This window comes from Paraburkholderia jirisanensis (assembly GCF_054782355.1).
In genome coordinates this window covers 234,294-349,636 of sequence record NZ_BAAGSQ010000030.1, presented here as the reverse complement: position 1 = coordinate 349,636, position 115,343 = coordinate 234,294, and the positions used below count along the sequence as shown (strand labels likewise).

The window sequence follows — 115,343 nt, the reverse complement described above, 5'->3', positions numbered from 1 at the left end:
AAAGCAGCGTGATGTCATCGCTGATGCGTTTGAGTTCGAACCAGCGGTCGGCAATGGTCAGGTTGGTCATGTGGGGTCGCCTGGAGCCATCCGGTCAGGCACCGGACGTGTTCGAATGATACCGGGCAATGCCCACTTTCAAAAATGGGTGTGGCCGACTTCGCCGAGAACCGTGCGCAGCGCCGCGGCCCTTCTTTTGCCGAACACGTTCTCGAACCGGTCTTGTGCGATCTGCCAGTACCCGATCGCCTCCTGCAGTTTTTTCAAACCCTTCGATGTCAGCTGCACCAGTTTCGCCCGCCTGTTGTTCCGGTCCGGCTTTATCGAAACCATTCCATCTCTTTCAAGTGGACGAAGATTGTGCGTCAGAGCGCTTCTACACAGCACGAGCTCATCGGCAAGTTCGCCCATGGTTGGCGAGCTTGCACGCTGGATGCAGGCGAGAATCGACACCTGGGTCGCTTTAAGACCGCACGGCGCCATGTGCGCGTCGTAGTGCAACGAAACATTCCGCATCGCTTTACGCAATGCCGTCGCATTGCAACGCCCATTTTTCGAGGTTGCTTCTGTTAGCAAAGCGTATTCGTCGTCTGTCATCTTTATTACGATCGGGTGAATATTGAATACTCATGTTTCCGTACATCGTACATGTATGCACATGCGTTCGCGCATAGTTGAATACTCAAAAATTGATACCGGTTTCTTCAGCAGAAGTCTGTTCGCCACGCGCGGCTTTAATTCGGATTCAACCCGGGCGGGCTCCGTGGTTTACGCGAGGATAAAGATAAAGCTCGCAATGCTGATCAATCGGAACTCCACCTGTATGAGCAAAAAGACTTTGCGTGTCGCGATCATCGGCGCAGGAACGGGAGGGCTTTGCCTCGCGCATGGCCTTCATCGCCAGGGTATTGAAATCGAGGTATTTGAACGCGATCGCACGCGAGTCGACGGCCCACCCGGATATCGCATTGGCATCGATGGCATCGGAATGAAAGCGCTGAGAGAATGCTTGCCGGAGAACGTCATCGATTTTTTCGAGGCCGCGTGTGCACGTACGCCCCGATACCTGAACTACATGACCGAGCAGCTTAAAGATACGCTTAGCGTGGACACTCACGACGTCGGTGTCGGACGCTCAGCCACGCGTCTCATGTTGAGGCAAGTCATGATGTGCGGTCTTGAAGACCGGGTCCACTTCGATAAAGCATATGTACGCTACACCGAGCAGGACGATCGCACCGTCGCCGCACATTTTGCCGACGGCAGTGTTGCGGAAGCCGACCTTATTGTCGGCGCCGATGGCGCGAACTCCAAGGTGCGCAGCCAGTTGTTGCCTCACGCACGGGTCGAAGAAACCGGTATCGTGGGTATCGCGGGAACCACACCGTTAAATGCGCATACACAGGAACTATTGCCCACGAAGATGTTGAGCGGGATCAACCTGGTTCTTGCGCCAAGAGGCTTTGGCGGAGTCGTGCACGCGCTTTCGTTTGAGGAACGGCAAGACGCCCATGCTCAATGGCCGGGAATGCAATACGTCGACAGGCGCGACGTCGTCACATGGGCCGTTTGGGGGGCAGACTTCAACTGGTCGACACAGCCGCTTAAGCGGAACACCGATCATCTCGCGCTGGTTCGCGATGCGACGCGCACCTGGCATCCCAGCCTGAGAGCGCTTTATGCCGCCGCCGATCCGGACAGTCTGTTTGTCGGAAACATCCGGACGTCCGCGCCCGTCGACCCCTGGCAAACCCGAGCCGTCACCGTGCTCGGCGATGCCATCCATTTGATGACGCCGGGCGGCGGCGCGGGTGCTAACACCGCACTGCGCGACGCGGCGTTGTTGTCACGTGAATTGGGTGGTGCCCAGGAAGGACGTTCAACGCTGGAAACCGCAGTCGCCGCGTATGAACAACAGATGCTGCAATACGGCTTTGACGCGGTTTTAAAGTCGCGCGAGCGTTACGACGGACGAAGCCTGCTTCACCGGCCGGTCGCAGGACGAGCCATGCTTGGTCTCGTGCGGTCGTCGATGCGCGTGGTCGACGTTGTGCCGTTTCTGAAGCAGCAGGTGGTGACCGCGCTTCGACGTGAGTTTGAATGAGGCGTTTGCCCGTAGACGACAAATCAGGCGCGCGGCTCAAGTCTCACAGGCATTTTGTTCGGCACCATCGTGAACGCGGAAACCTCTTCAATCGTAGCCGGATCGATTGCGAGCTCAACCTTGAAGTGCTTCATCAACATCGATGTCACGAGCCTCATCTCGACTGCCGCGAGGTAACGGCCCGGACACACTCTCGGCCCCGCACCGAATGCCAGGTATGCCTTCAGTTCGTGCACCCCTGCCAAGGGGTCTCGAGGATGCCGCCAACGGTCGGCGTCAAATGTTTCTGGGCGCACGAAATTCCTCGGGTCCAGCATACCTGGACGCGTGAGAAATAGCATACGTGTTCGTGCCGGTATGGCTACTCCTCCCAGACACACGTCTGTCAGTGGCTCGAACGTCTGTATTGCAGCAACTGGCCGCAGTCGCAGTGCCTCATTGCATACCGCCTCGCATAGATCGAGGTGCTTCAATGCGTCGTAGTCTGGACAGACCCTGGACTCGCCGAGTGCCGCACGCGACTGTTCGAATAGCCGCTCCTGCAGATGCGAATCCGCGGCGATGTACATAAGCCCCCAGGCAATCGCATTAGCCGTCGTATCCTCTCCCGCGATCAAAAGCGTCAGAACGTTTGCCGAGATCTGTTCGTCGGTAACCGATGAATCGGGCTCGTTACGCGCCGCAAGCATGGCTTCGAGCAAGTTGTGCGGCGTCGCATCAGGAAACTGGCACAAGCGCTCACGTGTGCGTTCAATCATTTTCTGAATGTAGCCGTGCACCTCTACCATTGCCCGCGCGAGTCGCCGGTCCTGGGGAAGCGTGACGTAATGCCAGTAAGGAAAGGGGGCGGTCATGCGCCTCATGAGCGCCGGGGGTATGAGGGCCAGTTGTTCCTGGATTACCCCTTGCTCCCGCTCCAGCGTATGCGGATCCTCGCCGAAGGCGAGCGTGCTCGTCACGTCAACGGTATAGCGCTTGAGCTCTTCTGTCATTTCGAGCGTTCTATGCTCCGTTGCTGCCGCTTGCAAACGCGCGAGAAAACGCTCGGTAATGGTCGCCAAGGTCGGATAAAAGGCCTTGATGTTGGAAAAAGAGAGTGCCCGCATGACGAGCCGACGCTGTGGCTCCCAGGCCGAGCCTTCGGCAGAGAAAAGTCCGTTTCCGCCAAGCTCCGCCATGACGGATTCCATTGGCGCGAAACGTCGATACAGGTGTGGACGTTCGCGCATGACGGTCTGGAACAGTTCCGCCTGCGTCCACACTGTGACGGGAATCGTGCCGAGTTGAACCCTGAATGGCGACCCGAATCGCCTCGCCCATTGCTCCAGAATCAGGTGAAGTTTCGCCGGTGCCATCTGGAACAGATTTCCCAGCAGAGGCAAACCTTGCGGGCATGGTAGATCTGCGACGGTGCGCACATTGGCGTCGAGATGAAGGTCCGACATCCTCTCCTCCGCTTTGCATGCCGCAGTGCGAAGACAATGAGCATGAATAACGCTCTCATAGAGGATAGGTCATTGCTTCGTTTTAATTCTATTCGTTGAAATTTTACAACGAATATATCCCGCCAGACGTATCCTGCGACGCGCGCACGCGTCGACCTATCGCGATTACGCCGTCGTTCTCGTTGATCGGTCTCGGCACCGATGGGTGGCATGCAACGCCGTTCGCGGGGAGAGCGCCAACGCTGTAGTATTCGGCAGCGTGGTCGATCATCTTGGGATCGGCTCGCCGCTTGCAGGCCACACGCGGCTCGCTGCCGTGCTCGCATCAGAGGCAAGCTGCGGCTCGCGCGATCGCAAAAGCTGTTTGCGACCTCAAACGCCTGGGAATCAGGCGAAACAGGATTCTGAATGTTCGGCTTTTTGCGCAGCTACTTCTCAAACGATCTGGCGATCGATCTCGGCACCTCAAACACACTGATCTACATGCGCGGCAAGGGCATTGTCCTCGACGAACCTTCGGTCGTGTCGATCCGTCAGGCAGGCGGCCCGAACGGCAAGAAGACCATTCTGGCGGTCGGCCGCGAAGCCAAGCAGATGCTGGGCAAGGTACCGGGCAACATCGAAGCGATCCGCCCGATGAAGGACGGCGTGATCGCCGACTTCAACATCACCCAGCAGATGATCAAGCAGTTCATCCGGATGGTGCACGCGCCGCGCATTTTTGCGCCGTCTCCACGCATCATCGTCTGCGTGCCTTGCGGGTCGACCCAGGTCGAACGGCGCGCAATCAGGGAGGCGGCGCATAGCGCGGGCGCGTCCCAGGTGTACCTGATCGAAGAACCGATGGCCGCCGCGACCGGTGCCGGCCTGCCGGTCTCCGAGGCGACCGGCTCGATGGTGGTCGATATCGGTGGCGGCACCACCGAAGTGGGCGTGATCTCGCTCGGCGGTATCGTCTACAAGGGCTCGGTGCGCGTCGGCGGCGACAAGTTCGATGAAGCGATCGTCAACTACATCCGCCGCAATTACGGCATGTTGATCGGCGAGCAAACCGCCGAAGCGATCAAGAAGGCGATCGGCTCCGCATTCCCAGGCTCAGAAGTCAGGGAAATCGACGTGAAGGGCCGCAATCTGTCGGAGGGCATTCCGCGCAGTTTCACGATCTCCAGCAATGAAATTCTCGAAGCGCTCACCGATCCGCTGAACCACATCATATCGGCGGTCAAGATCGCGCTCGAGCAAACGCCGCCGGAACTGGGCGCCGATATCGCCGCGCGCGGCATCATGCTTGCGGGCGGTGGCGCGCTACTGCGCGATCTGGATCGCCTGCTCGCCGAGGAAACCGGTCTACCCGTGTTCGTCGCCGACGCCCCGCTGACCTGCGTCGTGCGCGGCTCCGGCATCGTGCTCGAGCACATCGAGAAATTCGGCGGGGTCTTTTCCTACGAATGACAGACGAGGTGTGGTCAAAGACTCCGCTGCACATTGCGAGCGGTGGCGCGGGCCACGCTCGACCAATGTCACTTATTCCAAAGCGCTTCCCTGTAGAACTCCATGTAAACAACGGTGCGATCGGTATCCGATGCATTGACCGCGAAGTGATCGAGCGAGCCGTCGAACACTACGACATTCCCGTTGGTACTGTTGTTGAATTCGCCCCTGACGTTCAGGTAGGCATAGTTGCGCTCCACGGGAGCGTCGATGGTGAGCTGCATGTGTAGCAGGCCTTCTTCCCATGTGCCGTCGTGCTTATGGGTCGACAGATAGACGTTGGGATCCATCCGCAATAGTGCACAGAGCTTGATGCCCTTGATCGCGCGAAGCAGTTCCAGCGTGCGCGGCATGGCTGCTTCGGCGAACGGTATCGGCGCGTCGTAGGCCACCAATGCGTACTGGGTCCAGGTTGTCATCGGTAGATCGTTGTCACCCCAGCCCATCAGCCAGCCATATTGCCCACCGTTGTCCATGTGAACCTTGAGTTCATCGACTATTTCGGTAATGGACTTGTTGACGCGGTTGATTTCGAGGATCGGCGCATTCAGCGCGTGAAACTCTTCGTGAATCGTTTTCCAGTTTCGAGCGAGAGACTCCAGTGCAGGGAATTGCTCGATCGCATAGAACGAAGGGCGAAAAATGACTTCTTCTTTGGCATTCATGGTAGTGGGCTCGTGATCTTGAGGTTGAAGGCGGGACGACTCTCCCTGACCCGATCGGAACGGTGCGGATCATGAGGGTGATTAGAGCAACGTACGTCGCCGCTGTATGTCACGGGATACCGGGACACCTACCTAGGGTTCGGCACGGTCGAGCGGTCTGTTCGCGCCCCATCGCGATCCCGGCGCCGGTGGGTTATTTCGTCGGCCACCGCGCCGCAACGTTGCCGAGCGCACAGACTACGGTTTAAGCTTCGTGGTCTCGTTGAGCGATTTGGACGCCCGGCTTACCCGGGCTATTCCGTTCAGACTGTGCACGGCACAAACCACGACGATGAGTACATGGATACATGAGTTGCCGATATGGCTGATGGCACTGTTCACTTTCGGTGCGATATTTGTCGCGAGTGCAGCAATCCATCTCGTCACCGGGTGGCTTGCTGCCAGTCGACATGGGCGATCGTTCAAGGCCATCTCGCCCGGTCTGCTTTCTCCGCTCGGCATCATCTTCGGCTTGTTCATCGCCTTCACGGCCTCGCAGGTGTGGAACGATACGGCACGCGCCAATGTTGCGGTCTCCAATGAAGCGAGTGCATTGCGATCGGTTGTCGTCATGTCGGCCGTTTTGCCGGCGCAAGCCCAGTCCGAACTGAGAAGCCTGGTACGAGACTACATCCAGTACACCGCAACGACTGAATGGCCGCAGGTAGCGCAGGGAATCGTCACGCTTAGCCTCAGCCCTCCCACGCTGAACCAGGCCCTGCAGTTCACACTCGCCCTCGCAGTCGTCACGCCCGGACAGCAGACAGCACAGCGCGACGTCGCGGCCTCTCTGAACCGCGCCCTGGAGGCGCGTCGCGACCGCATCCTCATCAGCCGCAGCCAGGTGAACGGCGTCAAATGGGTATGCCTGGCGCTGTTGGCGGGCTGCCTGCTGTTCGCCATCGCGTTCGTTCATTGCGACAACCGGCTGACATCTGCGGTGGCTATCGGCCTCTTCTCGGTGGCGCTCGCCACCACCGTTTTGCTCATCCTTTCCCACGATCGTCCCTTTACAGGGGACGTCGCGCTGACGCCGGAGCCGCTGTTACAGGTGATGCCGGGAAATCGCTGACTGTTGTCGCGAACCGGAATCTGATGGAATCACGTAAAGTCTACGTTTACGACGTAATCGATCGATCCCGAATCGGCCGCGCGCAGTATGTCGCGCTCGCTCACTGCGCATTGCTCATGCTGTTCGACGGCTTCACCGCGCTCTAAGGGCTCGCCTGGGAAGTAGTTTGCAGCCCATGGTATCGACGATCAAAGTAGATGAGCCCACCCGTCGCCTCGCCATCGTTCAGTTTTATTTGCTGTACCTCGCAAATGAAAACGCTGTGCGTGCCCTGGCAAAGCGTATCGACTACCTTGCAATCGAATGCCACTAACGCATCTTCCAGCACGGGAGCACCCGTTTTCAGCGTGCTCCATGTCGTTCCGGCGAAGCGCTCCTCTATGCTGACGCCTGCACCGAACTTACGCGATAGCGCCTCGTGTGACGCACTGAGCGTGTTCACGCACAGCACGCCATTCCTGATCAGCGCATTGTGTGCGGACGACTGCTGGTTGACGCAAACCAGCAGCGTGGGTGGCGTATCGGTGACGCTGCAAACCGCCGAGGCCGCAATACCGGCCTTCCCGGCGACACCATCGCTGGTCACTACGTGAACCGCAGCGCCGAGCCTGGCCATTCCAGCGCGATAGCTAAGTTGTTCCTCACTGAGCATCATGATGTCCTCTCGCTTTACTGTGCCGTATCGGGCACTTCCGCCACCACACGACACGAGAGCCCGCTGAAGCCGAGGAAGCCCGTCCAGCCGGTGTGCACCTTAAACTCCGCCTTACCGATCGCATCGTAGAGTTCGCCGATCCTGTTCATGTTCTCGATGATGAAGCCGCCGCGGCGACCGACCAGCAGGTCTGCCGGGCCATGCTGTTCGCCGCGGCGCAGGCCGGCGAAATCCAGCCCGATGAAGCCGAGCTTCATCTGCGCCAGCGTTTCGATGAAATCCCATGACATTTGCGGATGGCCGCGGAAATAGTCGCGCGTTCCGTACGGGTACTTCGACAGATAGCCCGTGTGGAAGATAACGAAATCGCCTTCGCGGACGTCATACCCTTCGAGGACCTTTGCGGTGATCTCGGTTTCGCCGACGTCGCCGACATAGACGATTACGCCTCGGCGCACCGCGAATTCAACCGGCGGACGGCCCTGTCCTGCGTACACATCCAGATGGGTTCCGATGTGCCCTTGGGACATGAAGCTGTTCTGGTCCTGGTTGGCCTTGCCGACAACGGGATCGTGCATGTCGATGGCGAGGGTGAGGTCGATGAACATATTTTGTCTCCTGGTGAATTGTGGTGTTGTACTGTAAGTTCCCGGGCGGGAAGCGCACCGTTTGACACAGGTCACAATCCATTCAAAACCGGACAGGACATGCAACCGAATCCGCGACTAGTCGACGTACATCGCGATGACTTTCCCGTCAGCGCAGTGGTTCGCGAGGGCGACGCGTTGGACTTCGAAGCGCACGTGCACGCTTATGGGCAGCTGGTTTTCGCACAGCAAGGTCCGATGCTGCTGGAGACACGCAGCGGCATCGTGCGACTGGGACCAGACCGTGCCGCATGGCTGCCTGCTGGAGAGTCGCATGCGGTGTTTCTGGACCGCCGGTTCCGCTACCACAGCCTCTACATCGATAGCGACTTTTGCTCATGCGGAAAGTGCGGCGTCTTTATTCTCAGCCCGCTGCTTCGTGAGCTCATCATCGATGTATCGCTATGGCCGCAGACCAATCTGAGCGCTGACGAGAAAATGCGCCGCGCGCACGTTATCGTGGACGAAATCGTACGGGCTCCGCGAACCGGCTCATCCATTCGTATTCCAGACGACAAGAAGCTCGCCGTTATTTGCAGGGCAATCGAACGCGACACCTCGATCGAAAAGTCGCTTGAAGATTGGGCCGTCGAGGTGGGCGCGAGCACCAAAACACTGCAACGACTTTTTCTGGCGCAAACAGGCATGGCGTTCCAGCAGTGGCGCAATCACGTGAGAATGACAAGGGCGCTCGAACTGCACATGTCCGGTATGCGTGAGCTCGACGTGGCGCTTGCAGTGGGGTATGCCACAGAGGGCTCCTACGCGCAGGCCTTCAAGAAGTTCTACGGCCATCCCCCGAGCTTCCTGAAACGCCGTGCGAAGGGCTAGGTTTGTGCGAGCCGTGCAGCACGCAGACAGCAGTGTGCGAATGTCTTCGCATCGTTGCCTGCCGCGACCCGAAACGCGACTTTGTAAGTTTTGAAATGCACGGTTACCAACTGCATCATCTATTTCTTAGACGCCTGCTTAAGATGATCTCCATCAACCCGCCAAACGGGAACGGAGAAGTCTCATGAAACGCACAGCACTTGTTTTGTTGGTAATCGGTAGTTTGTCGGTGGCCCAGCAGGCGTCGGCGCACGGGCGCGGCGGCTGGGGCCATGGTCACGGCGGCGGCAATGGCGGCGCGGTCGTGGGCGCGCTCATCGGCGGCGCACTCCTCGGCGCGCTGGTGACGTCGGTTGCGAATGCGCAGCCCGCGTACGCGCAGCCGGTCTATCAGCAGCCCGCGTATGCACAGCCGGTTTATCAGCAGCCCGCTTATACGCAGCCGGTTTATGCGCAACCGCCGGCGGCCGCCGCTTGCTATGACGGCTATCGGCGCGCCTATGTACCCTGCCAGGGTGGCTACGGGTATTGATCGTCGACACCACTCAATCGCAGCTGAAGCGAAGGCGATCGTCGAGCGCTTGCGGCAAGACTAGCGTGCGTATATTTTCGGCTCTGGCCGATCGACAAAGCGAATTGCGAGCGCCCTTCGTGTCTTGTACGTATTTCGATGCATATTCGGCGTTGAATACGGCTTTGCCTGAAGCGACGAATGCGTCGTAGCCGGCGCATTCGTTCACTTGATGACACTGCTCGTTGACCGCGAAGTCGAAGCTCGCACCAAGCGTGTCGATCTGCTCAAGGTCGTTCTTCAACGCAACTGCCAGGCCGCGCGCATGCGCAGCGCGCGCGATAAACAGGTTGAAGTCGGCCTGCGTCGAGCTGTCCAGAGGAAATCCGGGCGCGTTTGTATAACCATCGACATTATCCGGCTCGACGCCGTTGCACCCTTTGCTGACCGCGAGATCAAGGCGAGCCTGCATGATGTTGCGCACGTTGACCGAGCGGGTATCGACCCAGCGCTCGCCGGCCCACCCATCCAGACCCTTGCCCTTATCAGAAGCCACGAACTTCGCGTAGTCGGGCCGCCAGTTTTCCGCGCTGCCCGCGGAAAAGTAACAGACCACCTTGCGGCCCTGCGCTGTCAGTTTGTCGATCGTCGACTGCGGCGCGTCGAACAGATCGATGTCGTATACGTGCACCGGGTAGGTGGTGTTGATCGCACCGCTCAACTGCCATTGCCATGTGTCTGCCTGCCCCGGGATCCAATGGGCCGTCGCAGATCGCGATGCGGCGGTGGGCGCTGAAACAACGGAAGATGCTGTCGCGGCTGTCGAAGGTGCTCTCTGTCCACCGCAACCGGCCAGCACAACCACCGAGACAATCCAGAAGCTTGCAGCAATTCGCATCGATTTCCCTGTGGCCAGGCTGGCGCTGCGGCGCCGGCCCCGCAAGCCACTCCGAATTTTCATCGCGCCAGCTTTTTTTCAAACCAGTGATGTGCGTAGGGTTCGGCGTTGAACGCCTTGACCTCAACGTATCCGGATCGCAGATAAAGCCCGATCGCCTCATGGAGTGTCCGATTGGTCTCCAGGCGGACGACGTAAACGCCTGACTGGCGCGCGTGTTTCTCGGCCTCTTCAATCAACCGCCGACCCAGACCCAAACCGCGGGCAGACGGGCTAACCCACATCCTCTTAAGCTCACACGGAGACTCCCCGTGAAACTTGAGCGCGACGCAGCCTATGGCGTGTGCGTGAAGTCGTGCGACGATCAACGTACCTTCGGGCGCTGTCAGTTCGCTGGCATCGGCCGACAGACTGAGCGACGGATCGAAGCCCGAATCAAAGCGTGCATTCAATTCGGCGAAGTACTGTTCAACGCACCATCGCGCATCTTTGCTGGTTGGGTCTTCGATTGTGAAACGCACCATCGAGGCCTGTAGCAAGCGCTCTACCTCAGACATCGCCGCGACCAGCCTCCGCCGTTGCTCGGCAGATAACGGTTCGAGAACGCCGCGAGCAACCGCATCCGAAAGCTTTTCGAGTTCGGCTCTTTCATCGACGCCTGCCTCGGTCAGGCTGGCGCGGCGTACTCTGCCGTCGTCCGGATGCGCGAGAACCGCGACCAGCCCCTGCCGTTCAAGGGACGCAAGGGTGCGGCTCAGATAGCCTGAATCCAGATTGAGACGTGCGCGAAGTGTCCGAAGATCGGCGCCGTCCTCGCCTATTTCCCATAGAAGCCGGGACTCGCCCATTGGGCGGCCACGACCGAGAAAACGATCGTCGATAGCGCCGATGCCTTCGGCCACGATCCGGTTGAAGCTGCGAATCTGTCGAATGTCGGATGCGTTCATATCTCTGACTTTAGTCAGAGATATTGATTTCGTCAACTTCGGCGTGAGAGTATGTTGGGCACCACAGCCAAAGCAAAGCGGAGTGACGAGTGACAGCAGTGTTCGAGCGTACCTACCGTGCTTTCCTGTTCGATATGGACGGCACCATCCTCACCTCGATTGCATCGGCCGAGCGAGTCTGGGCACATTGGGCCGAACGTCACGGGCTCGATCCGGCGGTGCTTTTGCCGACCATTCACGGTGTTCGCTCGCTCGATACGATCCGCCGGCTCGGGCTGCCGGGCGTTGATCCAACAGTCGAGGCCGAGCGGATCACGCAGGAAGAGATCGCGGACGTTTCCGATGTCGAGCCGATCGTGGGTGCCGCATCCTTCCTTCGATCGATTCCGCCCGATCGCTGGGCGATCGTCACGTCTGCACCGCGCAAACTTGCCGAGGCACGGATCCGGGCGGCTGGGCTTCCCTTCCCACCACTGCTGATCACCGCCGAAGACATCGAGCGCGGCAAACCATCGCCGGACGGCTATCTGGACGCCGCAAAACAGCTGGGCTTTGCGGCAAGCGATTGCCTGGTGTTCGAAGATGCGCCCGTCGGCATTCAGGCAGGCCTCGCGGCCGGCGCCGATGTGCTCGCGATCACCCAGTCGCATGCTGTTCCGATAGACGCAGCGTCGGCATCGGTGCGCGATTACGCCGGGCTTCGCGTCGTGACGGACGAGTCGGGCTTGAAACTTACGTTCGCGAAGCAGGTGCCTATCTGACGATCACGACGGTCTGGCGTCGCGCTCAAACCGCCAGCCGCACGCGACGATAACCGGTGCGGCCTGCGGCGGATCTACCCTTTGGAGGCCAGTATGACAAACGTGGTGCTTGTGGCTTCACTGCTCATCCTGGCGGGATGCACAACCTCTGTCTCCCCCAAGTCCGGAGCCGATCCCAACGCGGGCAAACAATCGTCTGCACCTGCAGCGGCCGCGCCTGCCGATCCGCAACAAGAGCGTACCGAGGTGCCGCACGGGAACACCAAAATGTACGGACCGCCTGGCTATTGATGAAATCGCAATCCTGCTGAAGGGCTGCCAGCAGCGACCGCTTGCCAGACAGATGTGGAAAGCGAAAGACCGCTGTCTGTAAGGACAGCGGTCTTTTGATGAATGGCGAACGAAAAACCAGAATTCCCAGACTTCAGGATTTCATAGCGATAGTCTGCGATAGTCCTTTAGGACGCACGCCAAGCATCCCTGCTCCTTACGCTTGTCTGCGTCGGGTTACGCCAGGTTGCCACGCTTGATTGCGGTTACTTAACCGGCGACGCCGTGCTCGGAGTCGCCAGCGTGTTGTTGCCGCCGAAGGCGGCGGTACTGGCCGTCGAGCTATTGTTCGCGCTCGTTTGCTGGCCCGGGTTCGCCGACGCGGCACGCGTGCCGCTATCCGAATTAGTGGCACCAGGCGTGCCGTAGCTGCTCGTTGCGGCGGCCGGCGACACGACGCTCGGTGTCGCCAGCGTGTTGTTCTGTGCATAAGCACCGACCGACAGCGTAAGTGCCGCGGCGGCTGCGATAAATGTGCTGGTGGCCTTGATCATGATCCGTGTCTCCTTGATTGAATTGGAATTTCGGCGCAAACGATTCCGCTGTATCTCGCCATACCGACGACATACAGTACGCTGACAGCGCGGGATCGAGTCCGTAACAGGCGATGCCAAGTTTAGGAAAACGATCGCTAAGAATTAAGCGCATTGTTCGCAAGGATTAATTTCCATTTTCGACGCGTAGTCCGAAATGGAAATCTCATCAGCGGCAGTTGCATGCAATCTGCATGCGCGACTCGAACTATCAGAAGGGACTTCACGCATGCCTGCCGACGCCTCCCTCCCTCGACGTCTCGCAACTGAAATCGACGGCGGACCGCTACTGCGCGCGACCCTTGCACTGCTACCGTTTATCGTGCTTGCACTAGTCACAGGCAATGAACTGTGGACCAAGGCATCGCTGCTGACGGTCGCGGCGATGATCGCCGAGGACAAGCTCGCGCTGCGGCCGGCAGGCGTACTTGCACACGGACTCGCGATTATCGGCGGGACCTGGCTGTTGCTGCTTGCCGAACGGATTCCGGCGCTGTTCGTCGTTGCCTGCATGCTGCTCGGCGCGGGCGTGATCCTGCTTGCTTCCCGCGGCAACGCGCTACGCGCGCTTGGAACGTGGACCTTCGTTCCGGTGTTGATCCTTGCCAATGATCTGCATGGAGGCCGCACCATCGATGCATTGGTGAGCGCTGCGCCCGCTTCCCTGCCGTATCTGCTCGTCGCGCTCGCGCCGGCGCTCGTGTCGGCGTATATCCATTCGCATGGCAACGCAGCGGCACGCTGGTCCAATCTCGACGATTTCGGCGTCCGCGCACCTTATCGCGAAGACCTGATCGCGATGATCGCGAGCGTCGGCATCACGGCGATGATGGTCGAGTACGGACATATGCAAAACGCGCAGTGGGTGATCTGGGGCGCGGCGAGCATCGTCACGGGTAGGGTAGATACGGCACGAACGAAACTGAAAAACCGTGCGTTCGGCGTGATCGTAGGCGTGCCAATCGGTGTCCTGCTCGGGCAATATCTGGTACCGCATTCGAGTATGGCGGTCACGCTCGCGACCCTGGCCGTGTTTCTGACGCTGGTCGCATTCCGGCGCTATGTGGTCGCGTATTTCTTCCGCTGCCTGTTCGTCTCGCTGGCGATCATGCTCGCGAACCAGTCCGCCGCCGACGCGTTCGAGCGGCTCACACACGTGATCACGGGCGGTGTGATCGGGCTCGCGTGCGTGATCGGCGTGCACGTCGCGGCGCGCCGCTTCCCACGATTGCGCTGACAGAAAGCCATCGCGTGGGCACGCAGGATTCTGCTGCAAGACGACGCCAGATAGGTGTTTCCCCGCATTCTTACGATAACCGCTTGAAGGAAAACTGGCCGCGACTTATCTTGCATACCTTGTATATACAACCCTGCAACGCGGCAGTTGCACCCATTCGAAACACACCACGGTTCAGGGGCGACACTGCTCGGGCCTCAATCACTTTGGAGAACGCATGTCATCCGCCGATTACCTGCAAGGTGCGTGTGTGTGGAACGGTGTCGAAATGGTCGAGAACCCTCGCTGGGTCAAGAACTTTCCGCCAGCCGTACTGAACGAGATCGACATCGCTGCCGGCAAATCAGCCGATATCAACTGGACCGACATCGCCCGCGACAACTTCCCGCTACCCAGCGCGAAGGCATTCTTCGACGACGTGCGCGAAGAACTCGAGAACGGCTCCGGCATGGTGAAGATCCGCGGCCTCGACGTCAGTCGCTACGACCAGGAACAGTTGCGACGCATCTGGTATGCGCTGGGCCGTCATCTCGGCACGCCGATGTTCCAGAACCGCCGCGGCGAACTGATGCGTGAGATCAAGGACGAAGGGGCGGGCGTCGGCGCCAGACTGTATGGCGCGACGGTCGACGCATCAGGCAAAGAATTTCTGTCCTCGGGCGCACGCACGTTGTCGCCAGGCGAATTGCGCTTTCACACGGATCGCTGCGACGTCGTCGGCTTGCTGTGCGTGCGTCAGGCATCGGAAGGCGGCGTCAGCAAGCTCGCCAGCAGCGCGACCGTCTACAACGAAATGCTCAAACGCCGGCCGGATCTGCATGCTCTGCTGTGCAGGCCGATTCCGCGCAGCCGGTTCGGCGAAGAGGCGGGCGGCGAGCACGTGGCCTACGACCTGCCGGTTTTCGGGGTGCGCGACGGTAAGCTGACGAGTCATTTTTCGCTGACCTACATCGAGAATGCGCAACTGCTTTCGAGCGTGCGCAAACTGACCGATGCCGAGCACGAAGCATTGCGGCTGCTGCTGCAACTCGCGCAGGAACAGTGCTTCGAAATGCGCTTCGCGCCTGGCGATATTCAGCTTCTCAACAACCACATCGTCTACCACGGGCGCACCGCTTTCAAGGATGACGCGACGACCGGCCAGGACCGGATGCTGATGAGGCTGTGGTTATCGGTGCCGAACTCGCGCGCGCTGCCGGAAGATCACGCGGTGCTCTGGGGCGATGTGTCGGGCGGCATGCCTCACGGCGGCATCGCGCAGCCCGCGACTCCTTGCATGAGCTGAGGGTGCCGGGCTTCACCCGATCTCGCTGTGCCGTAGTACTCGATAACCTGTACACGCATACCCAGTCGTTAAAGATCCAGTACCCCACCATCGAGGAGACTAACGTGACCCAAAGCACCCTGCCTGTCGCAGCAAAACGCACAACGTGGCTTCAACGGGCGGCGCTCTGCGTCGCGTTGAGTACCGTCGCCGCCACCGCATTCGCCGCGCAGGACTTTGGCAAATGCGAAGTGACCGGACAAAAAGGCTCGGTCAAATTGACGACCGCTGTTCCAGGCACGCTGTCGGTGAGGCCGGTTCTCGGTGTACCGGGCTGGTGGAACGGCGATTCTCTCGACACGATCAAGGACGGCTTCGAATATTGCATGGCCGCGAACATGGCTTATCGCGCGGGCCTCGATCGGGTGGTTTTGGTGTCGCGGTCGTTTCAGCAGATCCTGACCGGACAATCGCAGGGATTCGATATCGCGCTGAGTGAAATCACGGTCACCGAACCGCGCAAGCAGGTCGTGAACTTTACCGAGCCGTACTTCAATTCCGATCAGGGTATTCTGGTCAAGGCCGGCACCAAGGTCGACAAGAAGAATCTCGGCAGCCTTCGCTATGCGGTTGAACGGGGCACCACGGCCTACGACTACATCGTCGAGAAGGTCAAGCCCACCGAGCAGCCGAAGGTGTTCAACGATCCGCCGTCGATGTACACGGCGCTGGCCGCAGGACAGGTCGATGCGGTGATCTACGATACGCCGAACGTTCTGTTGCGCGCGAAGAACTCGAATGGCGCACTGGAAGTAGTCGGCCGTTTCGATACCGGTGAAAAGTGGGGCGGACTGGTCAACAAGGATTCGCCGAATCTGGCCGCATTCAACCAGCTGATCGATGGCATGAAGAAGGACGGCACGCTGGACAAACTGACCACCAAATATCTGACGCCGGAACTCGGTACGGATCCGACCAAAGTGCCGGTGCTGAATCCTTAAGCTTAAGCGCCCCCCCGGACCCGAGCCAACGAGCCTGAACCATGAGCAATGCAACGCGACAGACAAGCGACGTCATGCCGGGCACCGCGGGCAACGGCCGTCGCTTGAGAATGGGCGCCACGCCGTGTGTGCCCACGTCACTCGTGCTCGCGTCGATCGCGTCGGTCGCGGTCGTCGTATTGGGAAGCTGGTACACGGTTGCCGTCATGCGAACCGCCCTCCTCTCCGCTCATTTCGATGACGTGTGGGTCAATGCGCTCAGCGTGGTGCTCGCGTTGCTGTCGATCCCGATCGTGTTGCCGGTGGTGCGCGCACTCAGGGCGTGCGGCCGTATTCGCGATGCGGCCGCACACGAGGATCTCGCGGAAGCACGTGGCGCCCGTTCGGGGGCTCGGGACCAGTGCTTTGTCGCGTTGGGCTATGCATTGGCGCAACTGGTCGTGATCCTCGTGTTGCAGTTCTTCCTGGTCAACCATCAGGCGGTAGCCAAGACATTCTTCCTGGTACCCCTGATGGTGAAGACGTTCCCACTGGTGCTCACCGCATTCTGGATGAACGTCAAGATCTCCGTCATTACCGAAGTGCTGGTGTTGATCTGGGGGTTGATCGTCGCGCTCGCGATGTTCGCGCCCGGTGTCGCCGGCAAACCGGTTCGTCTGATCGCCACTGCGTACGTCGATATCTTCCGTGCGGTACCCGCAGTGCTGGTGATCTATCTGGTCGGTTTCGGCATTCCGTTGACCGGCATCCCGATGCTGAAAGATTTTTCGCTGACGGTGTTCGTCATCATCGCGTTGACGTTGACGGTGGGCGCTTACGTCGCGGAGATTTACCGCGCCGGCATTCTCAGCATTCACTGGAGCCAGAACGCCGCGGCGCGTTCGCTTGGCTTGTCCCATTTCCAGACCTTGCGCTTCGTCATCGTTCCGCAGGGGATCCGGCAGATCATTCCGCCACTTCTCAATTCCTTTATTTCGTTGCAGAAAGATACGGCGCTGGTGTCGGTGGTGGGCGTGATCGATTCATTCAACCAGTCGATGCTGATTGCATCGAATTACTACAATCTTTCCGCGGTCAGCACCGTGGCGCTGCTTTTCATCGTCGTATCGATTCCGCAAACGAGATTTGTCGAGCGGATGATGCGGCGCGACCGCGCCCGTATGCGTGCTGGCGAAGCTTGACGGAGATTCCATGTCGTTTATCGACATTCGCGATATTTCGAAATCGTACGGTGACGTGCCGGTTATCAAGCGCCTCGCGATGACAGTCGGCGAGCATGACGTGGTGTGCCTGATCGGGCCGTCAGGCTCGGGGAAGTCGACGCTACTGCGTTGTATCAACGGTCTCGAGTCGATCGACGACGGCGAGATACTGGTGCATGGGGATCGCATCACCGGCCCGGGCGTCGACGTCGATGCGTTGCGTCGGGACATCGGCATCGTGTTTCAGGGCTACAACCTGTTTCCGCACATGAGCGTTCTCGAGAATGTGACGCTCGCGCCGATTCGCGTTCTGAAACAACCCCGAGATCACGCAGAAGAACGCGCGATGACGCTGCTCAGGCGCGTTGGCCTCGCGCACAAGGCGAAGGAATATCCGGACCGGTTGTCGGGCGGACAGCAGCAGCGCGTGGCAATCGTGCGCGCGCTGGCGATGGATCCGATGGTGCTGTTGCTCGATGAAATCACTTCGGCGCTGGACCCCGAACTGGTTTCCGAAGTGCTGAACATCGTGCGTGATCTGGCGAGCGAAGGCATGACGATGCTGCTCGCGACACATGAGATGGGCTTCGCGCGGGAAGTGTCATCGAAAGTATGTTTTCTGTGCGACGGCGCCGTCTATGAAGAAGGGCCGCCGGAACAGATCTTTGGCGATCCGACTCGCGACAGGACGCGGGCGTTCCTTAAGAGTATTCGGGAAGCCAAGCGGATTTGAGCGGTGCCGCTGCACGCCAAACGCCGCCCATCCTATACATAAGCCCGCTCGCGCACCCATTTGGTCGCAATCCACTTGTCGCCTGCCGTAACCGGCGCACCGCCATGCAAACTGAGCGGATCGACCTGCCCGGCGCGATTCGTATAGCGGAAATAGACCGCGTGTCCGCGCCTCGCCTCTACCGCCATGCCGGCGTCCGGGAAAATCGTCGCGCCGCCGCCGGGCACGTCGTTCAGATAGACGATCAAGGTGGCGACACGCTGCCCGCCGCGCGCGGTATGCAGCGTGCTGCCGGCTTGCCACGGCGGAAAAAAGTCGAAGTGCGGCCGATATTCCGCACCGACCGGATAATGCAGTATCTGCAGGCCTTCGCCGTTTTCGACAGGACTATTCGTCAGCGCGGCAAAACGTCGGTCGAGCGTCTCGATGAACGCGTCTTCGGCACGCTGGTAATACAAGCCTTCGCTCGTACGATTCTGAATGACGTCTTCGCTGCCGTCGTCGGTATTCACCGTCGTCGAACGACGCAATGAATCGCGTGAACGCTCGATCAGCTGCTCGCACTCGCTGTCGGAGAGCACGTTGCCAAACAGGATGAGTTGCGGACGCTCGCAGCGCATCAGCACATCGATATCGCGGTCGTGTGCGCGAATCACGTTGCGCAGTTCAACCGGAGCGGCATCATACTCGTAGCCGCCGGCAATCGCGGCTTGACCGGCGGTTGCCACAGCCGCTTGCCCGAAGGACTGAACCGGTTGCGTTTGCGGCGCCATCTGCTGAGCGGCGTTGCGGCCCGCGATCTGCGCCGCGATCGCCGTACGGGCAATCGCAGCATCGATGCCGGCCTGCAGCATCGAGTCGAGCATCGATTCCGCGGAACAGCCCCGCTGCGTGTTCAAGGCGAGCCAATCCCGCCAGGCAGCGTCCAAAGCGATCATCAAGCATCCTTTGCGAAAAGCGCCAACCCCGCTACCAACGCGGGCGCGGCGAGCACCATGAAGACCTGGTCGGCGCTCCACGCCGCTGCCAGCATCTGTGCGCCCAGAAATACGCTCAGCAGCGCACCGCACCGCCCCGCGCCGTGCATCCAGCACGAACCCGTCGCGCGCGCCCGCGTGGGATAGAAGATCGTCGGCAGCGCGTTGACGCTGCAGATCGCGCCGATCAGGAAAAAGCCGAGCACGAATGCCAGCAACAGCATCGACACGACGGAATGAAAGGCAAGGCCGATGCCGACGAACAACGCGCTGCTTAGCACGTACGCCAGTGCGGGTATCTTGTGTGGATTGCGCCGGTCCATCCCCCACCCCAGCGTGAGCGCGCCGAGCACACCGCCCGTCTGATACACGGCAGCAATGCTGGCGGCGAACTGGAAGCTGAAGCCCGACTCCCTGATCAAGGTCGGCAACCAGTTCGACAACATGTTGCTCGCCAGCAAGGCGGCGAAATAGGTGAGCCACAACATCAGGCTGCCGAACCGGTATTGCGCCGAGAACAGCAGTTTCGTTTCGGCGCGGCCGGCCTGCTCAGTCGACGCGACGAAAACGGATCGCTCGGACGTCGTCCCCGGCGCCATCTTTTCGACGATCGCGCGAATCCGCGATGCACTCGCCTGCGTCGCCACCAGAAAGCGCACCGATTCGGGCAGCAGCATCTGCAGAACCGGCAGCAACACGAGCGGCAACGCGCCGCCGACCAGCAGCAGGCTGCGCCAGCCGAAGACCGGAATGATCCACGCCGCGAGATAGCCGGCGCACGCCGAGCTGAACGACACGCCGCAAATGATGAACGATACCGACAGCGCACGGATTCGCGGCGGCGCATATTCCGCAATCAGCGTCGCCGTGTTCGGCACCACCGACCCCACACCGAGACCGGTCAGAAAACGAAACAGGATCAGCGGCAACAACACGCTGGCGGTTGCGGTCAGCAGCGTGGCTGTGCCGAATAGCGCGACGCTGCCGAGCAGCACTGTCTTGCGGCCAAAGCGGTCGGCAAGCGGTCCAGCCACGATCGCGCCGACGATCAGGCCGAATTGCGCGCTGCTCAACACGGGCCCCAGAGCCTGACTGCTGATATGCCACTGCTGCTTGAGCACCGGCACGATAAAGCCCATCACGGCCATATCGAACCCTTCGAGGGCGATCACGCAGAAACCGAGCAGCAGCACGATTTTTTGCAGCCGTCCAAGCGGACGCCCGGCAATCATCGCGTGTACGTCGACGCAAGCAGGTGTGTTCACCGCACTACTCCCCGGAAGTCTTTCACTCAACCACGCGTCACGCGCACGATTCACTCAGGCGGTCGCGCAAGACCTTGCCGGTTACCGTGCGCGGAAACTCATCGACGTAGAACAGTTTTTCAGGGCTGATCGGCCCCAGCTTTTGCGCGGCCCATGAGAGCAATTCGTCCGCCCGCGTGCCGGCTGACCCCACCACCACGACCGCCACCGCCAGCAGATCCCGCCCCGCGGCTTGCGGCAACACGAACGCCGCCGCCTCGCGCACCGCGGGATGCGTTTCCAGCACGCTTTCGACGTCGCGGAACGAAACCTTGTTGCCGCTCACGTTGAACACGTCGTCTTCACGACCTTCGATATACAGCAAGCCATCCGTGTCGAGCCGCGCGCGGTCGTGCGGGTAGTACCAGCCGTCGCGAAAGCGCTGGTCAGTGAGCGACTCGTCGAGATGGTACCGGTCGAACATCTGCTCCACTTTCATCCGCAGACGGCCCGACCGGCCAGCCGGCAATGGCCGGTCCTGTTCATCGACGATTTCGACCGTCACCCACGGCACCACATGGCCCGCGCAATCCGGCGCGCGCTTCATCATTTCAGCCGATGCGACGGCAACCGGGCCGACCTCCGAGGTTCCGTAATCGGCGTACACATGCGGCGTGAACTTGCGCACCAGCGCATCGAGCAGACGCGGGCTCGGCGCGCCACCGAGCATGCGCAGGCTGGTAACGGACGGAAAATGGATATCGTCGTCTTCGAGCAGCGCGAGGATGTCCTCGGCCATCGCGGGCGACAGCAGCCAGTGCGTGACCGCATGCGAGCGGACCATGTAAGCAAGATTGGCCGCCGATCGCTGCGGCGACAGCACCACCGCGCCACCGATCACCAGCATGCGCATCGCCTGGCCGAAACCCACCGCGAAATTCAGGTCCAGCGGCAACAGGCGCGAGTTCGGATCGCGTATGTCAGTCGACTTGACGACACGATCCAGCATATAGCCGTGGGTGCGCAGCACGCCTTTGGGGTCGCCGGTCGTGCCGGACGACAGCGAAATCCAGCACGGATCGTCGGCTCGAGTCTTGGTGGCCGGCAGCAGCGGCACGCGTCTGCCAAGGTCGACCGCGCGCAGTTGCACAAACGGCAAACCATCAAGCCGCATATCGTCGCGCCCCGACACCACCGCCACCACGTTGAAGCGGCGCGCCGCGAGCATCCGTCGCTCGGGCGCCAGCGCGGTGTGCAGCGGCACTGCGATCGCGCCGATCCGCGCGATCGCCAGCAGCGTCACCAGGTGCAACGAGGTCTGCTCCATCGACACGCCGACCGTCTGCCCGGTGTGCACGCCATCGCCGAGCAGCTTCAATGCAACCACGTGCACTGCCGTGACCAGTTCGCGAAAGCTGAGCACGCGCTCGGGAAGAATCAGCGCGGGTGCGGCCGGTTGCCGCCGCGCCCGGTATTCGATCGCTTCGGTGATGTTCCACACGCCGGCAGGAATGTCTAACGGACTCTGCCGCGGGATGATAAGGTCGACCATGCTTTTAAACGCCCGGCAATCCGCCATTAAAGACGTACAGTATCGGATGTCAATCGGTATTTATTCTTGGCAATGCATAACCGGTAATACCCGGCAATACATTGCGCATCGCCAGGCAATACGGCCACCTGTTAACGGCGATGCAACGCAAAACTTTAGGATGGCGGCCCGATTTCTTCAGATGCCCGCCCGATGTGGACTGCGAATGCTCCGAGCCAATAGAATCGCATATAACGGCACCAACAGGCATGCGCAACGCCCCTGTCTGAATTTCGCAATAGCACGCTAAAAAACTTCACGAGTTTATTCGGGTTACTGCATACTCGCGCTCGTGTAAAACCCTCTACCTTGGCGTATCTCATGAGTAGCCCGACCAGACAACCAAAAAAACGTGCAATTGCAGCGGCCCTTACCGGCGTGCTGGCCGGAGCGACACCGCTCGTTGCCAAGGCCAACTGCGGGGTGAACGGAACGATCAGCAGCAACAGCCCCGAGATCGGCTGGTCATCGGGCAACTGCGCGATCAACCCGAATGTCGTCCTCGCCAACTTCCAGACCGCGACGGCGCTGCTGGCAGTCGGTGCCGGGCTCGGAACGCTGACCAATAACGGCACGATCGCCGGCACCCGATACGGCTTCCTGAATGCCGCCTCGATCGGCACCGTCATCAACAACGGCAGCATCCTCGCGATGACCGTCAGCGCGGCCGGGCTATTCAACAACTCCGCGATCGGCACACTGGTCAACACGGGCACGATCAGCGCCGGCAGCACCGGTATCTTCAACCCGGGCAGCATCGGTACGCTGACCAACACCGGCTTGATCAACGGTAGCGGCGGCTTCGGTTATACCTTGTTCACCGGCATCCGCAACAACGGCACGATCACCGTGCTGGAAAACAATGCCGGCGGCCTGATCACCGGCGGCAGTTCGGGCATCAACAACGGCGGCCGGATCGGCACGCTGATCAATAGCGGCAACATCACCGCATCGAACGGCCCTGACCTGTTCGGCATCCGCAACAACGCCGGCGCGACGATCAGCACGCTGACCAATAACACGAGCGGCTCGATCAGCGGCGGCGCGAGCGCGATCAACAACGCCGGCGTCATCGGCACGCTGACCAATGCCGGCACCATCAGCGGCGGCGGCGACGGCGTGATCAATGTCGGCCAGGTCGGCATCATCAACAATACCGGCACGATCAACGGGCAGTTCGGCCTCGCCAATTCCGGCAGCATCGGCAGCCTGACCAACAGCGGCACGCTGATGGGCAGCAGCGCGATCGCGCTGTCCAACCAGAGCGGCGGCACGATCAGCGGGCTGAGCATCACGGGCAGCGGCTCGATCGTCGGTCGAACCGGCATTTCGAACGCCGGCATCCTCGGGCAGATTTCCAATAGCGGCCTGATCACCGGCTCGGTGGCCGCGATCAACAACAGCAGCACGGGTACGCTCGGCACGATCACCAACTCCGGGGTGATCGCCGGCAACATCACCAACCTGTCCACCAACGATCTGAACATCAATGGTGCCGCCGACTCGAGCTTCGGCACGCTGACCGGCATCGGCGGCGCGATGGGCACCATCAGCAACGCGTCGTCGAATGTCAACTTCGGTTCCGGCAACCTGCTGCTCGACAGCAATATCAATGTCGGCAGCAATGCGGTCAACAACGCGGGTACCGCGGTGCTGCAAGTCAACCGGACCGTCGCGATCACCGGCAATTACACGCAAGGCATGAATGCCACGCTGCTGGTCGGCGTCGCGGACAACGCCAACGCCGGCGGCTCGCTCGCCGGCGATAGCGGCTACGGCCGGCTGGTCGTGTCGGGTAGCGCAAACGTGGCGGCCAACTCGAGCGTCACGCTGCAGAAGCTCAATGCCTACGGATTTGCGGCGGGTCAGCGCTTTGTCGTGATCGACGCGGCCGCCGCCGGCACCAACTACAACGCGGACCACCTGACGTACTCGATCGCCGGAGGGGCGAGCGGACTGGTCGTCAACGGTGCGGCCGTGGCAAACGGCGCGAGCAACAGCGACCTGGTGCTGACCGTCGCCGATGCGACGTCGCCCACACCCACGCCCACGCCGTCACCGTCACCGTCACCTTCGCCGTCACCTTCGTCGCCGACACCGACACCGACGCCGACACCCACACCGAGCCCGAGCCCATCTCCGACACCCACGCCGACACCGACGCCGACGCCGACACCCGCGACTGTGCCGAACGCACGTGCCGCGCTCGGCGGATTGCAAGGTTACAAAGGCATCAACGACCTCGCGCTGCTGAATCTGTACAACGCATCGCTCGCGCTCAGCGCGACCGGCACCCAGGCTGAGGTCAACCGTGCCGGCAAGCAGCTTGCGCCGACTTCACAGTCCAACTCGAGCCGCGCGGCCGCGGCGCCGACCTTCGACACGCTCAACGTCGTGTCGAGCCACGTGAACGGCCTGCGCCTCGCCCAGCGCGACGGCAGCAGCGGCATCTCGACCGGCGAAGCCTCGCCGAACTGGGGCGTGTGGGGTCAGGCGTTCGGCGGCCACGCAAGCCAGGACGAGCGCGACCAGATCGACGGCTTCAGCTCTAACTATGCCGGCCTGATATTCGGCGTCGACCGGGCGGTATCCGATGCATGGCGTGTCGGCGGCGCGTTCAGCTACAGCAACGCGGCGATCAACAACACCGGCGACACCGCCGGCGACAACACCCGCGTCAACTCGTACGGCCTGATCGGCTATGCGAGCTACACGGCGAGCCGCTGGTACGCGAATCTGTCCGTGGGCGCCGTGCAGCAACGCTACGACACGAACCGCGCGGTCGACTTCAGCGGTTTCGCGGGCGAGGCCAACGGTGCCTTCAACGGCCAGCAATACGTGGCGCGCGGCGAGGTCGGCTATCCGATTGCGTTGGGCGTCGCAACGGTCACGCCGCTCGCCACCCTCACCTACAGCTACCTGCATCAGAGCGCCTATACGGAAAGCGGTGGCAATGGCGCGGCACTGTCGGTCAACGCATCGCATCTGACCTCGGTCACGACCGACTTCGGCGCCAAACTCGAGCGCGAATTCGCGACCTCGTATGGCACGCTGGTGCCGGAGCTGACCGTCGCGTGGCGGCACGAGTACAACAACACGAACCAGTTGACCAACGCGACCTTCGCCGGCGACCTGAGCGGCGCGAATAGCTTCACAGTGCTCGGCACCAGCCCGGTGACGAACTCGGCCATTTTCAGCGCAGGCGTCACGCTGCTGCGCGAAAGAAATCTAAGCGTCACGGCGCGCTACGAGTTGCAGGCCGGCGGAGGCTTCCTGTCGCAGGGCGGCACGCTGCGGTTGCGGCAGTTGTTCTGAGTGCGAGCGGTGAGGCCGGCGCGGACGCCGGCTTCGCGCGCGATCACATGTATTTGCACCGGCCGCGCAAGCGGCCGCGTCCGTTTGAGGCCCGGTCCAGCCATCGGCACAGACAGGGTCACGCCGATCGACCATGCTACGATTTCGTGGCATCGACTTTCTCCTACGACTCGCGGATCCCCCAGCATGTCTAGCGGCATCTCTTCAGGCAATTTGAACATCCCGGAAGCGCTCGGGCAGGCTTACGCACACTGGAACGCCGGCCAGGCCGACCAGGCCGAAATGCTGGCCCAGCGGGTCCTCGCCGCGTGGCCGGGGCAGACGGACGCGCATCATCTGCTCGGGCTGATGGCGCACGCCTACGGCAACCTGGATCTGGCGATCTCCCATCTTCGCCAGGCTTGCCTCGCGCCGCGCGCGCCGGCCGCCTATTCGAGCAATCTCGCCGAGATGTACCGCCAGAAAGGCATGCTGCAGGAAGGCGAGGAAGCGGCACAACGCGCGGTCGCGATGGACCCGACCTTCGTCAACGGCTGGAACAACCTCGGCATCCTGCTGCAGGAAGCGGGCAAGCTCGAGCAAAGCCGCATATGCCTGGAGAGGGTCGTCGCGCTCAACCCCGACTGGGCCGAAGCACACAACAATCTGGGCAATACGTGGCGGCTGCTCGGGCATATGGACCACGCACAGGCGTGCTACACGCAGGCGCTCACGCTCAATCCGTCGTATGCGGAAGCGCATAGCAATCTCGCCTTCCTGCTGTCGACCCAAGGCAGCTATGACGACGCGGCGCGGCATGCGCAGCAGGCGATCGATCTGAATCCGCGTCTGATCGACGCGTATCTGAACCTGGCCGAGGTTGAAGTCTCGCGCCAGCGCCACGACGCGGCGCTGCGCGTGCTCGATATGCTCAACGCGTTCGCGGCGCAGCATCCGTCCGCGCTAACCGCGCGCGCCAAGGCGCTCAGACAGGTTGGACATCTCGACGAAGCGTTGGTGGCTGCGCGACACGCGGTGGCACTCGTGCCGCACAACGCCGAGGCTCACCACACGCTCGGGCTCGTGCTGCAGGATCTCGGCCTGACGGACGAAGCACTCGAAGCGTACGAGGCCGCCGCGAGATTACCCGGCACCATCGCCGAAGTCGCGCTGGTCGGACGCGCGACGCTGTTCATCGAAGCGGGCCGCCGCGCCGACGCGCTGGCGGCTTTCGACCACGTGCTGAGCCAGTTCCCGGGCTCCGCGCAGGCCTTGTCGGCGCGCTCGGACCTGCGCACGTATAGCGCAAACGACCCCGACATTCAGGCCCTGGAGGCGTATCTCGCACAAGGCGAACGGCGCTCGCTGACCGATCGCATCGCGGCGCATTTCGCGCTCGGCAAGGCATACCTCGACATCAAGGATCCTGCCCGTGCGTTTGGCCACCTCGACGCCGGCAATCGCCAGAAGCGCGCCTCTTTCCACTATGACAGCGACGAGACCGGCCGCTGGTTCGAGCGCATCCGCGCGAGTCTCACGCACGAGCGATATCAGCAGCTGGCGGGCCTCGGCGATCCGTCGACGCTGCCTGTGTTCGTAGTCGGCATGCCGCGCTCCGGCACCACGCTGATCGAGCAGATCCTTTCGTCGCATCCGCAGGTAACGGGCGCGGGCGAACTGACGGCGCTGCGCGTTGCGGTCGAGGGCCTCGGCCCCTTCCCCAACTGGCTCGATGCGCTAGACGTCGATGCAAACGCGAAAGACACGCTGCGCCAGTGCGCCCAGGCGTATCTGTCGCGCGTGACGCCGCTTGCGCAGGGGCGCCCGCACGTAGTCGACAAGATGCCGGGCAACTTCGCCTATGCCGGACTGATCCCGCTGATTCTGCCGGGCGCGAAGATCGTTCACGTGCGGCGCGATCCGGTCGATACCTGCCTGTCGTGCTATACGAAGCTATTCGGTGGACTGCAGCCGTTCGCCTACGATCTGACCGAGCTTGGCGTGTTCTATCGACAATATGAACAGCTGCTGGCTCACTGGCGTGCGTTGCTGCCCGCCGGCTCGTTCATCGAAACGCAATACGAGGCCGTCGTCGACGACCTGGAGAACGAAGCCCGACGCCTGATCGAGTTCGTCGGGCTGCCGTGGGACGACGCTTGCCTGAACTTCCATCAAAACCGCCGGGTGGTGCGCACCGCAAGCGTGAACCAGGTACGCCAGCCGATCTATAAAACCTCGAAGGGCCGCTGGCATGCGTACGCGCAGCACCTCGGCCCGCTGCTCGACGCGTTGGGTGTGAAAGCGCCGTGATGCCCAGCCCGGCACCCGACATTCGCGCGATCGATCAGCAGATCCGGCCGCTCTTTGAGGAACAACGCTTCGAGGAAGCCGAAGCGATCCTGCGGCCCTATCTGGCCTCGGGCAGCGGCCCGCTGGTGCTGTGGAAACTGCTCGCCGCCGCGCTTCGCCCGCAGGGCCGCATCGCCGAAACGCGCGCGATTCAGGAGATGCTGGTCGCGAGCGCGCCCGGCGATTTCCCGGCGCGTTTCGATCTCGCCGAAACCTTGCTGCTGCTCGGCGAGTTCGAACGCGGCTGGCGCGAGTATCGCTATCGCTACAGCCTCGCGCACACGGCGGGCATCGAGCGCAAGGTGCAACTGCCGCGCTGGGACGGCCGCGCGATGCCCGGCAAGACGCTGCTGATTCACGACGAACAGGGTTACGGCGACACGTTCCAGTTCATGCGCCTCGTGCCGATGGCCAAGGCGCGCAGCGGCGCGCGCGTGGTACTCGAGATCAACGCCGAAACGCTGTCGCTGGCGCAGCGCAGTGCGGGCTTCGACGACATCGTCACGCGCGGCACGCTGCCGCCTGCGTTCGATATGCATTGCGAGATGATGAGCCTGCCGATGGCTCTGGCTCTCACGCTGGACGACCTGCCGGGGCCCGTGCCGTATCTGAGCGTCGATCCGCGGCGCGCCGGGCATTGGCGGCAGCGCCTCGCGAATCTGCCCCGCCCGCTTGTCGCGCTAGCATGGGCAGGACGGCCCACGCATTTCAACGACAAGAACCGCTCGCTGACACTCGCGCAACTCGCGCCACTCGGGATGGCCGGCGGCACGTTCCTGTCGATTCAGAAAGGCCCGGCCGCCACGCAGGCCGACTCGCCTCCCGAAGCCATGTCGATGCTGTCGCTGAGCAACGACATTGCGGATTTTGAGGACACCGCGGCAATTCTGAGTCTGGCCGACCTGCTGATTTCCGTCGATTCGTCGCCGGTCCATCTGGCCGGCGCGTTGGGCTGCCCGACGTGGGTCATGCTGCCAAACGTACCAGACTGGCGCTGGCTGCTCGGGCGCGACGACACCCCCTGGTATCCGCATACGCGTCTGTTCCGGCAGGACGCGCGGGGAGACTGGAGCGGTGTGATTTCCCGCATCGCAGCCGAACTCGCGCAGTTCAACAAACGCTAAGGCATGCGTGCGATGCGGCCTGGCGATCGCCTGCGAGATGGCCACGCGTTGAGTGCGGCGGTGGCTCCGGTTCTGCTGTTACTCCTTTGCGCACTCGCAATCGCCGGTTGCGCGGCGCTCGACCCCGATGCGCACGCCGACACGCTCGCGGCTCCTGCACATTTGCATCGGCAAACCGTCGACACCGGCCGCTTCGTGCTCACCGCGTTCGCGCGAATAACGCAACATGACAAGCCGCTTCGCGTGTATATCGAAGGCGACGGCCTTGCGTGGCTGTCGCGCACGGTGCCGTCACTCGACCCGACGCCCCGTCAGGCAGAAGCTCTTGCACTCGCGGCGCAGGACGCCTCGCCAAACGTCGTCTACCTCGCACGCCCCTGCCAGTTCACGCCGATGACGCTCAATCCACAGTGTGGCATTCCTTACTGGACAAGCAAACGCTTTGCGCCAGAGGTAATCGAGTCGATGAACGACGCGGTAAACCACTTCGCGGCGCTTACGCCGGGGCAGCCCGTGGAACTGGTCGGTTATTCCGGTGGAGGCGCAATTGCGGTTTTGATCGCAGCACAGCGCACTGACGTCGCTTCGCTTCGAACAATTGCGGGCAACCTCGATGATGAATTCGTCAATCGATTGCATCGCGTGTCGCCGATGCCCGAATCGGAAAACGCCATCGATTTTGCCGGGCCGGTTGCACGCATTCCGCAGATTCATTTCAGCGGCGCAGACGATACGATTGTGCCGCCGTCCGTCGCACGACGTTTCGTCGACGCGACCGGCACCGCGTGCGCGCGAGCGATAACCATTCCAGCCAAATCGCATGACAGCGACTGGAGTCGCGCCTGGCCCGAATTACTGCAAATTACGCCGATATGCGCGGAGCCCCAGCGCTGACAACGGGTGACGATTCAGCACGATCGGACGCTTGATGGCTGACGTTCAGTTATCTGCTGGGGCCGCCCCTATTCCGGACAAAAGAGCGCATACTCCGCCGCGTGCGCCTACCGGAGCTGACGGCATATATCTTGGGAAAACTCGGTCATTTGCTTGTCGTAGCCTTACTGCGCTCGCTCTCAATCCTTCCTTACGAGTGGGTCGCGAGGCTTGGCAGCGCGCTTGGTGCGGGCCTTTACGCACTTCCTGGCCGACGCAAGCATATCGTCCTTGTCAACCTGCGCCTGTGCTTTCCGGACAAGTCCGGGCTCGAGTGCGACGAACTCGCGAAAGAGCATTTCCGCCACGTCGTACGCAGCTATCTCGAACGAGGCATTCAGTGGTTTGGGAGCGAGCGCTCGATCAGAAATATCATCGACATCGAAAGCGAGATTGACCTCGAAGAGGAAAATCCTCCGCCCACCATCTTCATGGGGTTTCACTTCGTCGGCATCGAGATGGGGTGCATGCTTTATTCGCTGCAGTCGCCCATCGCCGCGCTGTACACCCATATGTCGAATACCCGTCTTTGCGATCTGGCCAAACGGCAGCGCGGCCGGTTCGGCGCCGAGATGATCGAACGGTCGATAAGCGCCAGGAAGATCGTGAGCCTCCTTCACGAGGGCAAGCCGGTGATGCTTGCTGCCGATATGGACCACGGCATCGAAAACTCTGTTTTTGTGCCCTTTTTCGGCGTTCCCGCGTGCACGCTGACTTCGATTTCACGACTGGCCAAAGTCGGACGCGCGCGCGTGGTGCCGTTCGTCACCGAAGTACTGCCGGATTTCAAAGGGTATCGGCTGAAGGTCTTTGCGCCGCTCACCGATTTCCCGACGGGAAGCGATACGGATGACGCGCGTCGCATGAACGCGTTTCTCGAGACCCAGATACTGAGGTTCCCCGCTCAGTATTACTGGGTGCATCGACGCTTCAAACATCGTCCGCAGGGGATGCCGGCGGTTTATTGATTGTGTGGCGAAGCTGGGCCTCGACGGATCGTTTCGCCAGACAGGCCGCTTACGCCTTCATACCTGCAGCCACTCCAGGCTGGTCTCACGCTCCAGATTCTGCAATCGGTCAAACAGCGCACTCATCGCAGCAGCCGGATGATCGCTCGTTAGCAGCATGAATTTTTCGCGCAGACCGGCGCGGTCTAGCGGACGTTCCGGCGTACCGCTGAACGCAGTCACGCGCTCGGTAAACATGCGGCCATCGTTGAGCGTGACCTTGACGTTCGCCGCGAGATCCGCATTCCCCTGCCCCGGCGTCACCGTCATGCTGACCCGCTGCGTCATCGTGAGAATGTCTGCATCGCGCACCACGTTCTCATCGAACGAGCGCGGATCGACCGGATTGCGATACAACGCAAGCGCCACACAGAACGGGATGCTGAACTGCGCGAGCAACGCGTCGGGCGGATGCGGGATATTGTTGACCGTCGCCATACGCTGACTACCTGCCACTTCGATCGACGCCACATCCTGCGCGCCGAACCCGTGTGTCTTGCGCAAATCGAGAATCGCTTCAACCGGCGTGTGCGCAGTGATATGACACGCGTAGCGCTTGATCATGATGTTCATGGTCTCGTACGTCTGCCCTAAACCGAGCGTCAGCTGGTTGAGATCAAACTCCGGGCAGAACGCGCGCAGAAACCCGCCCTCGCCTTCGAGCACCGTACTCGGCCCAGTGAACCCCTCAGCCGCCAGACTCGCGGCCACCACCCCACCCTCTGCCGCGCGCCCGACATTCAGCCGCTTGACCATCGCGCCATTGCCCGCATGCGCGAACGCCAGCAGCCCGCCCGAACACGATCCCGCCACGCCGAGCGCGTTGGTCATTTGCCCCGCATCCAGCCCGAGCAGATGGCCGACTGTCGTCGCTGAGCCGAACGGCCCGACCGTGCCGGGCGCGTGGAAACCGCGCTCCTCGTTGGTGTGTCGGGTCGCATAGCCGATGCGAATCATCACTTCCGAGCCCGCGACGAAGGATGTCAGCAGCGCACGCCCACCCAATCCCCGATCCTGCGCGATCGCGAGACCCGATGAAAACAGCGTAGCGCCGGGATGGCCGCCGCTATCCGGCTTGGTGAGGTTGTCGAGTTCAAATGCATGGGCCATCGCGCCCTGCGCCAGCGCCGCCGCCGGCGGATGCACGGGCTGCGTGCCCGCACCGAGAATCTGGCTGCGGCCGCCCGATCCGTTCTGACGCACGTACGCGATGATCATCTTGCTCCACGGCAGACTCGCACCGTAGATGATGGTGGCCACCGCATCGGTCATGCAGTCCTTCGCGCGTTGCAATACCGGCGCAGGAATGTCCTCATAACGCAGTGCAGTGCCGTAGTGCGCGAGGGTCACGGTCGGCGATGGTGCGCCTTTCGCTGGGGGCGCGGTAGGTGCCGTAGACGCCGTAGCCGAGGAGGCTGCGTCGCCTGTCTGCGCAACCGTGTCGGCGGCGTGAGCCGCCTCGCCCATCAGCGTTTGCGGTGCCGCGCCAGCAAGCAGACTGGCCTGAATGAAACGACGCCGGGTCAACTGAAGGGGGGTGTTCTCGCTCAAAGCCGTCTCCTCGTTATGTTTGGTGGACGCAATCATACGTGCGTCAAAGCGCGACGTGGAGGTCTATTGAGACGTTGATGTCGCGACTATTTGCCAAGGCATTTAATGCCGACGCAGCGCATAGCGCATTCATTACTTTATGCGTTCAATTCTTTCAATTCCTTTATTGTCATGCACGTAACGAGTGCGATGTCTCGCGTTATATTGCCCCCGCAGTCACGCTTCCTAAACAAAACTTAAACGGAATCGTTATATTTCTGGCAAATAATACGGCCTCTGCCTACATCTATATAACTTTGTCTTTACGTAACATCACTAAAGACATGCCCTCGACTCGCTTATCGGTCGTCCATCTCCGACCCATTGGCGCGATTTAAAACCAGCGAAATAAAGAAAAAATCCGGTGCGATGACACAGGCCGGATATTTTCCAATAATCAGGCAAATCATGTTAACCAGGATACGGAATAGCACCGTAGGGGTGGCTTTAACCTTGATATTGGCGGCATGCGGAGGCGCGAACAATGCCCCCTCGCCGACTTCGTCATCGGGTGGATCGCCGCCTGCGCCGCCCGCGGGCGGCGGCACGTCGACGCCGCCGGTGCTGGCGTCGCTGACGCAGTTCGTCAACCCGTTGATCGGCACGGCGCCGGGCACCTCGCCGACGCCCACGGCGCACGGCGCGGGCGGCAACACGCTGCCCGCAGCCGGGTTGCCGTCGGGCATGGTGCAGTGGGGACCCGATACCAACACCACGCCGGCCGCAAGCACCACCGCCGAACCCGGCTCGCCGTCGGGCTACTACTACGACTTCAACACGATCGCCGGTTTCAGCCTGACGCACATGAGCGGCACGGGCGGCTCAGGCAACAACGGCGAAATTCCGTTCATCGCAACCACCACGCTCGCCAACCTGACGCCGACGTTCTCGCACGCAAACGAGATCGCAAAGCCAGGCTACTACGCCGTGGCGCTCGACAACTCGGTGAAGGTCGAGCTGACCGCGACGCTGCGCACCGGCTTCGGACGCTTCACATTCCCGGCGAACAGCCCCGAATTCATCCGCATCGACACTACGCACACCAACACGTTGACGGCGACCACTGGCGCCATCAACCAGTTGTCGAGCACCGAGCTCTCGGGCTTTACGGTGGGCGGTGATTTCGAAGGTGCGGCGAGCCGTGTGCCGGTCTTTTTCTACGCCGTATTCAACCAGCCGTTCGCGCCCACCTCGACCGTTGCCAGCGGCGTCGCGACGCTGTCCTTTACGTCGACTGCGCCGGTGCTCGTCAAGGTCGGCATCTCGTACGTCAGCATGGCGAACGCGAAGGCGAATCTGAACGCCGAAAACCTCAGCTGGGACTTCGACGCGGTCGAGGCCACCGCCGACGCCGCCTGGAACCAGCGCCTGCATTCGATCGTCGTTGCGCCGAGCTCGGCCACGACCATGACGAACTTCTACACCGCGCTCTATCACGCGCTGTGGGCGCCGAGTATTTTCAGCGACGCGAACGGCCAGTACCTGGGCTTCGACGGCGCGACGCATACGGTGGTCAGCGGCCAGAGCGCGCAGTACTCCGGCTTCTCGAACTGGGACGTCTATCGTTCGCAGATGGCGCTGCGCGCGATGCTGTACCCGACCGAGACCAGCGACATGGTGCAATCGCTGCTGAATGACGCGGATCAGTGTGGCGCGATTCCGCGCTGGGTCAACGACAACTACGACTCCGGCACGATCGTCGGCGACGGCGGCACGAACATCCTCGCGACCTCGTATGCATTCGGCGCGCAGAACTTCAATACGACGAGCGCGCTGAACCACATCATGGCGCAGTTGAATACGAACAACCTGGCGGTCTGCAAGAACGCATCTGGCACGGTGATCGGCGTGAACGGCGGCCGCTCGACGTATCTGAAGTTCGGCTACATCACGTCGGGCGAATCCGCGATCGCGTCGTCGAGCCTCGAATACAACCAGACCGACTTCGCCGCCTCGCAGTTTGCGGCCGCACTCGGCAACACGTGGATGGCGAAGCAGGCGCTGGGCCGCTCGGCCGGCTGGCAGTATTCGATCAACACGGCATCCACGCCGCCGCTGCTCGAAGCACGTTCGACCAGCGGCGCCTATCTGAACGAAACCCAGACCAGCACCGACAACTACGAACAGGGCAGCGCGGAGCAGTACACGTGGATGGTGCCGTGGAACCTGACCGGCCTCGTGAACCTGCTGGGCGGCAACACGACGGTACAGACGCGACTCGACGCGCTGCGCACCCAGCTCAACGCCGGCAATGGGTCGGCGAACCTGTACATCGGCAACGAGCCCTCGTTCGCGATTCCGTGGGTGTACAACTGGGCGGGCGCGCCGTCGAAAACGTCCGATCTGATCAGGGACATCGTCACGACGCAGTTCGCGGCAACGCCGGGCGGTCTGCCGGGCAACGACGATATGGGTGCGATGTCGAGCTGGTATATATGGGCGATGCTCGGCATGTATCCGGAGGTGCCAGGCGTAGCCGGTTTCGCGCTGCATAGCCCGCAGGTGCCGGCGGCCACCATCACGCTGGAGAACGGCAAGACGATCACGATCACCGCGGCCGGTGCGCCGACCTCGGGCTACGTGCAGTCGCTGCAGGTGAATGGCAAGGCAGTCAATACGCCGTGGCTGTCCTTCTCCGACGTTGCGAACGGCGGGTCGGTCAGCTACGCGATGGGCAGCACGCCTTCCGCATGGGGGACGGACGCGTCGAATCCGCCGCCGTCATTCGGTCTGCCCGAGTACGCAAGCATCGCCGACGCGTTTAACAACCAGGGCTTCAGTCTCGACACCAGCGTCGCGAATACCGGCCTTGGCGCCGCATTCGACGGCAGCCTGAACAGCTATTCGTCGGTGGCACTGGCAGGCGTGATCGGCTCGACGGGCACCGTGACGACGCTCGGCGCGACGTTCTCGCTGCCGGTCAACCTGACGAAGAACCAGCAGCAACTCGACAACGTGGTCGCGGCCGGTCAGACGATCGACATGCCGGCGGGTTCGACGGGGACGAGCCTTGTGTTCGTCGGGTCGTCGGGCAATGGGCCGAGCACCGGCACGGTGGTGGTCAATTACACCGACGGCAGCAACACGTCCGCTTCGCTGACGCTGGACGACGGCACGTTGAACGGCGGCGGCGGGACGTTGACGAATACGGTCGTGGCGTTGATGCCCTATCGCAACACGCCGACGGGCGGCCAGGACAATACGAAGAGCTATCTGTTCTCGCAGGCGATCGCGATCACGCCGGGCAAGATCGTGAAGAGCGTGACGCTGCCTTCGAACGTCAGCGCCGGGAAGATGCATATCTTCGGTATCGCGGTGGCAGCACCGGTATAACGGGCTTGCGCGCATCCTGTGCGACGACGGCGTGGAACGCGTCGTCGCGACGGGATGCGCGCGGCTCGCTTTGGTGAAGCGTCACTCACTGCGGCGCGGTCGAGATGCCGGCACGCTGGCGTGCATTTCGTGACGCCGGCATTGACTGGGATCGACAATAACGTCGCTAAGGGACGGCGGGAATATCTACCAACTCCACCCGTCGATTGGCTTGAGCGACTTTACGTCTACTAACAAGGGCGTTCGGTGGTGACCAGTCGAAGGCTCAAATGGAACGCCTACGATTTGCACCCTGTGACCAATTGCCTTTTCTGCCACGGACCGCTCCGGATCGTGAACGACGATCTGAACAAAATATGTTCGCCCGGCGTCGGAACTCAACGTGGTTAATGCCTTGGAATCGGCAAGCTGCGTTAAAGGTGTGGCGGGCAGTTGCAAATACAGCGAGTGTTCGACACGGTCGCTATCGGGATTCTCGCCGTAATTGGGCGGCCCATAAAACTCGCCAACCTCGAGGGTTCCCTCGAGCGCAATCGAGGTCGAAGGTTCGGCCGACTTGCCGGCTGCTACCACACAGAACAAGACGAGAATCAATGCAAGACGGGCGGGGCTCATGTGCGCCAGCATGTTTAGGCCTCGAAGAGACTAAGATGGTCCGAAGTCACCGACTCATAACTCGAAGCAGATAGCCACGCTCGGGCACCGGTGACACTGGCGTCCGTGTAACCCCACACCGCTACCTTACGCGCGGTCATTTCATCACTCGCCATCCCAGCCAAGGCGCCGATTTCAGTCAGATCACCGGCTCGCTTGATCAGTCGCTCGATCCAACGTTCGAGGTGCGGTCTTCCGGCAAGCGTATTGGACTTACTGCGATTGCAAACAGGGTGTGCCAGCACAAAATTGTGCGCCTGATCCCTTGGATACAAAGAGAACGGGACAAAGTGATCGACGTCGACCTCAACAACACTGAGCCCGCAATAAAAGCACTGCGGGCCGTCGAGCTTGCGCAACTGCGTTCCAACAATAGCCAGCGACTGACGCGAGGCGCGAAAAAGGAATTCCTCCAGGTCGCCCACGTCACCCAGAATTGCATGATTGCGCCGATTAGTCTTGATGTGCTCGACCCATCGAGTACGCGACATCTGCTGCACCAGCGTATAAAAGCGTCGCAAAGAGTATGCGACTCCGTGTCTGAGCGTGATGCCTCCACGGGCCGAGCGCACATAGATGAACGGATCCGTCACGCCGCCAAAGTTTTGAAGGTAGTTCAGTGGCTGGGCAGACACAACAGCAGCGACCTTGGTGAGAAGGGTCGCAAAATCAGCAGTGGCACTAGCCTGCTGGTAGGTCACGCCAGGGAAAGACGCTCGGAAATCTGCAATAGCACTCAAGATCGCCGCCGGACTTCCAAGATTCTGGCTCAGAACACCTGGCTGCGTTCCTGGACGGCCAGTTCCGTACGGATTGATTTGCCGCCAGTAGAGTTGGATGAAGCGCTCCGCGATCTGCCGATTGGTCAAACTGAGTTCGGCGCCATCGTCAGCGCCGAGTTCCACCGCCAGGTCAGCCAGCGAGATCAACAAGGCGAATTTGTAGGTTGCAGTAAAGTCCCCTTCCCCGAGCAACCGCTGAAGCTTCGCAAGAAAAGTGAGCTGCGCCTCAGCCGACGGTGGTGGAAGGGGCGAGTTCAATTGCGCTTGCTCCAATAGTCGGCCTTCTCGGGAATGACCCATCGCACACCGCCCCGTGGATCCGGTTGGTCGTCTTTGAACCGGGGTATCAGATGTATGTGCAGGTGAGGCACCGTTTGTCCGGCAGCAGGACCATCATTGATGCCAACGTTAAAACCATCAGGCTTGAATTCGGCGGCAAGTGCTATTTTGGCTTCACCGAGCAGCGTCATAAGCGCACAGCGCTCGCCATTGCTAATCTCGAAAAAGGAACCGACGTGGCGCCTGCAGATAACGAGACTATGGCCCGGTGACACCGGAAAGCCGTCGCGAATCACGACTGCGTGTTCGTTTTGCATCTTAATGCGAGAGACGGGCATCGAGCAAAATGGACAAGGTTTCGACGTCATTTGGGTGATTGAAAAAGTATCTGTCGATATTGTCAGGACGCTGAAGATGCCATACCTGTTGCGGACCTGGAGGTGTCTGAACTAGATATCTCGCCCTCCTCCAAGCGGAATTGCTCAATTATTCGCTGATTGTGGTCATCGAGATAGCCCTGCAAGTCACTGCGACCCACCAGGCGAACCGATGCAGCACCGGCAAGTTCTATCGCCGATCTTGTGAAGTACGAGTTTGTGACGACCATGGCCTCATCGCAGCCGTAGAAGCTTTTGGCAGAAATGGCCTCTTGAACGGCGGCGTTGCCGACGCTTCCAGAATAGTTTTTCGCTTGAATGACGATCTTCTTTCCAAACCTGCTCACGAAAAGGTCAGCACCCTGATCACCGCTTAATTTAGTTCCCTCAACATCGTAGCCCGCGGTTTGGAAGATCTCGGCCAGGAATTTCTCGAACTCGTATCCATTCATGGCATCGACGTGGTACATCGTGACAAATCGGCTAGGGTCGAAGTGCTCCAGCTTTGTCGCGAGGCGTTGGACAAGAACGTCAAAGTGAATCTGTTCACAAGTCTGTAGCCACGCCTGAAGGGTTGGCCACGGTAAAAGTGGTGTACCGAAGAGTGATGATGCCTGCTCCGCATACGGAAGCTCAGCATGACGTATGTCGTTATCCCACAAGAAGTAGAAAAAGAGGCTGAGATCGCTTCTGAAACTAGTGCCTGCCTCTACGATCCACGATCTCAAAATATCAACCACGGATCCCTTGATGTGTCGGGAAATCTCGTTCGAAAATCCCAGATATGCTGCGTTGAATCCGGTCGTAAGCAAGAGCTTATCGAGCAGATGCGGAAGTTCTTCCAGTTCGGTGAAACCCTTGCGGATCAGTACCTCTCGAAACAGCTCTCGATTCGAGTAGGACCCGTTCGTCCGCGCGCCTGGCGTCCTGGCATCGTTTGAGTCAATGCCGTCGTGCTTGATAGTGTGAAAGAAGTTGGCGAAGTACGGCTTCTTGAGTTCTGAGTATTTCCGCAACACACCCTGAAGCAGGCCATTGAGCTGCGCCTGCTCTTTCTTCTTCCCAAGTAAATCCTTTAAAAAACCTTTAGTTTGGTACTGGAATTCCGGGTAGAACGACGGGTCAAGTGGGACCTGTTGAGCCGCCGAAGTCTGCTGACTGCTTTCCGATACGTGAACAGACGCGCACCAAGGACACTTAATTTCGAATGACGTTCTATTGCAAGAGCTGCATTGATAAATCACAATTGGTCTCCACACTGGGTTCTTTTTTGAGTTTTCTAGCAGAATTTGGGCCGATACTACCCCTTGATCCGCAGCGACATCGTTACATCGTCAACTGAGCATCCAGAAATACGGAATCTGTCAATGCGTCGGCCAACCTCATCAAAACCAAACGAACGGTAGAGTCCGATAGCAGCATGGTTGTCGCTGAAGACAGACAGGTCGATCCATTCGATATGATTGCACGTAGCGAACTCTATGGCTTCCAGCATCAACCCACGTCCAATTCCTCTACGATAAAAGTTCGCCTCAACGCCGATGCCGAGGGTGGCGCGATGTTTCTCTGACGGTATGCCTGACCCGCTGAGATCAAGGTGTGCGACGAAACGTGCGTCAGGACTTTCCACAGCCCAAACCCTCATCCTTGCCGGCTGAGGCAAAGGGGTCGACAAGCTTCTTTCGAAGCGCGCACGACGCTCGGTTGATTCGAAGTCAACGGTTTCCATCGGCGAAAAAAATGGCCGGCCGTCGCGCCCCGATTCAGAAATCTGTCTGTTTAGATGCTCCGCCCAACGCTTGAAGTCGGAGGACGTTAGAGCAACGGTCGTCAGCATCCTCATCGGCTCAGTGAAATTGACTGGAAAGAATTGTCGCCGATGTCGATCATAAAACGGAATGATCGCTCTCGGCTGGAGCGATTCACGCCTGTCCACAATCACGGCAAGTTAAACCTTCGTCGATCTGTTCGTTGGGTCCATTCGATGGCAGCGACTACCCATCCCCGCTTGCATTCACCGATTTGGCGATCTACTGTTATGCCCAATCGATAGCGCCCGCACCCCAAGCAACTCCACTGCCCGAGACATAAGCACAAACCCTTATTGTTTCACGGGTGCCGGACCGATATCTCTACTCGTCGGTTCACCAAGGCTCAACGTCATACGCTGATTTCGGAGCTGCGATGCGATACGTCTTCTCCACCACCTCGGTCGCCGCACCCGAACGCTTCGATTACTGGCGAGACGTGGTGTGCCACCATTGCATTCCCGCCGCAAGCGATTCTCCGCATCGCGACCAATTCGACGCCGACATCGTCGGGCGATCCATCGGCGCGCTTCATGTCGCGAAGATGATTGGACCGGAGCATCAGTGGGTACGCGACTCCAACAGCATCCGCAGCGGCCCCGAAGCCAATCTTTGGCTATCGTTCCTCGAGTCGGGTGTCGGCTATCTCGAACAAAATGGAAAGCGGGTTGTCCAGCGCGCGGGCGACATTTTGCTGTACGACGCAGCGCGCCCCTTCAGCTACACGATCGCGCCAGAATCCTTTTTCATCCTGCGGATTCCGCGAGACTTGCTGCTTCGGCGCACCGCTAACGCCGAACATGCAGTCGCCACGTCTCTTGGCCCCGGCACCGGCTTTCGCGCGGTGCTAGGCGCGATGATCAAGGAAGCGTGCGAGTCGAAGGAGCTGAGCCAATCGTCCCATGCCGAATCGCGCGTGGCGGGCGCCATTCTGGACCTTGTCAGCGCGATAATCGAAATTCACCAGGGCGACGCCCCTCCGGCATCTTCCCAAGCGACGCTGTATCGCAAGGCTCTCGCGTTCATCGAAGAAAACATCGAGCATACCGGTCTCGACGTCGACTACATCGCGAGTTCGATGCACGTATCGACGCGAACCCTGGCGCGCGCTTTCGCTGGGCAAGCGACTACGCCGATGAAATCGATCTGGCAAAAACGACTCGAAGCGAGCTATTGCGCTCTGCGGGGAGGCGCGGTCAAGAATGTCACCGAAGCGGCCATGACTTACGGCTTCTGCGATGTGTCGCACTTCAGCCGTTCGTTCAAGAAGAGCTACGGCGTAACGCCTCACAGCATCTTGTTCCGCGGCGGCGAACCTGTCGAACGCATTAAAGAATAGACCTCTATTGCTCCGAAACGCCGCGCTTTTAGTTACATGAAGCGCGGCGTTTCTCCTTATCAAGGAACACGAAGGTCAGGGCGTCGCGTGTGAAAGTCGGTTGCGGACTGAAACGCATGGCCAACTGAGAACAGGTGCGACTCGGTAAACGGTGCGCCGATGATCTGCATACCCACCGGCAGCCCACCTGAATCGAAACCGCAAGGAACGCTCAACGCAGGAAGACCGGTCAGGCTCGCTACACCCGTGAATTGCATGATTGCAGAGAGCATGTCCTCCTCCACGCCATCTTCGATCACCACCGTAGTTGCACCTAAGGCCGTCGCCGTAAATGGCAACGTGGGGCAAATGAACACGTCCACGGATTTGAAGGCTTCGAGGAACTCATTGCGTAGCAACGTCCGGTAGCGCTGGGCCTGTATGTAGTGGGTAGCCAGCAGCATCTCGCCGACCTCCAGCAAGGTGCGAACATCGTCACCGAAATCCGCCGGCCGTTCTCGCAGCGACCTCTGGTGATAGGCACTCGGCTCGGCCGATTCAATCGTCAGTTGCGCAGAGATGTTGCCTTCGATATGTTTGATGTCGACTTCGACGATGTGGGCGCCGAGTTGCTCGAAGGTCTTCAATGCATGTTCAACCGCCCGCTTGACCTCGGGCTGGATGTGCGTGAAGAAGTAGCTCGGAACAATGCCAATGCGCAGGCCCCTGACACCTGTGCCCAATCTGGACAGGTAGTCGTCGACCGGTACGGACGCGGTTGCGAGGTCAGTCGGGTCCGGCCCGGCAATCGCATTGAACATCAACGCGCAATCTTCGACGGTTCGAGCCATCGGTCCTGCTGTATCCATGGTCCAGGCGAGGGGGATGATTCCCGCGTTGCTGACCCGCCCGTACGTCGGGCGCAGCCCTACCACTCCGTTGATTGCCGAAGGCAGCCGAATGGAGCCGCCCGTATCGGTTCCGAGCGCACCGCAGCATAGGCCCGCGGCAACCGCAACGCCGGACCCTCCGCTGGAACCTGCCGGAAACTTGCTGGTATCCCACGGATTGCGCACGTGCCCATAGTGCGGATTCGCCGAAGTCCCTCCCCACGCATACTCATGCATGTTGGTCTTGCCGACGAATAGCGCTCCAGCCTGCTTCAGCCTCGATATGACGGTCGCGTCCCTGTCCGGACGCCAGTCTTCCAGGATCTTGCTGCCGGCCGTCGTACGCTCGCCCTTGATGCCGATATTGTCCTTGATGCCCAACGGTATGCCGTGAAGCGGACCGAGGTCGTAACCCGCCGACAACATCAACTCCGCAGCAGACGCCGCCTTTCTGGCCGATTCTTCACTCACGGAGATGAACGCCCGAAGCGTACTGTTGTGTCTTTCAATCTCTTTGAGCGATGCGTCGAGCAGTTCCGTAGGGCTCACTTCGCCGCGACGTATGAGCTTTGATGCCGCTGCTATCGACAAACCCGGGAGGTCATTCGCCATGCGACACCTCGCCGTGATTGACCGTCTGCAGGATCCCGGTGATCGGTGTCACCTGCGCCAGTTCGGGGGCGCTCATCTTTGCCGACAGCGCATTCGCCGCTTTTAGCCACGGCCCTAGAATCTGGCTGATTTCCGCTATCCGGTGCTCTTCAAGCGGCAAATCCGCTGCCTTGGCGATCGTCCTGACCCGTTCCTCAACATTCGAAGTCGACACTGCCCTCTCCTTCATGAATGACGGGGAAAGCGTAACGTGCCAGTCACTTCGTCGCTTGTGCATGCGTGCCATGCTCGTAGAACCACAGGGTCACGAAGCTCGCCGACATCCCCGGCGACCTCGCGTTTACCGCACTAGCAATGACCCTGATGTGGCCGACCGGGACTATCGCGTTGTCCGCGACATGCAAGCGGGTCATACCGCGCCCTGCTACTTTCGTTGACACGATTGGCTCACTGGCAAACCCGTAAGCATGTGCGTGCGGCGCGCCGTGTGTCGCCCTGGTTGCTGCACTGCAAATAATTCAAAAACGTCGGTCGGCGCCCCTTCGCCATGCGAAGAATCAGCTGCCGGCGGCACCCGGTTCACCAACTCAGTGGAGTTCCCATGATTCGAATACTTTCGGCGCTGGCCGTTGTCTGCCTGTTGTCTCTGTCGCAAGCTGCAGCGATAGCGGCGGACAAAGACCCCATCATGGTCGGCAGCGTGCTGGATGAAACCGGCGGCCTCAACGTCTACGGCAAAACAATGGCCGACGCGACCAGGCTCGCGGTCAAGTCCATCAACGATTCAGGTGGCGTGCTCGGGCGCCCGTTGAAGCTCGTCACCTATGACGCGCAGTCCGACAACTCCAAATACACGACCTACGCGAATCAACTGGCTCTTCGCGACAAGGTATCGGTCATCATGGGGGGCATCACCAGTGCGTCGCGGGAAGCGATCAGGCCGATCGCCGACCGCAACAAGACGCTCTACTTCTACAACGAGCAGTATGAAGGTGGAGTGTGCGACAAGAACGTCTTCCTGACGGGCATCGTGCCTTCGCAACAAATCGCGCCGCTGGTCGACTGGGCGATCAAGAATGGCAAGAAGAAATTCTACGTTCTGGCAGCGGACTACAACTACGGCCACATCTCGGCAGACTGGGTCAAACAGTATGTGAAGAAGGCCGGCGGCACGGTGATCGGCGTGGACTTCATCCCGCTGGATGTGAGCGAGTTCGGCTCGGTCATTTCCAAGCTTCAGGAAGCCAAACCAGATGTCGTATTTTCCCTCCTTGTTGGAGGCAATCATATTGCCTTCTATCGCCAGTTCGCGGCCGCGGGCCTGGCCAGTCGCATGCAGGTTGTCTCAGCAACCTTCGGCCTCGGCAACGAGCAGGTCGTGCTCGGTCCGCAGGAAGCTAACGGCATCACGGTCGCATTTCCGTACTTCCAGGAACTCGGCGGTGCGGGCAACGACAGGTTCCGCGACAACTGGAAGAAAGCCTACGGTGCCAGCTACCCGTACATCACCGATAGCGCAGTCGCGGTCTGGAACGGCTGGCACCTGTGGGCTGCGGCTGTCGAGAAAGCGGGCAGCACCGACCGGGACAAAGTCATCGCGGCGCTCGAGAGTGGCGTCGAATTCGACGGCCCGTCGGGCAAGGTGTCGATGGACGCGGGGACTCACCATCTCGTACAGAACGTCCATCTCGCGCGTGCGAACGATAGCCACGGCTTCACCGTAATCGGCGAGCAACAAGCCGTTGTGCCGAGCTATGAACGCAGCGTATGCGACCTGAAGGCACGTCCCAATACGGCTCGTCAGTACACGCCTTCGGCCAGCGCGAACTAAACCGCTTATCGTCCCGGAAGAAACCGATGATGGCAGCGTCAAACCTGGGTTGGATATCGAACATGGCTGTGTCCATCGGACTCAGCATCGCGATTCTGATCCTGATTTCTCTGGGCCTGTCCGTCCTGTTCGGGATGATGGGGATTATCAATCTGGCCCATGGCGAATTCCTGATGTTCGGTGCGTTTGCGACGCTCGCCGGGGTCAGGCTGCAGTTGCCGCTTCCGGTGGCGATGATTCTGGCCACATGTGTGGTTGCCGCGTATGGGTGGGTGGTCGAACGCCTGCTGATCCGTCATCTGTATGGGCGCCTCGCGGACAGCATGCTTGCAACCTGGGGCCTTAGCCTCGTCATGTCGCAAGTCGCGGTGTACCTGTTCGGTTCGGCGACCCAAGGCATTGCTACGCCCGGCGGCAGCTTCAAGGTCGGCGAATACTCGATCTCCGTTTACTCAGTGATTCTTATTGTCGCGGCGCTGGGTCTGCTCGGATTTGTCTACGCGGTCTTCACGCGAACGAAGTATGGCGTGATGGCGCGCGCGGCGGTTCAGCGACCACAGATGGCTGCAGCGATCGGCATCGACCCGCAACGCATCAACGCATTGACCTTTATGTTCGGAGCCGGCCTCGCCGGCGCTGCGGGTGCGCTGCTCGCGCCGATGGTTGGCGTGATGCCCACCATGGGAGAGGCTTATATTGCGCGTGCGTTCATGACCGTCGTGGTGGGCGGTTCCGGCGTGCTCACCGGTGCAGCGGCGGCATCCGTGCTGCTGGGTGGCCTTGAGAACATCGTCTCTTATCTGTCGACGCCGTTCTTTGGACAAGCGGCGTTGCTCATTCTCGCCATTTGCCTTGTACGCGTGATGCCGACTGGAATTTCCGGTCGCCTGCGACGCAAGCTCTGAGCGAGGCGCCGAACCATGAAACCCTTCTTCGCTCCGTTGAAGTTTCGCATGGTCGCTTGTACGGCGATTGCGCTAGCTTGCATCATTCTCGGTGTGGCTATGCCCGAGTTCGCGACGCTGCAGCTAACAAGCTGGGCACTGTATGGCCTGCTCGCGGTCAGCCTGGTATTCGTTTGGGGGCACGGCGGAATATTCAGCTTCGGACAAGGCGCATTTTTCGGCATCGGTGCCTATGCGTACAGCCTGGCCGCCATCAATCTGTTGCCCATCACGAACGAGACACTGTCGTCGGTGGTGATCGCCACGCTTGCAGCGGCGGTGCTGGCCGCGTTGGTCGGCTACTTCATATTTTACGGAAATGTCGGCGACGTCTACGTCGGAATCATCACGCTGGCCATGACCCTGGTCTTGTTCACGGTGCTTTCAAGCACAGCCGATCCGAAGTATCACGTCGGAGAGGCGCAGCTTGGCGGGTACAACGGTATGTCGGCCGTGCCGCCGCTTACGCTGCCATTCGGCGACACGGGGATGCCGTTGACGGTCGTGCAGTCTTACGTGCTCGTGGTTCTGATTTGCGCGCTGGTGGTAGCGGGTCTCTACATTCTTCTTCAACGCCCGTTCGGTCGAGTGCTTACGGCCCTCCGGCAGAACGAACTGCGCACCCAGTTGCTCGCGTACGACGTGCGCCTGAGAAAGCTTGTCGTGTTCACGATTGGAGGTGCGATAGCGGGCGTCGCCGGTGCGCTTTACGCCGCGTGGGCCATGTTTACCAGCCCAGGCGTGTTTGGGCTGGCGTTGGCCGCGCAGGTCGTCATCTGGGTGCTGGTTGGTGGCCGCATTTCGTTTGCCGGCGCATTCGTCGGCGCACTGCTCGTGCAATCTGTTTCTTTTGCACTGGGTGGCGGAGCCGGCGATGCAACCCCAGTGATACTCGGCGTCGTTCTAATCGCGGTGGTTTTGTTTTTGCCGGCAGGTGTGATTCCGACACTCACAGGCTACCTGGCCTCAAGAGGCAAAAAAGATCTCGCCGAAACAGCAGGCGCGGCGCAAGCAGAATCCCAAGGGCCGCGACTGGAAGCCCTGCCGTTCAAAAGCGAGTCGACAGGCGCTGCACTTGGCGTCATCGGACTCGAAAAACGCTTCGGCGGAGTAAGGGCGGTAGAGAACGCGACCATCGAGTTTGCGCAGCGCGGCGTTCACTGCCTGATCGGGCCGAACGGTGCGGGCAAAAGCACGTTCTTCAACCTGCTGGTGGGTCGATTCGCGCCGAATCGCGGTGCCATCGCACTTGGCGGCCGCCCGATCACCCGTATGAAAGCGCACGACAGAGTGAGAGGCGGACTGGGCATCAAGCTGCAGGTAGCCAGTATCTTCAACGAACTGTCGATACGAGAGAACCTGTGGCTCGCCGCGTACGGTCGGCTGCGAAGCAGCGCCGCAGCTGACCGCCGCTCGCAGGAATTGATCGAGTGGCTGGGACTGGGCGAACGTGGCGACGGCCATGCAGGGTCGCTATCGCACGGCCAGAAGCAGTGGCTCGAAATTGCGATGGTCATCGCCACCGATCCATCGGTTGTTCTGCTTGACGAACCAACGGCAGGCATGACGCGGGAAGAGACCGCGCGTATGGCCGCGATGGTGCGTCTGCTGGGACACGCGGTGTCCGTCATTGTGGTCGAACACGATATGGAATTCGTGCGCGCGCTGGATGTTCCAGTGACAGTGTTCCACCAGGGAAGTGTCTTCGCGTCGGGCTCACTCGACGATTTGCGACGTGACGAGCGAATCCTCGATATCTACCTGGGGCGACACGGAAAAGAACATGCTGCTTGACATAAAGAACCTCCACGCCGGCTATGGGCAAACCTCCGTTCTACATGGTCTGGATCTGCAGATGGAGCCGGGGCAGATGGTTTCGATACTCGGCCGCAACGGCGTCGGAAAAACCACACTGTTGCGCGCAATCGCCGGTGCGATCGATGTGCAGCAAGGTGATATCGTGTTCGGCGGAACATCGCTGAAGGGTGTTGCGGTGCATCGACGCGCTCATCGGGGAATCGCCTACGTCCCGCAGGGGCGAGACATCTTTCCTTCGTTGTCGGTAATCGATAATCTGAAAGCGGCTGCCTTCGGAACAAAGCGCCCGGACTGGCGTGAAGCCATCGACGGATTGTTTGCGTCGTTTCCGATGCTGCGCCAGAAGGCCGATGAACGCGGTGATTCGCTGAGCGGCGGTCAACAGCAGATCCTCGCGTTAGCCCGTGCGCTGATCACGCGCCCTTCGTTGCTGCTGCTTGACGAACCGTCTGAAGGAATACAGCCGTCGATCGTCGATCAGATAGCCGAGACCGTACGGGACATCAACCGCCGGGACGGAATCGCTGTTATCGTCGTCGAGCAGAATCTGGAATTTGTGGCGCGCATGGGGGCGCATTGTCGATTGGTGGACAAAGGCCGCATCGTTTTCGAATGCGACCCCGAACGGATCATCAACGATGCGGATTTGCAACGTCAGTATCTGGGAGTGTGATCATGCGGTGCGCAGACGGCGGCTATGAAGACAAGGCCCGTAATTTCCGCTGGTATATTCCCGAGTACTACAACATCGGCGTCGATGTCTGCGACAAGTGGGCGCATGCTGAACCCGACCAGACGGCCCTGGTTCATGAATACAAGGACGGTCGCATCGTCCGCATGACGTTTGCGGAACTGCGTCGCAGAAGCAATCAGGCCGCAAACTGTTTTCGCACACGCGGTGTAGAGAACGGCAGCCGGGTTGCGATACTTCTCGCGCAGTCTCCGCAGACTGCGATCGCTCATATCGCGGCCTTCAAGGTTGGCGCGATCTCGGTACCGTTGTTCTCGTTGTTTGGAGAAGAAGCGCTGGAGTATCGGCTGAGAGATAGCGGCGCTAGCGTGCTGGTCACCGATGCAGCGGGAGCGCGGAAAATTGCCGGCATCAGGGACCGCTTACCCGATTTGCGCTCCATCCTCGTCACCGAGGCTATCGAGGGTTCGGTCGCGGCGATCGAAAGTTTCGACTCGGCTCTTGATGCAGAAATGGACTTCCATGAGCCGGTCGTCACACGTGCCGATGATCCTGCGGTCATCATTTATACGTCTGGAACCACCGGAAAGCCGAAAGGCGCATTGCATGCGCATCGCGTGTTGCTGGGCCATCTGCCGGGTGTGGAGATGTCGCATGGCGGCTCGATCAGTCGAGGCGACATCTTCTGGACGCCTGCCGATTGGGCATGGATTGGCGGGCTGCTGGACGTACTGCTTCCGGCGCTTCATCACGGATGCACGGTTGTTTCGCACCGGTTCGAGAAGTTCGATGCAGCCGCAGCGTTCGATCTGATGAGTCGACACGGCGTCACGCATGTCTTTCTTCCGCCAACCGCGCTCAAGATGCTGCGCATCGAGAAGTCGCCTCGTGACCGATGGGAATTGCGCCTGCGATCCATCGCAAGCGGCGGCGAATCGTTGGGATCCGAGCTTCTGACGTGGTGCAAGGATGCGCTCGGCGTCACCATCAATGAGTTTTATGGCCAGACCGAATGCAACATGGTCGTTTCGTCCTGCAGTAACTGGTTTGCCGCTCGCGCCGGCGCAATCGGGCGCGCGGCACCCGGTCACGACGTGAGAGTGGTCGACGATCAGGGCGCGGTTGTCCCCATCGATGAAATCGGCAATATCGCGATTCGGTCGCCGGACCCTGTGATGTTTCTGGGCTTCTGGAACAACCCGACCGCTACGTCCGAGAAGTTTGCAGGCGATTTCCTGCTGACGGGTGATTTAGGCCGCATGGACGCGGACAGATTCATTCACTACGTGGGTCGCAATGACGACGTGATCACGAGTGCCGGGTATCGCATCGGGCCGGGTCCGATCGAGGACTGTCTGCTTGGCCATCCGGCCGTGCGACTGGTGGCAGTGGTAGGTGTGCCGGACGAAGCGCGCACCGAGGTGGTGAAGGCGTATGTGGTGCTTGCCGACGGGTTTTCCGGCAGCGATGCGCTGACAAGAGAACTTCAGGACCACGTGCGTGTGCGTCTCGCGGCGCACGAGTACCCGCGTCTCGTCGAATACAGGGAGTCGCTTCCAATGACGTCGACGGGCAAGCTGATACGACGCGAGTTGAGAAACCGCTGACGACGCGGCCGCCCTGGTCGAATCAGACTCGAGATTTCGCAAACCGGAGGAACAGCAGCCGGCATCCTTCAGCACGAAGGACGCCGGCCTTGCTGTTCCTCCATCAAGACCAGCCGAGTTTTTTCAGCGCTTAGCCAGCCACGGCCCCGCTCACGCCCATGGCCGGATCGCTAGCCGAATGCTTGCCCGTCTCCACCCGCCCGGCAAAGCGACGATAGAACGCCTTATCGCTATCGCAGGTCACAGCAAAGTCGTACCACTGGCCGCTCGACGCTAAAGACCATAGAAGTCCGTGCCTGTACCTGCCAGTTTGACCTGCCATGGGCCATCGGTGCGGTAGGCCAGCGACGTAATCGTGAAGGTGCAGGCACTCTTGCCGGTATTCATCAGGTCGGCATACACGTTGCCATTGGCGATGCCGTAGCAGACGCGGATCTCCGGCGTGACCCCGCTGTCGGCAACGCGATTCAGTTTTCGAAAGCAAAACGTAATGCAATCGCGCGTGTAGAAAGGCAATGTGACAGCGATGTGATCGGGTAATCGGGCTTTGAAAGGCCCGGGCGGCCGATTGAGAAATTGGCGGGGGCCATCAAGTGGCCGGACCAATTTGCGCTGGATCGCGCACGAAACCACCATACGTGTGCGCGACCGCATCGAGACGATCAATCAGCACCGATGTGTCGCTCCCCACGATACTGGAGAAAAACATGGCGGATTCTGCATCATTGGTTATCAGGCTTCATGCGGACGACGACGTCGCGATCGCGCGCACGGCAATTGCGTCGGGCACGGCGCTGGCCGAAGTCGGCGGCATCGTCACGCGTGACGACATCCCCGCTGCGCACAAGGTAGCGCTGCGCTCGATCAAGGCCGGCGATCCGGTCCGGCGTTACGGTCAGATCATTGGTTTCGCCACGCAGGCTATCGAGCCCGGTGCGCACGTGCATTCGCAAAACGTGTCGATGGGTGACTTTGCACGCGACTACGCGTTCGGCCAGGACATGAAGCAGGTGGTGCCTGCCGAAACGGCACGCACGTTCATGGGCTTTCGCCGCGCTGACGGCCGCGTCGCAACGCGCAACTACATCGGCGTGGTCAGCACGGTCAACTGCTCGGCCACCGTTACGAAGCTCGTCTCGCAGCACTTCTCCGCGCCCGGCAAGCTCGATGCGTATCCGAACGTCGACGGCATCGTGCCGATTACGCACAGCTTCGGCTGCTGCATCGATCACCACGGCGAAGGCGTGCAACAGTTGCGCCGCACGATCGGCGGCTATATCCGCCATCCGAATTTTGCGGGCGTGCTCGTGATCGGCCTCGGCTGCGAATCCAACCAGATGGGCGCGCTGTTCATCGCCGAAGGCGTCGAGCCCAACGCGATGATGGTGCCGCTCGTGATCCAGGAACAGGGCGGCACGCAGAAGACCGTCGACGCCGCGATCGCCGCGCTCGAGAAGATGCTGCCGGCCGCCAACGACGTAAAGCGCGAGCCGCTGCCAGTCTCGCATCTGAATATCGCGCTGCAATGCGGCGGCTCGGACGGCTACTCGGGCATCACCGCGAACCCGGCACTCGGCGCGGCAGTCGACCTGCTCGTGCAGCACGGCGGCACCGCGATTCTCAGCGAGACACCCGAAATCTACGGTGCCGAGCACCTGCTCACGCGCCGCGCGATCACGCCCGAAGTCGGCCAGAAAATCGTCGAGCGCATTCATTGGTGGGAAGACTACGCGAAGCGCGAAAAAGGCAGCATCGATAACAACCCGACACCTGGCAACAAGGCCGGCGGCCTCACGACGATTCTCGAGAAGTCGCTCGGCGCGGTGGCCAAGAGCGGCTCGACGCCGCTGACGGGCGTGTATCGCTATGCCGAGCCGATCGACACCAACGGCCTCGTGTTTATGGACGCGCCGGGCTACGACCCGATGGGCGCGACCGGGCAGATCGCGAGCGGTGCGAACCTCGTGCTGTTCACCACCGGCCGTGGCTCGTGCTTCGGCGCCAAGCCGGCGCCCTCCATCAAGCTCGCGACCAACACGAAGATGTACACGCGCATGGTCGACGATATGGACATCAACTGCGGCGACATCATGGACGGTGACTCGACGGTCGAGCAAAAAGGCCGCGAGATCTTCGAAATGATTATCGAAATCGCATCGGGCGCGAAGAGCAAAAGCGAAGCCCTTGGCGTGGGCAACGAAGAGTTCGTGCCCTGGATGATCGGCGCGCAAATGTAAGCAGCACCCTCAAGCACATCCCCTAGCCGCTTTCAGCCCGTACGTGGTTGCTCGATCGAGCGACCGCGCGGGCCCCCTTACGTCAATGGCCATCTGGCCTTGACGCCTGAGCGCCCATCGATACGGATGCGGTGCCCGACGGAGACAATGCAATGAAGATCAAGGAAGCCATCGAGAAATTCCCCGGTGGCATGATGGTGATTCCCCTGTTGTGGGGCAGCATCCTCAATACGTATTTCCCGCACGTACTTGCTATCGGCAGTTTCTCGACGCAGCTTGCGCACGGCGCGCTGCCGATTCTCGCGGTGTTCTTCGTCTGCATGGGCGCTGAGATCCAGCTGAAAACCGCACCGCGCGCGCTGAAACAGGGTGCGGTGATCACGCTCTCGAAGCTCGCCGTCGGCATCGCGATCGGCCTGCTGGTCAGCCATTTTTTCAAGGGGCACGAGGTGCTCGGGTTGTCGAGCATCGCGATCATCGCGGCGATGACCAACGCGAACATGGGACTTTACGCGGCACTCACGCAGCAGTTTGGCGATGAAGTCGATCGCGGCGCACTCGCGGTGCTGTCGATTCAGGAAGGCCCGTTCATGACGATGGTTGCGCTTGGTGTATCGGGGCTCGCGAAGATTCCGTTTACCGAGCTGATCGCGACGATCCTGCCCATCATGATCGGTATGGCGCTTGGCAACCTCGATCCCGACATGCGCAAGTTCCTGAAAGCAGGCGGCCATCTGTTGATCCCGTTTTTTGCTTTCGGCCTCGGCGTGGGGATCAACCTGCACGCGATTCTTGCCGCAGGGCTGTCGGGCATTTTGCTTGGGCTCATGACACTCACGCTGGGTTTCGTCGTGAATATCATCGCTTCGCGCCTTGCCGGCGGCACGGGCGTAGCCGGCGCAGCCGTCTCTACCACTGCCGGCAACGCCGTTGCGACACCGACCGCAATCGCTGCGGTCGATCCGCATCTCGGGTCGCTGGTTGCGATTGCAACGCCGCAGATTGCCGCGTCAACGATTATCACGTCGCTGCTGACACCGCTCGCGACCGCCGCGTACGTGAAATACCGGGCACGGAAAAACAAGGCGAACAACGAACTACTGGCCGCGCAGCTCGCGCAAAAAGCTGACGCGGCCTGAATCTTCTACTGAAACTCGTCGAACGATTCAATCAAAACGACGGCCGCACAACTGATAACGAATAACGTCCCAGGTTCATTTCGGCCATCTGATGGGGCAGCAGCGCCGTCCGTTTTGCATCGTTTATTGCTGCTTGCGTCTGCTCGGTGTGATCGGCGTATCGGTACGTCGTGTTCTGTTGTGCGATGCTCGCGCTTACGTCGTCATTGATCGACAGCGGCGTCGATTGCGCAAACGCGAAAGCGGACGGAACGACCAGCAAGCTTGCGATGATGAATCGTGCGATTTTCATGGCTTTCTCTCGGGGAAACGTGCTGCGTACCGTCTTGTACGCATCGGAGACTGCAGTGTAGACGCACGGCTGCCGGGCAATGGGCATCGTTGACGGAATTCATTGTTGTCGGCGCATGCGCATATGCTCAACCGATCGATCAGGCTTCTGACACGCGATCCAGGTTCTGAAACAGTTTCGACGCTCGCTTTCCACATCCCGCACGCCCGTCAGCGGGATACAGCGCGGCGAACCGGCGCGCCCACGGTTCTTTTCGTTGTATCAAAACTGGAACAGTCGCGACCTTTCCGGCTATCCATCCCCCGACTACGACCGTGCATCTCCCGGCTGTACAAGGCCCGCCGCGCGGTGGCGCATCTTTTGCTGAAGCGTCGACAGTCGCCGGCAATCTGACTCCGGAATCGTGTCGGCTTCCAGAAAGGAATGAGCTGTGTCAAATATCGAAAACAACCCAGAGGCGTGGCACTCGACGTTCGAGGCACTGACTGAAATGAAGGCGCGTGAACTGATCGACCAGCATTTCATCCATCACGGTACCGTTTACGCTCTCCAGTTCGTGCTCAAGCACAACGCCGACCGCTCGCTTATCGAAAAGATGCTGCTGGATGCACGCACCATGCAGGATCTCATCGCTGCGACAGCTGCAACGCGCGGCGTACAGATTCTTTCGCAGCAGGCTTGAGCTGACCGCATTCGTCTTGCCAGCAGAACCCTGCTGCTCACGCGTATGCGCATGATCGTCGATCGGTAAGCCCCGCCGCGCCCCATCCGATCATGCAAGCCGTGCAGTATCTGATGAAAGAAATGCAGCATCTGCATTGGCCACGCGCTTTATCATCTGCACGTTCTCTCTTCAGTGAACGGCTCCTGCTCGCATGCAGTAACGCCCGCAAATTTCGCACGATACGTGTCCGACACCGGCCTTAGGCCGTCGTGTCGACATGTGATCGTGCGCACACACGCGCACGACGGAGGCTCGCATGGCACGTCCTGTTCAAGATGATTTGCGTTGCGATCGCCCGCATTTGACGGTCAGATGATGCATGACCTGAACAATCTACGATACTTCGTGAACGTCGTCGATCACATGGGTATCACGGCCGCCGCTCAGGCACTGTCATTGCCCAGATCGACGATCAGTTACCGGCTCAGCCAACTCGAAGCGAAACTCGGCGTTTGTCTGATCGAACGCACGTCGCGTCGGTTCACGGTAACGGATGTGGGAAAGGAATTCTATCGGCACGCGCAGGCAACGCTTCAGCATGCGCTCGACGCCGAATCGGCTGTACGCCAGCGGCTGATCACCCCGAGCGGGCTGCTCAAGATCAGTGTGCCCCGGGCAATCGCGCATTTTGCGACGTGCTATGTGTTGCCTACCTTCAGCAAAAAGTATCCAGATGTGAAGGTCATGCAACGAACTTCGAAAGCGGATGCGCCCATGGTCGCAGAGGGCTTCGACGTTGCCATTCATGCACACGCCCTACCGTTGCGAGACTCGTCGTTAATCCAGCGTCCGCTTGCCTCCATGCCATGGATGCTGTTCGGCAGCCCGACACTGTTCGATAAAACCAACAAGATTAGCCATCCGGATGACCTCAAGGGCATACCTACGCTCTTCATGATCCTCGATGGCCAACCTTGCAGATGGACGTTGCGCGCACGTAACGGCAAAGTCATCACCATGCCCATCTCCCCCACCCTGATGACAGACTGCTTGACGACCTTGAAAGGCGCAGCTGTCTCAGGACTAGGTATAGCCGCGCTTCCCGCGTTTATCTGTAAGGCCGAATTGAGCGCAGGCAGCTTGATAAGAGTTTTGCCGGAATGGACAGCCGGCGATACGAACCTGACTGCACTGATGCCTTATGGGCAGAACCAGTTGCCATCGGTTCGCGCATTGCTCGACTTTCTCGTTGAGGAAGTTCCGGAGATTCTCGCGGTGGAATAACCGATCTCGACAATTCACCCAGTCGAGCTTGTTCTTGCTACGCGCGGTATCGCGCCTAACACATCCATCATCTTCTCTCGCATCCAGCGATGTGCTGGCGAACCGGAGTGTCGTCGATGGAAAAAAACCTTGAGCACGTAGCGGGGAGCCTCGAATGGCGTGGGATGAATCGCTAACGGTATCGCGTCCGCAAGCTGAAGCGCGACCCGTCTAGGCAGCGTGAGCAGAAGTTCGGAGTTGGCCACGATGAATGGCGCAGCCATCACGCTTGGGAGTTTGACGGCCACGTCGCGGGTGAGCCCGGAACTCGCCAGTGCCGCATCGATAATGCCTTGTTCGGTATTCCATGGAGTCACGACGACGTGCCTCTCCGCGAGATACTGAGCAAGCGACAGCTTTTTTCTGATCCGTTGATGTCCGTTCCGAACGGCGACGACGTAGTCGTCATCGAAGCAATCGAGCGACTCCAGGCCGGTCGCAAGTGCTTCGATTTTGTGCTGAAAACTGAGCGCGAAATGAACCCTTCCGGAAGCCAGCTCATCCACTGATTCAGGATGTGTCGAATAGAGTACCCGCAGTCGAATGCGTGGGGCCTCGCGCGCGATCTCCGCCACGAGTTGCGGCAATACCGCAAATACGGTGAAGTCCGTAGCGGCGAGAACGAACTCCTGCGTGCTCGTTGACGGAACGAACCGGCCGGTGTCTGCGAGTGTTCCCGTTAGCGCCTCCAGCGCTTCGCGAACGCCTAGTGCTATTTGTTCGGCTCTGGCGGTAGGTCGCATCACACTGCCATGGCGCACGAAAAGCTCATCGTCCAGTGCGGCGCGAAGGCGGCCTAACGCATGACTACAGGCGGACGCGCTTAGCGAAAGTTCGTCTGCCGCGGAAACGACTCCTTGATGCCGGAACAACGCATCAAAGACTAATAGAAGATTAAGGTCGATCCGACGGAGGACGTCATGCATGGTGCGCAGCATTTGTTGAGTAAAACGCAGTATGTGCAGTTTGCACGTGTTTCGCCATCGTGTCATTCGCACCGTGTTGCCTGCCGGCCATTCCGCGAGCGCTATACAGCATGCTTAAGACGCCAACTCATTGACCAGACAATCCAATCCATTGGAAGATGTCAAAACCTGCCGCAATGGCTCTTCGACCTTTGTCACGCACGTCGCTGGCGTCCGATCGCCTCGGGCGACCCGCTATCCATTGGCATATTCCTCTTCATCACCTGGTATGGATAGGCCCTCGTCAGTGAGTACACCCTACGTGGATATCAATCGGGCTCGATCGGCACTTTGGGGCGCTCTTGCGCCCATCTCTCGCGCAACAAGGTTCCTCACGTCTTAAGACGGAAGGGAAAATCCAACGCGCCGCAAGACTCCAGCCATGACTGGAGACCCTATACCCGGTTATCGCTTTTTCGCTCCTGAGTTGCGATCAAGTACGACTAACGGTTTATAGACCCGTTATTCCACGCGTCTTATGCTGCGGTCGCTGACGTGCCCGCTGTATCGATCCAGCGTGTCGGCACGCCTCCCAGGTTGCGCCGACGCCGAGTTGCGCCGCGCAAGTCTCCTACGTGATGGACTTCAAAGTCAGGATCACCGTCAAACATGACACAACCGTCCCACAACGCAATTCGCCGCAGCAGTTTGCGCTCCATTGGTCTTGGCGCGATGTTGCTGACGACACTCGCGTCCGCACCTCCTGCAACAGCCGGCGAAGACGTCGCTGACAACCAGTCCGGCATTCCCGGCGGCGCTGCGACTTTGCACGGACTTGCACGCCGTCTTGGCAATACCCCGCGCCGCCGACAATTCAAGTCGGTGCCCTTCATGCTCACGGAGCCGGATATGTGGGACAAGGAGGCGGCAGAAGAAATACTCGCCTACCAATATGCCTATCGCCAGATGTGGGATGTAGCCGATCTGGCAGGGCCCTGGCCCACGCTCATGCGTGAGTCTATGAATGGGCAGGTATTCGCCAACGGTCGGCACGATTTCCTGGCTGTATCGGCCACCCATGGCATGGCGCACCTCGCGCTGTTTTCGCAACCGATGTGGGACAAGTATCAATTGCCGAAGCTCGCTGGCCCGAAGTTTCCGCGCAACACGCTGATCGTCGAAAAAGAGGGCGTTGCGCCGACCGATAGCCGGCAGGACATCGGAGGCTTCTATGGCCCCGAAAACAACAACATCAAGTCTCTGCAGCGACGCGGAGCCGTGTTTGTTGCTTGCCACGATTCCATTCATGCGATCTCGCGAATGCTGGCGCAATCCGATTCGGCCGCTTCACATGCCGCCGACCAGATCGCCGCGGATCTCACGAACAATCTTGTAGACGGAGCGGTGCTTGTACCAAGCGTCGTTGCATTTATGGCCGATCTGCAAAGAAAGGGCTTCACGTACGTATAACGCGAAAACAGACTTATGGAGAAAATGATGGCGAAAAACACGACACAGAAGATTTGTGGTCTTGCCGCTGCAGCAGCACTGTCCGTTGGGCTCGTCGCCAATGCACACGCCGATCGCGCCAATCGCGGCAATCCGCGGCTCGAGTATTTCAACAAGAGCGTCGATCAGATGATCGACGAGTTCATGAAGGAGAAGCATGTCAACGGCATCAGCATGGCAATCGTGCAGGCTCCGTATATCCCTCGCGTTGCTGGCTATGGTGTATCCGACAAACAGAAAGGTCTGCTCGCCTCGAGCAATACCCTATGGAGTCTTGGCCAGATCTCGCAAGGGTATACCGCAGTCGCCATCATGCAGCTGGTCGAAGCGGGCAAGCTGAAGCTCGACGACCGTATCGGCACCTATGTCCCGGGACTTCCTTCCGCCTGGAGCCGCGTCACCATCCTGGAACTCATGCAGCATGCGACCGGCATGCCGGACTATCGCGACGTAGCAGGGTTCGACGCGAGCCGCGAATATAAGCCACAGGAACTGCTCGATACCGTGCGCGACAAGGCGCTGGCATTCAAGCCCGGAACCAGGGTCGAACAAAGCGCGACGAATTTTCTGCTGCTGGGTCTCGCAATCGAGAAGGCAAGCGGGATGTCGTATCACGACATGATCTGGAATGGTCAAATCAAGCCGCTCAAGATGACCAACACGATGTTCGCGGAAGACTTCGATCGCCTGACGCATCAGGACCCCGTCGAACAGAATGGCAACTGGCACTCGCGCTTCGTGCGCGATATGAACTACATCAATCCGACCGAGACGGCGACCGGCTATGCGATGAAAGCAGGCCAAAGTGTCCCTGTCGCTCGCAACTCGTCGTCAAATCTTTTTGCGTATGGCTCGATATGGGCTTCCGCTGAAGACGTGAGTTTCTGGGACGTCGCATTGGCAGGCGATACGCTGATCAAGGAGAAAGCAGACCGGGATGTGATCTACAAACCTACGACTCTTGCCAATGGCACGGTCGTTCCCGCTGTGGCCGGCTGGCAGTTCACCGGGCACAAGGATTTCATGGACATCAAGGGCACGGTGCCGGGCTTTAGCGCCTACCTGAGCCGTTTCACCGATAAGGAAGAGCTGGTTTGCGTCACTGTGCTGGCCAACCAGCAAAACGTCGACCTGACCGATCTGGCGCGACGCATCGCGGCAGCCTATGACGCCACGCTGGGTTCCGATGTCGATCCTCAGACGCAGGTCACGTATGAGAGCGTATTCGATGTCGCGCAGACTACGGCGCGGCTCGAACAAAACATCAAGGCGGCCGGCGGTAAAGTTTTCGCTTCGCTGGATCAGCAGGCGAATGCCGAACAGGCCGGATTATCGCTGCGCCCCACCCGTCTGATCGTGTTCGGCAATCCAAAGGCGGGCACGAAGGCAATGCAGTCCAGCATCACTGCGGCAGCCGATCTTCCGTTGCGAATTGCCGTGTGGAAAGATGCGCAGAATCAGGTGTGGATTGGTTACGATAACCTGGACGAGTTGGCCAAACGCGACGGGATCAAAGATGAGGCCGTGATTGACCAGATGAAGGCCTCGGTCGAAGAGATCGTCAGGAAATCGGCAAGCGTCTACCAGTAATCGCTCTCCGGAAAAAGCCCCGGTACGTCACACGTACCGGGGCTTTTTGATGTTGCAGTTGCCGTTAAGCCATTGCCGCGACAACGTCCTGAGTCTTTACAATCGCGTGAGCCAGAAACGCGTAGTTGACAAGCGCGGCCTTGTAACCGTCGCCCCATACCGGATGGCGCGGCCCCGCCGTGGCGTCGGCAACCACGGACACTTCGAAGCCTTGCTCGATCAGGTCGCGCAGATGAGACTCGACGCACATATTGGCGAGCATGCCGCCCAACACGATTTTCTGCACGTTGCGCTTTCGCAACTGTAGCGTCAGGTCGTTTGTTTGAGGGCCGAAAACCTTGTGCGGGCTCACGACTACGGTCTCGCCGTCTTCGATATACGGCTTGAATTCCGGCATCCAGTCTGCACCCGATTTCTCGAATCCACTCAGGTTCAGCGCCCCTGCGCGAGCAAAGGTGCCGGTCTCAAACTCTCCCGTCTCCAGTGGACCATTGAAGCTCCATTTACGGTCGGTCGGGTAAAAGTAATGCGGCGAGATGAAGACGCCAAATTTCCCCGCTTTCGCCGCCTTGAAGATCTGCAGCATGTTTTCGACGGTGCGGTTCTCCGTCACGCTCGCGCCCACAGCATCCCAGTTCTTTCCGAGTGGGCTAAGCACATCGATCTGTGGATCAATAAATACCACTGCCGTGTTGGCCGGATCGTATTTCATCTTCAAGCTCCAGATAGTGAAGTCCATGCGCGCCCCCGTTTGACGGGCAGTGCCGCTCGCGCGCAACACGTCCTCCGTGTCGTCGACAAATCGGGAAAAGCGTTCGACTTTCAAATAACAATTTTGTAGAACCCAACTTCGTGGATGCGATGCACGAACAGGATATCGATCTGATCGACAGGTATCCTCACGGCTCGTTGCAAGCCATCACTCCGGCGAGTCTGATCAAGTCTAGCAAGGTACCGCGTTCTCTACGCACGACAAGTGGAGAGCCTTATCGCACGGACATCCTTTGCCGTTCGGGAATCCAGCGCACAACGAGCTTGTGCAACCCCGAACTCCATGAGTCATCTCATTGGACGCTACGTCCAGGATTGGCTGCTTGCCCGGGTATGGAAATTCTGAAAACATCAGCGAGGACGTTCCAATGCGTACCCTCCCGCTGCGGCGACAACCGCGCGCTCCGTTGATGAGCGGTTCATATGTTTAACCCTCGATTGATGTGGCCGTTCAGGCAACATTAACTGGAGCGTACACAGCAGATGCTTTCCAGTCTTGCGCCTTTAATCTTCGTGCTCATCTGGTCCACCGGACTTGTTGTAGCGAAAGCGGTCGTACCGTACGCTTCGACGGAACTGTTTCTGTTTGTACGCATGTTGCTAAGCGCGGGCCTGCTCGGCGTGTTGGCCATCGCCGCGCGAGAACGGTGGCCGCGCGGCGGACTTCAGCTTGCGAATCATCTGCTTGCGGGAGCGCTCTTGCACGGCGTATATCTGAGCGCCGCATATTGGAGCGTCGCACATGGCATGCCGGCAGGCGTGATGTCGCTGATCGGCAGCATGCAGCCGATCGTGACCGTGGCCGCGGTGTTTTTCATCTATGGTGAGCGTCCGGCAATGCGAACCGTCGCGGGGCTCGGCATTGCCGTCGCAGGAGTCGTCTGCGTGCTTGCGCCGGGGTTAGGCACCAAAGGAGATGAACACTTCGATGCATGGGTGATCATCGTCGCGCTAATCGCAGTAACGGCCATGACCGCCGGCACGATGATCCAGCGCGGCAGGCTTGCCGGAGATGGCGTGCGCATATCGGCAAGCTTGCAAAACGCCGGCGGCACGGTGGTCGCGCTGCTTGGTATGCTGGTCGGTGGCGGATACAAGTGGGACCCGACACCGATGCTGTGGTTCGGCCTGATCTGGTCGGTGCTGGGATTGTCCGTCGGTGCTGTGCTGCTGCTCGTCTGGATGGTGCGCATTCATGGTGCAACGAAGATGAGTACGCTGCTGCTTGTGGTACCCGCGCTCGCGGCCGGTGAAGCGTGGATGCTGTTCGGCGAAAAGCTGGGCGCGATCCAGATGCTAGGCTTTGTACTGGCGCTGGTGGGCGTCGTGCTCGCCCGTCGAGTCGCCGCGCCTTCGCAGCGCAATAAAGAGCAGCCGATGCAACACGAAGTCGTAGCGAATCCGGACCGGCATACGGCCACATTGCGCAAATAGGCACGTCCAGGAACAGATACCCGCGATCCTGCGCGAGGCCGATGCGCCCCCTCCAGGCCGGAATCACCGGATGTTCCGCGCGGCATTCCCTGCAAAGCACTCGAAGGCAAGCGTGGACTTCACCTGTTTCGTCTGGCGACGAGCCTCCTGGAAACACTGCTTTTTCGCCTGCTCAACAACGCCCTGGCGTGGGTCAACCAGTCGATCTGGTTGAGCATCATGCCTGGCGGTTGATACTTTCAGGCAATTTTGCAAACCAATTGAGCATTACAAGCACCCCTCCTTGACGGACATACTTGCCTCACTGACGCAAGCGAACCGCTGAAAGGAGTTTTTAATGTCGCCCATCCAATCCCCCGCATTTCAGGCCGCCACCGGCGCCGGAGGTCTCACCGCTCCAACGTGGAGGAAATCATGAACTACATCGTCGATATAGTGAGTCGTTCGGGTCTTCTGAAGCGCGACCTCGACTACCACCTGCTCCGCGCCGCGATGGTGATTATCTTCGCGTGGTTTGGCTACGACAAATGGTTCGAGGCTGAAATCAGAGGGCTCGTTCCGTTGATCACGCACGGCCCGCTTATCTTCTGGATGATTCCGGTGCTGGGCATTCGAGGCACGAGCTATTTGCTGGGAACCGCAGAATGGACCTTCGGCACGCTGCTGTTTCTGGGGTACTGGAACAAGAACCTGGGCGTGCTGGGCGCTCTCGGCGCCACCTTCAGTTTCATTGCTACGTTCACGATCTTTCCGTTCGCACCTGGCGCGTGGGAGCCTGCCGCGGGAGGGTTTCCTGCGATGACGCTAGTTTCGGCCTTTCTTTTGAAGGACCTTGTGTTGCTGATTGTGTCGATCTACCTGCTCAAGCAAGACGTCGCCCGCGTGATCGAGGCACGGGGCCTATCGATTCGCAGGCCATCGTCGTTGTCGACAAACTGACTGCGTAACGCGCGCTGGTGCCGGCTCCGCGCGCTTCGCGCGAGTTCGACATGCTCATGGCCGTTCCGATGTCCGCATTGCGCCGGTCGTCGTGCCAATAAACAATGGCCGACGCAATGTCTGGGCTAACAACACGCCAAAGAGCGCGGCACCACCGCCGAGCAGGTGATACACATGAAGATGTTCGCCAAACCATCCGACGGCAATCGCCGCGGTTGCAACCGGCAGCAGGTTCATGAACATGCTGCAACGGTTGGGGCCGAGATGTTTGATTCCCTGCATCCAGAAGAACGGCAACACAACCGACGCGAGTGTTCCCGCGTATGCAATCAACTGCAAACTCGCATGGTTAGGGAGCGCTGCATGCACCGGCAGCCTTAATTCAAGAAGCAGCATAAAGACCAATGCCGCGATTGCCTGAAGATACGTCGATTGCCACGACGGCAATCCAACGTGCCAACGGCGCACCAAAATTCCATATAACGCATAAGCAAGCGCTGCGATCAGCATCAGCAGATCGCCGGCATGCACACCGCCGGCAAAAAGAACGGCGGGGTTTCCAGAGGTGATCAGATAGATCAGGCCGCCGAATGACAGAGCGCCACCAGTCAGCATCCCGATAGTGGGTACCTCCCGCAGCAGCGGAATCGATAAAAGCATCGTCAGTAACGGTACGAGCGAGGTCATGATCGCCATGTTCGTCGCGGTGGTGGTCTTCGCTGCTTCGTACGAAAGGCACTGAAACAGCGCCATCGCAAGAAAACCCAGCAACGCGAGCTTAGGTAGCTGCGGCCTGATCGCAGCGCGATTTCGCCAGGCGGGTTTCAGGACGAACAAGGTCATCAGCGCAACAGCAAGTACCAGCCGCCAGAACGTGATGGCGGTCGGATCGATCGTATGCGCAGACAGCTTCGACACCATCACATTGCCGGCCCAGAGCAGTATCGCGACAAAGGGAAACAGGAAATAAAGACCGTTCATGACGACGCGCTCCGTGAGAAATAAACGAAGCCTGAGCATGCCGGCGGATAGGCAGTCCGTCTCACGCTAAAATGACTCCACCTATCGCAAAACTGTCACACCATGATTCCGCGCCCGCCTCCTGACATCCATGTCCCCTTCGAGCGCACATCGATGCCGGTCGCGGCGCTGGCTGCCGACTATCCGCACGGTGCCTTTGTGGCATTGCACAGGCATCGTCGCGCGCAATTGCTCTATGCGGTCGAAGGCGTGATGTTGATCGAGGCGCAGGCAGGGCGCTGGGTCGTACCGCCTACGCGCGCCGTGTGGCTGGATGCGGGGCTGGACCATACCGTCCGCATGAGCGGCAACGTCAAGATGCGCACGGTATTCGTCGAGCCCGGTACGGTCGACCATTTGCCGGGCAGCAGTTGCGTGGTGGAGGTTCATCCGCTGCTGCGCGAACTGATCCTGGCCGCGGTCGATGTACCGCTCGATTACGTTCGCGGCAGCCGCCATGAACTGTTGATGCAACTGCTGCTCGCTGAGTTGGCGGTGATTCCCCGGCTACCGCTGTATCTCGCATGGCCGGTCGACGCGAAACTTCGCACGATATGCGATGCCATCATGGCTTCGCCGGATCAGCGCCATGCTGTCGCGGACTGGGCTGGGGTGCTCGGCATCGCAGAAAAAACCTTGCACCGAATGTTTTATCGCGAAACAGGAATGACCTTCGGACGCTGGCGCCAACAAGCGCGATTATTCCTCGCACTTGAACAACTGGCCCACGGAGGGAAAATCGTCGATGTCGCGCTTGAGCATGGATATGCGAGTCAGAGCGCGTTCGCGGCGATGTTCAAACGGCACTTTGGCGTTGCGCCTTCCGCGTTTTATAGCTGATTCCAAGGAAACGGAGCTCACGGCCGAGCGCGAGGCGGACAGCCGGCCGGTGTGCACCTCGCCGCCGGTCAGTCGCAACTAAACCGAAAACTATCATCAAGCGCTTGCGGCAACACCAATGTGTGCATCTGCGCAGCTTTAGCCGACCGACACAGCGCGTCGCGAGAACCGCTCGTGTTTTGCACATACGCCGCCGCATATTCCGCGTTGAACACGGCTTTGCCCGACGCGAGAAATGCGTTATAGCCGTCGCATTCGTCCAGTTCATGACACTGCTCGTTGACCGCGAAGTCGAAGCTCGCGCCGAGCGTGTCGATCTGCTCGAGATCGTTTTTCAGCGCAACCGCTAACCCGCGTGCATGCGCCGCGCTCGCGATGAACAGATTGAAGTCGGCCTGCGTCGAGCTGTTCAGCGGAAATCCCGGGTTGTTGGTATAGCCATCGACATTGTCGGGCTCGACGCCGTTGCAGCCCTTGCCTACTGCAAGGTCAAGGCGAGCCTGCATGATGTTGCGAACGTTCGCCGAGCGGGTATCGAGCCAGCGCTCGCCGCTCCACCCCGCCAGATTGTTGCCCTTATCGGAGCTGGCGAACTGGCTGTAGTCCGGCCGCCAGCTTTCCGCGCTGCCTGCGGAAAAATAGCAGACAACCCTGTGGCCCTGCGCCTTCAGGTTGTCGATGGTCGCTTGCGGCGCATCGAACAGATCGATGTCGTACACCTGCACAGCATAGGCCGTGTTGATCGAACCGTTCAGCTGCCATTGCCATGTGTCGTTCCGATTCGGAACCCATTGAGCGGCCCGGGATGACGATGCGACCGGTGCTGAAGCCGCGGATGCGGCAACGCCTGTCGAAGCCGCCCCCCCTCCACCGCCACCGCAACCGGCCAGCCCTGCCAGTGCGGCCACCATGACAATCCACACACTCGCGATTCGCATCGATTTTCCCCGTTGCCAAGCTGCAGTTCTTCAAGTTATCGGCCTGCATTGGCTGGGCACTATACAACCTTTCTGCGCCGTATGGCCGCAGGCCGGCCTTGCATGATTCGCGTCGCGGTGCGATACGCCGTCGATGATTCGACCTCCGGCTAACAACGCCCCGACCGGCTCAAGTTTTACATTTTGCATGCCGTTAATGCGTGGCAGATTGGCGCCGCCCGCAAGCATCACGGGTAAGCGCCAGAAGAAATGCAATCGGGGAGCGAATTTTGCAACAGCAGCGAACATCGTGGACAAAGACTGTAGCGCCTGGAGAAGTGATTTACGCCGAGGGATTCTCGTCAGAATCGGTCCTCTACGTGATTACCGACGGCAAGGTCGAGATCTCGACTCAATGTGACGACAAGAAGGTGGTTGTCGCGACCTTGGGAAAAGGCGAGTTTTTCGGCGAAGCGACGCTGCTCGGTCCCGAACCCAGAAGCAATACCGCGAAGGCACTGAGTTTTTGCCAACTCACCGTAATCGATACGAGCATAGTCGAACAGGAACTCGAGCGCGTATCGCCGCTACTGCGGCACATCACCCGCACGATGATCCGCCGCTCGAAGAAAAAAGACGATCTTCTCGCCACCTATACTCACGCCGACTTCCTGCCTGGCGTGATCTCCTACGCTCATGTGCTGTCGCTGATGGCCGCTAACGACAGCGAGAGCGGCGGCGGCCGTACCTGGCGAGCACGGTCGGATGAAGTATCGGTGCCGCTGCGCGAGGTGATCAAAAAGTGTCGCGCGATTGCCGGGCACTCGCGCTTGCATGTCATGGTCATGCTAAAGCGGATGGAACGATTCAATCTCATCACGCTCGAAGCCAGCGGCCTTGAAGGGGTCAGCGCTCAGCCCGGGCGACGCGCAGGCGAGGAAGGTGCAATCGACCGTCAGCATGTGACCTTCGATCCGCGACGAATCACCGAACGGGCACAGCTCGTGGCCGATCATGAACTCGATCTCGCCGTCACCAGTGAGCTCGAACTGATTGAGCTCACCGACCTGGAAGCATTGATCGGAGTCGGGAAAAACCTGATATTGAACAAGCTTTCGCGCGCGGAAATCGCAGAGGACGTCTTTGCGTTCAGAAAAACGAGAGTCTTGCACTTCGTCGAGGAAAAAGGTGTGTCGTACTTTTCCCGGCCTGATCGGCGCGCCGCGCGTGAGCTGCGCTCGCTCGACGATCTTGACGTGGTCGACGACAGGTCGCTGTCTGAAGCGGTCGGTGGCTTCGACACCTACGACATGGCCAGGCTGCTCGCTTCCCTGCCGGAACAACCTGTGACCGACAGGCTGCTGTCGGCAATGACCGAAGCTCGCCGCAAAGAAGTGTCGTGGATCATGCGCCGCGACGTCAAGACCGATCCCGTCGAGGTGGCCAATATCGAGGATCGCTTCGTCGAGGCCGTCAGAGTCATTGCAGGGCTTCCCACGCCAGCCAGCCAGGTGCCACGTGCAACACCTGAGTCTTCGCACAAGTAAATGGATCTTCTGACGCTGTTCGGTGCCGTTTTCGGCGTAGCGGCCATCGCGGTCGGGTTTTCACTCGAAGGCGGGGAATTCGTCACGCTACTCCAGCCACAAGCTTTGGTGATTGTTCTTGGCGGCACACTCGGGGCGGTGATGATTCAGAACACGTGGACCCGGTTCTCTGATGGTGTGCGTCAGCTAAAGCTTGCTTTCCGGAAAGCAAGTCAGGTCGACAGAGACAACCTTGCGTTGCTTCTCGACTGGGGGGATCAGGCAAAGCTCCATGGCATGCCTGCCCTGGAGTCGATCGACACCAGCGGGTTGAATCCGTTCGCGAGGCGCGGCTTGCAGTTATTGGCCGATGGCGTATCGACAGCGGTCCTGGAAGACGCGTTGCAACGCGAGCTGGACGCCTACGAGCGCAATCATCTGGCCGCGGCGAGGATATGGCAACAGGCGGGCGGTTATGCGCCGACCTTCGGCATTGTCGGCGCGGTGCTCGGGTTGATCCAGATCACGCATCATATCCTCGAGCCATCCCTGCTTGGGCAAGGTATTGCGGTCGCCTTCGTCGCTACGCTTTACGGTCTCGCATTGGCGAACCTGATTTTCTTGCCTGTTCACGGCAAGATCAGGGCGCAGATCGACAGTGAATTGCGCTTGCGCCGGCTGTATGTCGATGGCCTGCTCGCCATTTCGCGCAAGGAGTCGCCGCACATCATCGAAACGCGGCTCGCCGGTGACACCCGCGCGAAAGCTGCGGAATTGCTGACGTAGCAGGCGCGAACTCTGGCGGATCTGCATCCTTCATGGAAAACCTGTCGAATTATCGGCGCCGCGCAGAGGCGGGCCGCAACGACGTCAACGACGATGCTCATGCGGAGGAAACCGCAGGGCGTTGGTTGATCTCGTACTCGGACCTGATCACCACGCTGATGGTCCTCTTTCTCGCGCTTTACGTGCTGGAGCTGGCGAGGAACAAGAACCTCGAGATCAGAGCCGCGACCGCGACAGCGGGCGCCCATCCGGCACCTGCTGTGGACAACGGCGTCGCGCTTTCGCCGAATCTCGAGCAGGAACGTGCGCGCTCGCATCTTCTGTCGCTTCTGACAGTTCTTCAGGACCGCAAGCAGATCACCGTCAAGAAGAGTTCAAAGGGAATCGAGATCAGTATCGATGCCCGGATCCTGTTTAACTCGGGGGATGCCCGATTATTGCCGCAAGCCCTTGGCGTTCTCGAAGAGGTTGCCTCGGCATTGCGCGAACAGTCGGGCGACATACTCGTGGAAGGGCACACCGACAATGTGCCGGTCAAGAACGCGAAGTTTGAGTCGAACTGGGAACTTTCGTCTGCCCGCGCCGGGTCGGTGGTCCGCTTTTTTGTCGAACACGGTGTTGCGCCTCGTCGTCTTGCAGCGGTTGGACGGGCGGATAACTTTCCGTTGGTACTAGGCGATGACGCAGCTTCTCTAGCGATGAATCGGCGCGTCACGATTGTTGTGCAGTACTAGGATGGGAGCCGGTTGATCTGCGAACACAGGCGTCGGCCAGGATGGTCGACGCACTCTCCAGAATCCCGTCGATCGGGTCGCAGGTGGCAAGGCAAATGCCTATCTGCCCGTGAAGTGCGATGACCGAAACTTTCTGCGTGACGCCCAGACCTGCGATGCTGGCCGAAGAAATCGCCTTGATTCTAAAATCGCCGTAGTCATCCTGGAGTGTGATCCGGCCATAGTTGTTGATCATGATGTCGGCGGTAGGAAGTCTGTTTTGCCACATCGCAGCAAACGTGTGCGGCAGGCATTCGACTTCCAGCAGTTCGCGCAACTTGAGTGACCGTTCCTTTTGGGCTTCCACGTTAGCCGCTTGCTGAAACGCTAGTCCAATGCCGGCGGCATCTTCCCATAGCGTGTTGCGCGTCGCTGCAGCAGGAACAACAGCGGCACTCAGACCGATCAGAACACCTGGCGTGTCAGTTCGACCCAACATCGGGCGAAGATCGATAGGTGACAAGATATTGACTGGCCGCGATTGCCAGTCGGCTCGACGCGCACGTCCTGCTTCGGCAACCGCGGCCGCAATCAAACTCCGCACATTGACGGCGCGGGCTTTGCATTGGGACAGCATGGCGGCGCTCAACGCTTCGGACAGAATGGCCCGCTCGACGTGCGCCTCCATTGCGCCAGGAAGACCAGCGGCACCGGTCTTGCCGAGCAAGGTACGATACCCGCCGTTCTCAGGCAAACCCAGCACCTGACGTATATCCGTTGCGCCTTCGAACGGAGCAGCTAGCGGTTTCCCGGATGCCGCGCAGAGCAGATCCTCAACGATCATCATCATCGTGCGCCCGTCGCAAGCCGCATGATGTGCGGCAAGCAGCAATACCGCCCGATTGGATCCGTGCAGAAGCGAGACGCGCGCAAGCGCGCCGCTGCCGTCACCGAAGCCAATCGATAGTTCACGCTCCATTATTGTTTCGACCCGCTCGCCTGGTGCGAGCGGGCGCTGCTGGAACGGGAGGTCGACACCGGTTACCGGTTCGAACGATGGGCGCTCGCCTGGGAGCTTGCTGATTCTTGCGCTGAGAAGAGGATAACGGGACTGTACCGCCCGGATGTGCTCGGCCCAGTTGTGGGGATCAATCCGGCCGTCTATTTCAACCGCGAACACGGGCGCGTAAGGATGGAACTGTTCAAACTGCCAGAACACCTCCTCCATACTATCGAGGCGGCGCGGCAAGACCATGGCGGCATCTGCCTGCATTCCGGAAACTCCTTTGACAAAGCGCGTTTATCGACGATGTTCGGCGAGCGTCGCGACACGCTTGTCGGCGTTCGACCTTGCCTCACACGGCGCATGGAGTCATCCGCTGCGATACGCTCATCGATCGCTGCGCGGCAACTCCCGGCCCTCTCTCCAATAACGCCTGCGCTCGCTTGCGTATTCCAGTTGCCATGCAGCGCCCCTGCTGCACTGCCTGACGCGCCGCCTGCAGTCGCTGGTCGCGGCAAATCCCAAATTCTTTTTTGCTGGTGCAAACCGATGATTGTTGACGAGTCGGATTGCGGTCTCTACCATCATCCTATCAAACGTTAGGTATAGGCATTTTCGATTTGTGTTCACAAGACGTGGACAGCATTGCCGAAAACGTTGACCACCCCTATCTGATCCAAGGGTAGGCGCACAAATATGCATATACACACACTGGATTGCAGATGGTTTTTTCGAGGCCATCCGCCGACAGAACGATCACGCATTCTCTGAAGGAAAACTGATGACTGTTACTCGCCGGGATATTCTTGCGACCGTCGGCGCCGTCGCCGCAACGCTGGCTGCTTCCAGCAGTGGCATCGCCCGCTCAAACACCCAGGATCATGAGGTTAATGATGCGACGCAATCGCCGCTTTCGGAAAGCTCACGCATTCAAACGACGGAGCAGCCCATTCACTACAAAGATGCGACGGAGATTGCTGCCTTGATACGATCCAGGCAGGTCTCTCCTGTCGAAGTGATGAAATTGCATCTCGATCGAATCGAATCACTGAATCCGCGATTGAATGCGATTGTGACGCTGGTGGGCGAGCAAGCACTCAAGAACGCAAAGATCGCGGAAACGGCCGTCATGAATGGATCTGCACTGGGTCCGCTTCACGGTGTGCCCTTTACCGTCAAGGATGCCATCGACACGGCCGGCGTTTTGACGCAACGCGGCTCGCAGATCTTCCGGGGGCGCGTACCCACTGCGGACGCAACGGGTGTCGCTCGCCTCAAGGCCGCTGGCGCGATCTTGATGGCGAAAACCAATCTTCCGGAGTTTTCCTTCGGTATCGAGACCGACAACCTCTTGACCGGCAGAACCAATAACCCGTGGAACGTCGATCACACGCCGGGCGGATCGAGCGGCGGAGAAGCGGCCTCGATTGCAGCAGGCATGTCGCCGCTCGGCTTTGGAAGCGACGTCGGCATTTCAATCCGTGGACCTGCCGCCCATACGGGGATCGTCGGATTCAAGCCAACGCATGGACGCATTCCGACAACCGGACATTGGCCCGAAGCCCCGCGCCGTTACTGGCACGTCGGCCCTTTAGCCCGGAGCGTGAGAGATATTGCGCTGTCTTACTCGATCCTTGCCGGACCAGACGGGGTCGACGGATATGCGGAAAGCCCCGTGGACATGGATGCGGGCATGCGGCGTAAGACCGATCGCCCGTTGCGCATTGGATGGTTGACAGAGCCAGGATTTGGTCCGGTTGCGTCCGACGTCGCCGCTACTGTCCGGGCTGCAGCACATGGCTTGCAAGATCTCGGTTGCCTTGTCGAAGAGGTTCGACTCCCGGCGCTTGAACAGCTCAATGGCTTGGAAATTTACTCCAAGGTCAGTGTCCCAGAAAGGAAGTCGTATTTCGCCCGGTATGTCGGAGACCGCCAAGCGCTGCTTTCCAGAAACGTTGCGGCATATCTCAGGGCGCCAGACCCGTCCCAGGCAGAATACGTCGCCGCCGAGCAAGCTGCCGAGCATTTCAGGGACGTATTCGTCGAGTTTTTCCAACACCATGATGCTTTACTTTGCCCGGTGACTCCCATTCATGCGCCGGTACACGGCCTCTCCGAATATGTGATCAATGGCGTGACTGTACCTGCGTGGCATATGGTGCGCGCCACGGTCCCGTTCAATCTGACAGGGTTGCCCGCGCTGTCGCTGCGCTTCGGAACGAGCGACGACAATCTGCCGATCGGTGTCCAACTGGTTTCGCGGTGGTACGCCGAGTCCACTGTCCTTCACCTGGCCTCACTGCTTGAATCAGTCAGCAAGGTCCGAAATCTACACCCGCAAGTGTAGGCGATTGTTCTGGATCGGACCGGAAGGTCTGCCGACAGATGAAATGCGTTGAAACGCAAATATGCTGCGGCAGATCTCCATGCACCCAGTCGCCCGTTACTCAAACGTCAGGATGCAGGTGACGAACCGGGCTGACTGTTTCTAGCATCGTTGACAGATGGAGGATGGTGGACTCGGCCTGCCAGCTGCCAATGACCTGAACGTTGATCGGTAGCCCCTCCTTGCTCGTACCAAACCGCATCGAGATACCTGGCAAGCCCGTGACGTTAAGCGGTACCGTCGCACCCCGGAGCCAGATGGCTTCCACGCTCTGACCGTTGATAGCGATTGTGTCGGCGCCATGTTTTTGGGCTGGAATCGGCAACACCTGCGTAATCAACGCGTCATAATTCGCGAAGAATCCGGCATATCCGTCACGCAACCGCTCCACAGCCTGTTCGGCATCAATGTAGTCCTTCATCGATACGTCGGGCAGCGTGAGCATTTTTTGTACCGTTTTGTACAACTCGTCGCGGTCGCGGCCGGCAGTTGCTTCTGCAAATGCCTGTTTCATTTCCATGACCTGCAGACGGCTGAACACGTCATTAGCGTTGTCTCGCTCGAGTGCAGGTATATGTACCGGCTCAACCAGGCATCCCACGCTCTTCAACGCTTCCGCCGCCGCTTTAACCGTGGCCGCGACTTCGGAATCGACTGGCCCGAGACCGGGCCCCACCATCCAGCCCACGCGCAGCTGCCTGTGGGGCGACCAACCCGTTCCCGCATCGAACTGCCCCGTGCTGCTCGCGAAAGCGTCGAGGCCGTCAGGACCGCACAGCTGTGAAAATGCCAGCGAGAGGTCGCGAATACTGCGAGCCATCGGGCCAGCATGCCAGAAGCGGCGCGGCACGCGCGGCCAGATTCCTGTCATTGGCACGCGCCCGTGCGTCGCCTTCAGCGCCACGATCCCGGTCTGCGCGGCAGGTCCGCGTACTGAGTTTCCGAGATCAGTGCCGAGCCCCAGTGGCGACATGCCTGCTGCAATCGCTGCCGATTCACCGCCGCTCGAACCACCTGGCGTGCGCTGCAGATCCCACGGATTGTTTGAACGACCGCTGAGAAGATTGTCGCTCTCGAACGAATAGGAAAATTCGGGAAGGTTTGTCTTTGCCAGTAGGATACCGCCGGCCTTTTTCATTCGGGCGACGCTGGTCGCGTCGGTGTCGGGTATGCGCCCCTTGAAGATTAGCGAGCCGCGTTGGGTCAGCACTCCCGCGGTGTCGATGGAGTCCTTCACGGTGAATGGCACACCGTGCAGCGGCCCAAGTTCATCGCCTTTCAGCACCGCGGCTTCCGCTATCTTGGCGGCCCTGAGCGCGTCGTCTGAAACTGTGACGATGGCGTTGAGCTTCGGATTGATGGCTTCGATCCGATCAAGATGCGCCTGAACGACCTCGACCGGTGAAATCTCCCGTGTGCGGATCAGCTCGGCCAGTCCTGTTGCATCCTGGTACAGGATTTCTGACTTCATGGTTGGACTCCAATGCTTTGATCAATCGACCGATGGTGGCGTAAACAGACATGTACGAACGGCAGTAGCTTTTGTGCACGGCGAAATCATCACGATACCGCCGTGTCGGTCGCCACCCTACCTAACATACGTTAGTACAAACTTTAGGCGTTACGATTCCTGCCGTCAACACTTGTTGTCGATGAGCGCTGGCACAAAGCAGCTGGCGTACCACGAACCGGTTCGTGCCAAAAAGCTGTTGACGGGTTGAACCGTCGCGCCTAACATTGTGACTAACGATCGTTAGCTAGACAACCCCATCATCTTGTATATCGCTTTTCGATGACAAATCCCGTGAACACGCAACGACGCCGCTTGTTAGGCAGTGCGTCGGCTTTGGCCGCACTTACCATGCTGGACTTGACCACGGAAGCCAAGGCCGGCGAAACGACGCAGCTCGCCTCCTCATCGCGAACTGTCTCAGCCACCTCACTTGGCTCGATCCGCCAGATCGATGCCGGCACGCTAAGCATTGGCTACGCAGATATCGGCCCGACTGATGGGCCGGTTGTCATTTTGCTGCACGGCTGGCCCCACGACATTCACAGCTTCGTTGAAGTCGCCCCTATCCTGGCGGCTGCGGGCTACCGGGTGATCGTGCCGTACCTTAGAGGCTATGGCTCGACGCGCATTCTTTCCGCAGGCACGCCCCGAAACGGCCAGCAGTCGATTTTCGCGGTGGATGTCATCGCCCTGATGGACGCACTGAAGATCGACAAGGCAGTGCTCGCCGGTTTTGACTGGGGCGCTCGGGCGGCTAACATCATAGCGGCGGTATGGCCCGAACGTTGCCGCGCACTAGTATCTGCAAGTGGCTATCTGATCGGTAGCCAGGATGCCAACCGGAAACCGCAGTCTCCGCAGGCTGAACTTCAGGCATGGTTCCAGTTTTACTTCGCCACGGAGCGCGGCGCCACAGGTTACGCAGAGCATCGCGACGAATTCAACAGGATGATCTGGCGGAATGCTTCGCCGCTATTCAGGTTCGATGACGCAACATTCTCGCGAACGGCAAAGGCGTTTGACAACCCCGACCATGTTGCCATCGTTATCCATAACTACCGTTGGCGGCTGGCATTGGCTCAAGGCGAATCAAAGTACGACGAGTTGGAAAAGCGGCTGGCACAGGCGCCGACGATCTCCGTACCTACGATTACGTTGGAAGGCGATGCAAACGGCGCTCCGCATCTGCCACCTGCCGCGTATGCAAAGAAATTCACTGGCAAGTATCAGCATCGCAACGTTACCGGTGGCATCGGCCACAACTTTCCGCAGGAAGCGCCTGAGGCATTTGCCGATGCGGTAATGCAGGTCGTCAAGCTGTAATCAGCCGGTCACTATCCGGGTCAGGGGGGTTGCATGCCCCCGGCACTATCGGATCTTTAACGGGCACGCGTTTCGCGTTAGACAGCCCCGGCAACCACCAACAACCGATCCGCAAGCGCGGCCGCATGCGTCACGGGCGGCGAATGCCCCGTCAACAGTGTATGCACGATCGTGCGGTTGGTCATCGCGTCGTTCACGGTTGAGATCTGGTAGCCCTGTGGTGCGATCATGAGACTGTGGCCATGTTTGTGCCAGCACCGGGCAGATCGCACGCATGCGAAAAATATCCGCGAGCTTCGGGCAAAGGACGCAGACGGCTCCAGCCGGAGCAGGCGTGCCTTCCTCGCACCAAGGTTACACGTGGCGTGCTGGAGATGGGTTTGATGCCGAAACCCGCCTTACGCCAGCGACCTTATAGCGCAAAAAAAGCCATTGTGTCTTCACACGATGCCTACGACAAAACCCTAGCGCGGAAATGTCACGTAGGATCTAGCCATCGTCGACCATGTCTGAGGCCACGGGATCGCTTCGATGAAAGCCGCGAGACCCGCAGCGGCCATGCGACATGGCTAATCGAATCCGATCACGCAACAGGTACGCGAGCAAATGAAAGCCATTCCTGCAGTCAAGCCATACGGAGCATGGACGTCTCCAGTCACAACCGACCTGATCACCGGCCACACAATCCGTCTCGGTCAGCCCGAGATTACAGACGATGCGATCTATTGGACCGAGGGCCGGCCGCATGATCAGGGACGCACCGTGCTCGTACGCCAGACAGCCGACAGCGCCAACGACGTTACGCCTGCGTCGGTCAATGTACGCTCGCAAGTGCATGAATACGGCGGCGGCGCCTACACGGTGGGGCGTAACGGCGTGTACTTCGTCAATGCTACCGATCAAGCGCTTTATACGCTCGACCCAAGCGGTGCGCCCCTCGTACTGAGCGCAACGGAAGGGCTCCGTTACGCAGATTTAATCGAGGACATTCATCACCGCCGGCTGATCGCCGTATGTGAAGACCATCGCGGCCAAACACACGAGCCAGCCAACTTCCTTGCTGCGATCGACCTCGACTCCGGTGTACCGACGCGAATTGCAGATTCACACGATTTCTTTTCGTCGCCGTGCATGAGTCCAGATGGCAGGCAACTTGCATGGTTGGCGTGGAATCATCCCCATATGCCGTGGGATGCGACACAACTGTGGTGCGCCGACGTGGACAGCGATGGGCATATTGGCCAGGCGCGCCAGCTCGCCGCAGGAACAACGGAGTCGATCTTTCAACCCGCCTGGTCGCCGGCAGGAAAACTTCATGCGGTATCCGACCGCAGCGGCTGGTGGAACCTCTATCGCATCGAGGGCGACAGCGCGATCCCGCTGCACCCGCTGGCGGCCGAATTCGGCAAGCCACAATGGATGTTCGGTACGACGACCTATGGCTTCGACTCCAAAGGACGGATTCTATGCATCTACGAGCAGGACACCGACTCGCATCTGGCGATACTCGATCCCGACGCAAATACGTTCGAATCGATCGATATGCCCTTCTGTATGATGCGTGATCTGCATGTGCGCGGCGACAAGGCCGTTTTCATTGCAGCTACGCCGTCATCGCCCGAATCGGTCGTTGAATTCGATCTGACTAGCCGCATACATCGCGTAGTGTGCAACTCGAGCCGAATAGATGCAGACCTCGCCTATACGTCTGTCGCACAGCCAATCAGCTATCCGTCATCGAATGGCAGGACTGCGCACGCGCTGTACTATCCGCCACTCAACGCAGACTATTCGGCGCCAGCAGGAGAGTTTCCTCCGTTGCTCGTGATGGCGCATGGCGGCCCAACCAGCGCGTCTGACCGATCGTTCAAATGGGGTATCCAATTCTGGACGAGCCGCGGTTTCGCGGTAGTGGATGTCAACTATAGCGGCAGTAGCGGCTATGGCCGCGCCTATCGTCAGCAATTGAATGGCCGCTGGGGCATCGACGATGTGGACGACGTGGTGGCGGCGGCGACGTACCTGGTCAAACGGAATCTCGTGGATGAAAACCGCCTCGCGATACGCGGCGCCAGTGCCGGCGGATACTTGACCCTTTGCGCGCTGACCTTCCGCAACTGTTTCAAGGCAGGTGCAAGTTACTATGGAATTGGCGATCTGGACGCGTTGCTGCGCGGAACGCACAAGTTCGAATCGCACTATCTGTTCGGCCTGGTCGGCAGCTATCCGGAACAGAAAGCGTTGTATTACGAGCGCTCGCCGATCAATCACGTCGACCGGCTGTCCTGCGCGATGATTCTGTTGCACGGCGGCAAAGACAAGGTCGTGCCGCCCGATCAAGCCGACACCATGTACCACTCGGTGCGCGCGAAAGGCTTGCCGGTTGCATCTGTCGTCTTCCCGGAAGAACAACACGGCTTTCGGGCCGCCGAGAATATCAGACGCAGCCTCGATGCCGAACAGTATTTCTATAGCAAGATTTTCGGTTTCGAAATTGCCGATGTCATCGAGCCGATAGAGATCGACAACCGTTGATCGTGCCATCGGCAAGTCACATCTTCCCAGTTGCCCGCTGATTCGAGTAATAGATGCTGTCGACGTGGTGTGAACTTTGGCTTCTCGGAGCGAGCTATCAGGAAGTCATGCCCCTTTGCCTGTAACCTCGAAAGCCGGCGCGACGTGAGCCGCCTGCCCGTAAGCGACGATCGTTTCCTGTTGCGCCAGCGTTGACGAATTAGAACTTCGCGTCTAATATTTCTCCTAACAAACGTTAGCTAGAATATTTCTGGTCTTGCTCTGCCAGTCGAGGTCGTAGAGGCGTAAGCGCCAGGCACAGCTGCTCGCGTGCAATACGACATACAGTCCGACGTCCACTTTGCCGAACTCCATGTACCCTGCCGTATCGCGTCGCTCCAACCCGACCTTCTCGTATATTTTTGCGGGGTTTTGCGCAAGCCTGATCAGCATTGGGCTTGCACGTTTTGCCTACACACCGCTGCTTCCGGTTCTCATTCAGGCGCATTGGTTTCCCGCATCGGAGGTCGTGTACCTCGGTGCAGCGAACCTCGTGGGATATCTTGTCGGTGCGTTACTGGGCCGACCACTGGCCGAAAACATCGGCAACGTCACGACGCTGCGCGCGATGAAAGTTCTGATTAGCGTCGCGTTTCTTGCCTGCGCGTTTCCCGTCTCCACAAGCTGGTTTTTTGCCTGGCGACTGTTGTCCGGCGTGGCTGGAGGAGTTGTCATGGTATTGGTTACCGCAACGATACTTCCCCACGTGCCGGGCGATCGCAAAGGCTTGGCGACCGGCGCAGTGTTTCTCGGTTTGGGGTGCGGCATAGCCGCGTCGGGCACGATCGTTCCAGCGTTGCTGAAGTTCGGGCTACGCGACACCTGGATTGGACTCGGTGCGTTGTCCGCCATTCTGACTGCGGCCAGCTGGCGCGGTTGGCCGAGTCGAGCACTGGCAGCAACTGAATCGACGACAACGATGTCATCACGTAGCCCGAGCGCGGCAATACGCATCCTTTATTCGCAGTACGCTTTCATGGCGGCGGGTTTAGTGCCAGCCATGGTATTTCTGGTCGACTTCATCGCGCGCGGCCTGAATGCAGGTACCACCTTGGGTTCGCGGTTCTGGGTGCTCTATGGTGTGGGCGCTATGATCGGGCCGCCATTGTATGGTCTCTGCGCGGACCGCTTGGGCGCGCGCCTGGCGTTGCGCGGGATTCTGCTAGCTCAATCGATTGCCGTTGCGGTACTCGCTATGGCTAACAGCTACATGCTGATCGCCGTACTCACCGTGATTATCGGCAGCTTTCCTCCTGGCATCATTCCGCCGGTGCTCGCAAGGGTAAGGGAGATCGTGCCCGGCAATACCGTCCGCCAGAACGTCATCTGGAGCCGCGCCACCACCGTTTTCGCTGCTTCACAGGCGCTATCGGGATACGCTTCGTCCGCCATTTTCAATGGCCTGGGCGGCAATTATCGACTCCTGTTCGGACTGGGCGCCGCGATGATTGCACTCGCGCTTCTGGTGGACGTATGCATTTCTCCGCTCCTGCGGCCGGGCGCCGATGCGGAAAGCCGGGACGTGCGCTAGCCCGGAGATGGCGCGCGGTGTGCGGTCTCGCAAAGCGTCGATTGGATAGCTGAACGTCACAGCTGCCCACAACGCCCGCACTCATCACATTGCGAGCGTGATGCCATCGCCTGCGTTGACGACGGTAACGAAGAATCGGCGGAATTAAAATATGCCAGATCCTCTCAACGCTCCACACCGGTAACAACTGGCCGAGGTTGCGCAGCAGGCCAACCGCCCGCAAAATCAATGATCGAGCCAGTCAGGAAGCGCGACGGCGTGGTTGCCAGATATGCGATCAGTTCGCCGATTTCGCTCGGATGCCCGAGTCGTTGCACAGGTACCGCCGATTCAACATACGCACGACCGCGTGGTTCATCGACAAACACGGCGCGCGGAAAGTACGCTTCGCTGTAGAGGAAGTTCGGGGCAATCGCGTTCACCGAGATATTCAGGGGCGCAAGTTCAATCGCAAACGAACGAACCAACGCGTTCGCCGCCGCGCGCGCTGCATCCGGAATCGCCCCACCGCTCATCGGCAATCGCGTACGACACGAGGTGATCATGACGATATTCCCGCCGCCCTGCTCCTCCAGCCGCTTTATCGCCGCGCGGACAAGCGCAAACGGACGCTCGACCAGTACTTCAAGCGATTGACGAAGGTCGACCAGCGCGGCATCGGGCGTGGGAACATGTGCTGCCGGATGATGATCGTTGCTGACGATGGTATCGATCCGTCCCGACACTAACCACGCCGCCTCGATCAGCGACTCACCGGAGTGGGCGACAAGGGGCTCGGCGCCTATGTGAGCATCTGCGAAGCCTTGCCACGTGGCAATATCGGCAAAGCGTTCGTCATGCGCCAGCACGCGAAAGCCCGCGGCCAGCAGCGCAGTGACCGCCGGCGGCCCAGCGTAGCCCGATGCGTTCGTGACGAGTGCCACTTTTTGCGGTTGTTGCACGAGTCCTACCTCCTGTCAGGTTGACGAGCCCTTCGCCGTCTCCAAGGCACCTCGAGTGAAACGGGCAAGATTCGCTACGTTTGATGAAGACATTCGAAGAATGTCGTTGCATGATCGACGAAAGCGCGTACTTTGCTCGGCAATAAGGTCCGTGAAACGTAAGCAAGCCGAATCTCGGTCTGCTCATCCTTGATCTGATAGTCGCCGAGCACCCTCACGAGTTCGCCACTGTTTAAACTATTCTCGGCTACTGTGATCGGTAGGATACCGATGCCAAACCCTTTAAGCGTCATCGAGAGGTTGAACTGTGCATTGTTCGATGCAATTTTCTGGCGCATTGGCACGTAGACGGTTTTCTTGCCAATCTGGAAACAGAGCTCAGTTCTGGGGTATGACGCCGGCATACCGACGAGGTTGTGTTCGGTGAGATCGGAGGGCTCGCATGGCATGCCTTTTTGCAGAATGTAATCGGGCGTTGCAACCAGTGCGCCTGGGATTCGTTCAAGCGGGCGAGTGATTACCCTATCTGATTCCAGCATGAACGGCAGTACGATTCCAAGGTCGTAGCCGTCGCGCACCAGGTCGACGGGGCGCTCGGTCAGCGTGACGCTCAGCGTGACCTTGGGATGGTGGCGCCGAAAGCTCGAAATCAACGGGACGAGACGACTGACCGCCGCCGTAGCATGGGCAACAACGCGCAGTTGGCCGCTCGCTTCGCGCGACTCGTCCCTTGCGTCTGCTTCCAGCGCATCAAGCTCGTCGAGCAAGCGGCAACACCCATCGTAAAAGCGCTCAGCCACTGCAGTCATCGCCACTGTGCGAGTAGTCCGATGGAACAACCGGTTGCCGAGATGTTGTTCAAGGGTTGAGATCGCGCGCGTGACCACCGCTGGTGACACGCCCTGCAGATTCGCGGCGCGCGAGAAACTGCGAGCATCCACTACAGAGCGAAAGATTCGGAGGTTGCTGATATGGTCCATGTCAGGATCGCGATTTTTTCCGGTTCATCAAAGCACGCGTCGTTGAGCAGTACCACGAAGCGCTCATGCGTTTCACTTTGGCAGGAGTCCGCTCGCACGGTAGCCGTCGATCAATGTATCAAAGAGCGCGATATCCGAGCGGCCGCGCGCCATCAACTGGGCACCGGCGACTGCCGCAAAGATGGACCGTGCCCGCCGTTTGGCTTCCCTCGGACCGACAACGCCCGCTGCCGACAGCATCTTCGCCAGCCACTGGACGTTCACATCAGCGAAAGTCTGGGCTTCTTTCCTTACCACTTCCGGCAGATCGTCATACTCGGCGGTCATAAAGCTGGCCAGACACATGCGGTTGCCGTTTTCGAGCGACTTGCGAAATGTCTCGTCTGGATATCGGCGCAGCCACTTCAGCGGATCCTGCGTTTCCTCCCACAGCCCTTCCAGCAGCGCAGCCGCATCCTCCCAGTAACGCTTCGCCACCGCCGCGGCCAGATCCGCCTTGCTCGGAAAATGATGGTAAAGGCTTGCGGCCTTTATACCCACGTCTTCTGCAAGCGCACGAACGTTCAACCCACCATATCCATGCGCCTTCGCGATCTCGGTGGCTGCCGCCAGAATCCTGTCGCTCGAATTGGTACCTGCAAGGTTTTTCACGGACGCGCCTCATAAAAAGCTGTTGAGGGGTCATATTATAACGCCCGAATCGCTACCTTACAAACGTTAGCTAGATGTAGGCAAGCCAGGTAGTGGCGCGGCCAGAACATCAGCAGGCTTGCCTGGGGACTCCATGCCGCTCGAGATACCTGGGCGACGCACAGTGCGATTGCAAGGGTTGACTGACCGGCACATTTTTAATCCGGCAAAGCACTAACATTGCCCGGTTCAGCCGCCGTATGCGGCGCCGTCTCCGCCGCATCCGTCAGCCACCAGGTCAACGCGGCAGCAATGAACGCCATAGCAGCCGCAACGCTCAGGAGTATCTGGTAGCCGTGAGCGAAACATGCGATCAGCGCGGCGGTATCCACTGGCTTGCCCGTCAACACCTGCGCGGCACCCGCAAAATTGCCGTTCGTAATCAGCCGTGTCATCTGAACCTGGTCTTGCGTGGGCAGCAGGGGAAAGTGCAGTTCTACATCGCCAGCAACGCTTGTAAACAACACGGCGCCCAATGCAGCAAACCCGAGCACCAGTCCGCTGAAACGCACCGTTCCAGCAATACCCGATGCCATGCCTGCCCGTTCAGCCGGAATCACCGTCATGCTGACCTTAGGCACCTGGCCATTCAGAATACCCGCGCCCAACGAGGCGATAAACATCGGCACCAGGACCTGTAGATAATTCAGGTGTCCAATCACAACAGATGTCAGCGCCAGGCCGACCGCGACAAGACCCAGCCCAATAGACAATAGCGCCCGCCCGGACAGACGATGATCCAGATACGCCGACACGATGCGTGGCACGATAAACAGCGGCGCTGCCATCGGCAACATCATCAAGCCCGCGACGAGCGGCGTCTGGTGAAGCGCGCTCTGAAAGAAAAACGGCAGGTAGGTCAGCATCGTCAGGAACGTCACCGGATAGGTTACGCCAGCGATATTTGCCCCGAGAAAGGTGCGCCGGGTGAAATAGGACAGATCAACCATCGGCCGGGACTCGCGCCGCTCGACAACCAGGAAGGCAACCAGCAGAAGCAGTGCTATGCCCGCGCGCCACAGTACCCAGTTGCTGCTCCAACCCTCCCGATTTCCCGAAATCAGTGCCCACGTCAGCAATCCGAGGAAGCCGCTGAACAGCAGCACACCCATCAGATCAATCCGGCTAGCGGCCGGATCTTTGGACTCGGTCACTGCAAATAAGGTAAGTCCGATCATCACGACTCCAATCGGCAGGTTCACATAGAACGCCCACTGCCAACCCAGCGATTGGGTGATCAACCCGCCAGCGACGGGCCCCAGCATCACCGCGATACCGATGACGGAACCCCAAAACGCAAATGCTCTGGCACGCTCCTTCCCGTGGAAGGCGTGCGAAAGCACGGCCAGCGCAGCGCTCAACAACAAGGCCGCCCCAATACCCTGCACACCCCGTGCGACGTTCAGCGAGACCGCCGAGGTAGCCGCACCGCAAAAGAAAGACGCTACGGTAAATATGGCGAGCCCTAGCACCAGGATGCGTTTGCGTCCAAACCGGTCGGCCAGCGCTCCCGCAGGCATGAGCAGGCTGGCAAAAGCCAGTGTGTATGCCGAAATCACCCACTCAATCGAGGCGAAGTCGGCATGCAGCGATCCCGCGATGGAGCTGAGCGATACGGCTACGATGTTCGCGTCCAGATTAAGCATGAACGATGGCACTGAGACGCACAGCAGCAGTAGAAACTTTTTGTTCATAAAGCCCATTTCGTTCGACGTGAGATGAGACAAGCCGACCCATCCATTTATGGCATATGCCACTTTATGTGACGAAGATCGCGTGTTTTACTGCGTCAGCAGGACGTTACTGGCATATGCCATAATACACCGAATTTCACTACCGGAGAGGCGACGGTCCATTCTGGACTTCAGCGGAAAATCACAGCGCGTCGCTGCCTGGTACCTGTGCGCAACCCCAATACCGCGCACCATCGAGCGCTTGCGGCGCGCGGTCGTCGGACAACATGGAAACGCGTGGCATCCCAGGACTAGCGGAAAACTCCTCAAGCTTGGCGGCCACGTAGTCCCTGACCAGGATGCGTTGGTTGTCGAGGGCGGTGAAACAGTCCGTGCGCCAGCCGAATGACGGGCCGTCGTGCTGATACAGAACTGGCGGCGAGGGCCTCAAATCAATCGCCTCGATATTCCCGTATAGCCGCATCAGCATCAGCAGGTTCGATCCGGCGGAAAACTTCAATTCTGGAGGCGACAGCTCTGCCACCTCGAAACTTCTGTCCGCGTTTGCGATATCGGTCCGATGGACCTCTATGCGGTCCAGCGTGTTGGCGGAATCCGACCGTTGCCCGGTCTCTATCAACGTGGCGTATCCCGCCGCGCCGGGGACCAAGGCGATGCTGAGCGCCGACACAGTAATACGCGCCGTTTCTACCGGGTGCGCCGGATCTTTCAGATCGTAATTGACAAGCGTGTGGTGATTCGGACCCGGGTATCGCTCGAACACCGTTACGAGGAGAAGCAATCGTTGTCCATCGGCTGACAGAGATATCTCCTCACGCCCGGCGCTCCCGAATGCATAAGGTACGAATGCGCCTGGCCTCGGCTGCTCCGGCGTGGACAGGTCGACGACCTGCAGACCGGCCGGCTTGCCAAGGCCGCCCTTGAGCAAGGCCACCGCTATTTGGCCATCGGGAGTAACCTCAAGCGAGGTGATCGGCGCACCGAGGTCCAGTCGCCCGAGCATCAAAGGCTCAAAAGCGTAGCAAGTCCCTGAGAGGATCAGCCCAATAACAACGCACACAGCCCATAGCGGTCGCGCAACTCTCCTTCCCCCAACGCCGCGTCGATCACGGCTGTATCTGTGCAGCAGCGACATCACCGGTGACACGTTCAATTCCTTATGGTGTTTTGGTGTCAACGAAGGATTGACGTACAGAGTAGGTCTTGTAGATCCACTTGCATACCAGTCGTTAGATGCACGGCATTCCGTGAACGGGAATGCGGGTCGCCTCGCCCGATTTCTGCGTCGTCCACGATGATTTGCGCATATTTTCGCGTTCTGCAATGAATCATCCTAAAGTACTTAGGCACGTTTACCAATGCTCGTCGCCGACTTATTTGACCCAGTGTGCGCCGATGGGCGGATCGACTCAAAGACGATTGCCTGACTGGAGCAACATCGGATTCAAACACTCGCCATAACCCGGCGGCCAATCACGTCTGCGCTTTCCATTCTTATTAGGCTAAGCCATGCATCTCGTCGGTACGATCTTTCCAATTTTCGCGATCGTCTTGACGGGGTGGGTCGCGGGCGGCACCGGATATCTGCCGCGTGCGCTAGGCACCTCGCTAACGCGTTTCGCCTACTACGTCGCAATGCCCGCGCTGGTGTTTTTGACGATCGGAGACGAGACATTGCATTCGCTGCTCGACTGGCGTTTCCTAGCCGCGTTCGGTGGCGGGTCGTTGATCTGCTTCGTCATCGTGATGGCGATAGCGCGGTTACGACGCGGCACGAACTTAGGCACGAGTGTCATGCTCGCTGCCGCAGCGTCGATGACGAATACTGCTTTTGTCGCGCTACCTATATTGAAAGCGCTGTATGGCAAACCGGGCGTGCTCGCGGCTGCGGTCGCGACCGTGTTTATCGGCGCGCTGATGTTTCCGGCGTTGGTTGTTCTACTTGAGATCAATCGATTCGACGCATCGAGAAAGCTTCGCGTGGCGCCACTCATGCGCCAGATCGCGACCAATCCCGTCATTCTCGCGACGATTTTCGGGCTGGCATGGTCGTTCAGCGGTCTTGGGATGTCCAGGCCGCTTGCATCTTTCCTCACGATTCTCGGAGACGCGTTGACCCCATGTGCGCTCTTTGCAATTGGGCTTGAGCTGACGCTAAGCGAAGTTCAGGAGCGACTGTCGTTCTATGCGTTGCTGACCGCACTGAAACTGCTTGTCGTACCTCTCGTTGTCTACGGGTTGTGTCTTGTGAGCGGGCTTGATCGCACAGCCACCGTTGCGGCTGTTGTCTGCGCGGCTGTGCCGACCGCAAAGAGCGCTTATATTCTCGCAGTCGAATATGATGTCGAGAAAGTGATGGTGGGTGCTGTTATCTCGATGTCGACGCTCTTTTCGATCGTCACGTTGCTCGGATGGCTCTATCTGATCCATGGCGGTTGACTTGGCGGCTATGGTTCTATTGTTTCTCTGGCTAATGATCGCCGCTGCGGTAATCGTTACAGGGGTCCACGACCCTAGCAAGGATAGAACATGGATGACGTAATCATCATCGGGAAGTTAGAAGAAGCGCTCAGGGTCGCGATGCTTGGCAATGATGTTGAAGCTCTCAGTGACCTGTTGGATGATGACCTCGTCTTCACCGGACCAGATGGCCAGGTTCTTTCCAAAAAAGACGACTTATCCGTTCATCGCGACAGAGTATTACGGCTGGATCGGTTGGATTTATACGACACTCAAATTCACCGACTCGGAGAATTGATCCTGACAACCACGAAGGCCGAACTCGCGGGTCGCTTCGGAGCAACGCCGTTCGACGGCACTTTTGCCTACACACGATTGTGGAGGCAGTCCGATGGCTGGCGAGTCGTGGCGGGGCACGCAGCCAGGATTGGCTAACTTCCCGGACAACTGGACTGGATCGACGAAGCGGACAATCAAGTGTCCGCGGAACGACGATCCGAATAGCCACCGCGCATGCCGACTCCGTCTCAACCCTCTCACTTCAGCGCCGGACATTGCATCCCCGGATCGACATCCGGAAACGACTCAATCACCTTCACCGTCCCATCGCCTCGCACCTGGCTCAGATACATCGTAAGCGGCGCATGGCGCTGCCTGTTCATCTGAATGTGTCCGCGCGGCCCATCAAACGATACTTGCGCGAGCGCCGGGATGACCTTCGCAGTATCGAACGAGCCGGCTTTCTCCACCGCCGCCTTGTAAAGATAGACCGCATCGTATTCCGGTACCGACAGGTCGTTCGGCGTCTTCAGGTCCTTGCCAAAGCGCCTGGCCATCGCTGCCAGGAACGCGTGGTTGGCGGGCGTATCGATGTTGGTCACGTACGAACCGGAGATATAGATGCCATCGGCATCCGCGCCCATGCTTTTTGCTGTGTCCTCGTCTACCGCGAGGTTGCCATAAGGGATCTTGATGCCTGCTGCGCGCAACTGCTTCGTCAGCGTGATGTTGGGACCTCCGCCCGCTGTCGACGTGATGATCGCATCGGGCTTGACCGATTGTAGTTTGGTGATGATCGGGGTCCAGTCGGATCCGTCCATCGGCAGGTACTCGTTGCCGACCACCTTCCCGCCCTTCTTCTCGATATAGGCCTTGGTGAAGTTCAGCATGCCGCGCCCAAAGGCATAGTCACTGCCGATGAGAAAGTAGGTCTTCGCATGATATTGCTTCATGAAATAGTCGACGACCGGCGCTACCTGCTGGTCCGGCACCCACGCATCGACATACATGTCGCGATTGCAGGAATGTCCTTCATAGAAGGACGTATAGATGAACGGAATCTTTCCGCGCGATACGCTTGGCAGCCCCGCATTGCGCGCCGCGCTCGTTTCTGCCGAGATCAAAACATTGACCTTCTTGTCGAAGATCAGCGAATCGTAGGCTTTCTGGCCGCCGGCCGCGCCGCTGCCATCATCGGCCGTTTCAATGCTCACTTGACGCCCAAGTATGCCGCCTTTCGCGTTGATTTCATCGACGGCGAGTTGTGCCGCCTGCAACGTCGATGGCGCAACGACGCTGGCCGGCCCGCTCAGCGCAATTGGAATGCCGATCTTGATCGATTCTGCGGCGTGTGCCGCCTGGTTCAAAGCGAGCGTCGAAGCAAAAAGGCTTGCGCTTAACAATCCTCGCACGCAGGCCTTAACACGGAAAGAAAAGGTGTGACTCATTGTCGTCCAGGAGGGGCGCAGCATGAAAGACGAAGCACGATTCGCGAGCGATGGTATGAACGCCGATTTTCCGCGTCAACGGATAAATTATGTTTGCGCCGTAGCGGCGAGCCTCGCTTTGCGAATGTGGCCATTCTCTAAGCTGCTCACGTCCATGCCGGATCAGTCGAAGCAACAGGCACTCGCGCAATAGCTGCCCAATGCAGTTCCGGATATAGCTCAATTGAGTGACACGCGCACGAGCGACCACAATCGCGCTGCCCAGACACAGCGACTGGCGCGTCATCCCCCCGGCACATAGTCTGGACGCATCTCATCGAGCGATCATCATCGCGCAGAAGGAGGCACGGGCATGAGCACCATGAACGAATATGAGCTCGAACAGGAGCTGCAAGAGTCTGGACTGGAATCGGCTGGCGAGTTCGGCCAGGGCGAAGGCGTTTCCGGCGCGATCGGCAGTGCGCTGGGCGGATTATTTGGCGAGTCCGAGCTCGAGCAGAATGAACTCGGCGGCCTTCACGAGATGGAAGGGATGCATGAGCTCGAGGGCATGCATGAGCTTGGTAGTCTTCACGAAATGGAAAGCATGCACGAGCTCGAAGGCATGCATGAACTCGAAGGTCTTCACGAAATGGAGGGTATGCACGAGTTCGGCGGTCTTCACGAAATGGAAGGCATGCACGAGCTCGAGGGCATGCACGAACTCACCGAGCATGAATCCGGCGAGCAGTTCTTTGGCAAGATCGCTCGCTTCGTCAAACGCGCAGCGCCGATCCTGAAGACGATTGCGAAGGTTGCCGCGCCGGTAGTCGGCACCGCCATCGGTGGGCCACTGGGTGGCATGCTCGGCAAGGTGGCAAGTTCCGCGCTCGGAGAGAGCGAACTCCAGGAACTCGAACAGGAACTGGAGCTGAACGAGTACGAGCACCAGGAGGCGTCGCACGAGGTTGCGCACGAGATCGCCAGTCACGAGACCACCCTGCATGAGGCCTACGCCGAAATGCTGGCCGAAGCAGCGGCACAAGAACAGGGCGAAGGACAGGCTGAGGCGATGGCTGGTGCGGCAGTCGTGAGCGTCATGTCCCCTGCCGACCGCCGCAGGTTGCGCATCATCCTGCCCCACCTGGTCCGTGGTGCCGCCATATTGACGCGGATACTGCGTCGGCGTCGTGTTACTCGCCCGTTCGTGCGTACCGTGCCGACCATCATGCGACGCACCGTGCGCAGCCTCAAGCAACAGGCCGCCGCCGGTCAGCCCATTACGCGCCGCACAGCTGCGGCCGCCGCCGCCACCCAGGTGCGGCGCGTCTTGGGCAATCCCACCGCCTGCGCCGCGGCGATCCGCAAGAACGTCGTCGTCAGCCGCAAGATATCCGCTCCGCGGCGACGCATAGCGGGCTGAGCGCGGGCGTTGGGCCACCCTGTCGTCCGGTAATCGACTGAAGCGGAGGCGAGCAATGGTTGCACCGATCACGCAGCATGAATGGGAAGCGCTGGGCGAGGCTGAAGCGGGTTTCGCGCCCCAGGGAGAATGGGAGTCCGAGCTCGAAACCGAATGGGAAGCCGGGCTGGAAACCGGTGAGCAATTCATCGGCGGCGTGGCCAAACAGGGCTGGAACTGGTTGACGCGCCCCAACAGTCCGCAGCGCAAATGGGCCATTGATACGGCCAGGTCCGCCTTGTCCGGAGCCAGTGCGTGGGCCGGTGAGCGCGTCGGCAGCGCACTGGGTGCATACGGCGCAAGTCTGCTCCCAGACAAGGAATGGGAGTCCGAGCTGGAAACCGAGGCACACGGCGAATGGGAGGGCGAGTGGGAGACCGAGCAGGAGGTGAACCCGGTGCGCAAGGTCTACCTCGATGCGATGCTCGAACACATGGCGCATGAAGCAGCTCACGCCGAAACCGAGGAGGAAGCCGTCGAAAACTTCCTTCCTTTGGTGCCCATGCTCGCAGGAAAGCTGCTGCCGCTTGCCGCCAGGGTCGGACCGAAACTCGCCGCACGGGTGATTCCGCAGATGGCGCGTTCGGTCATGCGCGTGTCCCCGCAGCTCAGTCGCGGCATTTCGAATGTCACCCGCACGCTGTATCGCAATCCAGGCACACGCTCGTTGCTGCGCGCTGTGCCCAGCATCGCGCAGCGGACTATGCGCCGCGTTGCGCACCAGGCTGCGATGGGGCGCCCCGTGACCGCACGCTCCGCGCTGCGTACGCTCGCACAGCAAACCTACCGGGTTCTGTCGCACCCGGGCGCGAGATCGCGAGCGTTGCGTCGGCACTCCGGCATGGACAGGCGTTACCACGGCACCACCGGCTTGCCGGCGACCACTTCCGCGCCGTCCCAGCCACCCGGCGTCTGCCTCTCCTGCGGCGCACGCGCCGTACGCCCAAGCCAGGGATCACGTCTGCGTAGCCGCTGCGTCTGCAGCAACTGCGCCTGTTCGTATTGACCGAGGAGCCATGTGATGGATCTGGCGGCGGATGTGCTTCAACCGCCGGCGGCCGCTACCCGAGTGGCGCCGCCCGCGGCCAACCCTTCAGGTGGGCAAGACATACTGCGCCCATGGTTGCAGGCGCAGACAATCAACGTCACGCGGCATGCCGCGGCGCTGCGCCCGTTCAAGCCTGGCGAGTTCGGCAACCATGCGTCGGCACCTTCCGATGGACACCTGCAGGCAGTCAACGCGATTATCGCGGCGCTGCGCGGAGGGTTGATCCGCATGACGCGCGGCGTCGGCGAATCGGTACTCGCTGCCACCGAAGAGCCGAGCGCCGCACGGCTTCAGGCCGCGATGACGCGAAAAGCACGCGCGCATGACTGGGTGCGCGGCATCGAAAAAATCTGGGATTTCTACTTCGAGCTGTTCGGCCAGCGTCAGGGTCAATACGGGGCCTGGCTGCTCGGTTGCGACCGTATCGCGATGGATTGTTATCAGGTGGCCTACACGGGCCTGGGCATCGCCAAATCGATTCCGGCCCCGCCGCCGTTCTGCTACATGCGCACAGGCTTCGCTCCCGCCACCTGGGGCCGCGGCATCCGCATGCGCAAGCTCGGTCGTCAACTGAACCCGTTTCCGCTCGTCCAGTTGCCGTATCACCGGTTGGTCAACCCGTGGACCCTGGCTGCGGTATTGCACGAAGTCAGCCACAACCTGCAATCGGATCTTGGCTTGAGCACGGATATTCCGAAGGCGATGGCTTCACGGCTGCTACAAGCCGGCATGGGCCACGGCGTCGCAATGATCTGGACGCGCTGGAACCGCGAAATGTTCTCCGATGTGTCTGCCGCGCTGCTTGGCGGTCCCAGCATGGTGGGCTCGATCATGGACGTAGTCGGACGGGAGCCACGCGTCGTCTATGGCTTCAACCCCGATGGCGTGCATCCGCCGCCCTACCTGCGCATCCTCATCAGCGTGGAGGTGCTGCGCCGTATGGGGTTTACTGCCGAGGCCGAGCAATACCGACGCGCGTGGACGCGCATTTATCCGAATCCGCGCTCGGGCGGCCTGCCGAAGCCGTTGCTCGATACCTTTCCGAAAGCCGTGCAGTTGGCCGTCGATACGATGGCCTACCGCCCCTACGCCGCGCTCGGGCAACGCAGTCTCGCCCAGGTATTTCGTTTCGCGCCGAAAGAACAGCGCATTATCGAGGAAGCAGGACGCCGACTCGCCGCCGGCAACGATCCGGGCATCGTGCCGGAGCGATTCCTGATCGGCGCGGCGCGCTTTGCGCTCGATCGGAAGCTTGCACGGCCGGGGGTGATTGCCGAGAACTTTTATAAAGAACTCGCGCGGAGGTAGCGACGTGACTATCGAGCTGGCACTCAACTGTCTGCGCCAACGCCTGCACGAGCAATGCGACGCATTGGCCGCGCTGTCGACTACCGTCGAAGAGGACCGGCCACGCCACAGCGATGTCGCAGTCGCCGCGCATCTCGCTGACGCGGTGCTGGCAGCACGCGGCGCGATGGAAGAAACCACGGCGGCGTTTGCAACAGGCCTCGCGGACGAAGCGCTGGACGCGCTCACCCGAGGTCACGCAGCGTTTCTGCGTTATCACGAGATCTTCGCGCGCGAAGTGGCAAGTTTCGAGCGGGTCGAGCACCTGTGCACGGTGGCGCGCGAACGTGGCCGCGAGTGGGCCGGCTGGGTTGAGGTTGTCCGGGTGGAACTGGAGCAATGCTCGGAATGCGCGCACAGGACGGCTGAGGCTTTGCTCGATTGCTGGCAGGAAGTCGCGGAGCGTCGAGGCGGATTGTCATTGCATAACGTTTCGATTGGACAGCAGATCGGCTGCGGCGCAAAGGGAATACGCGCGCGAGGCCAAGCCAGTGCAGTGCCGCGAAAGACCGCGCCGCTTGCGCGGGGGGCGAAGCAGTCAAAGCCTTCGAAGGGCGAACAGGACGACGACCATGAAACCGAATGAGCCGAAAATTGTGCGCTGTGCCGTCTACGAGGACACTCTGGTACTTCAGTTTGCGCAAGTACCTCTCCCGGCCGTGGTTCTGGACGTGGAGGTTTTCCAGTACAGGCACGGTACGCAAGTGCCCCTTAACAGCAAAGTGATCAATCCGGAAATGCGTACCTTCGTGTTTACGTTCGACAAGACAAAACTGCAATCCGAAGATGTTCAGGTGCAAGTCACCGATCACGCTAGCCAAATGATCCTCTTTGATCACGTCCAGAAGGTGGGCCGTGTGGTGGAAGTACCGCTTGAACCAGACGACAACGCCTCACCGACAAAACGCACCGCGCGAGCCATTGAAGATGGCGTTTCCTATATGTCCTTGACCAAAGATGTCGACGGCGCATCGGGAGCGAGCCCGGCAAGCCGCCTCGGCGCGCTGGATGGCGGCAGCGCGCAACTCATCGGCCAGACCTTGCGCGATGTGCTCGGCTGGAAGGTTCGCGACGACGATCCCAAAGGGTTCGCCGGTGCGTTGTCTGCGTCCTTCTCGGTTGCCGAAGTGGAAGGCCGCACCCAATGGTCATGGAAGCCACGCACGTATGCAGTTCAAACCGACCTGAGCGGCGGCATCACCGGCGCTCAAGCGAGTCTCTACACGCGGGCTCAGGAGGCACTGACCCAGGCGCTTCCGATGCTCGACAAGCTGTATCCGCTTCTGCCGGATGCCGACAACGAAGACATCGCGGCGGTAAAGGCGGTGCTGCGCAGACAACTGGATGAACTGGTCGGCGAACTCGGCGCACCGGGCGGACCGGGAGTCACGCGCGTCGAACGATATTTCAATCTGCTGCTTGCACCGCCGAATTCGACCTACGACAACAATGGCGTCGTGCGCACTCCCGATCCCGACGACCTCAAGGGTACGCTCGGGCGACTTAGAGACGTACTGGGGCTGCGCTCCTCAGACAACCTGGTCAACAGCGTAACCGACGAGCAGAATCAGACCGACTACCGCGTGTTTGCGGACTATCTGACATCGCTCGCGCAGAGCTGGCTCAACAATCAGAAGTTCTTCAAGTTCTATACGGAAACCCCCTTCCTTGGCACTCAGCTGGTACCGATATCAAGGCAGCTTTCGGTGATTGCCGAATCGGTCGATGACGTGCGATTCACGCTTGACTCCGTATTCATCGGTGCCGCCGAACGGCAAACCCTCGTGCTGAATTTCGGGCAGGGTATCGAGCCCATGTATGCCGAAGACTTCTTCCGGTGGATACAGAACTTCGTCACGGAAGAAGCACCGAGCTACATCCAGGACGGTGGAAAGTTCGGAATCGGCAATAGCCTTGTGCCGTTTGCCGAGCAGTTCCGGAACATGACGCACGCGCTTCTCACAGCAAAGGCAAACAATCAACTGCCCGAGGGGTTCCGCACGAGGCGTGTGCAACGCTCGATCGAGTCGCTGGAAAAGGCACTCGAGGAGCTGGTCCGTCTCGCAAGCCCTCTCACGCGAAATTTCTCAATACAGCCTACACCAGCGCAGTTGCTCGCAAGCACCACCAAGGCGCGTCTCGCGGCATTGAATGGAGTGATCTACTTCGTCGATGGCAAGAATCCACCGCTGTCAACGGTGCTGCACAACCTCAGTGACTCGGTTGTTTACGTCATCGTTGAGTCGCCCGCTGCGAATATCAACGTGACCTTTCCCGATCACTTGCCAGGCAACGAGAAGGTGGTGTCGATACAGCCCGGAGAAAGCACTCAAGCAATGATTGACGTGACCGGCGAGGCGAATACCGATACACATAACCTGAAATTCAAAGGCTGGTACCGCAATGCCGACGTCGGCACGCAGGTTAAAGCAGACGCGAGCGTCCCCGTGACGCTGATCAAGGTCTAACGCCATTCGCAGCGCCACAAGGAGTTCCGAGCCATGGCTACCGAACAGGACTATCAAGGGCTGTACGATCGCATCGCCGCGCTGCGCGACACAGTGACCAGCAAGCTGTCTTCCCAGCTTGTTTCGAATCCGCAGCTGGGCGATACGCTAACGCAACAGATCGACGCGCTCCTGCAATCGGTGCTAGATGCGGACGCCAAAGCCCCCGCCCCGCCTGACCTGGGTCTTGCCGAGCTCGTCGGCATCGGACCTCAGGCAGCGCAGACGTTTGGCCAGGCACGCATGCCGCCTGGCGTTGAGCCCTACGACGAAACGATTACCTCCGAACGCATCATCGCTGTCGGCGATATGTACTACCTGTATCAGCACGAGAAAATCGGCGTATTCCGCGCGGTGCGCAAGCTGCAGGAGCTGTTCCGTGCCGGTGCCGTGCGCCTGTCGTCGGGACCCGGCGCCTACGCGCTCTACCAGTTCGATCGGCGCGAAGTGTTGCGCTACACCCAGCGCGACCGGATTGGGGCTTATCGACGGATCTTCGGCTACGGCAGCGGCCCGGGCCCAACCGGCTCCCGGCCCAATATCGACTTTCACAAACTGTTCAGCCACTTTGTCCATCAGGTCACGCTCTTCTGGCGCGACAAGCGCATCTCCGATGTAATACGCGAGCGTTCGTTCGACCCGAGCTTCGGTTCGATTGCGATCGTCCGCCGTTCGGGGCTTGATCTGCGCAATAACTTGAAGTGGCTGTCATTCGGCCATCTGAACGTACTGCGCGTCGAAGTGATGCAACTCCTCGAGGAAGCGTTCCGCATCCTCAATTCTGACGACGTCAAACGGCTGTTTGGTGCGGACAACGCGTGGGACGTCGTGGAGGAAGTACTCATCCGTTACTTCAACGAGCGCCTCGTCACGTCGCCCAGGCAGCGTATGGGGGTGACCGGACGCGAAGTCTTACGCTGGCTCGCGCAGGACCACATCCTCAAGACGTCACGGCCAGAGTTCGAGGCGTTGCTACTCGAAATCGCGGAGTATGCCGAGGAATGGCTGACCAGTGCCCAGGCCATGGGTCTGGCGGGCCGCCCAGCCGAAGCGCGAGTGCTGCCTTGGGACAAGACCTCGCCCACGCCATTGCGTGTCGTGGGCCGGCCGCAGCCAGGCGTATCCGTGCAACGGGCGCCCGCGCGCGAGTTCGAGGTTTAGTCCTGATCGAACCTTGCGCCCTGCGGCCATGTCCATCGACGACCTGCTGCGATACGCGAAAGTAAATCGAGGCCGACATCTCGACGAGCTCAAGCAGTTCGTCGCACTGCCTTCAGTCAGTGCGCAGCCGGCCCACACTCGCGCGGTTGGACGTTGCGCAAGCTGGCTGGCGCAGCATCTGCGCGATATCGGACTGACTGATGCGCGCGCTGTCGCGACTCGAGGTCATCCAATTGTGTACGCCTCGTTGCGCGGCGCAGGTGCGAGGCCGTGCGTGCTGATTTACGGTCACTACGATGTCCAGCCTGCGGAGCCGCTCAAGAGTTGGGATTCGCCACCTTTTGAACCGACCGTGCGAGGCGACAATCTCTATGGCCGCGGAGTCAGTGACGACAAGGGCCAGTTGTTTGCATTCGTCATTGCCATCGAGTCCTGGCTGCGCGAGCGCGGCCGGTTGCCCGTGGACGTCGTGTGCCTGTTCGAAGGCGAGGAAGAAATTGGCAGCCCGAATCTGCTGGAGTTTGTTTTACGTACCCGATCCACCTTGATATGCGACGCCGCGGTGATGGCAGACGCCATCATGGCAAGCCCTACGCGTCCTGCTCTGGTGCACGGACTACGCGGTGCGCTATACCTCGAACTGATGGTCCACGGACCACGACACGACCTGCACTCGGGACTGTTCGGCGGCGTGGTCCTGAACCCGCTGCAGGCTCTCTGCGAGTTGCTCGCCAGTCTGCACGACACCTATGGTCGGATCGCGATCCCCGGCTTTTACGATCGGGTGCGTCGTTTTACGCATGCCGAGCGGAGAGTCCTGTTGCGCGATGCTCCAGCCGATGCGCTCATTGCCCACGACGCAGGGATCGCACACCCGTGGGGAGAGCAAGGCTTTTCGCTGTATGAGCGGGTCGCCGTGCGACCAGCCCTGACGATCAACGGCGTGCAGGGTGGTTACGTCGGTACCGGCAGTAAGGGCGTGATTCCCGCTTCTGCGGGCGCAAAGCTTAGCTTTCGGCTGGTACCCGACCAGGATCCGCAGGAAGTTGCACGCATGCTGCATCAGCATCTGGTCGAACGGATGCCACGCGCTGTACGTGCCACACTGCGCACGATATCGGCCGCGCGTCCGGCACAAATGGACCCTCGGCATCCCGTGCTGCAAGCAGCTACGGACGCATGCCGGCACGCTTTCGGGGTGAAGCCTGCGCTGCTGCGCGGTGGCGGAACGATCCCGGCACTACATTGCTTTCAGACGGTACTTGGGCTCCAGACTGCCCTCCTTGGTTTTGCGCCGACCAACGCGGGCATGCACGCTCCGAATGAGACGCTGCATCTGCCGACTTACGAGAAGGCCGTGGCCGCCACAATTGGCTTTTTCGACGCGTATGCGAGGCGCGCACAACAGGCACGCGATGAAGAGAAGCATATCGGGTGAGGAGCGGTACAGCGGCAAACTACGGAGACAAACAATGGTTATCGATGGTCATTGTCACGCCGGGCAAGGCGACATTCTGACTGCACCGTGGAATACCGACGCCCCGCTTCGCGCCTATTTGCGACGGGCGCGGGCGGCCGGGATCGACCGCACCGTTGTGTTTCCCGCGTTCCATTCGGACTATGCGATCGCCAACGACGCGCTGGCCCGCATCATCGCGCACGATCCACGACGCCTCATCGGGTTCGCGTTCGTACATTGCACGCGCGACGCCGGCCGCATCGACGAGATGACTGACAGAGCGGTACGAGTGCATGGATTTCGCGGCGTGAAGGTGCACGGCACCGACGGAATGCCAACCCGGGAACTATGCGAAGCGGTGCGCCGGTTCCGTATTCCGCTTCTGGTCGACGTGGTGGGGCGTGCCTATGTTGTCGACATGCTGGCCAGCGCCTATCCCGATGTGGATTTCATTGTTCCGCATCTGGGTAGCTTCTCCGATGACTGGCGCGCGCAGCAGACGGTAGTCGACCAGCTCGTGCGGCATCCACGTGTCTATACCGATACGTCCGGAGTGCGTCGCTTCGACTATCTGATCGAAGTCGTGAGGCGGGCTGGCGCCCACAAACTGATCTTCGGCTCCGATGGGCCCTGGCTACATCCGGGTGTCGAACTGCACAAGATTCGGCTCCTGGGATTGAAGTCCTCCGACGAGGCAGCAGTTCTCGGCGGCAATCTGATGCAACTTCTGCGCTCGCGCAAGCTGCCGCAGACGTCTAGCGTAAGCCTGCCCGCTCGGCGGCGCGAGGCAGGCTCATCACGCGCACGCTCGCCTGCGTCCGTGTTAAGTGAGCACGCACCGTAGCGCGACGTTCAACGTGTTACGCGATGCGGCGGCTGGACACCTCCGCCGTCTCATTGCCTGACGAGCCGGGGGGCCGCGCATGCGCCCCCAGACGCGTTTCATGCAAGCGGTCAACCATCGCAGCGCGGGTATTGACGCCAAGTTTGGCGTAGATACGACGCAAGTGAGTTCCGACTGTCCAGCAACTGATGTTCAGGATCGACGCGATGGTCTTGCTGGGGTAGCCCGAAGCGACCATACGGGCAATTTCCTGTTCACGCGGACTAAGAACCGTCCTTTGCTGGTTTAGTATCGGCGTGCGCAGCAGCAAATAACGATAGCCGTCGGCGTCCGTGTCCAACAGCACTTCTTCATTTTCTTTCGCCACCTCGCACTCACCGGGATTGCATGATCCGGATAGCAGGGCAATGACCAGCGAACGGAGAAGCGTCAATGCAGCGTCCTCTGCGACCGATTGCGTCCGCGTCTCATGGCAAAGCGATGGCCGGTCTCCGTGTAGATCCATATCCGCTTACTCCCAGTCTCGTCGAGAGGGTCATCGTCGCCGCACGATATGAGCTTGTCGACTGCGGACTGGACGGCGTATTTCTTAAAACTAAGCTACCCACCGGGACTTATCCAGTCGCTCGTTCAAGCGACATCAACAGTGACATAAGTGCAGGCCACAGAGGATGGTTCGGAGGTATGGAAGCGGGTCGCTTCGAGTACGTCGCTTCGTGGTTTTCAAGCAGAAGTTCACTATCGTCACGATCGGACCCGCTTGACTGCATTTCTGGAAATTTTCTTAAATCGCAATGGTTGGTTTAGCGGTCTTGTTTGTGGCGCATTCATTGTTCGCCATTAGGAATATCGCTGATTAAAGTCAGCGGCCAATTGGCGACGGCTCCCGGAAGATTGTCGAACGCTTCCCTCCTGGCCGCGCCATTCACGCGTAAAGCATAAGGTCACCAATAGGCCATTTCTCAGCTTCCCGATTTCCCTCAATTCATCCTACTATTAGCGCGGGCACCTTCTTTTTGTATGCGACCAGAGGTTCTACAAGCTATGAACAACACTGCGTCTACAGTACTGAAATCCCGTTATCAACCGGTTCGATTGATTGATCGAGTCTCGTGGCAAGCATGGTCGATAGGCATTGTTGCGCTCGCACTTGGCGGCTGTACGTCGTTGGCACCGACTCAAGGGTCCGCCATCTCGTCGAGTGCCCCGAAATCACAATGCGTCGGAATGATCGAGCCGCCCTATGGGCTCGAACAGGTCAGCGATCCGTCGTTGCTAGGCAAAGCGGTGGGTCAGGCGGAAAAGGGCGGATTATGCGAAGGAAAGGTATTCAAGGTGACTCAACCGCTCACCGTCTACCGCGTGTGGGACTCCGCCAGGACTTATAGCCAGTACGGGAACTGGTGGAGCTTCAATCCGCCGGCCGGGCCGACCAACACCTATCGCGCGAAAAATGAAATCTGCCCCAGCTGGAGCAGTCTCGATCGCGTTACGCAGTGCCGCCTGAAGGTCGGCGCCCAGATCGTCATTGGCCCCGGACAGAGCGCGCAGTGCGGTGTGAACGACAACAACATCAGCTATCCCCCGTCCCCAGAGACGCAGGTGTTTATTCCGAATGACGGTGCTGATGCAGCCAAGTCGGGAGTCGCCGACTGCCTGGCGGCAATCACATGGCCGTAAGGATATTCGTCGCCTGGATCAACGCTCAACGCTATGCAATCCAGGTTTATCGAGCCGATGATTTAGCGCGCTTAAGCCTATGGTCGCCGCTAGATCGCTTATCGTGAATATCCAAAGCAGATAGACCGACTACTTCAGCATCAGCCAAAAAGCGGATCGCATATTCGACATGGATATGCGAGAAACATCGCGGCGAATGAAACGAAGCGCGTGAGCGCAGCACAGCCGGCTGGACGGCCCTGCGCTCACGCGAGCACGCTGTGCGCTACAACTACAACGAAGCCGCCGTGCATCGTTATGCTTTTTCGATGTATATTACAGAATATATCGAACACTCTTAGCGCATAACGATAACGCCACTCCGACAGCATCCCCCCAATCCATGTCTCGCCCTACCCATGTTTTACGGGCGCTCACTCTTGCCTCCATGGGAATGAGCGCACCGCTGCTTGCCCGCGCGCAAGACGACGCGCAACTTAACCCGATCGTCATCAAAGGCAGCCCTGCGGCCCCTCAACCGCTGTATGAAACCGATCAGATACGCGTCGGCCCGCTCGGCGAAAAAGCGCTGCTCGATACGCCATACTCGATCACCGTCGTGCCATCTTCGCTAGCGCAGAACCAGCAACTGCAAAGCGTGCGCGAAGCGTTTCGCTTCGTGCCGTCGGTACAAGGCGAGAACATTCGCCCGCAAACCCGCGGCCTGCAGGCAGGCGTAGTGCAGAACACGCGCGTGGACGGCTTGAGCATCGCGGCGACCACCGACTACCCGATCGAACAGTTCGACCGTATCGAAGTGCTCAACGGATTGTCCGGTGCGCTGTATGGTCCGGCCAATCCGGCGGGCACCTTCAACTATGTACTGAAGCGCCCCACCGACCAGCGCCTTGCCGAGTTCACGCTAGGCTACGAATCGAAGCAATCGCTGACCGAGCATATCGATCTGGGCGGCCGTTTCGGTAACGACAATATGTTCGGCTATCGGCTCAACCTGCTGAACCAGAATGGCGAAAACTATGTGGAGGGCAGCCGCCTGCGGCGCGAACTCGGCAGCGTTGCGTTCGATGTGCACTTCACGCCGCACACGGTGCTGGAGACCAATGCCAGCACCTATCACTATCTGAGCACCGGCTTTCCCGGCACGTTCGCGCTGGCGAAGAACGTGCCGTTTCCGTCCGCCCCGGACCCGACACGCCCCGGTTACGGACAGTCGTGGGCCGGCGACGACAACGTGACGAACATGTTCAGCGCCACGTTGAAGCACGATTTCGGCAACGACTGGCACTTGAGCGCAGGGGTATTGCGTGAGACCAACGACCGCGCATCGACGGTACCGACCAACACGCTGACCAACCGATCCGGCGCCTTCACCACCACCACCGCGACAACCATCTTCAGCCTCGATACGATCGTCAGCAACACGCTTGCATTGAATGGCCGCACCTGGCTCGCAGGCATGTCGCACGATCTGGTGCTTGCGAATACCGGCTTCTACTGGAACCGCTATACGCCGTTCCAGACGGGCGCGATCACGCTTGGCAGCGCCAACCTCGACGCGCCAGTCGGTTTCGCCAAACCGCCGTTGCCGGATTTCTCAAACCGGTTCCGCGCGGCGAATACGATTCAGCAGTCGATCACGCTAGGCGACACGATCGGTTTCAACCAGCAGTGGTCGACGCTGCTTGCCGCAAGCCAGAGCTGGATTCGCGCACGCAACTTCAACAAGAGCGGCACGACCACCAGCGAGTACACGGCGAATGGCATTAGCCCAACTGCCAGCCTGATCTTCAAGCCTACGTCGAACATGACCGCATACCTGACCTATGCGGACAGCCTGCAGCAAGGCGACGCGGCGCCAGCAGGTTCGGCCAACGCGGGAGACAACCTCGCCCCGTATCGCAGCAAGCAATGGGAACTCGGATACAAGCTGCAGCTGAACACCATCAATCTGACGGCAGCGCTTTACCGGATCGAGCGGCCCTATGCGTTCGTCGGCTCCGACAATGTGTTCGCCGAACGCGGCGAGCAGGTGAACCGTGGGCTCGAGCTGACCGCAAGCGGCTCGGTGACGCGCAACCTGAATGTGTTTGCCGGCCTGTCGCTGCTCGACCCGAAGTTGTTCGACACCGGTTCGGCCGCAACCAGCGACAAGCAGATTCTCGGGCTCTCGCGCGTGGTATTCAACACGCTATTCGACTACAGCCTCGACGCCGTGCCGGGTCTCGCGTTCAATGTGAACGTCAACTATGCGAGCCGGCGTCCGGGCAATTATACGAACACGGATTTCGTCAACGGCTACACAGTGGTCGACCTCGGCACGCGCTACCAGATGAAGATCGCCGGCAAGCCGGTGACATGGCGCCTTGCCGTCGACAACGTCACGAACAGGCGCTACTGGGCCAATATCACACCAACCGGCCAGAACGGCTTTAACAGCACCGATAACGGCACCGGCACGCTCGGCGCTCCGCGCACTATCCGCGCTTCCATCCAATTCGACCTATGAACTCGAACTCCAATATTGTTCGCGGCGTGTGCGCTGCGCTGCTTTTCACGTGTGCGGCACAGCACGCTATCGCCCAGGGCGCCACTCCGCTCACGGTGTTTTCTGCCGGCAGCATGAGTGGTGCGCTGGCGGCTATCGCGAAGGACTACACCCGTCGCACCGGGCAACAGATCGATATCGTGCCCGGGCCTGCCGGTTTGCTGCTTGAACGGATTGAAGGGGGAGCGCACGCCGATATTTTCATTTCGGCCAACATGGCGCATCCGCAACGGCTCAGCGCCGAAGGCAAAGCGGATGCGACTATCGTGTTCGCCAGAAACAGCGTGTGCGTCGCGGCCCGGCCGGATGTGGGGCTGACTCGCGCCAATCTGCTCGACAAGCTGCTCGACCCGTCAGTGAAGATCGGCACCTCGACGCCCAAGGCAGACCCGGGCGGCGACTATGCGTGGTAGCTGTTCGCCAAAGCGGACTCGGTGAAACCGGGTGCGACAAAGATTCTCGAAGCGAAGGCCCAGCAACTGGTGGGCGGTCGCACGGCGCCAGCGGTGCCGGCTGGCCGCGACGCGGTCAAATATTTCATGGAGACCCGACAGGTCGACGTCTTTATCGGCTATTGCAGTTCGCATACCACGCAGCGCGATACCAGCCTCGATCAGGTCGCGTTGCCGGATAACCTGGCGATCTCCGCGGACTATGGGATGGCGGTGCTGGAACGCGGTGCAGATGCGGCGACGCAGCAGGCGGCTTATCGCTTTGCGTTGTACCTGATGAGTCCGGCGGCGCAGCAGGTGCTGCCGCGTTATGGGTTTGGGGCGGTGGGGGTGGCGCAATAAGACGATGAGCCGCGTGCGATTTCCCAAAGCGGCCATTGGCTGATCTCTGCGAACGCGAAACGTCGGGTCGAAGCGGAAGCCGCTGACGGCCTGGTGCCGCGTCTCGCGGATCGTACGATACATCATGCAAACCGGATGAGGCGATATGGCCGTGCGTATCGACCTTCTCTACAGTAGCTACCCGAACCGCCTATCCAAATTGCTTCAATGGTCTGGCAACGGAAGTTCGCTGTATTTCATCTATATGCAAGGCAAAGTCATGAGGTCCGTCACGGACAAACCCGTCAACGCTCCCGAGCCGATTGTATATGTGGTGGATGACGATCCGGGAATGCAGACATCGCTTTCAGCGCTACTCCGGTCTGTCGGCCTATGTGTCAAGGTGTTTGAATCAGTCGAAGCGTTCCTCGCTTTCCGCATGCCTGCGGCACCTGGTTGCCTCGTCATCGATGTGCGACTAAAAGGGGAAAGCGGCCTGGCCGCACATGATCGCATCGCAAGCCTCACAGCCATGCCGATCATTTTCATGACCGCGTATGCGGACGTTGCAATGTGTGTGCAAGCGATGAAGGGGGGTGCAGTGGACTTCATCGAAAAGCCGTTTCTCAGCCAGAGAATGCTCGACGCTGTCATCGCCGCTCTCGCGTCAGACAGAAAGCGATGCGAACTCGCGCGATCAACGGAAGCGCTAAAGCGCTGCTATGAAAATTTGACTTCGCGAGAGCGGGACGTAATGAGTCTCGTAGCGAAGGGGCTCTTGAACAAGCAGATTGCCTTCGAAATGAGCCTTAGCGAGATGACCATCAAGATTCATCGAATGCGAGCGATGAGAAAGATGGAGGCTCGTTCGTTTGCCGACTTCGTCCTGAAAGCTGCTGTTATTTTAGGATTTGATGAGGTTGCAGGGTGGGCGGCCCGAACTGGCGAGGCTAGCGTCGCTGCGTTGTGACACCAGCCATTTTCGTCACTCAGCTGAACTGGTAAAGCTCCGCAGGCGTATCGACGAGGATGCGCTTACGCGTTGCCTCGTCCGGCACGACCTGAGCGAATAGATCGGCCAGCAACGCGTCGTCGGGAATACGGTTCAAAGGCTGCTCAGTCGGGTGTGGCCAGTCGCTTCCCCACAGTACGCGGTTCGGCGCAACTTTCGCGTAAGCGGAGGCGATCGCGACACTGTCCGCATAAGTTGGCGGCCCAACGCGGGTTTCGTTGTAAAAACCGATCAGCTTGACGTACGCCTTTCCGCTCGTCAGCAATTCGGACACCATCTGGAACGACGGATGATTGACGCCGTCCGGTTCCGGTACATGGGCGAGATGATCGAAAACCAGCGGGCACGGCAAGTCGTACCACGTACTTCTTGCCTGTAACAGGTAGGCGGCGGGCGCATTCACCTGAACGTGCCATCCCATCCGCGCAATCCGCGCCGCGAGCGGCTTCACCATGTCGAGCGTGGTGGTTCCCGGCGGCGCGAGATTGAAACGAATGCCACGCACGCCGGCGCGATTGAGCGCATCAAGTTCCGCCTGCGTCACGTTGGTGTTGACTACTGCAATGCCGCGCGCGCGTCCATTAAAACGGGCAATCGATTCAACGAGCAGACGGTTGTCGACGCCATAGCTCGAAGGCTGGACGATGACATTGCGCGTCGTCCCAATGCGCTTTTGTAATTGCCGATAGTCGTCGACCGTCGCGTCGCCGGGCTTGAGCGTCGCTTCAGGTGCCCACGGATAGCGATGATCGTAAATGTGATGATGGCAATCGGTCGCGTCAGGCGGCATCGACAGTTTTGTGCGCTCCGTTCCAGTCGACCATTTGGCTGGGTAGGTAGCGGTCTGCGTCGCGGTCTGCGTCTGTGCACAACCCGCTAACGCAAAACCGCTTGCCGATGCGGTCCACACACCTAACGCGCTCAAGGTCTTGAGCGTCTCACGGCGCTTCTGGTTCAACTTTGACAAACCTGTCTCCTGTTTTGTTGTGCTCGACTCGTCGACAACGAGTATCGCATGCTGGCTGCGCACGTATCGACTAAACGGGCAGCGCCCACTGGATCAGCGTCGTTATCAATGATGCAACTACGCGTCCAGCATGCGCGCGTAGTCGTCAAGGTCCGCATGTTCGCGCAGCATCTGTTTGTATAGGCCTTGAAAGCCAAGCCAGGCAACGTAGTCGGACGCCAGATGCCGGCGCGTCGCGCGCGCCTCCTCCGCGCTCAGTGGCTCGAGCGGGCCGGCCGCCTCTGCCAGCAACTGCACCTGCGCACACCGCTCCATCGCGATGAAGCGATACACGGCAGAATCCACGTTCGATCCCACCGTCAGCAAGCCATGATTCAACAGGATCGCAGCCTTGCAGTTGCCCATCGTTTGCGCGATACGCGCGCCCTCGTCGGTAGCGAGCACGACGATATCGCCGCGAAACACCACATGGTTCTCGAAGAACAGACACGCTTCCTGATTGATCGGCTCGAGCAGCCGTTCGCGCGCAGCGAAGGCACGGCCATAGGTCGTATGCGCATGCACGGCGGCGGCTGCCGCATGATTCACACGATGCAGCCCGCAATGAATCGCGACCGCCGCCGCATTGACCGGCCCACTACCGTGGTGCACCGCGCCCTTGTCGTCAATGCACATCAGATCGTCGGGATGGATGCTCGAGAAGTGTTGCGCATATTGATTGACCCAGTAGCGGTCATGATGCTCGGGATCGCGCATCGTCACATGACCGGCGATACCCTCGGTCAGCCCAAAGCGCGCCAGCAACCGGAACGCCGCCGCAAGTTTGAGCTTGCGATGCTGCCGCTCGGTCTCGAGGTCTTCATGGATACGCGGAACGGGCAGCGCTCCGCCGATCGGCGTGGGAATCTGATACTCGTTGGAGTCGGCCTGGCACATGCGGCACCTTCGACGAAAGAGACGGGACATGCTCATTCTGGTGCGCCAAAAGTGACGTCGTCCATGGCGGTTTGCGCAACATCGTGTGAGATTTCGGCACCATGAGCCATCAAGGCCCGTCACGCAGGGCTTCAGGCCCGGTTATGCCGAAGCGTCACAGGACAGTTACTTTTCGTTGATTGTCATCGAAATTCGGCTAGTGCTAAATGAGGCCACGACATCACCCGTGCCCCGGACAACACACATGCAGACCCTCGATACCCAGAGTGCGTTGCCGCCCGATCTGATGAGGCGCATCGTGTGGCGACTCGCACCGCTGATGGTGCTGATGTACGTCGCCAATCAGCTCGATCGCGCAAATGTCGGCTACGCGGCATTGACGATGAACGCCGAACTCGGCATGAGCGCCGCACAATACGGGCTGTCCGCGAGCCTGTTCTTTCTGGGCTACATCCTGTGCGAAGTGCCCAGCAACCTGTGCATGCATCGCTTCGGCGCACGACGGTGGATGACGCGCATCCTCGTGAGCTGGGGTCTGCTGTCGTCGCTCACGAGCTTCGTGCCGAACGCGCAATGGCTGTATATCGCGCGCTTCACGCTTGGCATGTTCGAGGCCGGGCTCTATCCCGGGATGGTCTATTACCTGACCCTGTGGATGCCCGCGCGCAATCGCGTCTGGATGATGTCGCTCTTCACGATGTCGATTCCCCTCACCGGCATGGTCGGCGCGCCCGTGTCGACATGGATCATGGAGCATGCGAACGTGTTCGGCGTCACCGGTTGGCGCGCGATGATTCTGCTCGAGGGCATTCCCGCCCTGCTGCTCGGTGTGGTGACGTGGTTCTATCTGCCGGACAATCCGGACGCATGGCGCGGCCTGAGCGACAAAGAGCGCCAGACGATCCGCATGGCGCTCGCAGGCGAAGAGCAGGCTGCCTCCGCTGCCGTACAGCCCGGCAGCGCGCGCCGCGCGCTCACCAACCCCAAAGTCTGGGGCCTCGGCCTGGTTTATTTCGGCATCAACTCGGGCATCATCGGGCTGCTCTATTTCCTGCCGCAAGTCGTGAAGACCTTCAAGGGGAGCGCGCAGTACTCGCTCACACAGATCGGCCTGATCACGTCCGCGCCGTTCGCGGTCGCGTTGGTCAGCGTGATCGTGTGGGGACGCATTGTGAGCAACAAGCGCATTCATGCGCGCGACGTAGCCGTACCGATGTTGTTGTCGGCAATCGCGCTGGCAAGTGCACTCTATCTGTCGTCGCCGCTCGCGATCATCGCGGTGCTGGCGGTCGGTACCTCCGCGTGCTTCTGCAGCATCAGCACGTTCTGGCAGTTGCCGAGAAACATCCTCACCGATCGCGCAGCGGCCGCGGGCATCGCGCTCATCACGAGCATCGGCGTATCGTCGGGCTTTCTGATGCCATATTTCATCGGCTGGGTGCGCGATACGACCGGCACGTTTCAGTTAGCGTTCCTCGGCATCGCGGCGGCGATGGCCGTCGGCGCTGCGCTTGCGATCGCGCTTGACCCCGAACGTCGCCGCGAGGCCGCCGCAAGCATGGCGCTAAAATGAGTGGACTTCCCATGGAGATCCACCCGTGTCATTGCGTCGAGGCATCCCCAGCCTGACAGCCTTGCAGGCCTTCGAGGCGTCGGCACGTCATCAAAGCTTTTCGAAGGCCGCCACTGAACTGCAGCAGACACACGGCGCCATCTGCAAGAAGGTCAACGAGCTCGAAGCCAGCCTCGGTGTGGAGTTGTTCCGGCGCGTCAGCCAACGCCTGGTGCTCACCGATGCGGGCGCCGACTACGCGCATCGCATCCGCGTGAATCTCGAACAGATCCGTCAGGATACGCAGCAACTCGTCGCCAATCGCGAACGCGCGACGCTGCGCGTCGCGGTAGGCGTCACTTTCGGCGCGCAATGGCTGGTGCCGCGGCTGCCGAGGTTTCATCGTGCGCAGCCGAATATTCAGGTGCGACTCACGGGCCGCGATCAACCCACGTATTTTCACGACCTGAACTTCGACGCCGCCATTCACTTCGAGCAGTCGCCGCTGCCGGGACTCGCGAGCAAGGTGCTGATGGCGGATGACGAAGTGTGGATGGTCGCTTCACCATCGATGGCCGATGAGCTTGCCGCGCAGAACATCGTCGCGATGCCGTGGATTCATACGCGCGATCTGCCGGCAGCGTGGATGACGTGGGGTGAGGCCGCCTCGCACGAAGCCGTAGAACGCACGCCGCGTGAAGCGAGCGATCATTTCTTCGATTTCTTCATCATGGCAATTCGAGCAGCAGTCGCGGGGCTGGGCCTCGCGTTATTGCCGCGCGTGCTGATCGAGCAAGAGCTCGCGTCGGGCCAGTTGGTACGTATTGGTGGATATGCAGCGATTAACGCGCAGAAGACTTATCTCATGTTTCCGGAGCAGCGACGCGACTGGGCGCCATTTGTTGCCTTCGCGGCATGGCTCGACGAAGAGATGGCGCGATATCGCGCGCAACGAAACGTTTAGCACAGGACACGGGTCCACGTCGCCGTTGGTCGATCGTCGACGCACCCAGGCGGTGATGTCGAAGGCCTCAACATTGCCAAACGCTAGCGTATGCGAAAAGCATTATTAAATTCGCAATGCTCTTTATAAAAAACCAGGATTGACCACGTTTCGAACCGCGATTTATCAGGTAATCTCTCGTCGCTCGAATTCAGCTTTAATCGCAATACGTTGAGCGTTTTGGAAGCAATTCGCGCGTAGACGAAAGAAAATTGAATGAAGATCGTAAATAAAGATCTCGATCTCAAACCATACAAGAATCATCACGGGTGATAAAAATGAGAAAACGTGCGCAGCAGCACGCGTTGACAGCATTCGCTCTTTCCATGCTACTCGCTGGGTGCGGAGGCGGAGGCGGCGGCGGGAATACTCCTCCGGTTTCCTTGTCGGCCGATCAAAAGGCTTCTGAGCAATTCATGCTTGCGCCGAATGCGTCATATCAACTGGAGTGGTCGCTGCCGGCGGTAGGCGCACCCGTCGTTAACCAGAACTTCGTGGTTGAAGCGCATGGGTCGATCGCCGCGTCGCCTGCGAGTGCTGGAAACCAGAAGGTGACCGTTAGTGCGCAGAGTTCGGTTTCAAAGACGCTTGGCGTACCGACGCAGATTCCGGCGCGCGTGCTGAACAAGGGCGCGGTGGTGGTCGAGTCGTTGACCGTCGATAACGTCAGTTACCAGAACAGCGGCGTTCGCTTTGACCGGATGTCGGCGGACGGGACCACGGCTTTGGAAAGCGTCTTGCGTTCGAACTATTCGGTCGTGCCACTCGCCGGCGCGGTGGTGTCGTCGCCGACCGAACTCGTACAGTACGGTAACGCGTTGTTCACGAACACGACGCTGCTCGATCCATCTGCGAACTGGCAGTCGGGCGCCGCGTACGAGAGATTTACGGCCACGCTGCTCGGTGACGTCTATTTCGTAGAGGATTTCACCGGAGCGACGACGGGCAACCAGCCGACTCCCGTCGCGACGGGCACGACGATCGCCGCGTTGATGAGTGCCGGCGGTATCGTGTCGACTACCGATTCGACGACGTACAACTTGACTAACGGTACGGTGACGACGGTTGACGGTGTGACGACCTACGTTGCCAACACGGCGCGTGCGCATCTGGCAACACCGGAATTCCGCACGTATTACGAGTTGAACGGCAACGTGTACGTCGGCAATCTCATCAAGTCGGGGACTGTCGTGGGCGATGTTGGGTATAGGGTGGCAAACGCGACCACGATCACGACGACCTTCGACACACAGACCTACCAGATCCGTTTGAACGCTGCGGCAATCGCGAGTTTGAACGCAGCGATGAAGTTCTGATCTTTGTCACGCGACGCCGATGGCCGGAGCCTTCCGGCCCGGCGCGTACCCGGCCTCGTGAATCGTCGTCACGAAGTGGCCGTGCCGTTCTGCAATACACAGGTAAGTCAATGAAAGGGAGCGGCTTTTTTCTGCTAACTCTGTTTTCACTGTCGGCCCTCGCTGCTGACTTCAATCCTGTCGACGCACTGTCGGAGCGCAGCAAGCTACCCACAAGCGAGGTCAGCGCCCTGCTCGCTGACTGTGATGCCAATCAAACCAGCACGAATTTCTGTTCATGGCGTGATCAGCTCGTGGCCGATCGTGATCTGCAGGTTCTGGTTGACGAGAAAGGCGCGGCATCCTCGGCGTGCAAATCATCTCTCGATGCAGAGATCAGTGCGTGGCGAAAGCGCCGAGATACAGGCTGCGAGAAGACTGCGCAGAAGCAATACGCGGGCGGTTCGATGCGTCCTGCCGCCACGGCAATATGCGCGACCGCCGAAACGCGGCGCATGATCGGGAAAATCCGCGTGAAGAAATGCCCTTGATCACCCAATCGTCTGCACGGGATTGCCCTGAGCATCACGAATCACCGTCTTTTCGATGCGCCAGATCACACGATCGAGCCCGTCGACCGCGTACTCGCCAGCACGAGCCCGCAAGGTCCGCGAAAATGCCTGCACGGTCGCATCGGTGAGCCGCAACCTCATCGCGTCGCCCTCGTCCGTCACGTCGTTGGCGTCGCCGCGCAGGAATTGCAGCGCACCGCCTCGGCTAACCAGTTGGAATGACCGCCCGAACAACAACCGCAGCGGCAGCAACGCAACGAGTTCGTCGACTTGACGCGCACCGATGGTGATCGTGACGGCCGGTTCGCGCATGAGCCGCTTGCGCACATTCCACGCGAGCACGTCGGTGAATAGATAACTGGCCGACGACCCGTCACGCTTCGTGCCTTCATCGACCTGGGCAGCCACATCCGCGTGTTCAAGCGTACAGTTCGGTCAGCCCATACGTCACAAAATGCCAGTGCGGCACCGGGTCTTTGCGCTTCCACACGCTGATACCGTCGAGCGGATCGGGGCCGCCCAATCTCCATTTGATCAGCGTGCCGTAGTGCTTCGGTTGCTGGCCCGGATACAGCCGCGCAAGTGCGCAGTCGATCGCTTTCCAGCCCGGAGCGCCGTCGTCATCTGCGCTACTCTGTGCATCGTGTGATGGGTCCGTCATAAGTCTCTATGCCTAATGTCATTCGATATCCGGCGTGGATGAGGCACGAAACTCCCGCCACTCCTCCCAGCAGTTCTCCGGCGAGATATCCGCATACCCTCGATTGATCTCGACCTCTCTCGCCGTGCTGGACGGAACGCAAACGCAATTCGCCTCATCTCGAATCGCGATCACTTCAGACTCGACCAGCGGCGCGCCCTTTTCCTTCTCAGCCGCATAGAGCAGCACGATCAGTGCTGGAACGAAAGTCAGGCACAACGGATCATCGTCTTCGACCATAGCATCACCCCATTGTGAATGGCACCCAGCCCTCCCCCTGCGGCACGTCGATCGACGCCGACACGCTCGCGACAGGCAAGAAGATCAATAGCAGGGGTGCCGAACTTGATCTCCGCAACCCCAAGCTTGGGGGGAATTTTATACGTCTTGCGCATACGAGATGCGCTTGCCGGTCTTCGTCACAAACTCGATTTGCGGATGGCTTCCACCAGCGTTAGGTCGCACGACCTCGCCCCGAACAATGATCGAATTTGCAGAAACTCCAAGTTGGAGGGCATCGCGAATACCGCGACGATGAGAAGCCCTATTCCGATCGTCATCGCGCAGGCGGTCTTGAGCATGAGTCCCCTACCTTTTCGATCTTCAACGACATTTTGCATTATTGCGGCGGCAACCCAGTAATTAACCGGCTCGCAACCATTCCGCATATTTCGACCAGCTCTCAACGCTCCATTGAAAAACCCAGGTAGAATCGCTCGGCTCCTGATCTCTTATGGGAGTGTCAATGGCAACGGCAAATAGAACAGCCAATCTGAATGGCACGCGGCGGCTGTCATCCACCGGCTTACTATCGCTGTAGCGTAATGAAGAGTTTCGGCACACCTATTACAAAGACACGGCCAAAAACTGAACATACGGCGTTGGCCCGCTGGCGCATATGGGATTGTGTACACCCGACTAGCTGCGGCGTCCTGTCAGCAATCGTCTGATTCAAGTCGCATTGGCGCGTAGCGTTCGCAAGGCGGAGCAAATCGTGCAGCGCACCCACTCACCACGACCGAGAAGCCGAAACCATGTATGCCAATGTATTCGATCCCCTTGCGTTTATTTTCGAGGGCAGCGCATATCCGCTGCCGGACATGCAGGGCGAGCGCTATCTGTACAACGCGAACGGTGTGCCCGAATTCACATCGGGACCGAAAGGCACGCCGATCGAACTCGCTCCCGAGAATCCCGACCTTGCTCTGGGCAACTGTTACACCGGCATCACGCATAAGCCGAAGATGATTGAGGGCAACCCTCCGTACGAGATTACGTCGTTCGATTTTCGCCAGCACGAAGTGGAGTATCAGGCGCTGCGTGCGACCCGCGACACCGCGCAGGCGTTCGGCATGACCTTGCTGGAAAGTGGGCAATCCATACCGTTTCAGTACGATGGGCTCGTGCGGGCCAGGTATGAGTACGGCAAATGGGCTGCGCATCAGTCGCCGTATCTCGAGCCGTCACGGCGGCGCGAACTGCTGACCTGGAACCCGACCGACCTCGAGTATCACGCGTTTGCACATGCATTCTTCTCGCAGGATAAGTTTCTGCCACTGGTTATTTCCGTTGCGCGCTGGTGGCCTTATGACGGCAAAATTCGCCTTGCCGATTTGTGGGTCGCGCCGGGTGATGCGCTCGTTTTGCCGCCGAAGTTCTTTCCGGCAGATTCGGGTGAGAACGTATCGGCGGACGAATTGTGCCGACGCGTCGTCGATCTGCACGGTAACCGGAATGCAGCACTTGCCTGCTGGTTTGACGGGTCGAGGTCCACGTTGACGACCGAGACGATTCTTGCCAACCCGATCGTCATGATGGACGAACTGACCAGGCCGCATTATCACGAAGAAGTGACGGGCACGCGGCATCTGAAGCTGGCGGAGTGGAAGGAGGCGTAGCGTGGCGGGGCTTTCACGCGAACAGGATGTCCGTGTCAGCGGCAGCTACCGCCTGGTGTTCGCCCCCCAACGCCACCGCGTCTACGGCGTTCTAACCGGCGCCATTCCCGGTGGCAAGGTATTGGTGAATAAAAGCAATCGCCATACTTCCTTCGCCCACGCCACTTGAAACGCGCTGGATCGAATTGTGCCTCACGTCCCCGGCACAAAACACACCGGGCATACTCGTTTCCAGAAGGAACGGTGCCCTTTGTTGAGACCAGCTGGCGATATCCCGCCCTGTGCAAATGAAGCCGTGTTCATCTCGCTCCAGTTCAATGGGCAACCAGTTGTTCTTCGCCTTTGCTCCAATCATCAGGAATAGCGCGTCGGCGGTTCGAGTGCGCGCCTGACCATCGCTTCCAACGGTGACAATGGAATCAAGATACGCGTCGCCATCCACTGAGACGACGTTGGTATGGGTCTCGACAAAGATATTCCGGCGCTGGGCCAACTGTGCGATCAGGTACTGGGACATAGACCGTTCGAGACTCGCACCTCGCACCAGAAGCGTAACCGAGGCTGCATAACCGGAGAAGTACATTGCGGCCTGCCCCGCCGAGTTGCCTCCACCGACAATAAAAACCTGCTTGCCGATTACGGTTTGAGCTTCTGTGCGCGACGCGCCATAAAGCACGCCTTTGCCATACAGGCGATCAATGCCTTGCGCGTCCAGTCGACGCCACTCCACTCCGGTCGCGAGAACGACGGCCCTGGTTCTGACGCGTATGTCGCCATCGAGCTGTACCTCGTAGCCTCCGTCCACGGGTTCAAGCTTTTCGACGCTCCTCGTCATCACTATTTCAGCGCCAAACCGATTGGCTTGCCTGAGCGCCCGGGAACTCAGCTCATCGCCCGATATCCCGTTAGGGAAACCCAAGTAGTTTTCGATGCGCGATGAAAAACCAGCTTGCCCGCCCACTGCATCGCGCTCGACGAGTACCACCCGTAACCCTTCCGACGCGCCATACACAGCCGCAGCCAGTCCAGTGGGTCCGCCTCCCACGATAAGGACGTCATAGTCGCTATTGGCCGGCGAAGTGCGCAGGCCGAGCGCGTCGGCGACCTTCCTCGCGGTGAGCGGCTCAGCGATGCACTTGTCCCCATCGACAATCGCGAAGGACCCTGAAAAATGCGACGGCATGCACAGCGTGACGCGGTCGGGGTCGCGCTCGCTATCGACCCATTCGAACGGAATGCGGTTAGTCGACAGGAACGAGCGGATGCTGCGGCAATCCGGATCGTGCGGCGTGCCTACGACCAGCACGCGCATCGGATTGTTTTCCTGCACATAATCTCTCGTCGCGGTGACGCGCTTCATCATCGTCTGAAAGATCAGGTTGGTGCATTCCGCGGATGCCCCCATCAGTTCCTTGAACATGATCCGGTCGAGGCGAATGACCCGAGACGGTTCACGCGCTCGCAGCGAAGCGATCGTCAACGAGTCGAGCAGCAGCGGGGTCTCGCCATAGAAGTCGCCGGGCTGATAGCGCCCTCGGATTTTGCCTGATCCTCCGTATTCTTTTTCCATATCGAGAGACCCCTTTATAAGGACAAAGAACCACGGCGTCTCGCCTTCCCGGATAAGCCACTCGCCCTTCTGGAGGTGGATGTCGGCTGCGCTCTGCGCGATACGCAGACGCTGCGAATCGTTCAGGCAGGCAAAAATCGGAAAGGGTTTCAGTTCGTCCGGGGTAATCATGGTCTCGTTTGCTTCGTTGCGACGAGGGCGTTGGGGTGAGTCCGCGACGGAATGCGGTGGTCGGTAGAACCGGCAGATGTGCTCACCTCAATGCCTCCGACTGTGATGGCGCGTCTTGATGGGGCGCCAGAAATTTCCCGCCGTGCTTCGTCAGTCCAGCAGCGACGGGCTGCGGCGAAGCACGGTTGCAAAGCGCGCTAAAAACATGCATGTTGAGACCATTCAAATCCGCGCCTCGCATTGCTCTCATTTCAATTGATGCGTCACAGCCAATCGTCAAAAAGGAACACTCCGTGTTTTCATTTCCTAAAATCATACGACGTGTCATAAGCACGCTTGTAGCGTCAGCTTTCGCCGTTGCTTGCACTGTAGCGCAAGCAGATGATGTGTCATACCGCTACACCACCATTGACGGTATCAAGATCTTCTACCGGGAAGCCGGAGAAAAGTCCAAGCCCACGATCCTTCTGCTTCACGGCTTTCCGTCGTCGTCTCACGAGTTCCGTGACCTGATTCTGCTGCTGTCCAGTAATTTCCATGTCCTCGCGCCCGACTACCCGGGCATGGGATACAGCGAGGCGCCTGCGGCTGACAAATTCAGGCCCACGTTCGAGAACGTGAGCACCATTGTCGAGGAATTTGTCCGGAGTTTCGGTAACCCGCATCTCATCCTGTATATGACTGACTTTGGCGGCCCGGTCGGTATGCGGATGGCCGTGCGTCATCCGGACTGGATAGAGGGCCTCGTTTTTCAGAATGCCGTCATATCCGAGGCCGGAGTCGATCCGTCCAGGCGCAAACGTGACACAGCTATCACAGGCGAGATAACACCAGAGAAGCGGGCGTTGGCGGAGAGCCATGTATCGCTCGCGACGGCGCTATTGCTGTATCAACATGGCGCACGCAATCCCGCGGGGCTCAACCCCGATGCGTGGACGAACGACGCGGTCGCGCTCGCCAATCCCGACAGCCGGCGGATCATGGTCGACTTGCAACTCGATATTCCCAACAACGTCGCTTCGTTTCCCGTGTGGCAGGCATACCTGCGTATGCATCGGCCGCGGACACTGGTCGTGTGGGGCAAGAACGATCCCATCTTCTTGCCGGCGGGCGCTGAAGCAGTCAGGCAGGAAGTGCCCGACGCTTCCGTCTATTACTACAATACAGGTCACTTCGCGCTGGAGGAGGATCATGTCGATATAGCACGGCAGATCAACAAGTTCTTTTCTGGAGTGCACGTCAAGTCGGATTAATCCAGTCGACGGCAACGGTGTTCGTTCGCGGTATGACCCGCGAGCGCAACATTGCGCAACTGCATCGGTCGTGTGCACAGCGGCCGTTGTCGCGATCCAGTGCTGTTTCAGCTTGGGAAGCGGGTGAGCGTCGCCTCGAAGAGGTTCTCGCGAGGATGCAGCAGTAGCTTTCACGCATTCACTTTTGTGCTGCGCGCCAGCAGATGATCGATCGAGATCGCGCCCGGGCCATAAGCCGCGATACCCAGCGCCATGGCCGCCCACGTGATGTGAATCGGCCAGCCGTCCGGCACGGTGAGTTCGATCACACACGTCATCAGCAGCAGGCCTGCGGCCGCGAAGCGCGTGCCGAAACCCAGCACCAGCAGCACCGGAAACCCCACCTCGCCGCACGCAGACAGAAATGCCACGACTGCCGGCTCAGGGAACGAATACGGGCCGCCGGGAAGATGCAGCTTGAACTCGTCCGTGAACAGATCGATCGCCGTGTCGTTCAGCTGCAAAAACCCGTGCCACTTCAGGATGCCCGACCTGTAGAACGGTACGGCCAGCGCCAGCCGTAACACCAGTTGCGTCAGCCACGGCCGCGCCAGTTGCGAGATAAAGCGGCTGGCACAACTGATCCTGCTGGCAAGCGTACCGACCAGCGCCGGCGGTGCGTTTTGTCTGTCCGACATCGTCATCATTCTCCAGGTGAAATGGCGCTAAATACGCCTGATGTAATCATCCCCGCCAGATTTGCTGGGAGGTCGAAGGAAGGCGC

Annotated in this window: 103 protein-coding genes and 2 pseudogenes (1 of these 105 only partly in view); 61 read left to right on the top strand and 44 right to left on the bottom strand. The window is 59.7% G+C overall.

Translation table 11 applies throughout. The features are described 5' to 3' along the window. Together ACYVNQ_RS31415 and ACYVNQ_RS31410 are read right to left on the bottom strand one after the other, a co-directional pair. Positions 1-70, bottom strand: partial view of an MBL fold metallo-hydrolase gene (locus ACYVNQ_RS31415; RefSeq protein ID WP_460908352.1) — the start only. 704 nt of this gene lie to the left of the window's left edge; the window shows 70 of its 774 coding nt (coding positions 1-70); its start codon is at positions 68-70; the stop codon falls past the left edge of the window. Positions 71-138: 68 nt separating this feature from the next. Continuing rightward, complete coding sequence (locus ACYVNQ_RS31410) at positions 139-597, bottom strand: MarR family winged helix-turn-helix transcriptional regulator (protein ID WP_460908349.1); 459 nt, start codon at positions 595-597, stop codon at positions 139-141. Between the two features lie 226 nt (positions 598-823). On the opposite strand from ACYVNQ_RS31410, the gene ACYVNQ_RS31405 reads away from it, so the two are divergent. Next, positions 824-2,104, top strand: coding sequence for an FAD-dependent oxidoreductase (locus ACYVNQ_RS31405; RefSeq protein WP_460908347.1), 1,281 nt, complete (start codon positions 824-826; stop codon positions 2,102-2,104). Between the two features lie 23 nt (positions 2,105-2,127). On the opposite strand, the gene ACYVNQ_RS31400 is transcribed toward ACYVNQ_RS31405, so the two are convergent. Further along, on the bottom strand, positions 2,128-3,549 hold the full coding sequence (locus tag ACYVNQ_RS31400) for a cytochrome P450 (RefSeq protein WP_460908345.1): 1,422 nt from the start codon (positions 3,547-3,549) through the stop codon (positions 2,128-2,130). Positions 3,550-3,957: 408 nt separating this feature from the next. Between ACYVNQ_RS31400 and ACYVNQ_RS31395 the strand changes: the two genes are divergently transcribed. Beyond that, positions 3,958-5,001, top strand: coding sequence for a rod shape-determining protein (locus tag ACYVNQ_RS31395; RefSeq protein WP_460908343.1), 1,044 nt, complete (start codon positions 3,958-3,960; stop codon positions 4,999-5,001). Between the two features lie 68 nt (positions 5,002-5,069). Here ACYVNQ_RS31395 and ACYVNQ_RS31390 read toward each other — a convergent pair whose 3' ends face one another. Continuing rightward, a complete protein-coding gene (locus tag ACYVNQ_RS31390) occupies positions 5,070-5,705 on the bottom strand; it encodes an aspartyl/asparaginyl beta-hydroxylase domain-containing protein (RefSeq protein ID WP_460908341.1) in 636 nt (211 codons plus the stop codon). 367 nt (positions 5,706-6,072) lie between these two features. Here ACYVNQ_RS31390 and ACYVNQ_RS31385 point away from each other — a divergent pair, with 367 nt between their 5' ends. Further along, positions 6,073-6,816: a bestrophin-like domain gene (locus ACYVNQ_RS31385; RefSeq protein WP_460908339.1), complete on the top strand. Its 744-nt coding sequence runs from the start codon at positions 6,073-6,075 to the stop codon at positions 6,814-6,816. Positions 6,817-6,839: 23 nt separating this feature from the next. Continuing rightward, entirely contained in the window at positions 6,840-6,962 is a 123-nt protein-coding gene (locus tag ACYVNQ_RS31380; protein ID WP_460908337.1) for a hypothetical protein, read from the top strand. Here the strand turns inward: ACYVNQ_RS31380 and ACYVNQ_RS31375 are convergent. Together ACYVNQ_RS31375 and ACYVNQ_RS31370 are read right to left on the bottom strand one after the other, a co-directional pair. After that, complete coding sequence (locus ACYVNQ_RS31375; RefSeq protein WP_460908335.1) at positions 6,959-7,471, bottom strand: flavin reductase; 513 nt, start codon at positions 7,469-7,471, stop codon at positions 6,959-6,961. The genes ACYVNQ_RS31380 and ACYVNQ_RS31375 overlap by 4 nt on opposite strands. Before the next feature lie 14 nt (positions 7,472-7,485). Next, complete coding sequence (locus ACYVNQ_RS31370) at positions 7,486-8,079, bottom strand: cyclase family protein (RefSeq protein WP_460908333.1); 594 nt, start codon at positions 8,077-8,079, stop codon at positions 7,486-7,488. Between the two features lie 99 nt (positions 8,080-8,178). On the opposite strand from ACYVNQ_RS31370, the gene ACYVNQ_RS31365 reads away from it, so the two are divergent. Both ACYVNQ_RS31365 and ACYVNQ_RS31360 read left to right on the top strand, forming a co-directional pair. Further along, entirely contained in the window at positions 8,179-8,949 is a 771-nt protein-coding gene (locus tag ACYVNQ_RS31365) for an AraC family transcriptional regulator (protein ID WP_460908331.1), read from the top strand. A gap of 184 nt (positions 8,950-9,133) precedes the next feature. Further along, positions 9,134-9,481 carry a hypothetical protein gene (locus tag ACYVNQ_RS31360; RefSeq protein ID WP_460908329.1) on the top strand — a complete coding sequence of 116 codons (348 nt, stop codon included), beginning with the start codon at positions 9,134-9,136 and terminating at the stop codon, positions 9,479-9,481. A gap of 13 nt (positions 9,482-9,494) precedes the next feature. Here the strand turns inward: ACYVNQ_RS31360 and ACYVNQ_RS31355 are convergent, their stop codons facing one another. Both ACYVNQ_RS31355 and ACYVNQ_RS31350 read right to left on the bottom strand, forming a co-directional pair. After that, positions 9,495-10,358 carry an endo alpha-1,4 polygalactosaminidase gene (locus ACYVNQ_RS31355; RefSeq protein WP_460908520.1) on the bottom strand — a complete coding sequence of 288 codons (864 nt, stop codon included), beginning with the start codon at positions 10,356-10,358 and terminating at the stop codon, positions 9,495-9,497. A gap of 59 nt (positions 10,359-10,417) precedes the next feature. Continuing rightward, a complete protein-coding gene (locus ACYVNQ_RS31350) occupies positions 10,418-11,305 on the bottom strand; it encodes a bifunctional helix-turn-helix transcriptional regulator/GNAT family N-acetyltransferase (protein WP_460908327.1) in 888 nt (295 codons plus the stop codon). Between the two features lie 89 nt (positions 11,306-11,394). Between ACYVNQ_RS31350 and ACYVNQ_RS31345 the strand changes: the two genes are divergently transcribed. Beyond that, the gene (locus ACYVNQ_RS31345; RefSeq protein ID WP_460908325.1) at positions 11,395-12,066 is read left to right on the top strand and encodes an HAD-IA family hydrolase; all 672 of its coding nucleotides are present in this window, start codon (positions 11,395-11,397) and stop codon (positions 12,064-12,066) included. A gap of 536 nt (positions 12,067-12,602) precedes the next feature. On the opposite strand, the gene ACYVNQ_RS31340 is transcribed toward ACYVNQ_RS31345, so the two are convergent. Continuing rightward, complete coding sequence (locus tag ACYVNQ_RS31340) at positions 12,603-12,890, bottom strand: hypothetical protein (RefSeq protein WP_460908323.1); 288 nt, start codon at positions 12,888-12,890, stop codon at positions 12,603-12,605. A 268-nt stretch (positions 12,891-13,158) separates the two neighbouring features. On the opposite strand from ACYVNQ_RS31340, the gene ACYVNQ_RS31335 reads away from it, so the two are divergent. From ACYVNQ_RS31335 to ACYVNQ_RS31315, 5 genes are all read left to right on the top strand, one after another. Beyond that, positions 13,159-14,166, top strand: coding sequence for an FUSC family protein (locus ACYVNQ_RS31335; protein WP_460908321.1), 1,008 nt, complete (start codon positions 13,159-13,161; stop codon positions 14,164-14,166). 217 nt (positions 14,167-14,383) lie between these two features. Further along, a complete protein-coding gene (locus tag ACYVNQ_RS31330) occupies positions 14,384-15,451 on the top strand; it encodes a TauD/TfdA family dioxygenase (protein WP_460908318.1) in 1,068 nt (355 codons plus the stop codon). A gap of 104 nt (positions 15,452-15,555) precedes the next feature. Next, positions 15,556-16,431 (top strand): ABC transporter substrate-binding protein, encoded by an 876-nt coding sequence (locus ACYVNQ_RS31325; RefSeq protein ID WP_460908316.1) that lies wholly within the window; start codon positions 15,556-15,558, stop codon positions 16,429-16,431. Between the two features lie 41 nt (positions 16,432-16,472). Beyond that, the gene (locus ACYVNQ_RS31320) at positions 16,473-17,612 is read left to right on the top strand and encodes an amino acid ABC transporter permease (RefSeq protein WP_460908314.1); all 1,140 of its coding nucleotides are present in this window, start codon (positions 16,473-16,475) and stop codon (positions 17,610-17,612) included. 10 nt (positions 17,613-17,622) lie between these two features. Next, entirely contained in the window at positions 17,623-18,366 is a 744-nt protein-coding gene (locus tag ACYVNQ_RS31315; RefSeq protein ID WP_460908312.1) for an amino acid ABC transporter ATP-binding protein, read from the top strand. A gap of 32 nt (positions 18,367-18,398) precedes the next feature. On the opposite strand, the gene ACYVNQ_RS31310 is transcribed toward ACYVNQ_RS31315, so the two are convergent. From ACYVNQ_RS31310 to ACYVNQ_RS31300, 3 genes are read right to left on the bottom strand one after another with little or no spacing between them, the layout of a single operon-like run. Further along, positions 18,399-19,304 carry a 2OG-Fe(II) oxygenase gene (locus ACYVNQ_RS31310; RefSeq protein ID WP_460908310.1) on the bottom strand — a complete coding sequence of 302 codons (906 nt, stop codon included), beginning with the start codon at positions 19,302-19,304 and terminating at the stop codon, positions 18,399-18,401. Beyond that, positions 19,304-20,608, bottom strand: coding sequence for an MFS transporter (locus ACYVNQ_RS31305; protein WP_460908308.1), 1,305 nt, complete (start codon positions 20,606-20,608; stop codon positions 19,304-19,306). Before ACYVNQ_RS31305 ends, ACYVNQ_RS31310 begins: the two co-directional genes overlap by 1 nt. Before the next feature lie 37 nt (positions 20,609-20,645). After that, entirely contained in the window at positions 20,646-22,139 is a 1,494-nt protein-coding gene (locus ACYVNQ_RS31300) for a class I adenylate-forming enzyme family protein (protein ID WP_460908306.1), read from the bottom strand. Between the two features lie 360 nt (positions 22,140-22,499). On the opposite strand from ACYVNQ_RS31300, the gene ACYVNQ_RS31295 reads away from it, so the two are divergent. The 5 genes from ACYVNQ_RS31295 to ACYVNQ_RS31275 all read left to right on the top strand — a co-directional run bounded on the left by ACYVNQ_RS31295 (position 22,500) and on the right by ACYVNQ_RS31275 (position 30,846). Continuing rightward, positions 22,500-25,493 (top strand): autotransporter outer membrane beta-barrel domain-containing protein, encoded by a 2,994-nt coding sequence (locus ACYVNQ_RS31295; RefSeq protein WP_460908304.1) that lies wholly within the window; start codon positions 22,500-22,502, stop codon positions 25,491-25,493. 186 nt (positions 25,494-25,679) lie between these two features. Then, complete coding sequence (locus tag ACYVNQ_RS31290) at positions 25,680-27,782, top strand: sulfotransferase (protein WP_460908302.1); 2,103 nt, start codon at positions 25,680-25,682, stop codon at positions 27,780-27,782. Next, the gene (locus ACYVNQ_RS31285; RefSeq protein ID WP_460908300.1) at positions 27,782-28,945 is read left to right on the top strand and encodes a glycosyl transferase family 8; all 1,164 of its coding nucleotides are present in this window, start codon (positions 27,782-27,784) and stop codon (positions 28,943-28,945) included. Before ACYVNQ_RS31290 ends, ACYVNQ_RS31285 begins: the two co-directional genes overlap by 1 nt. A 12-nt stretch (positions 28,946-28,957) precedes the next feature. Further along, positions 28,958-29,839 carry an alpha/beta fold hydrolase gene (locus tag ACYVNQ_RS31280; RefSeq protein ID WP_460908298.1) on the top strand — a complete coding sequence of 294 codons (882 nt, stop codon included), beginning with the start codon at positions 28,958-28,960 and terminating at the stop codon, positions 29,837-29,839. A 131-nt stretch (positions 29,840-29,970) separates the two neighbouring features. Continuing rightward, positions 29,971-30,846, top strand: coding sequence for a lipid A biosynthesis lauroyl acyltransferase (locus tag ACYVNQ_RS31275; RefSeq protein WP_460908296.1), 876 nt, complete (start codon positions 29,971-29,973; stop codon positions 30,844-30,846). A 57-nt stretch (positions 30,847-30,903) separates the two neighbouring features. Here the strand turns inward: ACYVNQ_RS31275 and ACYVNQ_RS31270 are convergent, their stop codons facing one another. After that, a complete protein-coding gene (locus ACYVNQ_RS31270) occupies positions 30,904-32,436 on the bottom strand; it encodes an MmgE/PrpD family protein (protein WP_460908293.1) in 1,533 nt (510 codons plus the stop codon). Positions 32,437-32,883: 447 nt separating this feature from the next. On the opposite strand from ACYVNQ_RS31270, the gene ACYVNQ_RS31265 reads away from it, so the two are divergent. After that, the gene (locus ACYVNQ_RS31265) at positions 32,884-35,808 is read left to right on the top strand and encodes a GH92 family glycosyl hydrolase (RefSeq protein ID WP_460908291.1); all 2,925 of its coding nucleotides are present in this window, start codon (positions 32,884-32,886) and stop codon (positions 35,806-35,808) included. Positions 35,809-35,994: 186 nt separating this feature from the next. Here ACYVNQ_RS31265 and ACYVNQ_RS31260 read toward each other — a convergent pair whose 3' ends face one another. The 5 genes from ACYVNQ_RS31260 to ACYVNQ_RS31240 form a co-directional block, all read right to left on the bottom strand. Beyond that, a complete protein-coding gene (locus ACYVNQ_RS31260) occupies positions 35,995-36,435 on the bottom strand; it encodes a DUF4431 domain-containing protein (RefSeq protein ID WP_460908289.1) in 441 nt (146 codons plus the stop codon). 2 nt (positions 36,436-36,437) lie between these two features. Beyond that, a complete protein-coding gene (locus tag ACYVNQ_RS31255; RefSeq protein ID WP_460908287.1) occupies positions 36,438-37,502 on the bottom strand; it encodes an HNH endonuclease in 1,065 nt (354 codons plus the stop codon). Then, complete coding sequence (locus ACYVNQ_RS31250) at positions 37,499-37,840, bottom strand: HIT family protein (RefSeq protein WP_460908285.1); 342 nt, start codon at positions 37,838-37,840, stop codon at positions 37,499-37,501. The genes ACYVNQ_RS31255 and ACYVNQ_RS31250 overlap by 4 nt, the downstream gene beginning before the upstream one ends. Before the next feature lie 83 nt (positions 37,841-37,923). Continuing rightward, positions 37,924-39,144 carry a restriction endonuclease gene (locus ACYVNQ_RS31245; protein WP_460908283.1) on the bottom strand — a complete coding sequence of 407 codons (1,221 nt, stop codon included), beginning with the start codon at positions 39,142-39,144 and terminating at the stop codon, positions 37,924-37,926. Between the two features lie 56 nt (positions 39,145-39,200). After that, a complete protein-coding gene (locus tag ACYVNQ_RS31240; RefSeq protein WP_460908281.1) occupies positions 39,201-39,737 on the bottom strand; it encodes a GNAT family N-acetyltransferase in 537 nt (178 codons plus the stop codon). 347 nt (positions 39,738-40,084) lie between these two features. Between ACYVNQ_RS31240 and ACYVNQ_RS31235 the strand changes: the two genes are divergently transcribed. Then, on the top strand, positions 40,085-41,047 hold the full coding sequence (locus ACYVNQ_RS31235) for an AraC-like ligand-binding domain-containing protein (protein ID WP_460908279.1): 963 nt from the start codon (positions 40,085-40,087) through the stop codon (positions 41,045-41,047). Positions 41,048-41,106: 59 nt separating this feature from the next. Here ACYVNQ_RS31235 and ACYVNQ_RS31230 read toward each other — a convergent pair whose 3' ends face one another. Both ACYVNQ_RS31230 and ACYVNQ_RS31225 read right to left on the bottom strand, forming a co-directional pair. After that, complete coding sequence (locus tag ACYVNQ_RS31230) at positions 41,107-42,528, bottom strand: amidase (protein ID WP_460908277.1); 1,422 nt, start codon at positions 42,526-42,528, stop codon at positions 41,107-41,109. Next, positions 42,518-42,742, bottom strand: a complete 225-nt coding sequence (locus tag ACYVNQ_RS31225) for a hypothetical protein (RefSeq protein WP_460908275.1) — start codon at positions 42,740-42,742, stop codon at positions 42,518-42,520. The genes ACYVNQ_RS31230 and ACYVNQ_RS31225 overlap by 11 nt, the downstream gene beginning before the upstream one ends. Before the next feature lie 387 nt (positions 42,743-43,129). On the opposite strand from ACYVNQ_RS31225, the gene ACYVNQ_RS31220 reads away from it, so the two are divergent. From ACYVNQ_RS31220 to ACYVNQ_RS31200, 5 genes are all read left to right on the top strand, one after another. Continuing rightward, on the top strand, positions 43,130-44,359 hold the full coding sequence (locus ACYVNQ_RS31220; RefSeq protein ID WP_460908273.1) for an urea ABC transporter substrate-binding protein: 1,230 nt from the start codon (positions 43,130-43,132) through the stop codon (positions 44,357-44,359). A 62-nt stretch (positions 44,360-44,421) separates the two neighbouring features. Then, positions 44,422-45,264: an ABC transporter permease subunit gene (locus tag ACYVNQ_RS31215; RefSeq protein WP_460908271.1), complete on the top strand. Its 843-nt coding sequence runs from the start codon at positions 44,422-44,424 to the stop codon at positions 45,262-45,264. Between the two features lie 15 nt (positions 45,265-45,279). Then, positions 45,280-47,097, top strand: a complete 1,818-nt coding sequence (locus tag ACYVNQ_RS31210) for an ABC transporter permease subunit (RefSeq protein WP_460908269.1) — start codon at positions 45,280-45,282, stop codon at positions 47,095-47,097. Continuing rightward, positions 47,087-47,794 (top strand): ABC transporter ATP-binding protein, encoded by a 708-nt coding sequence (locus ACYVNQ_RS31205; RefSeq protein ID WP_460908267.1) that lies wholly within the window; start codon positions 47,087-47,089, stop codon positions 47,792-47,794. The genes ACYVNQ_RS31210 and ACYVNQ_RS31205 overlap by 11 nt, the downstream gene beginning before the upstream one ends. Positions 47,795-47,796: 2 nt before the next feature. Next, positions 47,797-49,419, top strand: a complete 1,623-nt coding sequence (locus tag ACYVNQ_RS31200; RefSeq protein WP_460908518.1) for an acyl-CoA synthetase — start codon at positions 47,797-47,799, stop codon at positions 49,417-49,419. A gap of 130 nt (positions 49,420-49,549) precedes the next feature. On the opposite strand, the pseudogene ACYVNQ_RS31195 reads toward ACYVNQ_RS31200, so the two are convergent. Beyond that, positions 49,550-49,887 (bottom strand): annotated as a pseudogene (locus ACYVNQ_RS31195) (phospholipase domain-containing protein); the annotation flags it as partial. Between the two features lie 239 nt (positions 49,888-50,126). On the opposite strand from ACYVNQ_RS31195, the gene ACYVNQ_RS31190 reads away from it, so the two are divergent. Then, on the top strand, positions 50,127-51,656 hold the full coding sequence (locus tag ACYVNQ_RS31190; protein WP_460908265.1) for a UxaA family hydrolase: 1,530 nt from the start codon (positions 50,127-50,129) through the stop codon (positions 51,654-51,656). Positions 51,657-51,808: 152 nt separating this feature from the next. Next, a complete protein-coding gene (locus ACYVNQ_RS31185; protein ID WP_460908263.1) occupies positions 51,809-52,795 on the top strand; it encodes a 2-keto-3-deoxygluconate permease in 987 nt (328 codons plus the stop codon). A 31-nt stretch (positions 52,796-52,826) separates the two neighbouring features. Here the strand turns inward: ACYVNQ_RS31185 and ACYVNQ_RS31180 are convergent, their stop codons facing one another. Next, a complete protein-coding gene (locus tag ACYVNQ_RS31180) occupies positions 52,827-53,087 on the bottom strand; it encodes a hypothetical protein (RefSeq protein ID WP_460908261.1) in 261 nt (86 codons plus the stop codon). A gap of 430 nt (positions 53,088-53,517) precedes the next feature. On the opposite strand from ACYVNQ_RS31180, the gene ACYVNQ_RS31175 reads away from it, so the two are divergent. Beyond that, complete coding sequence (locus ACYVNQ_RS31175) at positions 53,518-53,769, top strand: hypothetical protein (RefSeq protein WP_460908259.1); 252 nt, start codon at positions 53,518-53,520, stop codon at positions 53,767-53,769. 354 nt (positions 53,770-54,123) lie between these two features. Then, on the top strand, positions 54,124-55,035 hold the full coding sequence (locus ACYVNQ_RS31170) for a LysR substrate-binding domain-containing protein (protein ID WP_460908257.1): 912 nt from the start codon (positions 54,124-54,126) through the stop codon (positions 55,033-55,035). Positions 55,036-55,049: 14 nt separating this feature from the next. On the opposite strand, the gene ACYVNQ_RS31165 is transcribed toward ACYVNQ_RS31170, so the two are convergent. After that, the gene (locus ACYVNQ_RS31165) at positions 55,050-56,000 is read right to left on the bottom strand and encodes a LysR family transcriptional regulator (protein WP_460908255.1); all 951 of its coding nucleotides are present in this window, start codon (positions 55,998-56,000) and stop codon (positions 55,050-55,052) included. 648 nt (positions 56,001-56,648) lie between these two features. Between ACYVNQ_RS31165 and tetH the strand changes: the two genes are divergently transcribed. Together tetH and ACYVNQ_RS31155 are read left to right on the top strand one after the other, a co-directional pair. Further along, entirely contained in the window at positions 56,649-57,449 is an 801-nt protein-coding gene (gene tetH / locus ACYVNQ_RS31160) for a thiosulfate dehydrogenase (RefSeq protein ID WP_460908254.1), read from the top strand. 168 nt (positions 57,450-57,617) lie between these two features. Then, a complete protein-coding gene (locus ACYVNQ_RS31155; protein WP_460908252.1) occupies positions 57,618-59,078 on the top strand; it encodes a serine hydrolase in 1,461 nt (486 codons plus the stop codon). A 64-nt stretch (positions 59,079-59,142) separates the two neighbouring features. Here ACYVNQ_RS31155 and ACYVNQ_RS31150 read toward each other — a convergent pair whose 3' ends face one another. Continuing rightward, complete coding sequence (locus tag ACYVNQ_RS31150; RefSeq protein ID WP_460908516.1) at positions 59,143-59,790, bottom strand: cysteine hydrolase family protein; 648 nt, start codon at positions 59,788-59,790, stop codon at positions 59,143-59,145. Positions 59,791-60,332: 542 nt separating this feature from the next. Between ACYVNQ_RS31150 and ACYVNQ_RS31145 the strand changes: the two genes are divergently transcribed. Together ACYVNQ_RS31145 and ACYVNQ_RS31140 are read left to right on the top strand one after the other, a co-directional pair. After that, complete coding sequence (locus ACYVNQ_RS31145) at positions 60,333-61,283, top strand: DMT family transporter (protein ID WP_460908250.1); 951 nt, start codon at positions 60,333-60,335, stop codon at positions 61,281-61,283. A gap of 414 nt (positions 61,284-61,697) precedes the next feature. Next, entirely contained in the window at positions 61,698-62,222 is a 525-nt protein-coding gene (locus ACYVNQ_RS31140; RefSeq protein ID WP_460908248.1) for a YkgB family protein, read from the top strand. A gap of 54 nt (positions 62,223-62,276) precedes the next feature. On the opposite strand, the gene ACYVNQ_RS31135 is transcribed toward ACYVNQ_RS31140, so the two are convergent. Further along, positions 62,277-63,203 (bottom strand): DMT family transporter, encoded by a 927-nt coding sequence (locus ACYVNQ_RS31135; RefSeq protein WP_460908246.1) that lies wholly within the window; start codon positions 63,201-63,203, stop codon positions 62,277-62,279. A gap of 102 nt (positions 63,204-63,305) precedes the next feature. On the opposite strand from ACYVNQ_RS31135, the gene ACYVNQ_RS31130 reads away from it, so the two are divergent. Continuing rightward, the gene (locus tag ACYVNQ_RS31130) at positions 63,306-64,082 is read left to right on the top strand and encodes an AraC family transcriptional regulator (protein ID WP_460908244.1); all 777 of its coding nucleotides are present in this window, start codon (positions 63,306-63,308) and stop codon (positions 64,080-64,082) included. 68 nt (positions 64,083-64,150) lie between these two features. Here the strand turns inward: ACYVNQ_RS31130 and ACYVNQ_RS31125 are convergent, their stop codons facing one another. Then, on the bottom strand, positions 64,151-65,020 hold the full coding sequence (locus ACYVNQ_RS31125) for an endo alpha-1,4 polygalactosaminidase (protein ID WP_460908242.1): 870 nt from the start codon (positions 65,018-65,020) through the stop codon (positions 64,151-64,153). A gap of 269 nt (positions 65,021-65,289) precedes the next feature. Between ACYVNQ_RS31125 and ACYVNQ_RS31120 the strand changes: the two genes are divergently transcribed. From ACYVNQ_RS31120 to ACYVNQ_RS31110, 3 genes are read left to right on the top strand one after another with little or no spacing between them, the layout of a single operon-like run. Then, positions 65,290-66,546 carry a cyclic nucleotide-binding domain-containing protein gene (locus tag ACYVNQ_RS31120; protein WP_460908240.1) on the top strand — a complete coding sequence of 419 codons (1,257 nt, stop codon included), beginning with the start codon at positions 65,290-65,292 and terminating at the stop codon, positions 66,544-66,546. Next, entirely contained in the window at positions 66,547-67,311 is a 765-nt protein-coding gene (locus ACYVNQ_RS31115; RefSeq protein WP_460908238.1) for a flagellar motor protein, read from the top strand. A 32-nt stretch (positions 67,312-67,343) separates the two neighbouring features. Continuing rightward, positions 67,344-68,045: an OmpA/MotB family protein gene (locus ACYVNQ_RS31110; RefSeq protein ID WP_460908236.1), complete on the top strand. Its 702-nt coding sequence runs from the start codon at positions 67,344-67,346 to the stop codon at positions 68,043-68,045. On the opposite strand, the gene ACYVNQ_RS31105 is transcribed toward ACYVNQ_RS31110, so the two are convergent. Further along, positions 68,023-69,297 (bottom strand): hypothetical protein, encoded by a 1,275-nt coding sequence (locus ACYVNQ_RS31105; protein ID WP_460908234.1) that lies wholly within the window; start codon positions 69,295-69,297, stop codon positions 68,023-68,025. The genes ACYVNQ_RS31110 and ACYVNQ_RS31105 overlap by 23 nt on opposite strands. A gap of 511 nt (positions 69,298-69,808) precedes the next feature. Here ACYVNQ_RS31105 and ACYVNQ_RS31100 point away from each other — a divergent pair. After that, positions 69,809-71,374, top strand: coding sequence for an amidase (locus ACYVNQ_RS31100; protein ID WP_460908232.1), 1,566 nt, complete (start codon positions 69,809-69,811; stop codon positions 71,372-71,374). Positions 71,375-71,474: 100 nt separating this feature from the next. On the opposite strand, the gene ACYVNQ_RS31095 is transcribed toward ACYVNQ_RS31100, so the two are convergent. Further along, positions 71,475-72,884 (bottom strand): amidase, encoded by a 1,410-nt coding sequence (locus ACYVNQ_RS31095; protein WP_460908230.1) that lies wholly within the window; start codon positions 72,882-72,884, stop codon positions 71,475-71,477. A gap of 390 nt (positions 72,885-73,274) precedes the next feature. Here ACYVNQ_RS31095 and ACYVNQ_RS31090 point away from each other — a divergent pair, with 390 nt between their 5' ends. Beyond that, positions 73,275-74,249: an alpha/beta fold hydrolase gene (locus ACYVNQ_RS31090; protein WP_460908229.1), complete on the top strand. Its 975-nt coding sequence runs from the start codon at positions 73,275-73,277 to the stop codon at positions 74,247-74,249. Between the two features lie 77 nt (positions 74,250-74,326). Here ACYVNQ_RS31090 and ACYVNQ_RS31085 read toward each other — a convergent pair whose 3' ends face one another. After that, positions 74,327-74,479, bottom strand: a complete 153-nt coding sequence (locus ACYVNQ_RS31085) for a hypothetical protein (RefSeq protein WP_460908227.1) — start codon at positions 74,477-74,479, stop codon at positions 74,327-74,329. 376 nt (positions 74,480-74,855) lie between these two features. Here ACYVNQ_RS31085 and ACYVNQ_RS31080 point away from each other — a divergent pair, with 376 nt between their 5' ends. Together ACYVNQ_RS31080 and ACYVNQ_RS31075 are read left to right on the top strand one after the other, a co-directional pair. Further along, complete coding sequence (locus tag ACYVNQ_RS31080) at positions 74,856-76,784, top strand: S9 family peptidase (RefSeq protein ID WP_460908225.1); 1,929 nt, start codon at positions 74,856-74,858, stop codon at positions 76,782-76,784. A gap of 352 nt (positions 76,785-77,136) precedes the next feature. After that, a complete protein-coding gene (locus ACYVNQ_RS31075) occupies positions 77,137-78,354 on the top strand; it encodes a YbfB/YjiJ family MFS transporter (RefSeq protein ID WP_460908223.1) in 1,218 nt (405 codons plus the stop codon). Between the two features lie 164 nt (positions 78,355-78,518). Here the strand turns inward: ACYVNQ_RS31075 and ACYVNQ_RS31070 are convergent, their stop codons facing one another. From ACYVNQ_RS31070 to ACYVNQ_RS31050, 5 genes are all read right to left on the bottom strand, one after another. Continuing rightward, positions 78,519-79,277, bottom strand: a complete 759-nt coding sequence (locus ACYVNQ_RS31070; protein ID WP_460908514.1) for an SDR family oxidoreductase — start codon at positions 79,275-79,277, stop codon at positions 78,519-78,521. 92 nt (positions 79,278-79,369) lie between these two features. Continuing rightward, complete coding sequence (locus ACYVNQ_RS31065; RefSeq protein ID WP_460908222.1) at positions 79,370-80,275, bottom strand: LysR family transcriptional regulator; 906 nt, start codon at positions 80,273-80,275, stop codon at positions 79,370-79,372. A gap of 72 nt (positions 80,276-80,347) precedes the next feature. Continuing rightward, complete coding sequence (locus ACYVNQ_RS31060) at positions 80,348-80,926, bottom strand: TetR/AcrR family transcriptional regulator (protein WP_460908220.1); 579 nt, start codon at positions 80,924-80,926, stop codon at positions 80,348-80,350. Between the two features lie 197 nt (positions 80,927-81,123). Further along, positions 81,124-82,659: an MFS transporter gene (locus ACYVNQ_RS31055; RefSeq protein ID WP_460908218.1), complete on the bottom strand. Its 1,536-nt coding sequence runs from the start codon at positions 82,657-82,659 to the stop codon at positions 81,124-81,126. Between the two features lie 181 nt (positions 82,660-82,840). Next, complete coding sequence (locus ACYVNQ_RS31050) at positions 82,841-83,662, bottom strand: hypothetical protein (RefSeq protein ID WP_460908216.1); 822 nt, start codon at positions 83,660-83,662, stop codon at positions 82,841-82,843. A gap of 506 nt (positions 83,663-84,168) precedes the next feature. Between ACYVNQ_RS31050 and ACYVNQ_RS31045 the strand changes: the two genes are divergently transcribed. Both ACYVNQ_RS31045 and ACYVNQ_RS31040 read left to right on the top strand, forming a co-directional pair. Continuing rightward, complete coding sequence (locus tag ACYVNQ_RS31045) at positions 84,169-85,098, top strand: AEC family transporter (protein WP_460908214.1); 930 nt, start codon at positions 84,169-84,171, stop codon at positions 85,096-85,098. A 90-nt stretch (positions 85,099-85,188) separates the two neighbouring features. Continuing rightward, positions 85,189-85,554 (top strand): nuclear transport factor 2 family protein, encoded by a 366-nt coding sequence (locus ACYVNQ_RS31040; RefSeq protein WP_460908212.1) that lies wholly within the window; start codon positions 85,189-85,191, stop codon positions 85,552-85,554. 101 nt (positions 85,555-85,655) lie between these two features. On the opposite strand, the gene ACYVNQ_RS31035 is transcribed toward ACYVNQ_RS31040, so the two are convergent. Beyond that, on the bottom strand, positions 85,656-86,870 hold the full coding sequence (locus ACYVNQ_RS31035) for a substrate-binding protein (protein ID WP_460908210.1): 1,215 nt from the start codon (positions 86,868-86,870) through the stop codon (positions 85,656-85,658). On the opposite strand from ACYVNQ_RS31035, the gene ACYVNQ_RS31030 reads away from it, so the two are divergent. From ACYVNQ_RS31030 to ACYVNQ_RS30990, 9 genes are all read left to right on the top strand, one after another. Further along, entirely contained in the window at positions 86,869-87,039 is a 171-nt protein-coding gene (locus ACYVNQ_RS31030; RefSeq protein WP_460908208.1) for a hypothetical protein, read from the top strand. The two genes, ACYVNQ_RS31035 and ACYVNQ_RS31030, sit on opposite strands and share 2 nt — an antisense overlap. 159 nt (positions 87,040-87,198) lie before the next feature. Then, positions 87,199-88,248, top strand: coding sequence for a hypothetical protein (locus tag ACYVNQ_RS31025; protein WP_460908206.1), 1,050 nt, complete (start codon positions 87,199-87,201; stop codon positions 88,246-88,248). Between the two features lie 55 nt (positions 88,249-88,303). Then, positions 88,304-89,293 (top strand): hypothetical protein, encoded by a 990-nt coding sequence (locus tag ACYVNQ_RS31020; protein WP_460908204.1) that lies wholly within the window; start codon positions 88,304-88,306, stop codon positions 89,291-89,293. Positions 89,294-89,563: 270 nt separating this feature from the next. Then, on the top strand, positions 89,564-90,643 hold the full coding sequence (locus tag ACYVNQ_RS31015) for a hypothetical protein (protein ID WP_460908201.1): 1,080 nt from the start codon (positions 89,564-89,566) through the stop codon (positions 90,641-90,643). Positions 90,644-90,647: 4 nt separating this feature from the next. After that, complete coding sequence (locus tag ACYVNQ_RS31010) at positions 90,648-91,268, top strand: hypothetical protein (RefSeq protein WP_460908199.1); 621 nt, start codon at positions 90,648-90,650, stop codon at positions 91,266-91,268. Next, entirely contained in the window at positions 91,255-93,150 is a 1,896-nt protein-coding gene (locus tag ACYVNQ_RS31005; protein ID WP_460908197.1) for a hypothetical protein, read from the top strand. The genes ACYVNQ_RS31010 and ACYVNQ_RS31005 overlap by 14 nt, the downstream gene beginning before the upstream one ends. A 33-nt stretch (positions 93,151-93,183) precedes the next feature. After that, entirely contained in the window at positions 93,184-94,350 is a 1,167-nt protein-coding gene (locus ACYVNQ_RS31000) for a hypothetical protein (RefSeq protein ID WP_460908195.1), read from the top strand. A 28-nt stretch (positions 94,351-94,378) separates the two neighbouring features. After that, entirely contained in the window at positions 94,379-95,788 is a 1,410-nt protein-coding gene (locus ACYVNQ_RS30995; protein ID WP_460908193.1) for a dipeptidase, read from the top strand. A gap of 34 nt (positions 95,789-95,822) precedes the next feature. Then, the gene (locus ACYVNQ_RS30990; RefSeq protein WP_460908191.1) at positions 95,823-96,653 is read left to right on the top strand and encodes an amidohydrolase family protein; all 831 of its coding nucleotides are present in this window, start codon (positions 95,823-95,825) and stop codon (positions 96,651-96,653) included. Between the two features lie 16 nt (positions 96,654-96,669). Here ACYVNQ_RS30990 and ACYVNQ_RS30985 read toward each other — a convergent pair whose 3' ends face one another. After that, positions 96,670-97,086, bottom strand: a complete 417-nt coding sequence (locus tag ACYVNQ_RS30985) for a response regulator transcription factor (protein WP_460908189.1) — start codon at positions 97,084-97,086, stop codon at positions 96,670-96,672. Between the two features lie 794 nt (positions 97,087-97,880). Here ACYVNQ_RS30985 and ACYVNQ_RS30980 point away from each other — a divergent pair. The 4 genes and pseudogenes from ACYVNQ_RS30980 (at position 97,881) to ACYVNQ_RS30965 (ending at position 102,621) form a co-directional block, all read left to right on the top strand. Further along, on the top strand, positions 97,881-98,333 hold the full coding sequence (locus ACYVNQ_RS30980) for a hypothetical protein (protein ID WP_460908187.1): 453 nt from the start codon (positions 97,881-97,883) through the stop codon (positions 98,331-98,333). 433 nt (positions 98,334-98,766) lie between these two features. Then, a complete protein-coding gene (locus tag ACYVNQ_RS30975) occupies positions 98,767-100,839 on the top strand; it encodes a TonB-dependent receptor (RefSeq protein ID WP_460908185.1) in 2,073 nt (690 codons plus the stop codon). After that, a pseudogene (modA, locus tag ACYVNQ_RS30970) lies at positions 100,836-101,672 on the top strand (molybdate ABC transporter substrate-binding protein). The gene ACYVNQ_RS30975 and the pseudogene modA overlap by 4 nt, the downstream one beginning before the upstream one ends. Before the next feature lie 259 nt (positions 101,673-101,931). Continuing rightward, positions 101,932-102,621, top strand: coding sequence for a response regulator transcription factor (locus ACYVNQ_RS30965; RefSeq protein ID WP_460908512.1), 690 nt, complete (start codon positions 101,932-101,934; stop codon positions 102,619-102,621). Between the two features lie 19 nt (positions 102,622-102,640). Here the strand turns inward: ACYVNQ_RS30965 and ACYVNQ_RS30960 are convergent, their stop codons facing one another. Next, positions 102,641-103,630 carry an amidohydrolase family protein gene (locus tag ACYVNQ_RS30960; RefSeq protein ID WP_460908183.1) on the bottom strand — a complete coding sequence of 330 codons (990 nt, stop codon included), beginning with the start codon at positions 103,628-103,630 and terminating at the stop codon, positions 102,641-102,643. A gap of 117 nt (positions 103,631-103,747) precedes the next feature. Further along, positions 103,748-104,566 (bottom strand): class II aldolase/adducin family protein, encoded by an 819-nt coding sequence (locus ACYVNQ_RS30955; protein WP_460908180.1) that lies wholly within the window; start codon positions 104,564-104,566, stop codon positions 103,748-103,750. 244 nt (positions 104,567-104,810) lie between these two features. Here ACYVNQ_RS30955 and ACYVNQ_RS30950 point away from each other — a divergent pair, with 244 nt between their 5' ends. The 4 genes from ACYVNQ_RS30950 to ACYVNQ_RS30935 all read left to right on the top strand — a co-directional run bounded on the left by ACYVNQ_RS30950 (position 104,811) and on the right by ACYVNQ_RS30935 (position 108,967). Further along, a complete protein-coding gene (locus ACYVNQ_RS30950) occupies positions 104,811-106,139 on the top strand; it encodes an MFS transporter (protein ID WP_460908177.1) in 1,329 nt (442 codons plus the stop codon). Positions 106,140-106,164: 25 nt separating this feature from the next. Continuing rightward, positions 106,165-107,082 (top strand): LysR substrate-binding domain-containing protein, encoded by a 918-nt coding sequence (locus tag ACYVNQ_RS30945; protein ID WP_460908175.1) that lies wholly within the window; start codon positions 106,165-106,167, stop codon positions 107,080-107,082. A 455-nt stretch (positions 107,083-107,537) separates the two neighbouring features. Beyond that, positions 107,538-108,437 carry a hypothetical protein gene (locus ACYVNQ_RS30940; RefSeq protein ID WP_460908173.1) on the top strand — a complete coding sequence of 300 codons (900 nt, stop codon included), beginning with the start codon at positions 107,538-107,540 and terminating at the stop codon, positions 108,435-108,437. Between the two features lie 110 nt (positions 108,438-108,547). Beyond that, entirely contained in the window at positions 108,548-108,967 is a 420-nt protein-coding gene (locus ACYVNQ_RS30935) for a lysozyme inhibitor LprI family protein (protein ID WP_460908171.1), read from the top strand. On the opposite strand, the gene ACYVNQ_RS30930 is transcribed toward ACYVNQ_RS30935, so the two are convergent. The 4 genes from ACYVNQ_RS30930 to ACYVNQ_RS30915 form a co-directional block, all read right to left on the bottom strand. After that, positions 108,968-109,300: a hypothetical protein gene (locus tag ACYVNQ_RS30930; RefSeq protein WP_460908169.1), complete on the bottom strand. Its 333-nt coding sequence runs from the start codon at positions 109,298-109,300 to the stop codon at positions 108,968-108,970. Positions 109,301-109,406: 106 nt separating this feature from the next. After that, positions 109,407-109,649 (bottom strand): hypothetical protein, encoded by a 243-nt coding sequence (locus ACYVNQ_RS30925; protein ID WP_460908167.1) that lies wholly within the window; start codon positions 109,647-109,649, stop codon positions 109,407-109,409. Between the two features lie 18 nt (positions 109,650-109,667). After that, positions 109,668-109,928, bottom strand: coding sequence for a hypothetical protein (locus ACYVNQ_RS30920; protein WP_460908165.1), 261 nt, complete (start codon positions 109,926-109,928; stop codon positions 109,668-109,670). 179 nt (positions 109,929-110,107) lie between these two features. Next, positions 110,108-110,269 (bottom strand): hypothetical protein, encoded by a 162-nt coding sequence (locus tag ACYVNQ_RS30915; protein ID WP_460908163.1) that lies wholly within the window; start codon positions 110,267-110,269, stop codon positions 110,108-110,110. Positions 110,270-110,722: 453 nt separating this feature from the next. On the opposite strand from ACYVNQ_RS30915, the gene ACYVNQ_RS30910 reads away from it, so the two are divergent. Further along, positions 110,723-111,586 carry a hypothetical protein gene (locus ACYVNQ_RS30910; protein ID WP_460908161.1) on the top strand — a complete coding sequence of 288 codons (864 nt, stop codon included), beginning with the start codon at positions 110,723-110,725 and terminating at the stop codon, positions 111,584-111,586. Positions 111,587-111,677: 91 nt separating this feature from the next. Here the strand turns inward: ACYVNQ_RS30910 and ACYVNQ_RS30905 are convergent, their stop codons facing one another. Then, positions 111,678-113,327 (bottom strand): FAD-dependent oxidoreductase, encoded by a 1,650-nt coding sequence (locus ACYVNQ_RS30905; RefSeq protein ID WP_460908158.1) that lies wholly within the window; start codon positions 113,325-113,327, stop codon positions 111,678-111,680. 386 nt (positions 113,328-113,713) lie between these two features. On the opposite strand from ACYVNQ_RS30905, the gene ACYVNQ_RS30900 reads away from it, so the two are divergent. Next, positions 113,714-114,580, top strand: a complete 867-nt coding sequence (locus ACYVNQ_RS30900) for an alpha/beta fold hydrolase (protein WP_460908156.1) — start codon at positions 113,714-113,716, stop codon at positions 114,578-114,580. Positions 114,581-114,750: 170 nt separating this feature from the next. Here the strand turns inward: ACYVNQ_RS30900 and ACYVNQ_RS30895 are convergent, their stop codons facing one another. After that, positions 114,751-115,257 carry a DoxX family protein gene (locus tag ACYVNQ_RS30895; RefSeq protein WP_460908154.1) on the bottom strand — a complete coding sequence of 169 codons (507 nt, stop codon included), beginning with the start codon at positions 115,255-115,257 and terminating at the stop codon, positions 114,751-114,753. Between the last annotated feature and the right edge of the window lie 86 nt (positions 115,258-115,343).

Bases quoted from the DNA above. Each gene is read 5' to 3' on its own strand.
- ACYVNQ_RS31410 (WP_460908349.1), bottom strand. From the start codon at position 597: ATGACAGACGACGAATACGCTTTGCTAACAGAAGCAACCTCGAAAAAT.
- ACYVNQ_RS31405 (WP_460908347.1), top strand. From the start codon at position 824: ATGAGCAAAAAGACTTTGCGTGTCGCGATCATCGGCGCAGGAACGGGA.
- ACYVNQ_RS31400 (WP_460908345.1), bottom strand. From the start codon at position 3,549: ATGTCGGACCTTCATCTCGACGCCAATGTGCGCACCGTCGCAGATCTA.
- ACYVNQ_RS31395 (WP_460908343.1), top strand. From the start codon at position 3,958: ATGTTCGGCTTTTTGCGCAGCTACTTCTCAAACGATCTGGCGATCGAT.
- ACYVNQ_RS31390 (WP_460908341.1), bottom strand. From the start codon at position 5,705: ATGAATGCCAAAGAAGAAGTCATTTTTCGCCCTTCGTTCTATGCGATC.
- ACYVNQ_RS31385 (WP_460908339.1), top strand. From the start codon at position 6,073: ATGGCACTGTTCACTTTCGGTGCGATATTTGTCGCGAGTGCAGCAATC.
- ACYVNQ_RS31380 (WP_460908337.1), top strand. From the start codon at position 6,840: ATGGAATCACGTAAAGTCTACGTTTACGACGTAATCGATCGATCCCGA.
- ACYVNQ_RS31375 (WP_460908335.1), bottom strand. From the start codon at position 7,471: ATGATGCTCAGTGAGGAACAACTTAGCTATCGCGCTGGAATGGCCAGG.
- ACYVNQ_RS31370 (WP_460908333.1), bottom strand. From the start codon at position 8,079: ATGTTCATCGACCTCACCCTCGCCATCGACATGCACGATCCCGTTGTC.
- ACYVNQ_RS31365 (WP_460908331.1), top strand. From the start codon at position 8,179: ATGCAACCGAATCCGCGACTAGTCGACGTACATCGCGATGACTTTCCC.
- ACYVNQ_RS31360 (WP_460908329.1), top strand. From the start codon at position 9,134: ATGAAACGCACAGCACTTGTTTTGTTGGTAATCGGTAGTTTGTCGGTG.
- ACYVNQ_RS31355 (WP_460908520.1), bottom strand. From the start codon at position 10,358: ATGCGAATTGCTGCAAGCTTCTGGATTGTCTCGGTGGTTGTGCTGGCC.
- ACYVNQ_RS31350 (WP_460908327.1), bottom strand. From the start codon at position 11,305: ATGAACGCATCCGACATTCGACAGATTCGCAGCTTCAACCGGATCGTG.
- ACYVNQ_RS31340 (WP_460908323.1), bottom strand. From the start codon at position 12,890: ATGATCAAGGCCACCAGCACATTTATCGCAGCCGCCGCGGCACTTACG.
- ACYVNQ_RS31335 (WP_460908321.1), top strand. From the start codon at position 13,159: ATGCCTGCCGACGCCTCCCTCCCTCGACGTCTCGCAACTGAAATCGAC.
- ACYVNQ_RS31330 (WP_460908318.1), top strand. From the start codon at position 14,384: ATGTCATCCGCCGATTACCTGCAAGGTGCGTGTGTGTGGAACGGTGTC.
- ACYVNQ_RS31320 (WP_460908314.1), top strand. From the start codon at position 16,473: ATGAGCAATGCAACGCGACAGACAAGCGACGTCATGCCGGGCACCGCG.
- ACYVNQ_RS31315 (WP_460908312.1), top strand. From the start codon at position 17,623: ATGTCGTTTATCGACATTCGCGATATTTCGAAATCGTACGGTGACGTG.
- ACYVNQ_RS31310 (WP_460908310.1), bottom strand. From the start codon at position 19,304: ATGATCGCTTTGGACGCTGCCTGGCGGGATTGGCTCGCCTTGAACACG.
- ACYVNQ_RS31300 (WP_460908306.1), bottom strand. From the start codon at position 22,139: ATGGTCGACCTTATCATCCCGCGGCAGAGTCCGTTAGACATTCCTGCC.
- ACYVNQ_RS31295 (WP_460908304.1), top strand. From the start codon at position 22,500: ATGAGTAGCCCGACCAGACAACCAAAAAAACGTGCAATTGCAGCGGCC.
- ACYVNQ_RS31290 (WP_460908302.1), top strand. From the start codon at position 25,680: ATGTCTAGCGGCATCTCTTCAGGCAATTTGAACATCCCGGAAGCGCTC.
- ACYVNQ_RS31285 (WP_460908300.1), top strand. From the start codon at position 27,782: ATGCCCAGCCCGGCACCCGACATTCGCGCGATCGATCAGCAGATCCGG.
- ACYVNQ_RS31280 (WP_460908298.1), top strand. From the start codon at position 28,958: ATGCGGCCTGGCGATCGCCTGCGAGATGGCCACGCGTTGAGTGCGGCG.
- ACYVNQ_RS31265 (WP_460908291.1), top strand. From the start codon at position 32,884: ATGTTAACCAGGATACGGAATAGCACCGTAGGGGTGGCTTTAACCTTG.
- ACYVNQ_RS31260 (WP_460908289.1), bottom strand. From the start codon at position 36,435: ATGCTGGCGCACATGAGCCCCGCCCGTCTTGCATTGATTCTCGTCTTG.
- ACYVNQ_RS31250 (WP_460908285.1), bottom strand. From the start codon at position 37,840: ATGCAAAACGAACACGCAGTCGTGATTCGCGACGGCTTTCCGGTGTCA.
- ACYVNQ_RS31240 (WP_460908281.1), bottom strand. From the start codon at position 39,737: ATGCTGACGACCGTTGCTCTAACGTCCTCCGACTTCAAGCGTTGGGCG.
- ACYVNQ_RS31235 (WP_460908279.1), top strand. From the start codon at position 40,085: ATGCGATACGTCTTCTCCACCACCTCGGTCGCCGCACCCGAACGCTTC.
- ACYVNQ_RS31230 (WP_460908277.1), bottom strand. From the start codon at position 42,528: ATGGCGAATGACCTCCCGGGTTTGTCGATAGCAGCGGCATCAAAGCTC.
- ACYVNQ_RS31220 (WP_460908273.1), top strand. From the start codon at position 43,130: ATGATTCGAATACTTTCGGCGCTGGCCGTTGTCTGCCTGTTGTCTCTG.
- ACYVNQ_RS31215 (WP_460908271.1), top strand. From the start codon at position 44,422: ATGGCTGTGTCCATCGGACTCAGCATCGCGATTCTGATCCTGATTTCT.
- ACYVNQ_RS31210 (WP_460908269.1), top strand. From the start codon at position 45,280: ATGAAACCCTTCTTCGCTCCGTTGAAGTTTCGCATGGTCGCTTGTACG.
- ACYVNQ_RS31205 (WP_460908267.1), top strand. From the start codon at position 47,087: ATGCTGCTTGACATAAAGAACCTCCACGCCGGCTATGGGCAAACCTCC.
- ACYVNQ_RS31200 (WP_460908518.1), top strand. From the start codon at position 47,797: ATGCGGTGCGCAGACGGCGGCTATGAAGACAAGGCCCGTAATTTCCGC.
- ACYVNQ_RS31190 (WP_460908265.1), top strand. From the start codon at position 50,127: ATGGCGGATTCTGCATCATTGGTTATCAGGCTTCATGCGGACGACGAC.
- ACYVNQ_RS31185 (WP_460908263.1), top strand. From the start codon at position 51,809: ATGAAGATCAAGGAAGCCATCGAGAAATTCCCCGGTGGCATGATGGTG.
- ACYVNQ_RS31180 (WP_460908261.1), bottom strand. From the start codon at position 53,087: ATGAAAATCGCACGATTCATCATCGCAAGCTTGCTGGTCGTTCCGTCC.
- ACYVNQ_RS31170 (WP_460908257.1), top strand. From the start codon at position 54,124: ATGATGCATGACCTGAACAATCTACGATACTTCGTGAACGTCGTCGAT.
- ACYVNQ_RS31165 (WP_460908255.1), bottom strand. From the start codon at position 56,000: ATGCATGACGTCCTCCGTCGGATCGACCTTAATCTTCTATTAGTCTTT.
- tetH (WP_460908254.1), top strand. From the start codon at position 56,649: ATGACACAACCGTCCCACAACGCAATTCGCCGCAGCAGTTTGCGCTCC.
- ACYVNQ_RS31155 (WP_460908252.1), top strand. From the start codon at position 57,618: ATGATCGACGAGTTCATGAAGGAGAAGCATGTCAACGGCATCAGCATG.
- ACYVNQ_RS31150 (WP_460908516.1), bottom strand. From the start codon at position 59,790: ATGAAATACGATCCGGCCAACACGGCAGTGGTATTTATTGATCCACAG.
- ACYVNQ_RS31145 (WP_460908250.1), top strand. From the start codon at position 60,333: ATGCTTTCCAGTCTTGCGCCTTTAATCTTCGTGCTCATCTGGTCCACC.
- ACYVNQ_RS31140 (WP_460908248.1), top strand. From the start codon at position 61,698: ATGAACTACATCGTCGATATAGTGAGTCGTTCGGGTCTTCTGAAGCGC.
- ACYVNQ_RS31135 (WP_460908246.1), bottom strand. From the start codon at position 63,203: ATGAACGGTCTTTATTTCCTGTTTCCCTTTGTCGCGATACTGCTCTGG.
- ACYVNQ_RS31130 (WP_460908244.1), top strand. From the start codon at position 63,306: ATGATTCCGCGCCCGCCTCCTGACATCCATGTCCCCTTCGAGCGCACA.
- ACYVNQ_RS31125 (WP_460908242.1), bottom strand. From the start codon at position 65,020: ATGCGAATCGCGAGTGTGTGGATTGTCATGGTGGCCGCACTGGCAGGG.
- ACYVNQ_RS31115 (WP_460908238.1), top strand. From the start codon at position 66,547: ATGGATCTTCTGACGCTGTTCGGTGCCGTTTTCGGCGTAGCGGCCATC.
- ACYVNQ_RS31110 (WP_460908236.1), top strand. From the start codon at position 67,344: ATGGAAAACCTGTCGAATTATCGGCGCCGCGCAGAGGCGGGCCGCAAC.
- ACYVNQ_RS31105 (WP_460908234.1), bottom strand. From the start codon at position 69,297: ATGCAGGCAGATGCCGCCATGGTCTTGCCGCGCCGCCTCGATAGTATG.
- ACYVNQ_RS31100 (WP_460908232.1), top strand. From the start codon at position 69,809: ATGACTGTTACTCGCCGGGATATTCTTGCGACCGTCGGCGCCGTCGCC.
- ACYVNQ_RS31095 (WP_460908230.1), bottom strand. From the start codon at position 72,884: ATGAAGTCAGAAATCCTGTACCAGGATGCAACAGGACTGGCCGAGCTG.
- ACYVNQ_RS31090 (WP_460908229.1), top strand. From the start codon at position 73,275: ATGCTGGACTTGACCACGGAAGCCAAGGCCGGCGAAACGACGCAGCTC.
- ACYVNQ_RS31085 (WP_460908227.1), bottom strand. From the start codon at position 74,479: ATGATCGCACCACAGGGCTACCAGATCTCAACCGTGAACGACGCGATG.
- ACYVNQ_RS31080 (WP_460908225.1), top strand. From the start codon at position 74,856: ATGAAAGCCATTCCTGCAGTCAAGCCATACGGAGCATGGACGTCTCCA.
- ACYVNQ_RS31075 (WP_460908223.1), top strand. From the start codon at position 77,137: ATGTACCCTGCCGTATCGCGTCGCTCCAACCCGACCTTCTCGTATATT.
- ACYVNQ_RS31065 (WP_460908222.1), bottom strand. From the start codon at position 80,275: ATGGACCATATCAGCAACCTCCGAATCTTTCGCTCTGTAGTGGATGCT.
- ACYVNQ_RS31055 (WP_460908218.1), bottom strand. From the start codon at position 82,659: ATGAACAAAAAGTTTCTACTGCTGCTGTGCGTCTCAGTGCCATCGTTC.
- ACYVNQ_RS31050 (WP_460908216.1), bottom strand. From the start codon at position 83,662: ATGCTCGGGCGACTGGACCTCGGTGCGCCGATCACCTCGCTTGAGGTT.
- ACYVNQ_RS31045 (WP_460908214.1), top strand. From the start codon at position 84,169: ATGCATCTCGTCGGTACGATCTTTCCAATTTTCGCGATCGTCTTGACG.
- ACYVNQ_RS31040 (WP_460908212.1), top strand. From the start codon at position 85,189: ATGGATGACGTAATCATCATCGGGAAGTTAGAAGAAGCGCTCAGGGTC.
- ACYVNQ_RS31030 (WP_460908208.1), top strand. From the start codon at position 86,869: ATGAAAGACGAAGCACGATTCGCGAGCGATGGTATGAACGCCGATTTT.
- ACYVNQ_RS31035 (WP_460908210.1), bottom strand. From the start codon at position 86,870: ATGCTGCGCCCCTCCTGGACGACAATGAGTCACACCTTTTCTTTCCGT.
- ACYVNQ_RS31025 (WP_460908206.1), top strand. From the start codon at position 87,199: ATGAGCACCATGAACGAATATGAGCTCGAACAGGAGCTGCAAGAGTCT.
- ACYVNQ_RS31020 (WP_460908204.1), top strand. From the start codon at position 88,304: ATGGTTGCACCGATCACGCAGCATGAATGGGAAGCGCTGGGCGAGGCT.
- ACYVNQ_RS31015 (WP_460908201.1), top strand. From the start codon at position 89,564: ATGACGCGCGGCGTCGGCGAATCGGTACTCGCTGCCACCGAAGAGCCG.
- ACYVNQ_RS31005 (WP_460908197.1), top strand. From the start codon at position 91,255: ATGAAACCGAATGAGCCGAAAATTGTGCGCTGTGCCGTCTACGAGGAC.
- ACYVNQ_RS31000 (WP_460908195.1), top strand. From the start codon at position 93,184: ATGGCTACCGAACAGGACTATCAAGGGCTGTACGATCGCATCGCCGCG.
- ACYVNQ_RS30995 (WP_460908193.1), top strand. From the start codon at position 94,379: ATGTCCATCGACGACCTGCTGCGATACGCGAAAGTAAATCGAGGCCGA.
- ACYVNQ_RS30990 (WP_460908191.1), top strand. From the start codon at position 95,823: ATGGTTATCGATGGTCATTGTCACGCCGGGCAAGGCGACATTCTGACT.
- ACYVNQ_RS30980 (WP_460908187.1), top strand. From the start codon at position 97,881: ATGATCGAGCCGCCCTATGGGCTCGAACAGGTCAGCGATCCGTCGTTG.
- ACYVNQ_RS30975 (WP_460908185.1), top strand. From the start codon at position 98,767: ATGAGCGCACCGCTGCTTGCCCGCGCGCAAGACGACGCGCAACTTAAC.
- ACYVNQ_RS30965 (WP_460908512.1), top strand. From the start codon at position 101,932: ATGAGGTCCGTCACGGACAAACCCGTCAACGCTCCCGAGCCGATTGTA.
- ACYVNQ_RS30955 (WP_460908180.1), bottom strand. From the start codon at position 104,566: ATGTGCCAGGCCGACTCCAACGAGTATCAGATTCCCACGCCGATCGGC.
- ACYVNQ_RS30950 (WP_460908177.1), top strand. From the start codon at position 104,811: ATGCAGACCCTCGATACCCAGAGTGCGTTGCCGCCCGATCTGATGAGG.
- ACYVNQ_RS30940 (WP_460908173.1), top strand. From the start codon at position 107,538: ATGCTTGCGCCGAATGCGTCATATCAACTGGAGTGGTCGCTGCCGGCG.
- ACYVNQ_RS30935 (WP_460908171.1), top strand. From the start codon at position 108,548: ATGAAAGGGAGCGGCTTTTTTCTGCTAACTCTGTTTTCACTGTCGGCC.
- ACYVNQ_RS30930 (WP_460908169.1), bottom strand. From the start codon at position 109,300: ATGCGCGAACCGGCCGTCACGATCACCATCGGTGCGCGTCAAGTCGAC.
- ACYVNQ_RS30925 (WP_460908167.1), bottom strand. From the start codon at position 109,649: ATGACGGACCCATCACACGATGCACAGAGTAGCGCAGATGACGACGGC.
- ACYVNQ_RS30920 (WP_460908165.1), bottom strand. From the start codon at position 109,928: ATGGTCGAAGACGATGATCCGTTGTGCCTGACTTTCGTTCCAGCACTG.
- ACYVNQ_RS30915 (WP_460908163.1), bottom strand. From the start codon at position 110,269: ATGCTCAAGACCGCCTGCGCGATGACGATCGGAATAGGGCTTCTCATC.
- ACYVNQ_RS30910 (WP_460908161.1), top strand. From the start codon at position 110,723: ATGTATGCCAATGTATTCGATCCCCTTGCGTTTATTTTCGAGGGCAGC.
- ACYVNQ_RS30905 (WP_460908158.1), bottom strand. From the start codon at position 113,327: ATGATTACCCCGGACGAACTGAAACCCTTTCCGATTTTTGCCTGCCTG.
- ACYVNQ_RS30895 (WP_460908154.1), bottom strand. From the start codon at position 115,257: ATGTCGGACAGACAAAACGCACCGCCGGCGCTGGTCGGTACGCTTGCC.